The sequence below is a fragment of the Streptomyces venezuelae ATCC 10712 genome, assembly GCF_008639165.1.
Taxonomy (GTDB): Bacteria; Actinomycetota; Actinomycetes; order Streptomycetales; family Streptomycetaceae; genus Streptomyces; species Streptomyces venezuelae.
This window is the reverse complement of record NZ_CP029197.1, coordinates 6476433-6589813: the sequence shown is the minus strand read 5'-3', so window position 1 is coordinate 6589813 and position 113381 is coordinate 6476433. Positions and strand designations below refer to the sequence as shown.

General features: G+C 72.8%; 102 protein-coding genes (2 of these 102 cut by a window edge). 26 read left to right on the top strand and 76 right to left on the bottom strand.

Translation table 11 applies throughout. From position 1 onward, the window contains the following. From DEJ43_RS30345 to eno, 13 genes are all read right to left on the bottom strand, one after another. Positions 1 to 1962, bottom strand: the 5' portion of a protein-coding gene (locus DEJ43_RS30345) for a hypothetical protein (protein WP_233448006.1). Its footprint begins 288 nt before the window's first position; 1962 of the gene's 2250 nt are visible here — the first part of the coding sequence; its start codon is at positions 1960 to 1962; the stop codon falls past the left edge of the window. A 1553-nt stretch (positions 1963 to 3515) separates the two neighbouring features. Next, entirely contained in the window at positions 3516 to 4184 is a 669-nt protein-coding gene (locus tag DEJ43_RS30335) for a hypothetical protein (protein ID WP_015037232.1), read from the bottom strand. Beyond that, a complete protein-coding gene (locus DEJ43_RS30330) occupies positions 4181 to 7633 on the bottom strand; it encodes a CHAT domain-containing protein (protein ID WP_145953725.1) in 3453 nt (1150 codons plus the stop codon). Before DEJ43_RS30330 ends, DEJ43_RS30335 begins: the two co-directional genes overlap by 4 nt. An 82-nt stretch (positions 7634 to 7715) precedes the next feature. Then, a complete protein-coding gene (locus DEJ43_RS30325) occupies positions 7716 to 8384 on the bottom strand; it encodes a pyridoxine/pyridoxamine 5'-phosphate oxidase (RefSeq protein WP_015037230.1) in 669 nt (222 codons plus the stop codon). A 17-nt stretch (positions 8385 to 8401) separates the two neighbouring features. Then, complete coding sequence (locus DEJ43_RS30320; protein ID WP_015037229.1) at positions 8402 to 10444, bottom strand: ABC transporter permease; 2043 nt, start codon at positions 10442 to 10444, stop codon at positions 8402 to 8404. Between the two features lie 92 nt (positions 10445 to 10536). After that, positions 10537 to 11355, bottom strand: coding sequence for a molybdate ABC transporter substrate-binding protein (gene modA, locus DEJ43_RS30315; protein WP_015037228.1), 819 nt, complete (start codon positions 11353 to 11355; stop codon positions 10537 to 10539). Between the two features lie 96 nt (positions 11356 to 11451). Then, positions 11452 to 11841, bottom strand: a complete 390-nt coding sequence (locus DEJ43_RS30310) for a TOBE domain-containing protein (protein ID WP_015037227.1) — start codon at positions 11839 to 11841, stop codon at positions 11452 to 11454. Positions 11842 to 11953: 112 nt separating this feature from the next. Next, a complete protein-coding gene (locus DEJ43_RS30305; protein WP_015037226.1) occupies positions 11954 to 12469 on the bottom strand; it encodes a carboxymuconolactone decarboxylase family protein in 516 nt (171 codons plus the stop codon). 102 nt (positions 12470 to 12571) lie between these two features. Beyond that, entirely contained in the window at positions 12572 to 13936 is a 1365-nt protein-coding gene (locus DEJ43_RS30300) for a diacylglycerol/lipid kinase family protein (protein ID WP_015037225.1), read from the bottom strand. 219 nt (positions 13937 to 14155) lie between these two features. Then, complete coding sequence (locus DEJ43_RS30295; protein ID WP_015037224.1) at positions 14156 to 14434, bottom strand: hypothetical protein; 279 nt, start codon at positions 14432 to 14434, stop codon at positions 14156 to 14158. Between the two features lie 224 nt (positions 14435 to 14658). After that, complete coding sequence (locus tag DEJ43_RS30290) at positions 14659 to 15954, bottom strand: hypothetical protein (RefSeq protein WP_181399516.1); 1296 nt, start codon at positions 15952 to 15954, stop codon at positions 14659 to 14661. A gap of 132 nt (positions 15955 to 16086) precedes the next feature. Then, positions 16087 to 17352, bottom strand: a complete 1266-nt coding sequence (locus DEJ43_RS30285) for an NAD(P)/FAD-dependent oxidoreductase (RefSeq protein WP_015037222.1) — start codon at positions 17350 to 17352, stop codon at positions 16087 to 16089. 106 nt (positions 17353 to 17458) lie between these two features. Then, positions 17459 to 18760 carry a phosphopyruvate hydratase gene (gene eno, locus DEJ43_RS30280; protein WP_015037221.1) on the bottom strand — a complete coding sequence of 434 codons (1302 nt, stop codon included), beginning with the start codon at positions 18758 to 18760 and terminating at the stop codon, positions 17459 to 17461. Positions 18761 to 18962: 202 nt separating this feature from the next. On the opposite strand from eno, the gene DEJ43_RS30275 reads away from it, so the two are divergent. Further along, positions 18963 to 19385, top strand: a complete 423-nt coding sequence (locus DEJ43_RS30275) for a MarR family winged helix-turn-helix transcriptional regulator (protein WP_015037220.1) — start codon at positions 18963 to 18965, stop codon at positions 19383 to 19385. Between the two features lie 14 nt (positions 19386 to 19399). Continuing rightward, the gene (locus DEJ43_RS30270) at positions 19400 to 19900 is read left to right on the top strand and encodes a hypothetical protein (protein ID WP_041663058.1); all 501 of its coding nucleotides are present in this window, start codon (positions 19400 to 19402) and stop codon (positions 19898 to 19900) included. A 32-nt stretch (positions 19901 to 19932) separates the two neighbouring features. On the opposite strand, the gene DEJ43_RS30265 is transcribed toward DEJ43_RS30270, so the two are convergent. Both DEJ43_RS30265 and DEJ43_RS30260 read right to left on the bottom strand, forming a co-directional pair. After that, positions 19933 to 20433 carry a universal stress protein gene (locus DEJ43_RS30265; protein WP_233448005.1) on the bottom strand — a complete coding sequence of 167 codons (501 nt, stop codon included), beginning with the start codon at positions 20431 to 20433 and terminating at the stop codon, positions 19933 to 19935. Positions 20434 to 20771: 338 nt separating this feature from the next. Next, positions 20772 to 21770 (bottom strand): LacI family DNA-binding transcriptional regulator, encoded by a 999-nt coding sequence (locus DEJ43_RS30260; protein WP_015037217.1) that lies wholly within the window; start codon positions 21768 to 21770, stop codon positions 20772 to 20774. Positions 21771 to 22007: 237 nt separating this feature from the next. Between DEJ43_RS30260 and DEJ43_RS30255 the strand changes: the two genes are divergently transcribed. Further along, positions 22008 to 24302 carry an RICIN domain-containing protein gene (locus DEJ43_RS30255; RefSeq protein WP_015037216.1) on the top strand — a complete coding sequence of 765 codons (2295 nt, stop codon included), beginning with the start codon at positions 22008 to 22010 and terminating at the stop codon, positions 24300 to 24302. Positions 24303 to 24414: 112 nt separating this feature from the next. Here DEJ43_RS30255 and DEJ43_RS37635 read toward each other — a convergent pair whose 3' ends face one another. The 3 genes from DEJ43_RS37635 to DEJ43_RS30245 all read right to left on the bottom strand — a co-directional run bounded on the left by DEJ43_RS37635 (position 24415) and on the right by DEJ43_RS30245 (position 26464). Continuing rightward, the gene (locus DEJ43_RS37635; RefSeq protein WP_015037215.1) at positions 24415 to 24591 is read right to left on the bottom strand and encodes a hypothetical protein; all 177 of its coding nucleotides are present in this window, start codon (positions 24589 to 24591) and stop codon (positions 24415 to 24417) included. A gap of 102 nt (positions 24592 to 24693) precedes the next feature. Further along, entirely contained in the window at positions 24694 to 25449 is a 756-nt protein-coding gene (locus DEJ43_RS30250) for a hypothetical protein (protein ID WP_015037214.1), read from the bottom strand. A 214-nt stretch (positions 25450 to 25663) separates the two neighbouring features. Next, a complete protein-coding gene (locus tag DEJ43_RS30245) occupies positions 25664 to 26464 on the bottom strand; it encodes a bestrophin-like domain (protein WP_015037213.1) in 801 nt (266 codons plus the stop codon). A 298-nt stretch (positions 26465 to 26762) separates the two neighbouring features. Here DEJ43_RS30245 and DEJ43_RS30240 point away from each other — a divergent pair, with 298 nt between their 5' ends. From DEJ43_RS30240 to DEJ43_RS30225, 4 genes are all read left to right on the top strand, one after another. Then, complete coding sequence (locus DEJ43_RS30240; protein WP_015037212.1) at positions 26763 to 27293, top strand: hypothetical protein; 531 nt, start codon at positions 26763 to 26765, stop codon at positions 27291 to 27293. 172 nt (positions 27294 to 27465) lie between these two features. After that, on the top strand, positions 27466 to 28668 hold the full coding sequence (locus tag DEJ43_RS30235; protein ID WP_015037211.1) for a serine hydrolase domain-containing protein: 1203 nt from the start codon (positions 27466 to 27468) through the stop codon (positions 28666 to 28668). 214 nt (positions 28669 to 28882) lie between these two features. Beyond that, a complete protein-coding gene (gene helR, locus DEJ43_RS30230) occupies positions 28883 to 31051 on the top strand; it encodes an RNA polymerase recycling motor ATPase HelR (RefSeq protein WP_015037210.1) in 2169 nt (722 codons plus the stop codon). Positions 31052 to 31245: 194 nt separating this feature from the next. After that, entirely contained in the window at positions 31246 to 31665 is a 420-nt protein-coding gene (locus DEJ43_RS30225; RefSeq protein WP_015037209.1) for a hypothetical protein, read from the top strand. Between the two features lie 11 nt (positions 31666 to 31676). Here the strand turns inward: DEJ43_RS30225 and DEJ43_RS30220 are convergent, their stop codons facing one another. After that, positions 31677 to 32153: an SRPBCC family protein gene (locus tag DEJ43_RS30220; RefSeq protein WP_015037208.1), complete on the bottom strand. Its 477-nt coding sequence runs from the start codon at positions 32151 to 32153 to the stop codon at positions 31677 to 31679. A gap of 328 nt (positions 32154 to 32481) precedes the next feature. Between DEJ43_RS30220 and DEJ43_RS30215 the strand changes: the two genes are divergently transcribed. After that, positions 32482 to 33762 carry a radical SAM protein gene (locus DEJ43_RS30215; protein ID WP_041664366.1) on the top strand — a complete coding sequence of 427 codons (1281 nt, stop codon included), beginning with the start codon at positions 32482 to 32484 and terminating at the stop codon, positions 33760 to 33762. 132 nt (positions 33763 to 33894) lie between these two features. On the opposite strand, the gene DEJ43_RS30210 is transcribed toward DEJ43_RS30215, so the two are convergent. Then, a complete protein-coding gene (locus DEJ43_RS30210) occupies positions 33895 to 35400 on the bottom strand; it encodes an MFS transporter (protein WP_015037206.1) in 1506 nt (501 codons plus the stop codon). A gap of 186 nt (positions 35401 to 35586) precedes the next feature. Here DEJ43_RS30210 and DEJ43_RS30205 point away from each other — a divergent pair, with 186 nt between their 5' ends. Further along, on the top strand, positions 35587 to 36312 hold the full coding sequence (locus tag DEJ43_RS30205) for a TetR/AcrR family transcriptional regulator C-terminal domain-containing protein (protein WP_015037205.1): 726 nt from the start codon (positions 35587 to 35589) through the stop codon (positions 36310 to 36312). Here DEJ43_RS30205 and DEJ43_RS30200 read toward each other — a convergent pair. From DEJ43_RS30200 to DEJ43_RS30180, 5 genes are all read right to left on the bottom strand, one after another. After that, positions 36261 to 37643 carry an MFS transporter gene (locus tag DEJ43_RS30200; RefSeq protein ID WP_071892513.1) on the bottom strand — a complete coding sequence of 461 codons (1383 nt, stop codon included), beginning with the start codon at positions 37641 to 37643 and terminating at the stop codon, positions 36261 to 36263. The genes DEJ43_RS30205 and DEJ43_RS30200 overlap by 52 nt on opposite strands. Before the next feature lie 123 nt (positions 37644 to 37766). Continuing rightward, positions 37767 to 38126: an ArsR/SmtB family transcription factor gene (locus tag DEJ43_RS30195; protein WP_015037203.1), complete on the bottom strand. Its 360-nt coding sequence runs from the start codon at positions 38124 to 38126 to the stop codon at positions 37767 to 37769. Between the two features lie 67 nt (positions 38127 to 38193). Then, positions 38194 to 38376: a cold-shock protein gene (locus DEJ43_RS30190; protein WP_106433905.1), complete on the bottom strand. Its 183-nt coding sequence runs from the start codon at positions 38374 to 38376 to the stop codon at positions 38194 to 38196. Between the two features lie 247 nt (positions 38377 to 38623). After that, complete coding sequence (locus DEJ43_RS30185; RefSeq protein ID WP_015037201.1) at positions 38624 to 39220, bottom strand: TetR/AcrR family transcriptional regulator; 597 nt, start codon at positions 39218 to 39220, stop codon at positions 38624 to 38626. 12 nt (positions 39221 to 39232) lie between these two features. Continuing rightward, positions 39233 to 40195, bottom strand: coding sequence for a LysR family transcriptional regulator (locus DEJ43_RS30180; protein ID WP_015037200.1), 963 nt, complete (start codon positions 40193 to 40195; stop codon positions 39233 to 39235). 71 nt (positions 40196 to 40266) lie between these two features. Here DEJ43_RS30180 and DEJ43_RS30175 point away from each other — a divergent pair, with 71 nt between their 5' ends. Together DEJ43_RS30175 and DEJ43_RS30170 are read left to right on the top strand one after the other, a co-directional pair. Then, positions 40267 to 40929 (top strand): maleylpyruvate isomerase family mycothiol-dependent enzyme, encoded by a 663-nt coding sequence (locus tag DEJ43_RS30175; protein ID WP_015037199.1) that lies wholly within the window; start codon positions 40267 to 40269, stop codon positions 40927 to 40929. Between the two features lie 166 nt (positions 40930 to 41095). Continuing rightward, entirely contained in the window at positions 41096 to 42601 is a 1506-nt protein-coding gene (locus DEJ43_RS30170) for a right-handed parallel beta-helix repeat-containing protein (RefSeq protein WP_015037198.1), read from the top strand. Between the two features lie 204 nt (positions 42602 to 42805). Here the strand turns inward: DEJ43_RS30170 and DEJ43_RS30165 are convergent, their stop codons facing one another. Beyond that, positions 42806 to 43828: a LysR family transcriptional regulator gene (locus DEJ43_RS30165; protein ID WP_015037197.1), complete on the bottom strand. Its 1023-nt coding sequence runs from the start codon at positions 43826 to 43828 to the stop codon at positions 42806 to 42808. 156 nt (positions 43829 to 43984) lie between these two features. After that, the gene (locus tag DEJ43_RS30160; RefSeq protein WP_041664364.1) at positions 43985 to 44533 is read right to left on the bottom strand and encodes a carboxymuconolactone decarboxylase family protein; all 549 of its coding nucleotides are present in this window, start codon (positions 44531 to 44533) and stop codon (positions 43985 to 43987) included. A gap of 145 nt (positions 44534 to 44678) precedes the next feature. Between DEJ43_RS30160 and DEJ43_RS30155 the strand changes: the two genes are divergently transcribed. Continuing rightward, positions 44679 to 45257, top strand: a complete 579-nt coding sequence (locus DEJ43_RS30155; RefSeq protein ID WP_015037195.1) for a TetR/AcrR family transcriptional regulator — start codon at positions 44679 to 44681, stop codon at positions 45255 to 45257. A gap of 145 nt (positions 45258 to 45402) precedes the next feature. Here the strand turns inward: DEJ43_RS30155 and DEJ43_RS30150 are convergent, their stop codons facing one another. The 7 genes from DEJ43_RS30150 to DEJ43_RS30120 form a co-directional block, all read right to left on the bottom strand. Further along, positions 45403 to 47082 carry an acetate--CoA ligase gene (locus DEJ43_RS30150; protein WP_015037194.1) on the bottom strand — a complete coding sequence of 560 codons (1680 nt, stop codon included), beginning with the start codon at positions 47080 to 47082 and terminating at the stop codon, positions 45403 to 45405. Next, entirely contained in the window at positions 47079 to 50384 is a 3306-nt protein-coding gene (locus DEJ43_RS30145; protein ID WP_015037193.1) for an FAD/NAD(P)-binding protein, read from the bottom strand. The genes DEJ43_RS30150 and DEJ43_RS30145 overlap by 4 nt, the downstream gene beginning before the upstream one ends. Then, a complete protein-coding gene (locus tag DEJ43_RS30140) occupies positions 50381 to 50854 on the bottom strand; it encodes a cobalamin B12-binding domain-containing protein (protein ID WP_015037192.1) in 474 nt (157 codons plus the stop codon). Before DEJ43_RS30140 ends, DEJ43_RS30145 begins: the two co-directional genes overlap by 4 nt. A gap of 357 nt (positions 50855 to 51211) precedes the next feature. After that, positions 51212 to 51637, bottom strand: a complete 426-nt coding sequence (locus tag DEJ43_RS30135) for a cupin domain-containing protein (protein ID WP_015037191.1) — start codon at positions 51635 to 51637, stop codon at positions 51212 to 51214. Further along, on the bottom strand, positions 51630 to 52544 hold the full coding sequence (locus DEJ43_RS30130; protein ID WP_015037190.1) for a sulfurtransferase: 915 nt from the start codon (positions 52542 to 52544) through the stop codon (positions 51630 to 51632). The genes DEJ43_RS30135 and DEJ43_RS30130 overlap by 8 nt, the downstream gene beginning before the upstream one ends. A gap of 72 nt (positions 52545 to 52616) precedes the next feature. Continuing rightward, the gene (locus DEJ43_RS30125) at positions 52617 to 53156 is read right to left on the bottom strand and encodes an HPP family protein (protein ID WP_015037189.1); all 540 of its coding nucleotides are present in this window, start codon (positions 53154 to 53156) and stop codon (positions 52617 to 52619) included. Between the two features lie 194 nt (positions 53157 to 53350). Beyond that, positions 53351 to 54901, bottom strand: a complete 1551-nt coding sequence (locus DEJ43_RS30120) for a vanadium-dependent haloperoxidase (RefSeq protein WP_015037188.1) — start codon at positions 54899 to 54901, stop codon at positions 53351 to 53353. Between the two features lie 330 nt (positions 54902 to 55231). Between DEJ43_RS30120 and DEJ43_RS30115 the strand changes: the two genes are divergently transcribed. Both DEJ43_RS30115 and DEJ43_RS30110 read left to right on the top strand, forming a co-directional pair. Then, the gene (locus DEJ43_RS30115) at positions 55232 to 55750 is read left to right on the top strand and encodes a hypothetical protein (RefSeq protein WP_015037187.1); all 519 of its coding nucleotides are present in this window, start codon (positions 55232 to 55234) and stop codon (positions 55748 to 55750) included. A 97-nt stretch (positions 55751 to 55847) separates the two neighbouring features. Beyond that, positions 55848 to 56030 (top strand): hypothetical protein, encoded by a 183-nt coding sequence (locus DEJ43_RS30110; protein WP_015037186.1) that lies wholly within the window; start codon positions 55848 to 55850, stop codon positions 56028 to 56030. Between the two features lie 280 nt (positions 56031 to 56310). On the opposite strand, the gene DEJ43_RS30105 is transcribed toward DEJ43_RS30110, so the two are convergent. The 3 genes from DEJ43_RS30105 to DEJ43_RS30095 form a co-directional block, all read right to left on the bottom strand. Beyond that, on the bottom strand, positions 56311 to 56973 hold the full coding sequence (locus DEJ43_RS30105) for a DsbA family oxidoreductase (RefSeq protein WP_015037185.1): 663 nt from the start codon (positions 56971 to 56973) through the stop codon (positions 56311 to 56313). Next, on the bottom strand, positions 56970 to 58454 hold the full coding sequence (locus DEJ43_RS30100) for a multicopper oxidase family protein (RefSeq protein ID WP_015037184.1): 1485 nt from the start codon (positions 58452 to 58454) through the stop codon (positions 56970 to 56972). Before DEJ43_RS30100 ends, DEJ43_RS30105 begins: the two co-directional genes overlap by 4 nt. Positions 58455 to 58587: 133 nt before the next feature. Then, a complete protein-coding gene (locus DEJ43_RS30095; protein ID WP_015037183.1) occupies positions 58588 to 59199 on the bottom strand; it encodes an NADPH-dependent FMN reductase in 612 nt (203 codons plus the stop codon). A 151-nt stretch (positions 59200 to 59350) separates the two neighbouring features. Between DEJ43_RS30095 and DEJ43_RS30090 the strand changes: the two genes are divergently transcribed. Then, entirely contained in the window at positions 59351 to 59965 is a 615-nt protein-coding gene (locus DEJ43_RS30090; protein ID WP_015037182.1) for a TetR/AcrR family transcriptional regulator, read from the top strand. 56 nt (positions 59966 to 60021) lie between these two features. On the opposite strand, the gene DEJ43_RS30085 is transcribed toward DEJ43_RS30090, so the two are convergent. The 24 genes from DEJ43_RS30085 to DEJ43_RS29970 form a co-directional block, all read right to left on the bottom strand. Continuing rightward, a complete protein-coding gene (locus tag DEJ43_RS30085; protein ID WP_015037181.1) occupies positions 60022 to 61041 on the bottom strand; it encodes an NAD-dependent epimerase/dehydratase family protein in 1020 nt (339 codons plus the stop codon). Next, the gene (locus DEJ43_RS30080) at positions 61038 to 61646 is read right to left on the bottom strand and encodes a dTDP-4-dehydrorhamnose 3,5-epimerase family protein (RefSeq protein WP_015037180.1); all 609 of its coding nucleotides are present in this window, start codon (positions 61644 to 61646) and stop codon (positions 61038 to 61040) included. The genes DEJ43_RS30085 and DEJ43_RS30080 overlap by 4 nt, the downstream gene beginning before the upstream one ends. Continuing rightward, positions 61643 to 62611 (bottom strand): dTDP-glucose 4,6-dehydratase, encoded by a 969-nt coding sequence (gene rfbB, locus DEJ43_RS30075; RefSeq protein ID WP_015037179.1) that lies wholly within the window; start codon positions 62609 to 62611, stop codon positions 61643 to 61645. The genes DEJ43_RS30080 and rfbB overlap by 4 nt, the downstream gene beginning before the upstream one ends. Then, the gene (gene jadS, locus DEJ43_RS30070; protein WP_015037178.1) at positions 62608 to 63801 is read right to left on the bottom strand and encodes a 2,6-dideoxy-alpha-L-ribohexopyranosyl-O-glycosyltransferase JadS; all 1194 of its coding nucleotides are present in this window, start codon (positions 63799 to 63801) and stop codon (positions 62608 to 62610) included. The genes rfbB and jadS overlap by 4 nt, the downstream gene beginning before the upstream one ends. Positions 63802 to 63852: 51 nt before the next feature. Further along, on the bottom strand, positions 63853 to 64722 hold the full coding sequence (gene rfbA / locus DEJ43_RS30065; protein WP_015037177.1) for a glucose-1-phosphate thymidylyltransferase RfbA: 870 nt from the start codon (positions 64720 to 64722) through the stop codon (positions 63853 to 63855). A 136-nt stretch (positions 64723 to 64858) separates the two neighbouring features. Then, positions 64859 to 65860 (bottom strand): Gfo/Idh/MocA family protein, encoded by a 1002-nt coding sequence (locus DEJ43_RS30060; protein ID WP_015037176.1) that lies wholly within the window; start codon positions 65858 to 65860, stop codon positions 64859 to 64861. Further along, positions 65857 to 67272, bottom strand: coding sequence for an NDP-hexose 2,3-dehydratase family protein (locus DEJ43_RS30055; RefSeq protein WP_015037175.1), 1416 nt, complete (start codon positions 67270 to 67272; stop codon positions 65857 to 65859). The genes DEJ43_RS30060 and DEJ43_RS30055 overlap by 4 nt, the downstream gene beginning before the upstream one ends. Beyond that, complete coding sequence (locus DEJ43_RS30050) at positions 67272 to 67790, bottom strand: nuclear transport factor 2 family protein (RefSeq protein ID WP_015037174.1); 519 nt, start codon at positions 67788 to 67790, stop codon at positions 67272 to 67274. The genes DEJ43_RS30055 and DEJ43_RS30050 overlap by 1 nt, the downstream gene beginning before the upstream one ends. A gap of 22 nt (positions 67791 to 67812) precedes the next feature. Next, entirely contained in the window at positions 67813 to 68043 is a 231-nt protein-coding gene (locus DEJ43_RS30045; protein ID WP_015037173.1) for an acyl-CoA carboxylase subunit epsilon, read from the bottom strand. A 14-nt stretch (positions 68044 to 68057) separates the two neighbouring features. Continuing rightward, positions 68058 to 69632, bottom strand: a complete 1575-nt coding sequence (locus tag DEJ43_RS30040; protein ID WP_015037172.1) for an acyl-CoA carboxylase subunit beta — start codon at positions 69630 to 69632, stop codon at positions 68058 to 68060. After that, the gene (locus DEJ43_RS30035; protein ID WP_015037171.1) at positions 69629 to 70417 is read right to left on the bottom strand and encodes a 4'-phosphopantetheinyl transferase family protein; all 789 of its coding nucleotides are present in this window, start codon (positions 70415 to 70417) and stop codon (positions 69629 to 69631) included. Before DEJ43_RS30035 ends, DEJ43_RS30040 begins: the two co-directional genes overlap by 4 nt. Next, positions 70389 to 71765, bottom strand: coding sequence for an MFS transporter (locus DEJ43_RS30030; RefSeq protein ID WP_015037170.1), 1377 nt, complete (start codon positions 71763 to 71765; stop codon positions 70389 to 70391). The genes DEJ43_RS30035 and DEJ43_RS30030 overlap by 29 nt, the downstream gene beginning before the upstream one ends. Positions 71766 to 71774: 9 nt before the next feature. After that, positions 71775 to 72695, bottom strand: coding sequence for an alpha/beta hydrolase (locus DEJ43_RS30025; protein ID WP_015037169.1), 921 nt, complete (start codon positions 72693 to 72695; stop codon positions 71775 to 71777). Beyond that, positions 72692 to 74326, bottom strand: a complete 1635-nt coding sequence (locus DEJ43_RS30020) for an FAD-dependent monooxygenase (RefSeq protein WP_015037168.1) — start codon at positions 74324 to 74326, stop codon at positions 72692 to 72694. The genes DEJ43_RS30025 and DEJ43_RS30020 overlap by 4 nt, the downstream gene beginning before the upstream one ends. After that, positions 74323 to 75000: an antibiotic biosynthesis monooxygenase family protein gene (locus DEJ43_RS30015; RefSeq protein ID WP_015037167.1), complete on the bottom strand. Its 678-nt coding sequence runs from the start codon at positions 74998 to 75000 to the stop codon at positions 74323 to 74325. Before DEJ43_RS30015 ends, DEJ43_RS30020 begins: the two co-directional genes overlap by 4 nt. A 23-nt stretch (positions 75001 to 75023) precedes the next feature. Beyond that, entirely contained in the window at positions 75024 to 76562 is a 1539-nt protein-coding gene (locus DEJ43_RS30010) for an FAD-dependent monooxygenase (protein ID WP_015037166.1), read from the bottom strand. A 1-nt stretch (position 76563) separates the two neighbouring features. Continuing rightward, the gene (locus tag DEJ43_RS30005) at positions 76564 to 77499 is read right to left on the bottom strand and encodes an aromatase/cyclase (protein ID WP_015037165.1); all 936 of its coding nucleotides are present in this window, start codon (positions 77497 to 77499) and stop codon (positions 76564 to 76566) included. 40 nt (positions 77500 to 77539) lie between these two features. Then, a complete protein-coding gene (gene fabG, locus DEJ43_RS30000; RefSeq protein WP_015037164.1) occupies positions 77540 to 78334 on the bottom strand; it encodes a 3-oxoacyl-ACP reductase FabG in 795 nt (264 codons plus the stop codon). Positions 78335 to 78409: 75 nt separating this feature from the next. Beyond that, complete coding sequence (locus DEJ43_RS29995; protein WP_015037163.1) at positions 78410 to 78679, bottom strand: acyl carrier protein; 270 nt, start codon at positions 78677 to 78679, stop codon at positions 78410 to 78412. Between the two features lie 42 nt (positions 78680 to 78721). Beyond that, positions 78722 to 79936 carry a ketosynthase chain-length factor gene (locus DEJ43_RS29990; protein ID WP_015037162.1) on the bottom strand — a complete coding sequence of 405 codons (1215 nt, stop codon included), beginning with the start codon at positions 79934 to 79936 and terminating at the stop codon, positions 78722 to 78724. Beyond that, positions 79933 to 81204, bottom strand: coding sequence for a beta-ketoacyl-[acyl-carrier-protein] synthase family protein (locus tag DEJ43_RS29985; protein WP_071892241.1), 1272 nt, complete (start codon positions 81202 to 81204; stop codon positions 79933 to 79935). The genes DEJ43_RS29990 and DEJ43_RS29985 overlap by 4 nt, the downstream gene beginning before the upstream one ends. After that, positions 81201 to 81530, bottom strand: coding sequence for a TcmI family type II polyketide cyclase (locus DEJ43_RS29980; RefSeq protein WP_015037157.1), 330 nt, complete (start codon positions 81528 to 81530; stop codon positions 81201 to 81203). The genes DEJ43_RS29985 and DEJ43_RS29980 overlap by 4 nt, the downstream gene beginning before the upstream one ends. 112 nt (positions 81531 to 81642) lie before the next feature. Then, the gene (locus DEJ43_RS29975) at positions 81643 to 83397 is read right to left on the bottom strand and encodes an acetyl/propionyl/methylcrotonyl-CoA carboxylase subunit alpha (RefSeq protein ID WP_015035778.1); all 1755 of its coding nucleotides are present in this window, start codon (positions 83395 to 83397) and stop codon (positions 81643 to 81645) included. 396 nt (positions 83398 to 83793) lie between these two features. Further along, entirely contained in the window at positions 83794 to 84495 is a 702-nt protein-coding gene (locus tag DEJ43_RS29970; RefSeq protein ID WP_223831132.1) for a response regulator transcription factor, read from the bottom strand. Between the two features lie 651 nt (positions 84496 to 85146). Between DEJ43_RS29970 and DEJ43_RS29965 the strand changes: the two genes are divergently transcribed. Beyond that, the gene (locus DEJ43_RS29965) at positions 85147 to 85797 is read left to right on the top strand and encodes a ScbR family autoregulator-binding transcription factor (protein WP_041663048.1); all 651 of its coding nucleotides are present in this window, start codon (positions 85147 to 85149) and stop codon (positions 85795 to 85797) included. Between the two features lie 53 nt (positions 85798 to 85850). Here the strand turns inward: DEJ43_RS29965 and DEJ43_RS29960 are convergent, their stop codons facing one another. The 3 genes from DEJ43_RS29960 to DEJ43_RS29950 are packed head-to-tail and all read right to left on the bottom strand — an operon-like array spanning position 85851 to position 88550. Further along, complete coding sequence (locus tag DEJ43_RS29960) at positions 85851 to 86615, bottom strand: SDR family oxidoreductase (protein WP_015037152.1); 765 nt, start codon at positions 86613 to 86615, stop codon at positions 85851 to 85853. A gap of 22 nt (positions 86616 to 86637) precedes the next feature. Beyond that, a complete protein-coding gene (locus DEJ43_RS29955; RefSeq protein WP_015037151.1) occupies positions 86638 to 87585 on the bottom strand; it encodes an NAD-dependent epimerase/dehydratase family protein in 948 nt (315 codons plus the stop codon). 14 nt (positions 87586 to 87599) lie between these two features. Next, positions 87600 to 88550 (bottom strand): ScbA/BarX family gamma-butyrolactone biosynthesis protein, encoded by a 951-nt coding sequence (locus DEJ43_RS29950; RefSeq protein WP_015037150.1) that lies wholly within the window; start codon positions 88548 to 88550, stop codon positions 87600 to 87602. 127 nt (positions 88551 to 88677) lie between these two features. On the opposite strand from DEJ43_RS29950, the gene DEJ43_RS29945 reads away from it, so the two are divergent. The 4 genes from DEJ43_RS29945 (at position 88678) to DEJ43_RS29930 (ending at position 92448) form a co-directional block, all read left to right on the top strand. Continuing rightward, complete coding sequence (locus DEJ43_RS29945) at positions 88678 to 89358, top strand: ScbR family autoregulator-binding transcription factor (RefSeq protein WP_015037149.1); 681 nt, start codon at positions 88678 to 88680, stop codon at positions 89356 to 89358. 129 nt (positions 89359 to 89487) lie between these two features. Beyond that, on the top strand, positions 89488 to 90639 hold the full coding sequence (locus DEJ43_RS29940; protein WP_015037148.1) for an acyl-CoA dehydrogenase family protein: 1152 nt from the start codon (positions 89488 to 89490) through the stop codon (positions 90637 to 90639). A gap of 28 nt (positions 90640 to 90667) precedes the next feature. Next, entirely contained in the window at positions 90668 to 91453 is a 786-nt protein-coding gene (locus tag DEJ43_RS29935) for an electron transfer flavoprotein subunit beta/FixA family protein (protein WP_015037147.1), read from the top strand. Between the two features lie 38 nt (positions 91454 to 91491). After that, a complete protein-coding gene (locus tag DEJ43_RS29930) occupies positions 91492 to 92448 on the top strand; it encodes an electron transfer flavoprotein subunit alpha/FixB family protein (protein WP_015037146.1) in 957 nt (318 codons plus the stop codon). A 90-nt stretch (positions 92449 to 92538) separates the two neighbouring features. Here the strand turns inward: DEJ43_RS29930 and DEJ43_RS29925 are convergent, their stop codons facing one another. From DEJ43_RS29925 to DEJ43_RS29915, 3 genes are all read right to left on the bottom strand, one after another. Then, a complete protein-coding gene (locus DEJ43_RS29925) occupies positions 92539 to 92925 on the bottom strand; it encodes a zinc ribbon domain-containing protein (RefSeq protein ID WP_015037145.1) in 387 nt (128 codons plus the stop codon). A gap of 131 nt (positions 92926 to 93056) precedes the next feature. Beyond that, positions 93057 to 93773 carry a TetR family transcriptional regulator gene (locus DEJ43_RS29920; RefSeq protein WP_015037144.1) on the bottom strand — a complete coding sequence of 239 codons (717 nt, stop codon included), beginning with the start codon at positions 93771 to 93773 and terminating at the stop codon, positions 93057 to 93059. Between the two features lie 88 nt (positions 93774 to 93861). Then, positions 93862 to 94623 (bottom strand): SDR family NAD(P)-dependent oxidoreductase, encoded by a 762-nt coding sequence (locus DEJ43_RS29915; RefSeq protein WP_015037143.1) that lies wholly within the window; start codon positions 94621 to 94623, stop codon positions 93862 to 93864. Positions 94624 to 95208: 585 nt separating this feature from the next. Here DEJ43_RS29915 and DEJ43_RS29905 point away from each other — a divergent pair. Both DEJ43_RS29905 and DEJ43_RS29900 read left to right on the top strand, forming a co-directional pair. Next, positions 95209 to 95775 (top strand): GlcG/HbpS family heme-binding protein, encoded by a 567-nt coding sequence (locus DEJ43_RS29905; protein ID WP_041664344.1) that lies wholly within the window; start codon positions 95209 to 95211, stop codon positions 95773 to 95775. A 43-nt stretch (positions 95776 to 95818) separates the two neighbouring features. Continuing rightward, positions 95819 to 96445, top strand: coding sequence for an ankyrin repeat domain-containing protein (locus tag DEJ43_RS29900; protein ID WP_015037141.1), 627 nt, complete (start codon positions 95819 to 95821; stop codon positions 96443 to 96445). 35 nt (positions 96446 to 96480) lie between these two features. Here DEJ43_RS29900 and DEJ43_RS29895 read toward each other — a convergent pair whose 3' ends face one another. Next, positions 96481 to 97626, bottom strand: coding sequence for an acyl-CoA dehydrogenase family protein (locus DEJ43_RS29895; RefSeq protein WP_015037140.1), 1146 nt, complete (start codon positions 97624 to 97626; stop codon positions 96481 to 96483). A 115-nt stretch (positions 97627 to 97741) separates the two neighbouring features. Here DEJ43_RS29895 and DEJ43_RS29890 point away from each other — a divergent pair, with 115 nt between their 5' ends. Then, positions 97742 to 98347, top strand: coding sequence for a TetR/AcrR family transcriptional regulator (locus DEJ43_RS29890; protein WP_015037139.1), 606 nt, complete (start codon positions 97742 to 97744; stop codon positions 98345 to 98347). A 131-nt stretch (positions 98348 to 98478) separates the two neighbouring features. Further along, positions 98479 to 99825, top strand: a complete 1347-nt coding sequence (locus DEJ43_RS29885) for an ROK family transcriptional regulator (RefSeq protein ID WP_015037138.1) — start codon at positions 98479 to 98481, stop codon at positions 99823 to 99825. 61 nt (positions 99826 to 99886) lie between these two features. On the opposite strand, the gene DEJ43_RS29880 is transcribed toward DEJ43_RS29885, so the two are convergent. From DEJ43_RS29880 to DEJ43_RS29860, 5 genes are all read right to left on the bottom strand, one after another. Then, entirely contained in the window at positions 99887 to 101023 is a 1137-nt protein-coding gene (locus DEJ43_RS29880) for an XdhC family protein (RefSeq protein ID WP_015037137.1), read from the bottom strand. A 43-nt stretch (positions 101024 to 101066) separates the two neighbouring features. Further along, positions 101067 to 102533, bottom strand: a complete 1467-nt coding sequence (locus tag DEJ43_RS29875) for an NCS2 family permease (protein WP_015037136.1) — start codon at positions 102531 to 102533, stop codon at positions 101067 to 101069. A 239-nt stretch (positions 102534 to 102772) separates the two neighbouring features. Further along, entirely contained in the window at positions 102773 to 105172 is a 2400-nt protein-coding gene (pucD, locus tag DEJ43_RS29870; protein ID WP_015037135.1) for a xanthine dehydrogenase subunit D, read from the bottom strand. 2 nt (positions 105173 to 105174) lie between these two features. Continuing rightward, entirely contained in the window at positions 105175 to 105771 is a 597-nt protein-coding gene (locus DEJ43_RS29865) for a (2Fe-2S)-binding protein (protein ID WP_015037134.1), read from the bottom strand. Positions 105772 to 105773: 2 nt separating this feature from the next. Beyond that, positions 105774 to 106664 carry an FAD binding domain-containing protein gene (locus tag DEJ43_RS29860; protein ID WP_015037133.1) on the bottom strand — a complete coding sequence of 297 codons (891 nt, stop codon included), beginning with the start codon at positions 106662 to 106664 and terminating at the stop codon, positions 105774 to 105776. Between the two features lie 308 nt (positions 106665 to 106972). Here DEJ43_RS29860 and DEJ43_RS29850 point away from each other — a divergent pair, with 308 nt between their 5' ends. After that, positions 106973 to 108670 carry a PucR family transcriptional regulator gene (locus tag DEJ43_RS29850; protein ID WP_015037132.1) on the top strand — a complete coding sequence of 566 codons (1698 nt, stop codon included), beginning with the start codon at positions 106973 to 106975 and terminating at the stop codon, positions 108668 to 108670. A 290-nt stretch (positions 108671 to 108960) separates the two neighbouring features. Further along, entirely contained in the window at positions 108961 to 109749 is a 789-nt protein-coding gene (locus tag DEJ43_RS29845) for a hypothetical protein (RefSeq protein ID WP_041663045.1), read from the top strand. A gap of 81 nt (positions 109750 to 109830) precedes the next feature. On the opposite strand, the gene DEJ43_RS29840 is transcribed toward DEJ43_RS29845, so the two are convergent. From DEJ43_RS29840 to DEJ43_RS29830, 3 genes are all read right to left on the bottom strand, one after another. Continuing rightward, positions 109831 to 111495, bottom strand: coding sequence for a WD40 repeat domain-containing protein (locus DEJ43_RS29840; RefSeq protein ID WP_015037130.1), 1665 nt, complete (start codon positions 111493 to 111495; stop codon positions 109831 to 109833). A 124-nt stretch (positions 111496 to 111619) separates the two neighbouring features. Further along, positions 111620 to 112315, bottom strand: coding sequence for a hypothetical protein (locus DEJ43_RS29835; protein WP_015037129.1), 696 nt, complete (start codon positions 112313 to 112315; stop codon positions 111620 to 111622). A 62-nt stretch (positions 112316 to 112377) separates the two neighbouring features. Beyond that, positions 112378 to 113381: the 3' portion of a GntR family transcriptional regulator gene (locus tag DEJ43_RS29830; protein WP_324603802.1), read on the bottom strand. It continues 13 nt past the right edge of the window; the window shows 1004 of its 1017 coding nt (coding positions 14–1017); its start codon lies beyond the right edge, outside the window; it ends in the stop codon at positions 112378 to 112380.

The following is a 113381-nucleotide window of genomic DNA, read 5'->3' as shown; positions in this document are numbered from 1 at the left end:
GCCCCAGGCATCCCGGCTGCCGAGGGCCGGCTCCAGGAGTCGCACAGCCAACAGTTCCGCGATAGCCGCCTCCAGAGCGACGGCCTGGGACCGTGCCGGTCGACGCCCGTATACAGCACTCGGCAGGACCGAACGGTCCAGTAGGGCATGGCCGTCCAGGGTCAGGAGCCCGCAGCGGCGTACGGTGCGCATCACCAGCTGCCGGGGGCCGAGACCGACCGCGCTGTCGCCGTGGCGATCGCTGCCCGGGGCTCCCTCCCTGGTGAGCACCCGGGGGTCGTACCGGTGCCCGATCATGCGGTCGTCGACGTGGACCGGATCCGTGAGCGGGGTCGTGGCGACGCGAATCACTGTTTCGGCGCGGAGCCAGCGCAGCTCCAGCATCAAGCCGGGGAAGAAGTCGTGGGGCCAGTGGATTCCCGTCAAACGGCTTGATTCGTCATCGAGTTCGGCGGAGACGTCCTGAGTCGCCTCCTGTGCGGTCAGTGTCTGGCCCGGATGGTCGAGTTGGAGGTGTGTCGCGAGGCGTGGGCCGTGGGACCGGCGGAGCTCGCTTGCGACGTGCGGGTGCAGGGGGAACCAGCCGTCGATGAGATGTGCCAGGCGTAGGGGCGACCGCCAGGCGACCTCCTTCGCGTCGTTCCGCAGGAGTTCACCGAGGCCAAGGAAGGCATCGTCGGCGAGGGGCAGATCGACCGGATCGATCTGCGCTTCCTGATCCATCCCCGCTTCCGGCTCCGGCGGTTCGGGAAGCGTCGACGCCCAGCCACGCCCGGCGGGGAGCAGGGGGTCTCTGGGCACGTCCGCATCGCCAGGGTGATGAGACCGCCAGACGCCCCCGCTCTCGAAGGCGTCGTCGAGCGTGATCCGGGAACTGTTCTCGAACAGGCCTTGGTCGCTGTCGCCTCGGACGACGTCGGCGAGTGTCAAATTCGCCCGGCAGACCGCTGCGGCGTATCCCACTCCCCTGAGCAGTTCGATCGCACCGGGGAACTGGCGAAGCCGCGGTCCCACCGCGGTGTACACCGTGACCGGCGTGGCGAGCCCGTGGCGCCGCCTCGACGGAACGGCCGCGTGTTCCACCGCTGCGGCGAGGGACCTGAGGTCGTTGCCTCCCAATGGGCCGGTATCGCCCCAGCACTCCGCGAGGGAGGCTCGGGTCACGGCGTAGTGGCCCCACGTACGCAGGGTGGCACTGGAGCCGAGGACTCCCCGCACCGTGTCCAGCAGACCGAGCAGACCCGCTCGCAGTTCCTCATCGCCCGTAGCGCCGACAAGTTCGGCGAGGGACACGGGAACGTAGGGGCTGAGCAGTTGCTCCCGCGCCGTGGTCAGGAGGTGGTCCGCGTAGGCCGTCAGGTCGTCGTACCGAGCCGCCTCCGGGGACGGGTAGGAGACGTCGACGACGACGTGCCCGTCCTCGTTGATCCAGCGGCGGCGTGCGCGTAAGCGATGGAGCTGGGCCGGTGAAAGACTCAGCGCCGGGCCGAAGGCATGGAAATCCGGGACCAGGAGCTCCCTTCGGCGGAGAGCCTCGCCGATCGCCGGCCTGCCGGGGCCCACGGCCCCGACAGGTGCCCCGGACACCCAAGCCGGTACGTCCCCGAGGGCCCCCACCTCCGGATGTGCGCCCTCGCGGTGGACGATCTCCGCATAGAGCGGGTCCGATCCCGTAGCCACGCACACCATGGCACCGACCGGGAGTACGGGGGCGCGCCCCCCGAGCGTGATCACAGGGAAGTCGTCAAGCCGTAGCGGGCTGCCCCCGTATCCGTCGCTGGCGACGTCGTAACCGAAGTACACGGCGTTGAAGGCGACAGCGGTGTGCACGGGTGCCTGGCGGGCGGCAACCACCGCTTCGAGATAGCGCGACAGTTGATGTCGTTCCCCGGCAGGTACGGCGTCATGGCCTTTCGTCATGGCGGGGGTCAGCAGAGCGTGGTCACCGTAGGGGTCAGGCACCCCCGTTCGTCCGTGATCGCCGACCGTTGCTGACACATGCGGGTCCCCACCCATGGCACCTCCGCCGCATGGCGGACCACCCGGCCCGCCTGCGGTAATTCCTGCAGACTATGCCGAGGCGTGGAGTCCCTGTGGCACTTTCCCCATTTTGTGATTGTGGATGGCTGCTTGCCTCCAACTCGCTCGGATCGTCAACCCTGTCACACTCTGTCCGCGCAAGAGCAGAGCATCACCGACCCCCGGCGCTACGCCCAGGAGCGGACACTGATCCTTGCGGCGACGCACGGTGCGCTGCGGTCATCCCGGCGGGTCCGCTACCAACGAGGCCCAGCGGTTGTAACGGCCCCGAGGTGGCACGCACAGCCTCGGTCGGCTAGTGGCCTGGCGGAGGGCACCCCTGTCGGTCTTGGGGCGCAACCTCGGTTCTCGATGCCCCAGTGGCCCCTGATCCAGGCTGCGAGTTGGGCCATGGTGGCGTCGAAGACGTCCAGGCTAGTGATCAGATAGACCCGCTTGATGGTCGGCATCCCGGTGCTCCACTCGCGGCGCCAGCGGACGACCTGCATGGCCTGGCGAGCGCCGGGATAGTCGAGGTGGAGGAAGGCGGCGAACTTGAGTCGAGGGACGGACCGCGAGCCGACACTCGGACTCGGTGGACCTAGGCAGGCAGTCGAAGCCAGGGAGGTCGCCACCGTCGTCGCACCGCTTGGTGCGGATCCCTTCGAGCGACCTGGGTGCTCTACCCCATTGTCTACGCCACCTACACCACCCAGAAGGGCGGCACCCCCATCCCCGACGCCGTCCGCGCCCTCGACGAGGTCAGCTTCGACCGCACCAGGAAGGCCACCTCCATCACGACTGAGGACACCATCTTCGCGGGCACCCTGATCGACACTGAGACCGGCAAGCTCACCGCCGGCCGTACCGCCTGGGCGACCGCGGCCATGGACCTGCCGAAGGTCATCTGGAGAACGTCGCCACCGACCCCGCCAAGACGGCCTGCTCGCGTTCACGACACTGGCCCCGTTCCCACCCCCTGCGGGAGGGCGGGGCTTCGTCGTCCCCGGCGCTGCGGACGGGCTCAGTTCCGCATGGGTTGGGGCTCGTACAGCCGGTCGCCCCCAGTGAATCCGATCTGGTGCGACGGTATTCCACCCACCCCCACGGGAACGCTCCGCCGTCGACGCTCTGCGGCAGCGCGGAGAGTATCCAGATTGTAGGTACCGGCGGGGCTTCCGGGCGGGACCAGTTCCTCGCTGTCCACTGGCGCGAAGACTCTCCGACGCATGTGCCCTCCTCGCATCTGTCTACACACGGCCAAGACCGAAGCGCCGGGACATGGACAAGCCGACCGCCCGCAGCGCTGCGGGAGCTTAGGCGCCACCGCGTCAGCAGGGAACAGGAACGGCACGCGAATCCGCGCCGAGGCCAGCGGGCGCAGCGCAGATGAGCGCCAGAATTCACAGCCGTCCGGGGAGGCACCGAGAGCCCGACCGATCCTGAGCCGGAGGTCCCGACTGTGCCTGAGGCGGGCTCGCGCCCCCGGCACCGGGTCACTCCGCCAGCACGATGGTGTGCGGGGTCGGCGCGAGTTGGGCGCGGTAGCGGCGGATGCCCCAGGTGCGGTGCTCCAGTTCTGCCGCGACCAGGACCTCTGCCGTGTTCGTACGGTCGGGCACGAGCTCCACCAGCGCGGCCACCGGGTGGTCGCCGACCAGGGGGAATCCCTTGACGCGCCGGAACTCCCACTGCGGGTTCGGCTGGGACGCTCCGTGGCCCCGTACGATCCACTCCTCCTTCGCCGGTGCGGATCCCGGCGGCTTCTCCACCCCTACGTCCAGCACTCCTGTCGTGACCGTGAAGCTCACGCCCGTCCCGAGGCCGGGGACCGGTCGGGTGCGCTCGCCGGGGTCGATCAGGCGCGCGATCGGCCGCACGTCCCGGTCCGGTGTGGTCAGTGCGACGCCCAAGGAGGCATGGCGGAAGACGCCTTTGCTCTCCGGTGTCTCAGGGCGGAACGAGCACACCATCAGCAGTTGCCGGAACTCCCGGCCGGGTGTGGCGCCGAGATAGGACCGCCAGTCGGCCGGCGTGCCCGCGTGGTCGGCAGGCAGGAGGTCCCAGCCGAACGTGAGCCTGCCACGCAGCGGTGCGTCATCCGCCGGGCTGCCGAGCGTACGCTCCGGCACGAGTTCGACGTCGTGCAGCCGAATCTCGTTCATGCGGATGCTCCCTTGTTCCTGCCGTGCACATAGGTGAACGCTCCCCAGTCACGGTAGTGGGGATACGTGGCCCGCGTGGCGAGCTGGGCACGGCGGAAGGCCTGCTCCGGCTCTTCGCCGCGCGCGACTCCCTGGTGCAGGTGGTGGTAGAAGTACGTGGCCGGCTCCGGGCGCACGGGCCACAGGCACCCGATGACGGCCTGCGCTCCGGCGGTGATCAGTGCCGAAGGGATACCGCGGATGTTGTCGCCGCGGTCGAATCGGCCGAGCGCCGACTCACAAGCGGCGAGTGTGACAAGACGGACGCCGCGCAGGTCGACATCCAGGAAGTCGTACGCGAAGACGCGGCCGTCGTCGCCGCCGTCCGGCGTGAGGTGGAGGCAGTGCATCCACGGCGCGTCCTCGTCCAGCGTCCCGTGTACGGCGATGTGGACGACGTCCGCCGTCGCCATCTCCGCGCGCAGCCTGTCGCGAGTGGCCGCACGACCGGTGAGGGCTTCGGCACCCACCGCCTCGGCTACCTTCCGCGCGTGCTCCTCCAGCGCCGGTTCGGCATGCAGACCGAAGGGAACGCCCCCGGCAGCGGAGGCCAGTACGGCGGTCCGGGCCTCACGCGCAGGCACTTCGACGGGTGCCAGGGCTTCGAGACCGGCGATCGTGGTGACCGTCCAGTCGTCGGCGATCAGACGGCCGCCCCTGCGGCACAGTGGCAGGGGCAGGTAGTGCAGAGCGCCGTGCGGCCAGGCCAGGATCCGGTCCTTGCCCTGCGCGCGCCACTTGGCCCACAGTTCGCTGCCGCCGACCGGCAGCCCGGCCGACTCCAGCAGCCGACTGCCCTCCGGTGTCACGTCGCCGAACAGCGGGTCGCGTGCGATCTCCGTCCGGATCGCCTCGACCCGGTCCGCATCCGGGTGCCGGTCACTGTTCTCGTCCGCGCCCTCACCGAGGTGCACCACGAGCTCCCGGCCCTGCCTGGTGACCGCGAGCAGCACGGCCGCGCCGCTCACCGCCGCGGGCAGGAACCACGTCAACAGCACCGTGCGGTCGTCCAGCAGATCGTGCACCTTGGCCCAGATCCGCTGGTCGTCGACGAGCGGTGCCGAACGCCGACGCAGCTCGTCGTCGATGAACGACGAGATGCGCCACCGCAGATTCCGGGCGATCTGCGTGTGGTCGTGGCCGCCCGGACGTCGGTCGGCGTCCACCACGTTCAGCAGGTTCGGCAGGGCGCCGCCGCCGGCGGGCTCCTCCCATGCGCGCAACGTGCCGAGGAAGTGCTGGATGTGGGCGGGCAGCACGAGTGGGCCTTCGATGCGCCACCACGCTCCCAGCTCCGGCCCCTTGCCGGCTTGATGCAGGCCGAGCATCAGCCCCATCGGTAGCGTCTCGCTGTGCGCGGTGAGCTGCCAGACCGCCGAGTGCACCAAGTCGCGCAGGGTCGCGCCGAGTTCGGGCGTGCCGCTGGTGTCGAAGTTCGGCACGTCCACGATGATCGCGTACAGCGCGTTCCTGAGTTCGTCGCCGTGGAGGGTGCCCAGCTGATGGACGACCGGAATCAGGCTCGCCCGCGCCAATTCCTCGAAGCCCAGCGAGGCGTAGCCGAGCGCCGCATACGTGTAGTAGCCCCACGGGAACGGGACAGGGCCGGCGACCGGTTCGCCCGCCGCCGCCTGGTAGTACAGATCGGCCGTGAGGAGCCGGACCTCCTTGTTCCGGCCGGCGCGCGCCTGGCGCAGGAGGGTGAGCCCCAGCGCCGGCTGTCGCCGGTCGCGGGCGTGTGCGGCCGCATGCAGCAGGGCGGCAGACCGCTGCGCCGGCGTCCACGACTCCGGGAACGACACCGGGAGCAGCTCGTCGGGACGCGGGCACTCGCTCGGGTCGTCGGGCAGGGCGTGGAGCCGGGCCTCGGTCAGCTGCCTGCGGTTGGCGGAGGGCCACTGAACGTCGAGCTGCCCCGCCCAATCCAACACGGCACGCAGCAACCGCCGGTCGGCGCGCTCCCTGGCCAGGTTGACACCTTGGCTGATCACCCTCGCCGTCACCGTACTGCCGTGGGCGGTGACGAAATCCGCCAACGGCGTCCCGAACACCCCCGCGAGCAGCCCGTCGGCCGTCTCCGGGGACACCCCGTCCACCACCCTGAGGAGGAACAGCGCGAGGTCCGGCTCGTCAGCGGCGGACGAGTCGCGCCATGCCGACAGCGCGGCGCCGACAGCACCACGGTGAACTCCCTCCTCGTCCGCGAGAATCTGCGCCAGTAACGCCAGCAGCCGGGGCCTCTTCACCCCACCGTCCAGCTCCAGCGCACGCACCACCAGCTGTTCCGCTTCCGCCACCAGACGGTGGGACTCCGCCTGGAACGGCTCCTCGTCGGTGAACCACGTGCGGTACAGGTCCGCGGTCAGCCGAGCGGACCAGGTGGTCAGCAGCGGCTCGCGAGCGTAGTCGTCGCCCGCGAAGTCCTCCGGTCCCCGGCTCGCCATCCGTAACCGGGCGGCAGCCAGCAGCGCGGCTTCCACGTCGGCGGAGTCGCTCAGGCTGTCGATCAGCCGGGCCGCCAAGGCTTCGGAGTCCTCGTACACCGCGCGGTCGCACCGGTCCGCCACCAGGTGGACGCCGGCCTCGACGGTCCGGAAGGCCGCGACCCGCCAGGCAGCCTCCATCGCGCAGGCGTCGGCGACCTCGGCGACCAGTCGCCCGTAGACGTACGTGTACTCCACCGGGTCGCGGTGATCGAGGAACTCGTCCCGGAACAGGAGATCCACCATCGCGGCGGCGGGCATCGCGCCTCGCTCCGCCAGCACCTGCCGCATCTCCGCTGCCCCCACCCCGCGGGCCCGTCGCTTCGCCTCGTCCAGCGACATGATCCGATCGCACACGTACTGCGCCAGCTCCATGAGCACTCCGACGGGGTCGACGACGAAGGTGACCGCCTGCTCCCCATCCGCCGCGTCAGCGGGCTCACCGAAACGCACCGCGCCGGCACACGCCTTCCCCCGCCGTGCTTCGAGGACCAGCGCGCCGAGTGGATCGACTGCCGCGGGCAGCACGTGGGACACGACCAGAACGACCGAGCCCAGAACCTCCGCCGCCTCCGTCCACCCCGGCGGCCGTTCCACGTCGAGGTCGTGCACGAAGCGCGCACCGTCGGGATCGCGGACGGACAGCACACCTTCTTCGTCCTGCGTGACACACCACCGGGGGACGAGAGGCTGACCAAGCGGCAATTCGTCCATGGAGGGGAGCGCTCGGAGACCTTGCGCGTAGGCGCGGGCGAACAGGCTGCCTCCCGCCCCGCCACCCGTGGTGAACGGACTGACGCTCGCCAGACCGACGGCCAGGCCGGCATGCCGGACACCGTCCACATCGGCGAGGAACGCCCACCCGGTGACCTCCCGTGACAGTCGCACGCCATCCCCCTTCGCGCCGCCGGTCGTCGACGAGTTCAACGGTGGCACAGACAACGGCCGGACCAGAGGCCGGGGGCTCGCACCGGTGCTGCCGAGCGGGGCACGGGGCCGGTCGTCGGGGTCAGGACCAGAGCTGGTGCCGCTGCCAGCCGGTGGACTCTCGCTCGTACCGGAGGCGGACGTGGACGCGGCTCGCGGCCGCCTGCCAGAACTCCACCGTGTCCGGGACGACGGTGTACAGCGTCCACGCCGGGTCCACCAGGCCGGGTTCGGTCTCCACCCGGGCCAGGCTCTCCCCCAGCGCACGGTCGCGCGCGCCGGAATCCGTGAGGTAGCGGCTCTGCCGGCCGAGCAGGGCCTCCGCCCTCGCGGTCGCCCCGCGGGCGAGGAAGTCGGCGGCCGAACGCTCCGGGGCGTCGGGAACCACCGCGCCCCGGACGCGGACCTGACGGCCGAACTCCGCCCAGTAGAAGGTGAGCGCGGCCCGCGGCGCACCCGCGAGCTGCACGCCCTTCGGACTGGCGGCGTGCGCCGCGAACTGGAAACCCGACCCGTCGGCGTTCTTGAGGATCAGGACGCGGGCGTCGGGGTCCCCGGCCTCGTCGACGGTGGACAGGGTCATGGCGTGCGGGTCGGGGACACCGGCGTCCACCGCCTCCGTCAGCCACGCCAGGAACAGGGCGGAGGGTTCGGCCGGTGCCCGCTCCGGGTCGAAGACGGGCAGCGGGCGGGCGAAGACCTCGATGCCGCGCAGCCATTCGCGTACGGCGGAGGGGTCCGGTTCCGGCATGGGATTCTCCCTGGGGGTCAGAGTACGACGACGGTCGTCTCGGTCGCCTTGACGCTGGTCCACACGGACACGCCGTCGGCGAGGCCGAGTTCGGCGGCGGCCTGCGGGGTGATCTCGGCGACGAGGTCGGGTGCCTCGGCCGACGTCACCAGGACCCGCAGACGGCTGCCGCTGGTGGTGATCTCGCGTACGGTGCCGGGCCAGACGTTACGCGGGCTGCCGGCGGGCCTCTCCCGGTGCAGGGAGACCGCTTCGGGCGCGACGATCGCGAGGGCCGCGGTGCCGGGCGGCGGGGGTTCGGCCGCGACGAGCATCCCGCCGTCGTCCAAGGCGAGGCCGTCGGCGGTGGCGGTGCCGGGCCACGCGTTGCGGCCGAGCATCCGGGCCACCCAGGGCGAGCGGGGATGGCGGGTGACCTCGGCGGGGGCGGCGTCCTGGAGCGCGCGGCCGTCCTGGAGGACGAGGACGCGGTCGGCGAGCGAGACCGCCTCCACCGGGTCGTGGGTGACGATGAGGCAGACGCCGCCGAAGCCGGCGAGGTGCGCGCGCAGGGTGTGGCGGACGTGCGCGCGCGTGGTCTGGTCGAGCGCGGCGAGCGGCTCGTCGAGGACCAGCAGGCGGGGGCGGGCGGCGAGCGCGCGGGCCAGCGCCACGCGCTGGGCCTGGCCGCCGGAGAGCTGCGCGGGCTTGCGGTGCCCGAGGTGGCCGACGCCGAGCCGGTCGAGCCAGCCCTGGGCCTCCCGGCGGGCCTCGGCGCGGGGGACGCCCTGGGCGCGGAGCCCGTACGCGGTGTTGGCGAGGGCCGTCAGGTGCGGGAAGAGGGCGCCGTCCTGCGGGACCCAGGCGACCCGGCGGCGGTGCGGGGGCAGGGCGGTGACGTCCTCGTCCCCGAGCCGGAGCTCGGCGTGGGCGCGGGGGGTGAGGCCGAGGAGGGCGCGCAGCAGGGTGGTCTTGCCGGCGCCGTTCGGGCCGACGACCGCGATCGTGGTGCCGGGTTCGGCGGCGAGGGTGAGCGTCGTGAAGCCGGTGACGTCGGCGCTCAGCGCCCAGCGCCGGTCGGACGGCAGGTGGGGGGCGTGGGGGGCGTGGGGGGCGCCCTTGCCCGGTGGGTCGACGGCGGTGTCGCCGTCGCTGTGTTCGCCGTCGCTGTTGCTGTTGCTGTTGCTGTTGCTGTTGCTGTTGCTGTCGTCGATGTCGACGGCGGTCGGGGCCGCACCGTCCGGGACGGGCCCCTCGGCGCCGCGGCCGCGCTCACTCGGCGTGCCCGTCCAGCGTCCTCGGAGAGCGATGAGTACGCCCATGGCGATGGCGAGCAGCAGCAGGGAGACGGAGGTCGCCGCCTCCGGCTCGTCCTGGAGCAGAAGGTAGACCTGGAGCGGCAGCGTCTGGGTCGTCCCGGGCAGGTTCCCGGCGAAGGTGATGGTCGCGCCGAACTCGCCCAGCGCCCGCGCCCAGGTGAGTGCCGCGCCGGCGAGGACGCCGGGCGCCACCATGGGCAGGGTGACGGTGAAGAAGACCCGGACCGGGGAGGCGCCGAGGGAGGCCGCCGTCTCCTCGTACCGGGGGCGGAGTCCGCCGAGCGCGCCTTCGAGGCTGATGATCAGGAAGGGCATGGCGACGAAGGTGGCGGCGAGGACGGCGCCGGAGGTGTGGAAGGGCAGCGTGATGCCGAAGGTGCCCTCCAGCCACGGTCCGAGGAGTCCGCGCCGGCCGAAGGCGAGGAGCAGGGCGACGCCGCCGACGGTCGGCGGCAGCACCATCGGCAGCAGTACGAGGGAGCGTACGAACGCCTTGCCCGGGAAGGGGACGCGGGCGAGCAGCCAGGCGAGCGGGACTCCGAGCAGCAGGGAAAGGCCGAGCGCCCAGAAGGAGACGAGGAGCGACAGTTTCAGCGCCTGGACGGTGCCGGGGGACGTCAGGTGGCCGGCGAGCTCGGTCCACTCGGTGCGGGCGAGGATGCCGATGAGCGGGAGGGCGAGGAAGGCCACCGCCGCGAGCGCGGGCACGGTCAGGGCGAGGGGCGGACGTGCCCCCGGAGTTCGTACGCCTGCTCGTTTCATCGCTGATCCCGGAGAGGTGAGGACGTGGTACGGAGGGGCTGTCCGGTCCCCCGATGCGGACAGCCCCTCCCGTTCTGGGTGATCCCGGACGGTTACGGCTTCTGGAAACCGGCGTCCTGGAGGATCTTCTGGCCTTCGGGTGAGGAGAGCCAGGCGACGAAGGCGGCGGCGGCCTCGGCGTTCTTGGAGTCCTTGATCGTAGCGGCCGGGTACTTCGCGATGGCGTTCTGGTCGTCGGGGATCTCGACGGCGTCGACCTTGTCCTTCGCGCTCTCGGCGTCGGTCCTGTAGACCAGGCCGGCGTCGGCCTCGCCGAGCTCGACCTTGCTGAGCACGGCGCGCACGTTGGGCTCCTGGGAGACCGGCTTCACCGTGATGCCCTGCTTGTCGAGGATCTGCTTGCTGTACTTGCCGGCCGGCACCTCGGGCGCGGCCAGGACGACCTTCACCTTGGTGTCGGCGAGGTCCTTGAGGTCGTCGACCTTGAACGGGTTGCCCTCGCCGGTGGCGATGACGAGCCGGTTCTTCGCGATGATCGCGGGGGTGCCCGTGTCGGCCTTCACCTTGTCCATGCTCTTGGTGTCGGCGGTGACCAGGACGTCGGCGGGCGAGCCCTGCGAGATCTGGGCGACGAGTTCCTGCGAACCGGCGAAGGAGAAGGTGATCTTCGTGCCCGGGTGGGACTTCTCGTACGCGGCTCCCGCCGTCTTGAAGACGTCGGTGAGCGAGGCGGCGGCGAGGACCGTCAGGTTCGCCTTCGGTGTGGCACCCGCGGAGCCGGAGCCGGTGGAGCCGGCGGTGTCCTTCGTGGTGTCGTCGCCCGAGGAGCAGGCGGCGAGCGGGACGAGCAGGGCGGCGGTGAGCGCGGCGGCAGCGGTACGGCGTCTGGTGGGGGCGAGGGTGAGGGACATGAGGGCCGGAACTCCTTGGAGACGAAGCGGACGTACGGGAAGGGGCCGGCCGCGCCGACGGCCGAGGCGCGTGGCGCGGCGCCGCGTGAGGGGTGGTCAGGTGCGGTCGATGTGCACGCTGGTCGACTTCACGCGGGCGGTGGCCTGCATGCCGACATCCAGTCCCAGCTCCTCCACGGCCTCACGGGTGAGGAGGGAGACCAGCCGGTGCGGCCCGGCCTGGATGGTGACCTGGGCCGCGATGTCACCGAGCTCGATCCCGGTGACGATCCCCGGGAACGCGTTGCGCGCCGAGGTGTACGACGTGTCCTCGTCGTCGTCCTGGGCGAGGTCCACGGAGAACGCCGCGAGCGACTTCCCGTCGATGACGCGCCGGCCGCTCTCGTCGCGGTGGGTCGCGACGCGGCCCGCGTCGGCCCAGCGCCGCGCCGTGTCTGGGCTGACGCCCAGCAGACGGGCGGCCTGGCCGATGGTGTAGGACTGCATATGCGACACCGTAGGCCGCTTTCGATCTCAGTTGCAACAAGATCGTGGGACTCTCCATGGCGTATGCGAGCTCATTGAGAGGAAGCACCAAACTGCCGTAGCGGGTGTCGTGTCAGTCCCACTGCTCGTCGGCCAGGGAGCTGACCGGGTGCGGCTTGCCGATGACGGCGAGGGCGATGAAGAAGTTGATCTGGCCGATGGCGATGGTCAGGGTGGCCAGGGCCTTCTTGTCGTAGTGCTTCGCCGCCTCGGCGTACAGCTCGTCGGTGACGCGCTCCCTGCCGTGCGGGGCGGGCTGGAGGGTGGCCTCCAGCAGGGCCAGGGCGGCGCGCTCGGCGTCGGTGAAGTAGGGGGCGTCCTGCCAGGAGGAGACGGCCGTGATGCGCTCCTCGGTCTCCCCGGCCTTGCGCAGGAAACCGGTGTTCAGGATGGTCAGGTAGGTGTTGCCGACGATCTGTCCGGCGCGCAGGTGGATCAGGTTCATCGTGGTGCGCGGCACCGACTGGTTGCCCGTGGCCCGGAAGAGGGCGGCGCTGACGTCCTTGAGCTCGGGGACGAACTCGCCGGGGTTGGACATCCGGGAGATCGGGGTGTTCGGGGTGTTCGGGGTGTTCAGGGTGTTCGTCATGGCTGTCTCTCTTTCCTCGGTCGGCCTCGGTCGGCGTCTTCACAGCGATGACGGAGCTCCGCGCGCGGGTGTGACCGGATCCGGGAAAGTTTTTTCGCCGCTTCACGACGGGGGTTCGGTGCGCTCCCCGTCACGGGGCCTGCGGCCGAAGGCGAGGGACACGATGCGGCGCCAGTCCACCGTCGGGGTGGGGGGCGCGACGCCGGGACGGTCCCGGGGCACGCGGACCCGCAGCGCGCCCGGGCGCAGGGTGCACACGACCGGGGTGGACATCCGCAGCGCCTCGCCGTCGACCGCGACGGGGAGCTCGTCCGTGTCGCCGGTCACCTCGACCCGCTGGGCGGTCGTGACGGTGAGGCCCGTGGACTGTGAGCCCCGCACCACCAGGTCGGCGGCCTGTGCGGCGTCCTCCACCCGGATGCCCAGCACCCCCAGTTCGCCGTCGTCGAGCCGGGGCCGGCGGGCGCCGGTGCTCAGCTCGTCGAGCGACTGGTACGCGTTGTTGCTGACCAGCAGGGCCTGCTGGGAGGAGAGCACCGCGTCGTCGACGCGGGCTTCGACCCGTCGTACCCCTTCCCCGAGCAGCAGGTCCGGCATGAGGGAGAGGGCCGTGCCCGCCTTGTCGTCGCGGTACTCGGGCCGCTGCACGACGTCGGCGTACACCCCGAAGGACACGGTGTTCACGAAGGCCCGGCCGGCGACGTCACCGAGGTCGATCCGGAGCTCCTCGCCGTCGGTCAGCGCGTCGAGGCAGCGGGACGGGTCGGAGCGGTCGAGCCCCAGGTCCATGGCGAAGTGGTTGCGGGTGCCGGCGGCGACCACGAGGAACGGCAGATCGTGCTCGGCGGCGACGGCGGCGACGAGTGCCTGCGTCCCGTCGCCGCCCGCGACGCCGAGCAGGTCCGCGCCGTCGGCCACGGCGTCCCGGGCCAGCGCTTCGACGTCGGCCGGGGCGGACGGGTCGAGCAGGATGACCCGCGCGCCGAGCTCCTCGGCCCGCTCGACGAGCCCGAAGCGGCCGACCTTCCCGCCGCCGGACTTCGGGTTCATGATCAGGACCGGCCGGTCCGGCGGGGGGACGGTGCTGCCGCGCCGTGGTCGCGGTGGTCGCGACATGCGCAGCGCCGCCCGGGCGCAGGCCAGTGCGACGACCCAGCAGAGGAGGAGCACCAGGGCCGTCAGCCAGAGGCCGTCGTGGGCGTACAGGATGACGAGGCCGACGGGGGCGAGGAGCGCGAGCGCCGCCCCGAAGAGCCGGACGGCTCCCCGGTGCGCCAGGAACCACCAGACGCCGGCGGCGCAGGCGACCAGCGTGAGGAGCCCGGCCCCGACGACCACGAGCCCGCCCTTGCCCACGGCGAGCACGAGGACGACCACCGAGCCGACCGCCACGAGGACGGCCAGGCGTGCCACCAGCCTCGCCGCCGCGCCACCGTGGTCCGGACCCGTCCTGTGTGACCTGCTCATGGCGCCCTCTCCGTGCCCTGCTCGACCGCGAGCCCAGTCCGAGGCACCAGGGTGCCCTCCCTCGGCGGGGAGGGCATCCCGGGGGGTCCGTGAGGATGAACCGGGGGCGTCGGCCCCGGCCCGCTGTCCTGCCGCTGCGGGCCCTGGGCCCCGAGTCCGCCTACGTGGATGTCGACGCGGGCGTCACGGGGGTCGCCCCGGGCCTTCCCGGGTCGGGGGTCACGCCGCTGCGGGGCGTGCGCGGGGGCCGATACGGACGGGTCCGACGACCGACAGCGGGACCCCCAGGCCCTCGCACAGCCTGCGGGCGCGGGCGAGCACGCTGAGCGAGGCCGGGGAGGGGTCGGTGGTGGGCAGCTGGATCCGGACGTGCCGGGGGCAGTGGGCGGACAGGAGCGTCTCGATGTGCAGGGCGGCGGCCGCCCGGCCCGCGACATCGAGGTCACGCAGGAGGGTCACGTGCAGGACTCGGTCCTCGAAGACATGGCTGATGAGCATGGAGCCTCCTGCCACACGTAGGTCCACCCGGAGGAGCGTGGGGCGGTAGACCCACTATCCATCAATCCGCCTCCGACGGCGCGCCCGACGGCCCCCGGCCCCGCCCCCGGGGCCCAGGGGGCGTTTTGCGCCGCTCCCGGCCCCCCGCCCCGCACAGAGTCCGCCGGACCGCATCCCGGCGTACCAGGTCGGTCGGCGCGGTCCGTTGGCGCCCGCCGGAGTGCTCAGGAACCGCCGTCGGCGGCCCGGTGACCGCTCGGCGTGCTCCCGGGGTCGGATACCGCCGTCTCGTCGACGGCGTAGGGGTGGACGTACCGGTCGTCGCCGAACGGCGTGAACCAGCCGCCGAGCGTCGACGGCGTGACGCCCGGGCCCTCGAACGCGGGATCCTCGTCGGCGTCCTCGGTCGAGTCGTCGTAGAGCCACTCGAAGTCCCGGTCCTCGTACACGCCGTCGGCGAAGCGGTCCAGGGCCTCGGCGGTGTCGGGGTCGAGGAGCCCGTACAGGTCGAGCGTGGCGTGCGCCTGTTCCACGAGGAGCTTCAGGACGAGTTCTTCGGCGAGGCAGCCGAGCCGCTGGAAACTGCCGTCGGTGAAGCGGGTGGTGAGGGCGATGGCGGTCACGAGGAAGCGTCGTGCGAAGAGTTCGTCGTACGTTCCGGCGTAGCGCGGCGGCAGCGCGTCGAGGTGCCACAGTTCACTGCCGCAGTCCGCGACGGTGGTCGCCTCGTCGGCGAGGGTCTGGACGTCGTCGTACAGCTCGTCGATGAGGACGTCCGAGGCGTACACCAGCGCCCCGGCGGCGAGTTCGACGGCCTCGGCGCCGCGGCCGGGGGTCTCCTCATCGGGTTCCCGCTCGTCGGGTTCCCGCCCGTCGGGTACCCGCTCGCCGTGGAAGGACGCGGGGGTGAAGGACGACAGGCGTGGGGCCAGCCCGCGGATGTGGGCACGGTGGTCGGCGGTCCGGCCGTCACCGCTCCCGTGACCGCCCTCGTCCCCGTCCCCGCCCCCGTCTCCCTCTCCCTCTCCGTCACCGCTCACGTCCGCGGCTCCGCCCTCGCCCCGGGCGCCGCTTCCGTCGCCGGCGGTGCGCACGGCGTCGGCGGAGCGCGCGGCGTGCTGGGCCCGCCGCGCCTGGAGGTCGCTGGGCGGCGCGTCCGGGCCGTCGGCTGCTTCCAGGCTCTCGCGGGTCAGGTCGATGTGCAGCTTGACCTCGCTGCTCTCCACCACCCAGTCGGCCAGGAGCTCCGAACGTTCCAGGACGTCCGCCGCGACGGAGCCGACCGCGTGTTCGGCGATCTCGAGGGAGGGGGCCCGGACGAACACCTTGAGGATCGCCCCGCCCGGGTGGACGGCGACGATCGTCTCGACGACGTCGATCTCGATCCCGTCTGGCCCCTCGATCGCCTCGACGGCGTCGAACCCGTGCTCCAGGAGCGTGGACGTGCCCACCTGTTGCAGCGGGTCCAGCACGACGGCGCCGTCGGGGAGGCGCGTTTCCACAGTGACGACGTAACTCACGTCGCACAGCGTGCCAGGCCCGGGCCCCGGGCCGGAGAGGATCCGCACAGAATCCGCGCCGAATTCACGCGGGACGAAGGCCGGTTGGGGCGGCACCGGCACGCCGGGTGGCGCGCCGGGGCCGCGCGTACCTCATCGGGCGGTCTGGGCGGCCGTCCGTCGGTGCCTGAGGTTGACGAGCGACGCCTTGGCGACCGCGACGGGGCTCAGGAAGCCGAGCGGTCCGATCAGGCGGCTCGCGAAGCGGTGCATGTGCCGCGCCACCCAGGGGTCGCGCGCCGCCGCCGAGAACATCAGCCGCTCCACGGGGTTGAAGGGGCGGGCCTTGGCGAAGTCGACGGCCAGCTGCTGGTGGCCGCGCAGGCGGCGCCCGTGGGTGCGCGCGTACGCCGCGAGGGAGGTGTCGAGGTCACCCCGGCCGGTGACGGCCGGTGCGACAGCCTCGGCCAGCCAGCGGGCGGACTCCAGGGCCCATCCGCATCCCACGCCCCACAGGGGGTCGCCGGTCAGGGCGGCGTCGCCGATGAGCGCGAGGCCGGGTGCGGTCGGGCGGCGGCTGTGCAGCGGGTAGTCGATGGTGCCGATGATCTTCGAGACGCGTTCGGCGGAGTCGACGGGCGGTGCGTCGGGCAGGGCGCGGACGAAGTCGAGGAAGCTGCCCTCCAGGTCCTCCCGGAAGGCGGGCAGCCGCTTCTTGTCGGGGAGCACGGCGAGGACCGTGACGCCGTCGTCGTTGGGGAACGCGTACGCCATGTCGGGTTCCAGGAACCAGGTCTGGCCGATGCCGCCGGCCAGCGGAAGGTCGCGGAAGTGCGCGAGGTAGCCGAACCGGGTGTTCTCGAACTGCCGGACGGGCACGTCGGCGAACTTCGCCACGGCGGAGTCCTTGCCGTCGGCGCCGACCACGAGGCGGGCCCGGATCTCCCGCTCGCCCGCAGGGGAGGACGCCCGCACCCCCACGGTGCGGGCGTCCTCCCGTACGAGTCCGGTGACCTGGTGACCGAGGAGCAGATCGACGCCGGGAGTCGCGGCGGCGTGGGCCCTGATCATCGGATCGAGGACGCTGCGCCGGATGTTGTACGCGTAGGGCAGCTCGGGTCCCCCCGGCGCGGCCTTCGGTTCTATCCAGCCCCAACGGGTGTACCAGCGGGCGTCGTTGCGTACGGCTCCGGCCTTCTCCAGGGCCGGGACGAGGCCGAGTTCGTCGAGGACCGGGTAGGCGTTGGCCGTGATGGAGTGGGTGCACAGCACCTTGTACGCCTCCGGGTCCGACCGGCGCTCGAGCAGCGCGACGCGGGCACCGCGCCGGGCCAGCAGGATCGCCGCGGCGCTGCCGGCGAGACTGGCTCCGCTGATGACGACGTCGTACTCGTGTCCCGCGCTCTCAGGCCTGGTCATGCGCTGATCGCCCCCCCCTGGGTGTGTGGTGCGTTACGTGCGGTGCGTGCGGTGCCCGTGCGGTACTGCTGTCAGGCTCATGGCGAACTATAGAGAGCCCCGGGCCTCAGGGACGGGTCAGCGCCGATTCGCCCGCGTAGCGCGCCGATGCACCCAACTCCTCCTCGATGCGGATGAGTTGGTTGTACTTCGCCGTGCGGTCGGAGCGGGACAGCGAGCCCGTCTTGATCTGGCCGCAGCCCGTCGCCACCGCGAGGTCCGCGATGGTGGTGTCCTCCGTCTCACCGGAGCGGTGCGACATGACGACCGTCCAGCCGGCCCGGTGGGCCGTGTCGACCGTGGACAGGGCCTCGGTCAACGTGCCGATCTGGTTGACCTTCACCAGGACCGAGTTGCCGACGCCGGTGCGGATGCCCTCGCGCAGCAGGGTCTCGTTGGTGCAGAACACGTCGTCGCCGGTGAGCTGGCAGCGGTCGCCGACGCGGGCGGTCAGCTCCCGCCAGCCGTCCAGGTCGTCCTCGGCCATCGGGTCCTCGATGGAGACGATCGGGTACGCCTCGATCAACTCGGCCAGGTAGTCGGCGTGTTCGGTGGGGGTACGGCGCACGCCCTCACCCGCGTACACGTACGTCCCGTCCCGGAAGAACTCCGACGAGGCCGGGTCCATGACCAGGCCGATGTCCGTGCCGGGCCGGTAGCCGGTGCGCTCGACGGCCGCCATGACGAAGTCGAGCGCCTCCTCGGCGGTGCGGAGCGAGGGCGCGAAACCGCCCTCGTCGCCGACGCCGGTCGCGTGCCCGGCGGACAGCAGGTCGCGACGGAGCGTGTGGAAGATCTCGGAGCCCATCCGGACGGCCTCCGCGAACGTCCCGGCGCCGATCGGAGCGATCATGAACTCCTGGAAGTCCAGCGGATTGTCGGCGTGGGCGCCGCCGTTGACGATGTTCATCATCGGCAGCGGGAGGAGGCGGGCGTCGGCGCCGCCGAGGTAGCGGTAGAGCGGCTGCCGGTGGGCCGCCGCGGCGGCCTTCGCGGCGGCGAGGGAGACGCCGAGGATCGCGTTGGCGCCGAGCCGGGACTTGTCGGCGGTGCCGTCGAGCGCGACGAGCGCGGCGTCGAGGCCCGCCTGGTCGCGGGCGTCGCGCCCGACGACCGTCGCCGCGATCTCGCCGTTGACGTGCGCGACCGCGCGGTCGACGCCCTTGCCGTGCCAGCGTCCGGCGTCCCCGTCGCGCAGCTCCACGGCCTCCCGCGCGCCGGTGGAGGCGCCGGAGGGGACGGCGGCGCGGCCGAGGGATCCGTCGGCGAGGAGGACATCGGCCTCGACCGTGGGGTTGCCCCGGCTGTCGATGACCCTGCGGGCGGTGACGGAGTGGATGACGGTGAACTCGACTGCCGGGGAAACCATGGGAGGTCCTTCGGGTTGAGGCGCGCCGCGGCCCTGCTGCGACAGCGTTGGCGCCTGCCGCGACAGGAAAGACTCTACAGCAATGCTGTTCAGTTCAGCTGTTCAGTTGTGCTGTTCAGGTCGGCTGTACAGTTCGCCTGTTCAGGCCGGCTGCGCAGCCGACCTGAACAGCTCCGCTGACGACCACCGGTTAAAGTGCCGTATGCCCACCCCGGAACCCGCCGCCCTCGCCATCGAACTCCGCACCGCGATGGGCAAGCTCACGCGCCGCGTGAAACACGAGGACCGGATCCCGCTCGGCCACGCCTCCGTGCTCGGCACCCTCGACCGCGACGGGGCCATGACCACCAGCGACCTGGCGGCGGACCAGCGCGTACGCCCCCAGTCCATGGCCCGCTCGGTCGGGCTGCTCATGGAGCAGGGCCTCGTCGTCCGCCGCGCGCACCCCACCGACGGGCGCAAATCCCTGGTGGAGCTCTCCCCCGCCGGGCGGGCCGCCCTGGAGGCGGAACGCGGCCGCAGAGCGGGCTGGCTCGCCCAGGCCATCGAGCTGGAGCTCACCGGCGAGGAGCGCGAGGTGCTGGCACGCAGCGCCGCCCTGCTGGAGCGACTGGCCGCGCGGTAGGGAACACTGGGCGCATGACCGCGCTGTCCCCTTCGTCTCGTTTTCGGGACCCTCAGCTCTCCGTACGAGCCTTCGTGGGCACCGTCCTCGTCCGTTGCCCTCGCTGCACCGAGGCCGCCCGCGTCGTGCCTGCTGCCGGGGCACCGGGCGCCGAGGCCGCCTCGATGTTCGCCGAGCGGAGTCTCGTGTGCCGCGGCTGCGGCCTGGCACGCAGGCACCCGGGCGAGCGGCTCGTCCTCCGGTTCGGCGCGGAGCCGGTCACGGACCCGTACTTCGGCCTCCCGCTCTGGCTGCAGACCGAGACGCGGCACGGACTGCTGTGGGCCTACAACCCGGAACACCTCACGCTGATCCGGCAGTTCGTGGAGGCGCCGTTGCGCGAGCACGCGCCGTGGCACGAGCCGGGGGCGAGGATGTCCCTGATCGCCCGGCTGCCGGCCTGGATCAAGCGGGCGAAGAACCGCACCGAGGTCCTGCGGGGGATCGACCGCCTGCGGGCCTCACTGGCGGGCTGACCCCACCGGCACCCCACCCGGGCCCACGGCGTTCAGCCCGCCGCCGCGGTCCGGCCGTCCCGTGGGATACGCCAGGCGTTCCGGCGGTCCAGCGCCTCCAGGTCCGCCTGGAGCGGGCTGGGCGGCACCGCGAGCACCGGGCAGGGTGCGTGGGCCATGCAGTACCGGGCCACCGACGGCCGCAGCGCCCTGAGCAGCGGCCCGCGTGAACCCGTACCGACGACGAGCAGGTCACCGGGGTCACCGACGGCGTCCACCAGGGCGACGCCGGGGGTGTTCCGGACGATGCGTCCGACGGGGGCCACGCCGGGCCTCCCCTCGCGGAAGGCGTCGAGGATCTCGCGCAGCAGCGCGGCCGTGGCGTTCCGGTGGTCGGTGAGCACGGAGGGACCGCAGGCGGTGCGGCTGCCCGGTCCGCCCCCGGGCGGCTGCCAGGCCATGACGACCAGCAGCTCCGCCTCCCGCGCCCGGGCGTGCGCCGCGGCCTCGTGCAGGGCCCGCAGGCTCCCCAGGGATCCGTTCGTCCCGACCACGACTCGTCCTCGCACCGTCTCGCCTTCCTGGCCACCGTGTGGGCCGGTCCCACCGCGCTCGGCGGGTCCCGCCGCCGCGAGGCGCGGGCGTGGGTCGCCGGCTGCTGTTCCGCTCCAGAGAAGAGCCAACCGGGGGTCTGGCGCGACCCCGCTGACGTACTCCTGACGCGCGGCCCGGCATTGCTGGCGTACCCCTGACGCGCGACCCGGCATCCCTGGCGCACCCCTGACGCGCGGCCCAGCACCCCTGACGTACGCCTGACGCGCGACCCGGCACCCCTGACGTCCCCCCGACGCGCGGCCCCTCGCCCGCTGCCGCCCCGGTCGGTCCGGCTCGCTCAGCCGCGACGCGCGGTGCTCTCGCGGGCGATGAGGGTCGGCTGCAGGAGGCCGGGGCGAGGCTCCGTGGGGGTGGTGTTCTCGATCGCCCGCATCAGCAGGCCGATGGCCTCGCGGGCCATCTCGCGGGTGGGCAGGGCGACGCTGGTGAGGGTGGGGCGGGCCAGCAGGCCTTCCGGGGTGTCGTCGTGCGCGACCACGGACAGGTCGTCCGGGATGGAGCGTCCGGCGTCGCGGGCCGCCTCCAGGGCGCCGACCGCGAGGACGTCGTGGGTGGCGAACAGCGCCGTCGCCGACGGGTGTGCCGTAAGCGCTGCCCGCGCCGCCTCGATGCCCGCCCTGAACGACGGTTCCGGCGCCAGGTGCACCGCCCCGGCCGGGACGTCCAGGCCGTCCTCGGCGAACGCCCGGCGGAAGCCGTTCACGCGCAGGGTGTGCGCGGGGCTGGCGAGGACGGCGACGTTCCGGTGGCCGAGTTCGCGCAGGTGGCGCCCCGCCAGGTAGCCGCCGTGCTCGTAGTCGACGGTGACGACCGGGAACTCGGCGGGCGCGCGGGTCTCCCAGGCGCACAGGACGACGGGGAACCTCGTACGGGACAGCAGCGGCAGGTGGTCGGTGAGCCCCTGGTCCCCCGCGATGAGCAGCGCGTCGATCGAGCGGCTCGTCAGTCCCGCGAGGTGCCGCCGGGCGCGCTCCCCGTCGCGGCGCGTGGTGCACAGGAGCAGGCGGTAGCCGTGGGCGTCGAGCACGTCCTCCGCCTCCTCGACGACCTCCGCGTAGAAGGCCGTGGAGACGGTGGGCACGAACAGGCCGACGGTGCGGGTGCTGCCGGTGGCGAGGGACCGCGCCACCAGGTTGGGGACGTAGCCGAGTTCGGCGATGGCGGCGCGTACCCGGGCTTCCGTGGCGGGGCGTACGGCGACGCGGCCGGACAGGACGTTGGAGACGGTCTGCTTGGTGACTCCGGCGCGCTCGGCCACGTCCTGCATCGTCACCATGATGACCTCGATTTTACCGATCCAATGGCGTTGCACGGTATCGCCGCGATGTCCGCCGGTCAACGGCGGTACGGGGGTGCGGTCCTGCGGTGGCCCGGGCCCGGAGGCCCGGCGGCCCGCCGTGGGGGAATCCGAAGTTTTCGGCCCGCGACGCTTGTTTTACCGGTCAAATCCGCCGTACGGTCCACCCACCCAACTCCCCTCCCCCACACCGCAGTCACCGATCAGGGAGTCACCGTGAGAACTCCGCTCAGCAGACTGACCGGCGCGCTCGCCGCCGCCACGCTGGTCGTCACCGGCGCCGGCGCCGCCTTGACGGCGTCCGGAGCGGCGGCCGCCACACCGGCCGCCGCCGACACCCCGTCCACCGTCACGAGCACGGCCGCAGCCACGGCCACCGGTACCACCGCCGCCACCTATGGCGTCACCGTCGGCGCCAAGGGCTCCTGGACCACCCCGGACGACACCCCGGCCGCCCCGTACATCGACAAGGACGGCACCTTCTACTTCCAGCAGGCGCACGCGCTCTACGGGGCGAACGACCAGCGCCGGTGGACCTTCTACACGGGCACGAACCTCGACACGGCGACCCGTTCCGGAGCGATCAGCGACGCGGTCGACCCGGCCAACTCCAACGACCGCAACAACGACACCACTTGGCGCTGCAACAACAGCCCCACCGGTGTCACGGCGACCGCCGCCCCCACCGGTTCCGGGTACGCCCACCGCAACTACTGCGACCTCGCGGGCGTCTGGGTCGACCCCGACACCGGCGACTGGTACGGCCTCGTCCACAACGAGTTCACCCCGCAGCCCTTCGGGGACGGCGTCCACTACGACGGCATCGACTACGCCGTCTCCCGTGACCAGGGGCGTACGTGGACCATCAAGGACCACGTCATCACCTCGCACTACAGCACCAAGCGGGGCGACACCGCCGCCTTCCCGCAGCAGACGTACCACTACGGCACCGGTGACCAGCGGCTGTTCGTCGACACGGCGTCCGGCTACTTCTACGCCTTCTACGGCTCCCGGATCGTGAACAAGGGCGGCGGCTGGGCGGCGTTCTACGGGCATGTCGCCCGCGCCCCGATCTCGGCGAAGATGGCGCCCGGTTCCTGGCAGAAGTGGTACGACGGCGCCTGGTCCGAGCCCGGCGTCGGCGGCCGGGAGAGCACGATGGTGCCGGTCGGCTCCAGCAGCACCACGGGGTACGTGCCCCCCGCCAAGGAGTACGACCCCGCCAGCACCGGCACGGTGAGCCAGCAGGTCGCCGCCGGCCGGACGCCGCCCACCTCCCCGCTGTTCGTCATGGACATCACGTACAACGCGCATCTCGGCCTGTACATCGGCCAGCCGCAGGCGGTGGACCAGAGCGGCAACGCCTCGCAGGAGATCTACGCGACCGCCGATCTGACCACCCAGAAGTGGTTCCGGCTCGGCGACACCGGCAGCTACAGGAACGCCTCCTGGTACCGCTGGTTCCTCGACGGCGGCAACCGCACCAGCTCCACGATCGTCGGCAGGAACTTCCGCTCGTACTGCTCCTTCGGCTGCTCGGGCGGCAGCAGCGGCGAGTACGTGAACCTGACGATCGACACGACCGAACCCGCCGCTCCGGTCGACACGTCGAAGACGTACCGCATCTCCAGCGCCGGCGGGCGGACGCTGGCCCAGGTCTCCGGCGGCCCGGCCACCACCTCGCTCGCCGACGGGACCGGCTCGGACCTCGCCTCCTGGGTCTTCAGCTCCAACGGCGACGGCTCCTACCGCATCGCCAACGCCGGCACCGGCCAGCTCCTCGGCGTGGCCACCACCTCCACGAGCACCCGCGCCTGGGGCACCAAGCCCACCGTCACCGCCGCCGGCACCGGCGGGCCCACCGTCGGCCAGCAGTGGTTCGTCGTCCGCGGCACCTCGCCCGCCGACGGCACCGCCACCGGCACGTACAAGATCGTCAACCGGTACAGCGGTCTGGTCATCGGCCTCTCCGCCGACTCCGCCCGGCTCGCCGAGACCACGCCCGCCCGCAGCTGGACCAACACCACCGGCAACGCCGTCGGCGGCACCCGCACGGCCGGCGAGCAGACCCTGACGCTGACGCCCACCGGCCAGGCGACCTCGCTCGACGGGACCCGCACGCTCACCACCGGGGGCAAGGCGCTCGACAACCCCGACCACAGCACCACCCCCGGCACCCAGCTCATCACCTGGGCGGCCAACAACGGCGCCAATCAGAAATGGGTCTTCACCCGGCAGCCCGACGGCGGCTACGTGCTCAAGAACGGCGGGTCCGGTCTCTGCGCCGACGTCGACGGCGGCTCGACCGCCGCGGGCGCGAGGATCATCCAGTGGACCTGCACCGGCGGCGTCAACCAGCGCTGGAACCTCACCCGGCAGGCGAACGGCACCTACACCGTCGCCTCCGCCGCGAGCGGACTGCTCTTGACCACCGCCTCCACCGGCGACGGCGCGCGCGTCACCCAGCAACCCGACACCGGCACCGCCCTCCAGCGGTGGACCGTCGTCTGACGACACCCCCGCGGCACCGATCCGCCCGGCCGGGATCCCGTGAACCACACGGGACCCCGGCCGCAGCCGTGCGCGGGGTTGGCCGACGCCGTGTGCCGGGCGTCGCTCGTCCCTAGTGGGCCTGCGTGCGCCTGAGCTCGCGCACCCGCCGGACCCCGTCGACGACCAGCGCCGCGCCCGCCAGTACGGCGAAGGTGGAGTAGGGGGAGACGCTGATGACCTCGAACAGGTAAAGGACCGTGAGCAGGAGGCCCGTCGCGATGGCGGCGTACGCCGTCCACTTCTTCATGCGTTCCCTCAGTCCCCTCGAAGCCGGCGAGCGCACACGCGCCCCACCCATGTATGACGCGCACGAGGGCAGATGGTTGTGCGGGGCGGGCGGTGGCGTTCCTCACCGCCGTTCGGCGAGCTCCGCTTCCAGCTGGGCCAGGTGACGGGCCTCGGCCCGCTTGCGCACGGCGGCGAACCGCCGGTCCACCCACAGCACGGGCACCAGCCAGAGGAAGCCCCACAGGCTGAGGGAGTCCACGAGCCCGGTCTGCCTCAGCACCGCGTTGGTGAGGCAGCACAGGAGGGAGGCGGCCACCCAGGCCCCGGTCCGGTTCCGGCCGAGCCACCGCACGGGCGCGTCCCACCGGCCGGAGAGCTCCTCCAGGGTCGCCGCACGTACGGCGGCGTCCCGCCCGGCGGGCCCTCCGGCACCCACCGGACCCGCGGACCCGCCCCCGCTCGCGAGGTCGTCGGCGAGCGCGCGGGCCTGGGCCTCGGTGTCGCGGCCCGTGGTCCTGGCCACCGCCGCCCGCATCCTGAGGTCGTCCCAGTAGCCGCGCCGCGCCCACCGTTCGGCCGCGACGAGCTTTCCGGCCTCGGGGGAATCCGGCGCCAGCGCCTTCAGCCGGTCCGCCAGGGACTCCGCGCGGGCGGCACGCCCGGGGGTCTCGAAGGAGTCGGCCCGCAGGCAGAGTTCGGCGTAGCCCGCGAGGAGACCAAGATGGTCCGGGTCGAGGGCAAGTCCGGCCCGGAACGCCTCCTCCGCGAGGTCGTCGTGGTCGTCCTCGTCCTCCGCCGCGTGCCCAAGGGCCAGCCAGCAGTAGAGGTCGGGCTGCGGCCCGAGCGCGTCGAGGCCCTCCTGGGCGGCCCGCCGCACACCTGCGTGTCCCCCGGCCAAGAAGAGCTGCTCACAGCGGTCTTCGAAGGCCCCCACGCCCAGTGGTGGTCATACGGAATTCCCTCCCCAGCCCCTCCCGTCGAGGGTCGGGCAAGTCTGCTCCGGCTATATATGCAGGTCAAGATGGGTGTGACCTTTCCCATGCGGGTGCCTTTTCTTCATCTGGTCAGCGAGATGATCCGCAGGAAACGGCCTAGCGGCTCACCGGCTCCCAGTAGCGCTCCAGGGCGCCTTCCTTGTACGGGGCGGGGCTCACGCTGAGGTCGCCCGCGAAGGGCCGGTCCAGGACGAAGACGAGGAGCAGGCTGAAGCCGATCAGGGCGGCGACGGAGGCGACGAAGAGCAGCTGGATGCGCAGCCTCCGCATGCCGTACAGGAAGGTGAGCGGGATGAGGACGACCGCGCCGCCGAAGGCCAGCACCTGGAGCAGCGGCGGCAGTTCCTGCTCGGCCATGGTGAGCCGGGCCCGGCGCTGCGAGGCGACGCCGTTGAGGTGGCTGACGGCCTCCTCGTAGAAGACCTCCTCGCGCGGGGTCTTGGGGTCGTAGGCCTGGAGCACGTCGTAGACGCTCTGGAGCTTCTGCGCGGTGGCTCCGTAGCTGGGCTGTCCCGAGCGCATCCGGGGCCACTGGTCGTTCACGACGGAGTGGACGTACGCGCCGAGTGCTTCGTCGACGCCGGCCCGGACCGGGGGCGGGAACGCGGCGGCGTCGCGGGCGATCAGCGCGAGGTCGGTGGCCTCGCCGGCCACGATCGTCTGCGTGCTCTCCAGCTGGGTCCAGAGGGTCACGATGACGAAGGCGAGGATGATGCCGTAGATCGCGCCGAACATGCCCAGCGTCACCCCGACCATGTCGTTGTGCTCGCCCTCGGCGAGCGAGGGGTGCCTGCGGCGCAGCAGCACGCTGCCGATGACCGCGACGAGGACGGTCCCGCCGACGGTGACGACGGCGAGCGTGAAGGTGCTGAAGTGGTTGAGCAGCCAGAGCGACATGGCCGGTGAGTCTAGGGACGCCGATGGCCGCCCTCTGACGCCTCCCGAGCGCCCGCGCCCCGTAAACGCGCCCCACCACGCGCTGTCGCGCCGGGAAGTCCACGCGATCGAGTGAAGGGCATCCGTCGAGGCGACCGTGGCGCCACTTCGGCGCCATTCCGTGCCCCAACCTCCCGCCTCGTGGCGCCATGTGACTTGCGGTGGCGCCATAATGGTGCCAACATTGCGCCATCGCGACGCACCGCGCCGCCGCCACCGCACCCCACCGCCCCGCACCGCTCCAGGGAGGGAGACCCCGATGGACCCCGTATCCCGGCACAGCGCCCCCGGCGCCCTCGCCTCCTTCGTCCGCTTCGTGGTCCTCGGCGGCGGGGTCGGCCTCGCCTCCAGTGCAGCCGTCGCCCTGCTCGCCGCCCTCCTGCCGTTCGCCCTGGCCAACGCGCTGGTCTCGGTGGTCTCCACGGTCCTCGCGACCGAGCTCCACGCCCGGTTCACCTTCGCGGCCGGAGAGCGGCCCCGCGGGGGCGCCGCGCGAGGCCGCCGGCTGCTGCGCTGCGATCTGCGCCATCACCTGCAGTCCGCCGGGACGGCCGCCGCCGCCTTCGCCGTGACAACCCTCGCCGTGCTCGTCCTGCACGTCGTCGAGAGCTCCCCCGGTCTCGCCGTCGAGCAGACCGTCTACCTCGCGGCCTCGGCCCTCGCCGGAGTCGGCCGTTTCCTGGCACTGCGGCTGTACGTCTTCGCCACCCGCCGCGAACAGGCCGCCCCGGTCACGCTCGACCTCCGTCCGGCGCCGCCGCGCCGCGAACTGCTCACCACCGCGTCCTGACGGGGCCCGGCCCCGGTCCACGGCCTCGTCCGCACCGGGGTCGGGCCGGTGGCGCCGAACGAGTGGACTCGCGGAGCGGGGGCCGGGCCGGGCGGCACGGGCCCGGGGTCGCGGTGGTGATGTTGCCGCCGTGACCCTGACCCCGACCGTGATCTGGAAGAGGCGTCCCGACATGAGACGTATCCCCTACCGCCGGCTGCTCGTCGCGACGCTGCTCGTGGCGTCCGTCCTCGCACCGGTGACGGCCACCCCCGCCACCCCCGTCCACGCCGCGAGCGCGGACCGGCACGGCGAGGACGACTGCCCGCCGGGCGGTCTCGGCCCCGAGCTGACCGCGAAGCTCGACAGGACGATCGAGGACGTCCGCAAGCAGGCGAACATCCCCGGCGTCGTCGTCGGACTCTGGATGCCCGGCAAGGGCAGCTACGTCAAGGCCACCGGCGTCGCCGACAAGGCCACCCGCCGGCCGATGTTCGCCGACACGTTCGCCCGGATCGGCAGCGAGACGAAGACCTTCACGGTCACCGCGCTCCTGAAGCTCGTCGACGACGGCCGCGTCCGCCTCGACGACCCGATCGGCAAGTACGTCCACGGGGTGCCGAAGGGCAACCGGATCACCCTGCGCCAGCTCGCCGAGATGCGCAGCGGGCTGTTCCCGTACACGGCCGACGAGGACTTCATCCACGACCTGCTGAGCGACCCGCAGCGGACCTTCACACCGGAGGAGTCCCTCGCGTACGGCTACAAGCACAAGAACACCTTCGCGCCGGGCGCGCGGTTCCAGTACTCCAACAGCAACCTCGTCCTGCTCGGCCTGGTGGTCGAGAAGGTCACCGGACGACCGCTGGCCGAGGTCATCGACCGCCGGGTGCTCCGCCCGGCCCACCTGCGCCACACGCTCTTCCCCGAGGGCGCCGAGTTCCCCGAACCGCACGCCCGCGGCTACACCGACCAGACCCTGGACGGATCGGTCGCCGACGCGACGGACTGGAACCCCAGTTGGGCCTGGGCGGCCGGTGCGATGATCTCGGACCTGCACGACCTGCGCCGCTGGGCGAAGGTCGTCGCCACCGGCGAGCTGCTCAGCCCCGAGACCCAGGCGCAGCGCCTCAAGATGCTGCCGACGGGCTTCCCCGGCACCAGCTACGGCCTCGGGATCCTCAATTCCGACGGCTGGATCGGGCACAACGGGTCCATCCCGGGCTACGAGACCGTGACGGTCTACCTGCCGTCGAAGAAGGCCACCCTGGTCCTCATCATCAACACGGACTCGCTCGTCGGGGGCCAGGAGCCGTCCACGCTGCTCGCCCGGGCGATCACCCAGGTCGTCACCCCGGACAACGTCTACGCCGGCGGGATCGCCCCGCGCCCCTGAGGACGGCCGGGTACGGGGTGAGGTGGGTTTCAGGCGGCGGCGCGGACTCGGCGACTCGCGGGTCCCGCGCCACGGCATAAGGAAAGGCAAGAGGGTCCAACCACCTCTCGCCACTAACAACTTATACCGCAGAGGGGGGCTTGCGGCAAGGCCCCCGTCGTACCGCAGAATCACTCCCCTCACCCCCAGGACCTGCAGAAATGAGACTCACCTCGTGCGTGTGCTTTCGTCGGTGGACCAGTTGGACGGCACCAGTGCGTTCGACCTTCCCGACCGCCTCTCCGCCAAGACCGACCCGGCGCTGATCGCCGCGGACGAGCGGCACTTCTCGGCCATCGCGAAGAGCCTCGCGGAGACGATCACCGAGCTGTCCGACCGGCTGGACGCCACGCGCAAGGCGCCCGGCGGGGTCGGCCGGGAGGCGATGGACCGCGACGCGGAGATCCACCGCCTGACCGGCAGGCTGCGCACCCTCCGCCGCTTCGGCCTCGACCTGTGCCTCGGGCGCATCGTGACGGCGGACGACGCGGAGCCGGTGTACGTCGGGCGCCTCGGGCTCACCGACAGCACCGGGCGCCGCCTCCTCGTCGACTGGCGCTCCCCCGCGGCCGAGCCGTTCTTCGCGGCCACCCACGCCGACCCGATGGGGCTGACGAGCCGCCGCAGGTACCGCTGGACCGGGGGCCGCGTCAGTGACTACTGGGACGAGGTGTTCACCGCCGACGGTCTCGAGGAGCACGCGGCACTGGACGACCAGTCGGCGTTCATCGCCAGCCTGGGCAGCAGCCGTTCGCCGCAGATGCGCGATGTGCTCGCCACCATCCAGGCCGACCAGGACGCCATCATCCGCGCCGGGTCCCGCGGCACCCTCGTCGTCGACGGCGGACCGGGCACGGGCAAGACCGTCGTCGCCCTGCACCGCTCCGCGCACCTGCTGTACGCGGACCCGCGCCTCGGACACCGGCGGGGCGGGGTCCTCTTCGTCGGCCCGCACCAGCCCTACCTGGCGTACGTCGCCGACGTCCTGCCCAGCCTCGGCGAGGAGGGCGTGCGGACCTGCACCGTGCGGGACCTCGTCGCCGAGGGCGCCGGAGCGGCCGTCGAGCGGGACGCGGAGGTGGCCCGGCTGAAGTCGTCGGCCGACATGGTGCGGGCCATCGAGGCGGCCGTGCGGTTCTACGAGGAGCCGCCGACCCAGCGGATGACGGTGTCGACGGACTGGGCCGACGTGCGGCTGACCGCCGACGACTGGGCCGAGGCGTTCGACGCGCCGGAGGCCGGCACGCCGCACAACGAGGCGCGTGAGCAGATCTGGGAGGAGCTGGGCTCGATCCTCCTGGGCAAGCTCGGCGACGAGGTCCCCGAGGAGGAGTTCCGGCGGGCGCTGCGGCAGGACGAGGAGCTGGCGGGGGCCCTGCACGGGGCGTGGCCGCTCCTGGAGGCGGCCGACCTGGTGGGCGACCTGTGGTCGGTCCCCGCGTACCTGCGCAAGTGCGCGCCGTGGCTGGACCGCGAGGACGTGGCGAAGCTCCAGCGCGCGGACGCGCAGGCCTGGACGGTGTCCGACCTGCCGCTCCTGGACGCGGCGCGGCAGCGGCTCGGCGACCCGGAGGCGGCGCGGCGCAGGCGCCGGCAGCAGGCCACCGTCGCCGCCGAGCGCGCGCGCATGGCCGACGTCATCGCGGACGTGCTCGCGGCGGACGACGACGGCGAGGGCGCGGTGACGATGCTGCGCGGCCAGGACCTCAAGGACACGCTGGTCGACGAGGCGGCGCTGACGGGTGTCGAACCGGACCTGCTCGCCGGGCCGTTCGCGCACATCGTCGTGGACGAGGCGCAGGAGCTGTCGGACGCCGAGTGGCAGATGCTGCTGCTGCGCTGCCCGTCCCGGAGCTTCACCATCGTCGGCGACCGCGCGCAGGCCAGGCACGGCTTCACCGAGTCGTGGGAGGAGCGGCTCGCCCGGGTCGGCCTCGACCGGATCACGGTGGCGTCGCTGAGCATCAACTACCGCACGCCGGAAGAGGTCATGGCGGAGGCCGAGCCGGCGATCCGGGCCGCGCTGCCCGACGCGAACGTGCCGACGTCGGTCCGCAGCAGCGGTGTCCCGGTGCTCCGCGGTCCGGTGGAGGAGCTGGACACGATCGTCGACGAGTGGCTGGCCGCCAACGCCGACGGGACCGCCTGTGTCATCGGCGCGCCCCGGTTCCGGCCGGGGCCGCGGGTGCGGTCGCTGACCCCGTCGCTGTCGAAGGGCCTGGAGTTCGACCTGGTCGTGCTCGTGGACCCGGAGGACTTCGGCGGGGGCATCGAGGGAGCGGTCGACCGCTATGTGGCGATGACCCGCGCGACGAAGCAGCTCGTGATCCTCACCAGCTCCTGAGGGTGGGTGGGGTGCCGCACCGCGCCCGGGGGCCGGGCGTGGTGCGGCATCCGGCGGGGCGGTCTCGGTGCGGCGCCCGGCAGGGCGGGTCTCGGTGCGGCGCCCGGCGGGGCGGGCCCTCCGTGGGGCGAACCGGTGGCGCCCGTGGGCGCGTCATGAACGTTCCTGCGATGAGATGACGTATCGATAGATTCATGACTCAGACACACGAGCGCACCACCGCACCCGTTCTCGGCGACCCGGTCGTTCCCGGTGGGGAGTGCCCTGAGGTCGCGTCCCTTGTCGCGCCGTACCTGCGCATCATCCGGTCCGCGCTTCCCCCCGTCGAGGCGGAACGATTCTTCACGCATGCCCTGGACGCCCACGAGGAGGAGCGGCGCCGGGCGGGCGCCCTCCAGCTCGGCTTCAGCGCGTACCTCTGGGACGGGCTCGGCGAGACCTGGGGCGGCTCCCTCGCGCACGCCTCCGCCTGGGAGGCCATGCAGGCGATCCGTCAGCTGGTCCGCAAGGCGCCGCGCGCGGACCTCGCCGCGTATCTGCGCCTCGGGCTCCGCCACGTCCGCGAGCTGGGCGCGCCGGCCCCGGGCCGGGCTCCGGTGCCGGTGGGCGCCTGACGCCCAGGCCGTCAGCCCTCCGACTGTCGCGTCCAGGGGTCCGGGCCGGGGTCGGTGCCCTCGGCCCGGGCCGCGAGGCGGTCGACGTAGTGCTGCCAGCTCTCGGCGTGGGCCTCGCAGGCCTCGGTGGTGGGCAGCCCGCTGTGGATCATGCGCAGCAGGGTGCCCTCAGCGGTGGGTTCGAGGGTGATCTCGACGGTGCTGGAGCCGGGCGGGACGGGCGGGTCGGTCGCGGGGGCGGACTCCCAGCCCCAGCTGAAGACGACCCGCCGGTGGGGGTCGACGGTGATGAAGCGGCCCGCGGCGACGTTCCCGCCGGTCACCGTGGTGCGGTACGAGCCGCCCGGCTCGAAGGCGAACGAGCCGTCCTCCCCCATCCAGGACAGCCACTTCTCGCGGTCGGTGAGGAAGCCGAAGACCGTCTCGGGGCGGGCGGCGATGCGCCGTTCCAGGGTGACGGTGTCCATGGGGGTCGGGGGGATCGTCATCAGGGCCTCTCGCTTCGTTCGGCCTCTTCGGCGAGCCGGGCCAGGGCGTGGAGGTCGCCGGTCCCCCTGGCCCGGGGGTGGTCGGCGGGCGGGCCGGGGGCGCTTCCCGGTCCGGCCGGTGGAACCGCTTCGTCCCGTCCTTGCGCAGCGTAACCAGACCGGCCTCCCGGAGCACCTCGACCGTGCGGGGGCGGGGGGCGTGCCCCGGCCGTCGGGGCGGGGGTACGCGCGCGTAGCGTGGCCGTGTCGGCTCCGTCTTTCTCTCACCACTGGAGATCCGCCTGTGTCCAGCGCCGCCCCGACCCGTACCGCGGTCGTCGAATCCCTCATGGAGCGCTTCCCGGGAATCCCCCCGGAGGCCGTGTTCAAGGAGGACCTGCTGCGCGGCGGGCTCGCCTTCGACCCGTCCGCGCTGTCCGGGAACGAGGGCGGCGAGGTGAAGCCGAAGTCGTACTTCATCTTCTCCTTCGACCACCGGACGCTGCCGGAGCTCGGGGAGGCGGCGCTGAACCGCCCGCCGGAGGAGATCGTGCTCACGGGCGGGCCGTACGGGCTGCGCCGCACGGTGGTCTCGGTCCGGGTCAACCCCTCGTCCCCGTACCGGGTCGCGCCCGACGACGACGGGGCGCTCGCGCTGTTCCTCGACGGGGTGAAGATCGCGGACGTCGGTCTGCCGCCGATGCCGGAGTACTACCGGCACCCGCTGACGAACGGCAAGTCGGTCATGGAGGTCGCGCCCACCATCCAGTGGGGCTACCTGATCTACCTCACGGTCTTCCGCGTCTGCCAGTACTTCGGCGCCAAGGAGGAGTGCCAGTACTGCGACATCAACCACAACTGGCGCCAGCACAAGGCGGCGGGCCGCCCGTACACCGGTGTGAAGCCGGTCGACGAGGTCCTGGAGGCGCTGGAGATCATCGACCGCCACGACACCGCCCGCACCTCGACCGCGTACACCCTCACCGGCGGGGCGGTCACCTCCCAGGTCGGCGGGAAGGACGAGGCGGACTTCTACGGGCAGTACGCGCGCGCGATCGAGGAGCGTTTCCCCGGCCGCTGGATCGGCAAGGTCGTCGCGCAGGCGCTGCCGAAGGAGGACGTGCGGCGGTTCCACGACTACGGCATCCGGATCTACCACCCGAACTACGAGGTGTGGGACCGGCGGCTGTTCGAGCTGTACTGCCCCGGCAAGGAGCGCTACATCGGCCGGGACGAGTGGCACCGGCGCATCCTGGACTCCGCCGAGGTCTTCGGGCCGCGCAACGTCATCCCGAACTTCGTCGCGGGCGTCGAGATGGCCCGCCCCTCCGGCTTCCTGACCGTGGACGAGGCCATCGCCTCGACCCGGGAGGGCCTGCGCTTCTTCATGTCGCGCGGGATCACGCCCCGCTTCACCACCTGGTGCCCGGAGCCGACGACCCCGCTGGGCCGCGAGAACCCGGACGGGGCGCCCCTGGAGTACCACCTGCGGCTCCTTGAGGCGTACACGGCGACGCTGGAGGAGTACGGCCTGACGGCGCCGCCCGGCTACGGCCCCGCGGGTCCCGGCCGCGCGGTCTTCTCGGTGAGCTCGTTCATGGACGCGCTGCCGCCTGCGCCGGGCGAGTGACGGGGGACGACGCGTGACGCGGGAGAGCCGGTGCCCCTGAGGGGTACCGGCTCTCTCGCGAAGGCGGGTCTGGTGCGGGTCCGTGCGGGTCCGTCCAGGTCCCTGCGGGCCCGGTGCGGGCCCGGTCGGGCGTCAGGCGGCGAGTGCGGGCTCCTCCTCCGCCTCGGCCGCCGGCTCCGGCTTGCTGTCCCGCATCACCAGGGTGGCGAGGACGGCGGCGGCGAGGACACCGGCCGCGCTGATGGTGAACGTGGTGGCCATCGAGGAGGTGAAGGCCTCCTTGGCGGCCTCGATCAGACCGGCGTCGCCCTGGGCGGTGGCCAGCGCCCCGCCGATCGACTGCTTGGCCTGCTCGGGGGCGTCGGCCGGCATCGCGGAGCGGAAGGTGCTGGTGAGCAGCGAGCCGAGGATCGCGATGCCGAGGGCCGTGCCGGCCTGCTGGATGGTGTCGTTCAGGGCGGAGCCGACGCCCGCCTTCTCCGCGGGGATGGTGCTCATCAGGGCGCCGACGGCGGCGGGCATCGCCAGGCCGGCCCCGAGGCCGAGCAGGCCGAGGGCGACGGCCGGGACGGTGAAGCCGGAGTGGGCGTCGACCGTGGTCAGCAGGGCGAAGGAGCCCGCCATGACCAGCATGCCGGCCAGGATCAGGAGGCGGTGGCCGATCTTGGCGGCGAGGCCGGCGCCGGCGCCGTTGCCGATGAGGGCGGCGACGGCGAGCGGGACGAAGGCGAGGCCCGCCTTGACCGGCGAGTAGCCGAGGACGAACTGCAGGTACTGGGTGAGGACCAGGAGCAGGCCGCCGTTGCCGATCTGCACCAGGGTCAGCGAGAGCGAACCGCCGCTGAAGTTGCGGTGCTTGAAGAGGACCAGCGGCACCATCGGCTCGGGGGTGACGTTCTCCCAGATCACGAATCCGGCGAGGGCGACGACCGCGACGGCCAGGGTGACGAGGCCGCGGCCGTCGAAGGCGCCGTGCTGCGGGATCTCGATGATCCACCAGATCAGCGCGGTCATGCCGACGACGGAGAGGATCGCGCCGAGCGGGTCGGGCTTCTGCCACGGGCCCTTGGACTCGGGCATCAGGGTCAGGGCGGCGAGGACGGCGAGGACGACGACCGGGACGTTGATGAAGAAGATCGACTGCCAGGAGAAGTGGTCGATCAGGAAGCCGCCGAGGACCGGGCTGCCGACCAGACCGAGCATCGAGACCGAGCCCCAGGCCGCCATCGCCCGGGGGCGCTCGTCCTCGTCGAAGACGGTGATGAGGATGGAGAGCGTCGAGGGCATGATCAGCGCGCCGCCGATGCCCATGGTGACCCGGGCGGCGATGACCTCGCCGGGGTTGGTGCAGACCGTCGCGGCCAGTGAGGCGGCGCCGAAGAGCAGCAGGCCGATGACCATGATCTTCCGGCGGCCGAAGCGGTCACCGAGGCTTCCCGAGGTGAGCAGGAGTCCCGCGAAGACCAGGATGTAGGAGTCCAGGATCCACTGGATGTCCTGGGCACTGGCTCCGATGTCCGCGGTCATCGACGGGACCGCGACGGTCAGCGCCATGCTGTCGACCACCAGGACCAGGGTGCTGAGGCACAGCACGACCAGGATCCACCAGCGGCGTGGGTTGCGGGCTCCGGTTTCCATGGGACTTCCCCCTGCTTTCGTTCTCGCTCGTTCCTTTGATGCGAACACTGTACGCAGACGCGCACAGTGTTCGCAACCCTTGTTCGCTGTACGCTGGATGCGAACGCCGTACGCAGACCGAGGGCGTAGGCAGACCCGAGGACGTACGCAGACCGAGGACGTACGCAGAGAAGGAGGACCAAGGCCATGGCCGCCAAGGCGAATCCCGTCCCGTCCGTGTGGGCCCGACAGCAGTCCACGCCCGACCAGCCCGCGCTCAGCAGGGCCTCGATCGTCCGCGAGGCGATCGCCATGCTCGACGCCGACGGCATCGAGGCGCTGAGCATGCGCAAGCTCGGCGCCCGCCTGAACGCGGGCGCGACCTCCCTCTATCGCCATGTCGCCACCAAGGACGAGCTGATGGAGCTCGCCGTCGACGAGGTCGCGGCCGAGTTCACCGTCCCGCCGCCGGGCGGCGACTGGCGCGCCGCCGCGACCGAGGCCGCCGTCTCCTTCCGCTCGACCGCGCTCGCCCACCCCTGGGTCTCCGCCGTCCTCGGCCAGGCCGGCCTCGCCTACCTGGGCCCCAACCTCATGGCGTACTCCGAGCGGCTCGCGAGCCTGTTCACCGCCGCCGGCTTCCCCGAGCCGAGCCGGGCGATCGACACCGTGCTGGCGTACGTGATCGGGATGAGCACGACGGAGGCGGCCTGGCTCATCACGGTCACGCGCTCCGGGATGAGCGAGGCCGAGTTCATCACCGGCATGATGCCCGCCGCGCGGCAGGCGGCGGCCGACCACGAGCACCTCGCCGAGGCCTACGCCGACGTGGCGGCCCAGCCGGCGTTCGACCCGGTCGCGATCCGGGACGACAAGTTCTTCTACGGCCTGGACGTCGTCCTCGACGGCCTGGAGATGCGGTTGCCGCGCTGAGCGGCGGGCCGGGTGACGGCGGGGGCGCGGGCCCCGGGCGGCGCGGGCCACAGCCGGGCCGCGCCCGCCGCCCCCGCGAGCGCCACGGCGGCCAGGACCGCCGCCGCGACGGCGGGGCCGGCCGCGGTGACGAGCAGGCCGGCCAGCGGGTACGTGAGCAGCCAGCATGCGTGCGAGAGGGAGAACCGGGCCGCGAAGGCGGCGGGCAGTTCGTCGGTCCGCACGGCGCGGCGCACCACCCGGCCGGCCGGGGTGAGGACCGCCGAGCCCGCGGCGCCGGTGACCAGCCAGAGCAGGAGCAGCCCGGGCCAGGCCCAGGCCCCCGGGCCCGCGGCCAGGCCTGCGGCGAGCAGCGCCGTCGCGCCCGGCAGGACGAGGGCGGCCCGCAACATGACCGTACGGTCGTCGCACCGCTCAAGGACGCGCGGCAGCAGCAGGGCCACGGCCATCGAGCCGGCGCCGTACGCGCCGAGGGCGAGCGGCACGTCCCCGACGGGGCGGCCGAGGACGTCCCGGACCAGGACCACCGTCCCGACCAGGACCACGGCCCCGGCGGCGGCGACGGCCAGGTCGAGCGCGAGCAGCCCCCGCAGGGCCGGGGCACCGAGCAGCAACCGCATCCCGGCGAGAGCTCTGGAATACGGCCGCGGGGCCGGGGCGCGGTTCGCGTCACTCTGGGCGCGGCGCCTTGCCGGTTCGGCGTCCGGTTCGTCGTTCGGTTCGGCGTCCGGTTCGTCGTTCGGTTCGTCGTTCGGTTCGTCGTTCGGTGGCAGGGGCGTGGAGTGGACCAGGAGGGCCGAGATGAGGAAGCCCGCCGCCGTACCGGTGAAGAGCCAGGCGTACGGGACGACGGTCAGCAGGGCGGCGGCCAGTACCGGGCTCGCCAGGCTCTCCAGGTCGTACGCGAGCCGGGCGAGCGACAGGGCCTCGGTGTAGTCGCGCTCCTCGGGCAGCACCCGCGGCACCGTCGCTTGGAAGGCCGGGGTGAACGCCGCCGAGGCCGCCTGGAGCAGCAGGATCAGGACGTACACCTGCCAGATCCGGTCGACGAACGGCAGCGCGAGGACGACCGCGGCCCGTGCCAGGTCCATGGAGACGAGCAGCGTCCGCCGGGGTACGCGGTCGGCGAGGGCGGCGACGACCGGCGCGAGCACCACGTACGTGGCCATCTTGATCGCGAGGGCGGTGCCGAGCACGGCGGCGGCGTTCGCGCCGGCCAGGTCGTACGCGAGGAGGCTCAGGGCGACGGTCGCCAGACCGGTGCCGGTGAGGGCGACGACCTGCGCGCCGAAGAGGCGCCGGTAGGTGGGGTTGCGCAGCACGGACAGCATGAGGACGCCCCCGTCGGCCACGGCGGAGCTCGGGACTGCGTACCTCACCACCGTAGCCGACATGTGCACGAGTGCGCACATGTCGATTCTCCGAGGGCGCTCCGTCGCGCCGGAGACCGCCGCTCAGTCGTGCCAGGGCTCGCCGCTCACCTGGTGGTCCGCGCGGCTGATCGCCTCGACCACCAGGCGCTTCAGATGACCGTCCGGCATCGCGTACACCACCCGGCGGCCGTCCTTGCGGGACTGGACGAGCCCCGCGAGGCGGAGTTTGGCCAGGTGCTGGCTGACGGCGGGGCGGGCGGCCCCGCAGGCCTCCGTCAGGGCGGACACGTCGGCCTCGCCCCGGGTGAGCAGCCACACCAGATGCAGCCGGGTGGGGTCGGAGAGCAGTCCGAAGACCTCCGCCGCCGCCGAGAGTTCGAGCGCTCCGGGCGTCCGTTCGTGCGGACGGGACGCGGCCGCGGCCTCTACGCGCTCAGACATGCGCCCATCGTAGGCAGACCCGCGCGCCGAACCCCTCGGGGCGCCCTCACGCCGCCCGGGACCCGCCTCAGGCGCGCAGCTCCTTGGCCTCGAAGCGGCCGTCTCCCAGCACCAGGACGAACGAGACCTGCTGCCCCTCGGAGAGTGCGCGGTCCTCCCCCTCGATGTCCTCGGCGCTGAACCAGATCTGTTCCTCGGATCCCAGGGGGACGACGAAACCGTACCCGCCGGCGCGGTTGAAGGAATGCACGAACCCTTTGCTCCTGCCGTCCACGGCGGCCCTCCTCGTCGGCTCCGGGCGACGGGGCCGGGCGGGGTGGGGCGCCCGCTCGACCGCGTCCGCGTCTCAGGGGGGTTGTACCCCGTCCGCCCTCCGGCCGCTCGCCGACCGCCCGGGCCGGGGGTGGAGACCACTCCACAAGTCTCGTACAATCTTCAACAGAGGTCCGATGCCGGAGATCCCCCGTGTCCGGCATCGGGCCTCTGCCTGTCCCGCGTCAGCCCCTGCCGCCGGGGTACGCGACCCTCGCCGTGATCCTGGCGATGCGCCGCGCGGACTCCTCGGGCGAGGCCACCGGCTGGACGATGTGGCTGACGGTGAGCCGGACGACCGTCTCGACGGCGAGGCCGCGGGACTCCTCGTCGACATCCGGCCAGGCCTCGATCGCGTATGCGTCGAGCATCGCCATCGCCGTGCCGAAGACCGGCTCCGGGCGGGTGGTGAGATAGGCGAGGAGGTCGTCCTCGCCGCCGCGGGCCGCGAGCAGGACGCTCTTGACGAGCGGGTTGTCCACGGCCTGCTGGAGCGTGTAGCCGACCCCGGCCGCGGCCGCGGCCTCCAACGCGCCGCGGTGGGCGTCGAGTTCGCGCTGGATCCCGAGCAGGAACCCCTCCAGTTCGCGCTGGACCAGGGCGTTGCCGATGGCCTCTTTCGAGCCGAACTCGTTGTAGAGGGTCTGGCGGCTGATGCCGGCGGCCCGCGCGATGGAGGTCATGCGCAGCCCGCCCCATCCGTCGGCGGCGACGAGCTGATAGGCGGCGTCGAGCACCTGCTCGCGCAGCAGGGACCGAACAGTCTCACGAAAACGCGTCATCGTCCCTCAACCCTATCCACCGGCACCGTCGGTCCGGTGACCGGGAACAGCGGCGGTCCAGGAGTCGGACGGCTCGGGGACGGCGTCACGCAGGCGGTCGAGGAGAACCCGGGCCGCGGGGCTCGAAGGGCCGCCGGCCTGCCAGGCGAGCACGATGCGGGCCCGCATCTCGGGCCGCACGATCCGCAGGGTGCGAAGCCGTCCGTCGAGGGGGAACTCCTCCTCACCGGCGGGCAGCACGGCGACGCCCAGGCCCCGCGTGGCAAGCTGCGAGAGCACGTGGGGGGCGGCCGCCTCGAAGGTAACCCGGGGCCGGAACCCCGCCTGCGCACAGCCCCGTTCGAGCGCCGTGCGCACCCCGGTGCCGCGCGGCAGGCAGATCAGGGGGCGATCGCGCAGGGAGGCGAGCGGGACGCTCGTACCGTCGACGCGGTCGAGACGCGGACCTCCGGGCGCGACGGCGGCGACCAGCGGGACGTCGATCACCGTCTGGAAGGCCGCTCCCGGTGGGGGGAGTTCGTCGGCCGTCCCGAGGACGGCGATGTCGAGCTCGCCGGCCAGGAGCGCGGCCTGCATCCGCTCCGTGGCGTCCTCGACGAGTGCCACCTCCACCGAGGGGTGGGCGTCATGGAAGTCCGCGAGCAAGGCGGCGATGCCGAAGGCGTGGCCGGTGGCGCCGGAGACCAGGCCGAGCGTGACCCGGCCGCGCAGCAGCCCCGTATACGCGTCGACCGTCTGCCGCACCGACTCCACCGCGGCCAGTGCGGCGCGGGCGTACGGCAGGACCGCCTCGCCCACCTCGGTCGGCGTCACCGACCGGCCGGAGCGGTCGAGCAAGGGCTGCCCCAGTTCCTTCTCCAGCTGGCGGATCTGGGCGCTGAGGCCGGGCTGGGCCAGGTGCAGCCGTGCGGCGGCTCGGGTGAAGCCGCCCTCCTCGACGACGCAGACGAAGTAGCGCAGCTGACGGAGCTCCATAAGCAGTGATTCTAGAGGGCAGCAGAACTATCTACTGGTGTTATCGATCGGCCGGCCGCAGGCTTGAACACATGGGGAACACGACAGCCAGCAGAGGGAAGAGTGTCGAGCTCAGGGCGGCGATCGCGGCGGAGCGCCGAGAACTGGCCGACGTGCTCGACAGTTTGCGGCCCGAGCAGTGGAACGAGCAGAGCCTGTGCGCGAGATGGCGCGTCCGTGACGTGGCGGCGCACATGTCGATGGGGTTCCGGCTCTCCTTGCCCGCGACGCTCGGCGAGTTGGTCAAGGCGCGCGGGAACCTTCACCGGATGACCGATCGGGTCGCGCGCAGGGATGCCGCCGCCCACTCCACCACGGCGCTCGCCGCCTTCCTGCGGGACAACGCCCACCACCCCTGGACGCCACCGGTCGGTGGACTCGCGGCCGCGCTCGGCCACGACGTGGTGCACGGTCTGGACATCACCGTCGCCCTCGGCCTCGACCGGCGCGTCCCCGAGAGCCGGCTGCGCGTCCTGCTCGACGAGATCCGGCCCAGCGGCCTGAGGTTCTTCGGCGCCGACCTCGACGGAGTACGGCTGTGCGCCGAGGACCTCGACTGGTCGTACGGCTCCGGCTCGCCCGTGTTCGGTGCCGCCCAGGACCTCCTGCTGCTGGCCTACGGCCGCCGACTTCCCGAGGGCAGGCTGCGAGGAGAACCGAGCGACCGTTTCACCCGGCCGGCCGAGGAAGCGTGAACCACCCACGCACCCGCCTCCTCTCCCGGGCTTGTCCGTGCTCCATCCTTTCGACCAATCAACCGCTTCCTGATCGATATTCGATCATTCGACACTTCTTCATTGACTCGCTCATCGGCCCCACCTAGCTTCTGGCGGCACCAGACCTCGAGAAAGGTGTCGCGTCATGACCATGGAGGCATTCCCGGGGCGGCGCGCGGTCGGCGGGCTCGTCGCCGTCGCGCTCGCCCTCGCCGGAAGCGTGGCCCTCAGCACCGCGCCCGCCTCGGCCGCCGGCAGCACCACGTACGTGGACTGCTCACGCCCGGACGCCGGGGACGGCAGCCAGGCCTCGCCGCTGAACAGCGTCGCCCAGGCCAACGGACGGACGTACGCGCCCGGTGACACGCTCGCCTTCGCGTCCGGCACCACCTGCACCGGCGCCCTGGCGCCCAAGGGCAGCGGCACCGCCACCGCCCCGATCACGCTCACCCGGTACGGCACCGGCGCGCTGCCCGTCCTCGACGGCGGCGGCGCCCCGGACGTCGTCTCCCTGACGAATCAGGACCACTGGCGGATCAGCGACCTCAAGCTGACCAACCCCGCCGCCTCCCTCGCCCGCCGTACCGGACTGCGGATCTCCGCGACCGACGGGAAGGCCCACCGCGGTTTCGACATCGGCTCCCTGGTCGTCGACCGGGTCGCCGGCCAGACGAGCAAGAACAGCCCGACCACGGAGGACTTCGTCCAGTCCGCCGGCATCGTCACGGGGGCGAGCGGCACCGACTCGACGCTCCACGACGTCCACGTCCACCACAACGAGATCAGCAACACGGGCGGCGGCGGCCTGAAGATCCGGGTCGGCGCCATGGCGGTCAAGGGCTCGGGGGTCCTGATCGAGCACAACGTCGTCAGGGACGTCGGCGGCGACGGCATCATCGCCAGTTACGCCGACGCGCCCATGATCCAGTACAACAACGCCTCCGGTGTCGGCAACGGCGTCTACCCCTTCTCCGGCGGCAACTTCGCCGGCATCTGGGTGCTCGGCGACCACAATCCGACCATCCAGAAGAACGCGGTGTACGGGATCACCCGGATGTCCGTCGCCGACAGCCAGGCCTTCGACTGCGACTGGGGCAACACCGGCACCTGCACGATCCAGTACAACTTCAGCCGCGACAACATCGGCGGCTTCTTCCTCGACTGCGACGGCTGTGGCACCATCGGCGGCGCCCGGCAGGTCATCCGCTTCAACATCTCCGAGGACGACTGCCGGATGAGCAGCGTCAGCGCGGGCCGGTCCGCCCTGCACATGTACAACAACGTCCTCTACTGCACGGACAAGAAGTTCAGCATCACCCTCCCCGACGAGAGCGTCGTCGAGAACAACATCTGGGTGGGCACCGCCGACTCCCGGCTGCCCACGGCGGCCGGGATCTCCTGGCTCTGGAACGTCTTCCAGGGCGTGCCGAGGCCGACCGCCAACGGCATCGCGGGCGACCCGCGGTTCGTGGCCCCGGGCACGGGCGGCGACTCCCTCGACTCGGCCGACGGGTACAAGCTCCGCGCGACCTCGCCGGGGCTGGCCAACGGCTCCGTGATCAGCGGGAACGGAGGCCGCGACTACTGGGGCAACCCCGTCTCCGCGACCGCCAAGCCGCACCGCGGCGCGTACAACGGCCCCGGGCTCTAGGCCCGGCTCCGGCCGGGCAGGGGGAGGTGCCACGGCGCGCCGTCGTTCCCGAAGGACCCGGTCGGGGGTGGGGCCGGGGGGAGACGGCGGTGCGCCGTGGCACCGGTCGGGGGGACAGGCCTGGTCGGGCCGGGTGAGACCCGGTCGGGCCAGGTGAGATCCGGTCAGGCCCGTTGAGGCCCGGTCGGGTCAGGTCAGGTCAGGTCAGGAGGCGATGCTCGGGTCGGGGTCGAGGGCCGGTGCGCCGTCTCCGAGGACGCCGACCGGGCTCGCGGGGCCGGGCTCGCCGGGGTGGACCGCGCAGGAGAGGGCGGTGGCCTGACGGAGGGTCTCCGTGAGGTTCTGCCAGTCGAGCGCGGGCCGGGTGTCGGAGCGGCCGAGGACGAGGGAGGCGTTCCAGCGCATCCGGGGCACGCCCGGCAGCGGGCGCAGCCCGCCGGCCTCCTGGTGGGAGGCGGCCAGGGCCATCGGGAGCATGGCGCAGCCCAGGCCCGACTGGGTGGCGGCGCGCACGCCCGCCATGGAGCCGAGTTCGTGGATCTCGGGCGGGCTGTCGCAGCGCAGCCGGAGGAATTCGGGGAGCCAGCGCTGGGAGGGGCAGTCGGGGTCGGCGATGACGACCTGGCGGCCGAGGGCGCCGCGCCGCTGGCCGACGCCGGTGACGGGCACGAACTCGACTTCCTGGAGCCGTACTTCCGTCAGGTCGTCGGAGCGTTCGGTGTGCGGGTGGTCGGCTAACTGGACGACCGCGTCGTCGGCGTCCACGGCGTCGACGACGGTGAGGACGAGGGCGCCGTCGATCGCGCCGGACCGGAAGGCGTCGTGGACCTCGGCGGTTCCCATGACGCGCAGGGCGAGCTGGACGCCGGAGAGGAGCCGCCGCCCGATGTGGGTGACGCGGGCGAGCTGCTGTCCGTACGCGAGGGCGGGGACGATCCCGACCGTCAGCCGGGGCGGGTTGGCCGCGGGCCGGCGCAGGGCGGTCTCCATCTCACCGACGAGGGTGAGGATCTGACGGGCGTAGTCCCGCAGGACGGTGCCGGCATGGGTGAGCCGGACGCCGTTCGGGAGCCGCTCGAAGACGGGCTCGCCCACCTGTCTCTCCAGGGCACGCATCTGTGCCGTGACGCTGGACTGCGAGTACCCGAGGCGTCGCGCCGCCTGGGTGAACGACCCTGTCAGGGTCACCTCGCGGAAGGTCCGAAGGGTTCTTGCGTCGATGTCCACGTGAATTCCCCCCTGCCGCGCGCAGGCGGCAGTTCCTCGCACCAGGTGGTTGGTCGGCCACCCGCTTCGATCGCCCCAGTCGGTCTGGCTGTCGCACAAGCCGCAGGGGTGCCGGACGCCCCGTCGCGCCCGGCACCCCTGCTCGGCGCGAAGACTCTACTCGGCGAGGTGGGCCGGGACCAACGGAAAGTCCAAGTCCGGCTGCGCAACGTGATTGAAGTAGTTCGAGAGCACGTTGAGCGCGACGTGGCCGACGATCTCCGCGATCTCGGCGTCGGTGACGCCGGCGGCGCGGGCGTCGGTGAGGGCCTCGTCGGTGACGCGGCCGCCGGTGGCCATGACGGCGCCGGCGAAGCGGAGCACCTGGTCCATGTGCGGGTCACCGGAGTCGGTGCCGTGGCGGGTGTCGAGCAGTTCCTGCTCGCTCAGGCCGACCTTGCCGCCGCGCAGGGTGTGCGCGGAGACGCAGTAGGTGCAGTCGTTGTGCTGCGCGATGTAGAGCGCGAGCTGCTCACGCTGCCGGGCGCTGAAGCTGCCGCCGACCAGGGCCTCGCGCATGGCGAGGTAACCGCGGAGCGCGGCGGGGCCGTTGGCGAGGGCGGCGTAGAGGTTGGGCAGCTTGCCGAGCTGCTTGAGGGTGCCTTCGAGCAGCTCGCGCTGCTCCTCGTTGGCGGTCTCGACGGTCAGTTGGGGCAGGCGGGGCATGGAGCTCTCCTTGAGCCGGACCAAGATGGAACTGATCGGTACCATCAGGACGGTACCGATCGGTTCCGTCTGGCGCAACGGGAGGACGGCACTCCGCTCCCTTCGATCGGGATCACCGATACGGAACCGAGTGGTACCGTCTGGTATGGCCACGAACGCGAAAGAACGGCTCCTCAGCGCGGCGGAGCGTCTGTTCTACGAAGAAGGGATCCGGGCCGTCGGCATCGAGCGGATCCTGTCCGAGTCCGGAGTGGGCCGCGCCTCCTTCTACCGCCATTTCCCCAGCAAGGACGACGTGGTCGTCGAAGTCCTGCGGCGCCGCGACGCCATGTGGCGCGCCTGGCTCGACGGCCGGATCACGGTCAGCGAGCGCTCCCCCGAAGAGCTGCCCCTGGCCCTCTTCGACGGCTTGGCGGAACGATTCGCGGCGGCCTCGTTCCGGGGCTGCGCCTTCATCAACACGATGGTCGAGACGGCCGACCCGGACAGCCCGGCCCACCATGTGGCCGCCGAGCACAAGGAGAAGGTCATCGCGGTCCTGGACCGGCTCCTCACCGAGGGCGGCTACCGCGACCACGAGGCCCTGGCCCGGCAGCTCGCCCTGCTCGGCGACGGGGCCATCGTGACGGCCCTCCGCGAGGGCACGCCGGAGGCGGCGGTCCGGGCCAGGGGCGTCGCGGAGATCCTGCTGAGGACGGCGGAACGGGAAAAGGCCGGGGTCTGACTCCGGGCGGGGCGGAGTCCGGGCGGGGGCGGAGCCCCACCCGGCGAGGGCCCCGGGCGGGGCGGCGGGCTCCGCCCCGTCAGGGTCTCGGCGTGGAGCCCCGCCCCGGGGGGGCTTGACCGGGCCCGGGGCGGAACCCCGCGCGTCAGGGCCTTGGGGTGAGGGCCGCTCGGCGGAGTTTGCCCGAGCGGGTGCGTGGGAGGCTCGCGATCACCTCGACCCCGCGCGGCACGAAGACCGGCGCGAGGCGCTCCGCCGCGAGGGCCAGGAGCTCGGCGCCGATCCGGCCGTGGGCGTCCGGGCCCGGCGCGTCCCGGGCCGGGCCGCGCAGCTCGACGACCGCGTACGGGGCGAGGCCGCCGTCCGGGTCGGGGCACGGCACGACCGCCGCGTCCGCCACCTCCGGATGGGTCCGCAGCACGGCCTCGATCTCCATCGGGGAGACCCGGTGGCCGTGCGACTTGAAGACCTCGTCCATCCGGCCGAGCAGCCGGATCGAGCCGTCCGCGCACCGCTCCCCCCGGTCCCCGGTGCGGTACAGACCGCAGGCGAAGGCCTCCGCGGTGCGCTCGGGCAGACCCGCGTACCCCCGCATCAGACCGGGCGGACGGTCCGTCAGGTCCACGCAGACCTCGCCGGACTCGCCGGTCTCCCCCGTCTCCGGGTCGCGGAGCACGATCCGGTACCCGGGCAGCGGGTGGCCGAGCGGGGCGAGCGGCTCCGGGGTGCCGGGGGCGCGGCCGATGAGGGCGGTGGCCTCCGTCTGACCGTAGCCGTCGCGGACCCGTACCCCCCAGGCGGTCTCGATCCGCTCGACCGTCTCGGCGGTCAGGGGCTCGCCCGCCGCCGTCGCCTCCCGGAGCCGGGGAGCGGCGGCGCCCCCGGTGACGTACGGGAGGAGGGCGCGCCAGGCGCTGGGGGGCGCGCAGAAGCTGGTGACGCGGTGCGCGGCGAGGGCGCCAGGCAGTACGGCGGCGGGGAGACCGCCGTCGGGGGGCGCGAGGACCGTCGCCTCGGCGGCCCACGGGACGAAGAAGCTGGACCAGGAATGCTTGGCCCAGCCGGGCGCGGAGAGGTTGAGGTGCCGGTCGCCGGGGCGCAGTCCGCTCCAGTACAGGCTGGAGAGGTGTCCGACGCCGTACCCGGCGTGGCTGTGTTCGACGAGCTTGGGCAGGGAGGTCGTCCCGGAGGTGAAGTAGCAGAAGGACGGGTCGGCGGCGCGGGTGGGCCCGTCCGGCACGAAACGGGGCCGCCCGGGGCGCCGGGTGTCGGGGTACGGGACCCAGCCGGGCCGGTCCGGTTCCACCGCCATCCGGAGGCCCGGCACGGTCAACCCGTCGAGCAGCTCGACGAGTTCGGGGGCGCTGACCACGTGCCGGATCGCTCCCCTGTCGATCCGGTCGGCCGCTTCGGCGCGGGTCAGGTCCTGGTAGCCGGGGACGACCACCGCGCCGAGCTTGATACAGCCGAGCAGGGTCTCCCACAGCTCGGCCCGGGTGCCGAGCAGGATCAGGACGCGGTCACCCCGCACCACCCCCAGCTCGCGCAGGGCGACGACCAACGCGTCCGAGCGGGCAGCGAGTTCGGCGAAGGAGACCCGGTCGACGACCGGTACGGAGCCGTCCGGTCCCGGGTGGCCGAGGAGTTCGAGGGCCGGCCGGTCATTGCCCTCGGCGATGGCGTCGAACCAGTCGAGGGCCCAGTTGAAGTGCGCGGCGCGCGGCCACCGGAAGGCGGCGTAGGCCGCCTCGCGGTCGCCGCGCAGCCGCAGCAGCAGGTCCCGGGCGGCCCGGTACTCCTCGTGGGCCGTACGGTCCCGGGTCATCGGGCACCACCGGGCGGCCCGTCGGTCCCGGCCGCCGCTCCCGCGACGCCCACTACCCCGCCGCCCCCTCCCCCGGCTCCCGCCGCGCCGGTCAGCGCCGCCGCGATGGCGTCCGCGTCCCGGGTGAAGGAACCCCAGGGGCCGGGGCGTCCGCTGCCGACCTGGGTGAACCAGCGGGTGAACTCGCTGGGGATGCCGAGCACATGGGTGCTGGTGTCCACCGAGCCGTCCGCCCGCACCGGGTGGAACGGGGAGTCGGTGCAGTCGAGCCCGCCGGTGGCGAACTCCTCCGTTCCGTCGCCCGCGTTGGTGAAGGTGCGGATCTCCCCGTCCGTCATCAGACAGCGGATCAGCGGGTCGCGGTCGGCCGCCAGGTCGGTGCCCGGCACCCGGGCGTCCACGACGACGTCCAGCGGCGTCCAGGAGTTCTCCACCTGTGTCGACTCCACCGCGAACCGCCCCTCGACGGGGTCGGCACTGAACCGGGCGCCGGGGCCCACCGGTTCGAGCACCCCGGCCGCCAGCAGCGCGAGGAACTGCTCCGAGCGCAGGGGCGGCGGCCCGGTGGAGACCATGGCCGCGACCGGGCCGAACTCGGCGAGGAACCAGCGGTGCGAGGCCGGGGTGAGACCGCCGAAGTCGACGACCGTGCGGATCGTCTGCCGGACGTCCCGCAGCACGTCGGCGGCCGCCTTCAGCGGGCCGTCGGCGTTGCCCTGCCGGGCCTCGAAAAGGTCGCCGCGCAGCCATTCGGTGAGCACCTTGTGGAACTCGGCCGGGGAGCCGAAGCGGCGGCCGCCGAAGGGGCGGGCGAGCGCGTCGAGTCCGGTGAGCGGCCGGGCGTCGACCCGGTGGCCGGCGGCCAGCCGCTCCAGGACCTTGCAGTCCGGCCGGTCGGCGAGGGCCCGCACGGCGCGCTCGGTGAACTCCTCGGCCGCCTCGGGGCCGTGGACCTGCCGGATGCGGGTGGCGAGGAGGACGAGGTTGACCTCGGCGAGGAGCCAGGGCAGCACCGCGGACTCGAAGTCGAGCGGCGCCGACTCCGCGCGGAGCGCGGCCATCCGCTCGGGGGTGAACAGCCGTGCGCGGTAGCGGTGTTCGGGGCTCTTCTGGTTGACACCGCGGGTCAGCAGCGGCACTCCGGCGCGTGAACCCGCCAGGATGCGGGGCTCCTTGCCGCTGGGCAGGTAGAGCAGGCCCTCGCATCCCTCGGTGAAGGTGCCGCCACGGCCCAGGGTGAGCTCGGTCACGATGTCGTAGAAGGTGAGCCCCATGCCGAGGATGCCCACCCGCGCGCCGGCCGGGATCGAGGCGAGCGGCATCTCGCCGGCCGAGCCGCCCGCGATGTAGCGCAGGGGGCGGGCGGGGGTGCCGTGTTCGGCCGCGAACCGCGTCCAGTCCCGCTGGCCCTCGTCGAGTTCGTTGACGGGGTGACCGGTGGCGAGGACCACCCGGTCGACGGTCAGGACGTCGCCGCGGTCCAGCCGCAGCCGGTGCGGGACGCCGTCCCGGTCGCCCTCGACGCGCGGGCGGTCGGCGCAGATCACCCGGGCGGACACCCGGTGGACGGTGAGGGAAGGAGGCAGTGTCTCCTCGACGCACCGCATGACGTAGGTCAGGTAGCGGCCGTAGACGGCACGCGGCGCGTAGCCGTCGGGCTCGGCGCCCGCCGGGTCGTCCTGCGCCCACCACTCGCCGAGGCTGGGTCCGGCGCCGGGCCGGTGCGGCCCGTCGTCGGCAGGCCCGGAGAACATGGTGACCTCCCGGGCCGGGGTGTTCATCAGGAACCAGGGCGACTGGTCCGTCCGCCAGATCCGCCCGGCCCCCGCCTCGTACGGATCCACCGCGAACGCCTCGACGGGCCGCGCGGGCGGCTTCTCGGCGCAGCGGGCCGCGAGCCGCTCCAGTACGGACAGGCCGCGCGGGCCCATGCCGACGAAGGCGACCCGCAGCGGCTCGGCGGGCGGCGGCGCCGGGGAGTCCCGCGGCGCCGGGTCCGGCGGTGGGTTGCCGGCCGCCGCCTGGTCGTGCTCCCGGGCGACCCGGCCGAGCATGCCGGAGAGCTGGCGCGAGGTCATCGGAATGGTCCTCCTGCTGGTGGTGAGCAACGGCAGCGCGCCGAGGTCCGTCCACTGCAGGCGCCCGTCCGGTGCGACGGTGGACCGGACGGCGCCCCGGTTGTCCGGATGCAGGCAGAACGGCACGTCGAGCAGGCCCCGGTCGAAGGCCTTGAGGAGGGCGACACCGAGGTCGTCGGAGAGCGCGAGGACGGCGGTGACCAGTGCGCGCGCCTCGGCGAGCGTCTCCTCGGTGTCGGCCTCCGCGGCGGCCCTGGCGCCCGGGTGGGTGCCGCGCCGGGGCGCCGTGCGGGCCGCGTCGGCGGCGATCCGCAGGGCGGTCAGGTTCTCCGCGACGGTCGGGATGCGGTGCGCCTCGGTCTCGGTCTTCACGATCAGCCGCTGGGCCCCGCCCCGGACGGCGAGTTCGGCGCTGCGGCGCAGCAGCAGCCGGGCGCCCGGCACGGTCCTCGGGTAGACGCCCATGTACGTGTAGAGCACGATGTGGCGGTCCACCGGGGGCGGCAGGAACTCGTCGGCGAGCAGCCGCAGCGCGGTGAGTGCCCCGGTGTCCTGGGCGGGGTGGGTCTGCTGGGCGTAGCTGAGGGAGACGCTGGTCGCGCCGTTGGCGACGAAGAACAGGCACTCGAGGACGGAGACGGCGACGAGCATCGAGGGCGGGCAGAGCTGGCCGAGGAGGCAGCCGCCGAAGGATTCGAGGTGGGCCCGCCTGCCGTGCGCGCGGCTCTCCTCGGTGAGGAACTGGACGGAGTCGCGCCAGGCGGCGACGGATTCGGCGAGCGGGGTCCGCCCGTAGGGCAGGCAGTACGAGACGGGGCCGCCCTCGGAGGCGGAGAGTCCGGCGGCCGCCATGGTGCGGAAGATGGCCATCGGGTCGGCGGAGCCGTGCCGGACCTGGACGGGGGTGGTGCGACCGGCCGCGGCGGCGACCCGCGCGGTGGTCCGGGGGCCGTGGCTGACCAGCGGGAACCCGTTGAGGGGCTGGCCGGCGCGGAGGGCCGCGGTGGCGGCGGCGTGATCGCCGACGCGGGTGTAGCTGTCGATGGTGAGGGTGGCGACGGTCCGTTCGGGCAGTGCGGCGACGGCGGCGACTCCGCCGGCCATCTCCTCGGGCCCGACCATCCCCATCCGGGGCTGGACGACCAGTTCGCCGGCCTCGGCCGACTCCTGGACGAAGGCGCCGAGATCGCCGGGGGCGAGCGGGGGCGAGGCGGAGGTCGTCAAGCCGCGGCCCGCCCGGTACACGCGCCACCGAGGCCGGCCAGCCGGCGCAGCAGGGCGGTGGGCGGGGTCCCGTCCGCGTACACCTCGTCGTATCCGGCGTCGAGGAGTTCGGCGGTACGGGTCTCGGCGCCCTCCGGGGAGATGCCGAGGAGCCCGCCGATGACCATCGGGACGGTGCGGGTCTTGCGGTCGGCGCGCAGGGCGCGGGCCGCGCGCAGCCCGTCCTGGTGGCCGTGGCCGTTGACGGAGGAGAGGACGACCAGGTCGGGGCTGGTCATCCGGGCGGTGTCGACGAGCAGCTGCTCGGGGACGCAGGGGCCGAGGTTGAGCACGGAGTGGCCGTGCTCCTCCAGGAAGAGCTGGAGGTGGACGAGGTTCCAGGTGTGGGCGTCGGAGGAACCGGTGGTGAGCAGGACCCGGCGGGAGGGCTCGGGACTGCGCAGGGGCTGGGGCCGTGCGGACGGGGTCATGGCGTCTCTCCGGAAGGGTGAAGGTGCGGCTGGTCGCGGGCGCGGCGACGTGGGGCGGGCGCGCCCGGACGGGTGCGGTGCGTGGTGAGTGGCGCGTGGTGCCTGATGGGTGGTGCGTGGCACGTGGTGCAAGGTGCGTAGGGCACGCGGATGCGCGGGGCGACGTGCCGTGCGCGCCCTGAAGTGCGGTGTGCGCGGTGCGGTGCGGTGCGTGGGACGCGGGCGGGTGCGCGTGCGGGTGCCCGGCCACGGCCCGGTCGCGCCCGGTCGCGGGCCGACCGGGGAGACGGGCGCGCGGGCGTGGGCGAGGCCACCGGGCCCTGACGGGCGCGGCGGCCTCGGGGCGGTGCGGGCGGCTCAGGCGGAGGTGGCTCCCGCGCCGACGCCGGTGGTGATCTCGCCGTCCTCCGGGGTGCGGGGGGCGGCGGGGCGGGCGCGGACGGCGAGGACGGTGCAGCCCTCGGCGCTGGACATCTGGTGCCGGGTGCCCGGTTCCTCGACGACGAGGTCGCCGCGGTGGAACCGGCGCCCGTCGCTGTGGTCGAGGGTGCCGTCGAGGACGAGCATCAGCTCGTGGCCGAGGTGCTCGTGGAAGTCTCCGTGCGCGCCGGGCGGGAAGCGCAGCAGCAGGGAGGCGGAGTCCTCGTCCTCGGCCGGGTCGGGTCCCCAGAGCACCACGTACTCGACGCCGACGCGGCCGGGTTCGGCCCAGGGCACCCAGGGCAGGTCGGTCTGGTCGAAGCCGTTGCGGAGCACGTTGCGGAAGACGGTCACGTCAGGCATGGGCGCGGACCTCCGAGTCGGCGTCGCGCTGGGCGACGATGGACGGGATGCCGTCGGGGCCCCAGGGCTGGGGTCCGTTGACGATGGGGGCGCCGATGAGCGAGCCGAACTCGCGCCAGGCGCCGTCGTAGTTGCGGATGTCGGGCAGGCCGAGCAGCTCGCTGAGGACGAACCAGCTGTGCGCGGAGCGCCAGCCGACGCGGCAGTAGACGACGGTCGGGGCGTCGGTGCGCACGCCGGCGTAGGCGGCGGCGAGTTCGACGTCGTCGCGGAAGGTGCCGTCGGGGCGGACGGCGGTGTGCCAGGGGATGTGCTCGGCGGAGAGGGCGTGGCCGCAGCGCACGCCGAGGTCCTCGGGGACGCCGGGCGGGGTGTTGCTCTGCCCGAGGTACTCCTCCAGGGAGCGGACGTCGAGGAGCTGGTGGCGGCCGATGTGGTCGAGCATGTCCTCGCGGCGGGCGCGGATCGTCTCGTCGACGGCGGCCGGTACGGGGTAGTCGACGGGCTCGCGCTCGGGGACCTCGTGGGTGAGGGGCGCGCCGAGCGCCTCCCAGCGGAGCCGGCCGCCGTCGAGGACGCGCAGGTTCCGGTGGCCGTAGAGGGCGAACTGCCAGTATCCGGCGGCGGCCCACCAGTTGTTGTTGCCGCTGAGGAAGACGACGGTGTGGTCGGGCGATATGCCGTGCCGGCCGAGGAGTTCGGCGAAGGCGGCGGGCCCGATGACGTCGCGGCGCACCGGGTCCTGGAGGTCGCCGGTCCAGTCGAGGCGTACGGAGCCGGGGATCCGGCCCAGTCGGCTGCCGCCGTCGGTGATCTCGACGAGGACCGTGTGCGCGTCCCCGGCCGCGGGGTTCCGCAGCTGTTCCATGATCTGCTCGCAGCTGACGAGCAGTCTGTCTCGGTTCACGAGAGCTCCGTTGAGGGTCGGTACGCGGAGGTACGGGCGGACGGTCGGGGGTTCACCACCGGGGTGCGGGGGTCACCACCAGTACGTCGGGTACTTGCCGATCACGCCGAGCCGGGAGGCGATCACGCCCACCAGGACGAGCAGGGCGCTGCCGACCGCGAGCAGGACGAGGAAGCGCAGCGGGTCGGGGTCCTGGAGGACGGCGAGAACGGCGGTGGCGGCGGCGGGCGCGTGGACGGCCCGGAGGAGCAGCATGAGGCCGACGCTGAGTCCGGCGGCGACGGCGGCGACCCAGAGGGAGTGGCCGAAGAGGGCGACGGCGGCGAGTCCGAGGACGCCGGAGCCGACCTGGCCGAGCATCACGCCCCGGGGCTGGGCCGGGGGCAGCACCGGGGTGCTGCAGATGATCATGGCGGTGGCGGCGAGCGGGGCGATCATCAGCAGATGGCCGGTGGCCTCGCCGAGGGCGACCAGGACGACCAGCGACACGACGGTGGCGAGGGTGCCGAGGGCGGCGGGCCGGCCGCCGGGGAAGGGCGGTGCGCCGCCCGCCCAGCGGCTGCGGGCGGGCGGGGTCGCCGTGCCCGCGGGGGTCTGGGTCTGGTTGCTCACGGTGTTCTCTCCTTGGCGCGACGGGCGGGACGGGCGGGCGGGACGGCCGGGCGGGACGGGCAGGGCGGGCGGCGGGCCCGCCGCGCGCCGGACGGACGACGGAAGGGGTGCGGCGCGCGCGGCGGGCGGGTGGGGCCGGGCGGGCGGCGCGCCCCGCGGGGCGCGGTGTCCGCCGCGGGACGGGCCTGCCCGGGTCAGCGGTGGGTGCCGCCGAAGTAGCGCATGGCCTGCCGGTGGACGACCTTGCCGATGCGGTGGCCCATCTCGATGCCGGGCTCGTTGTCGAAGCTCCAGTGCATGCCGCCGTACACCCGGGAGATGCCGGCCTGGTGCGCGGCCTCGCTGAAGGTCGGCCAGGTCAGCACGACGTCGGTGCGCGGGGTGAGGCCGGGCTCGACGGTGGAGGCGCCGGCCTTGAAGCGGTACGAGTCGCCGAAGGAGTCCGAGCCGGTGAAGCGGCGCAGGAACTCGGCGGCGGCGCCGGAGAAGGTGCTGTGCCCGGAGACGGTGGCCGGGAACGGCGGAACGGCCACGTACGCCTGCCAGTCGACGCCGTCCATGGTGACGGTGCCCTGGCCGGGGCCGCCCCAGGAGCGGATCTGCCGGCCGCGCTGGTCGTACGGGATGAGGGTGGAGGGCCGGGCGAAGTCGTAGTCGCGCTTGACCGCCCAGGAGCCGATGGCGGCGTCGCACTCGGCCATGTTGAGGCCGAAGAATATCTGGGCGTCCTCGTCGACGCCGTGCCCGTCGCGGGCGGAGACGTACCGGCCCCACATCTGCTGGGCGCCGGGCGGGGTGACGTCGTCGTTGAGCCAGAACTCGGCGATCGCCTTCTGCTCGTCCGTCAGATTCGCGCTGATGTCGAGGAGTTCCTCGATGGCGGCGGTCATCCGCACCGAGGGGTACGCGGGCGGGGCCGCGACCGTGAACTGGTCGGGGCGGCTCAGCGCGAAGGGCTGCATCACCGCGAACTGCGGGGTGAGGTAGCGCTGCGTCTTGCCGCCGACGATCAGCGGGGTCCAGTGCGCCGGCTCCGTGACCGTGGACGGGTCGAAGGCCCCGGCGATCTGCGGGGCATTGCGCGGCTGGTAGCCGGTGGTGTCGGTGTAGGCGGGGGTGCCGAGCTGGTTGGCGCCGTCGGCGTGCCGGTAGTCGAGGACGGCCTGCGCGGTACGGCGGCCGATCCAGGCGGGGCTGTTGCGGCGCGGGTTCGTCAGCTCCGGGTCGTGGCCGAGGCTGCGCAGCATGTTGTCGATGGCGACCTTGTACTCGGGGAACAGGTCGAGCAGGGCGAGGTGGGCCGCGTAGCTGATGGCCTCGTTCTTGTTGTCGAGGGTGCGCTCGGCGCGGGGGCGGCGCAGGGCGCCGCCGAAGCGGGTGCCGACGGCACAGCGGTCGTAACAGGCCCAGGCGTCGTAGATGGCGTTGTGGACGATCGCGAGGGCGCGGGCGTTCACCGTGGCGGGCCCGAAGCGGTTGCCGGCGGCCTGGTAGCGGCCGAGGATCGCGTCCATCGCGGCCTGGTTCCAGCGGATGACGACGCTGGGGTCGGTGACGGCGCCCGGGCGGCGGCGACCGGTGCGCGTCTCGGCCTCGAAGCTGGTGGGGACGGCCCAGGCCGCCGTGCCGGGCAGCGCGAACGCCCCGGCCGCGGCGGCCGAGGTGGTGAGCACCCGGCGCCGGGTGAGCGGTGTGCGGGCCGCGGCGGTCGTGGAGGTGGCGGGGGCGGCGGGTCGGTGGGACATCCGTGGATTCCTTCGCATGGTGCCGGGAGCGGATGGACGCGGTTCGGGCCCGTGGACCAAACACAAACTCGAACAGTGCTCAGGCTGGCGAGAATTGATCGCGTCCGGCAACGGCCGATCGACTTCTTCCATCGCGGGCATGCAAGGAAGCGATGGGCGTCGCGGGGGTCCTCGGAGCGTGGTTAGCGTGGCCCCACGGCGTCCGACCCTCCTGCCGGGATTCGGCGCGATCCGAACGGTCCGCCGCCCGGCTCCGTCCCACCCGGCCTCGATCCCGCCCGCCCGGCCCCGCCCGGCCCCTGCGACGACTCGTGATGGAGATGCCCGCGCATGACCGTTTCATCCCAGGTGATACCCGCGACCCCCACCGCCACGGCGGCCCCCGCCGCCCCGCTCTCCGCCCCGCAGGCCCCCCTCGGCCGCTTCGACCGGCTCGCGCCCCGGCTGCACCGGCACGGCCTGGTCATGCTCAGGGCGGGCCTCGGCGGGGTGTTCGTGTGGTTCGGGGTGCTCAAGGTCATCGGGCTCAGCCCGGCGGCCGCCCTCGTCGTCGACGTCCTGCCGTTCCCGGTGGGCGGCTGGTTCGTGCCCGCGCTCGGCTGGACGGAGGTGGCCCTCGGCCTCTGGCTGGTCTCGGGGCGCGCCCGCGCGCTGGCCCTGCCGGTGCTCACCGGCCACCTCTGCGGCACCTTCTCGGTGCTCGTCCTCACCCCGTCGGCGGCCTTCGCCCACTCCAACCCGCTGCTGCTCACGCTGGTGGGCGAGTTCGTCGTCAAGAACGTGGTCCTGCTCGCGGGCGTGGTCGTGGTGACGACCCACCCCCGGGACCAGGGGCTGCCGGCGGTGTGACCCCGCCCGGGCCGTTTCGGAGCCGCGGACGCGGGGAGTCGTCCCGTATGAACACTTCGCTGATACGGGACGTGGCACACCACCGGGAGCGGGCCTCATGAGCCGCCGCGGCGACGGCACGGAGGCGCGCCGCCAGGCGGAGGAGACGAGACAACGCCGCAGGCGAGCGTCCCTGAAGGACGAGCACGGCACCACCGCGAAGGACCAGTCCCCGGGCCTGGGCCGCGAGGAACAACGCGGCGAGTACCCACCCCGCGAGAACGACGAGGATCCGACCTGACGGCCCGGCTTCCACGGCACCTCCGCCGGCCCGGACCAGCGGCTGGCCCGGCCGCCGCCCGGGCCGCGAGAGCACCAGGGGCGGGCGGCCCGCCCGGCCGCCCGCCCCGGTGACCGCTCGCCCGAGCGGCCGTCCCTCCCCGGCTGACCGCCGTCCGAGCGGCCACCCGGGGCCGGTGGTCAGTCGGCCGAGCGGCCGCCCGCCCCCGGTGGTCAATCGGCCCGCCCGGCCGCCCGCCCCCGGTGACCGCTCGTTCGCGCGGCCCCGCGCCCCCTCCCCGTCAGTCGGCGAGGGCGCGTACCAGGGCCGTGTGGATCTCGTCCGTCGAGGTCACGCCGCGGAGGGGCTCGCCGGACGGGAGGACGAAGGTCGGGACCGCGGTGACGCCCTTCGCGCGGGCCTCGGCGTCCTCGGCCAGTACCTCCGCGGTGCCCTCCGCCGAGGCGAGGAACGTCCGCACGCGGTCGGCGGGCAGGCCCGCCTTCTCGGCGAGGGTGACGAGCTCCTCGTGGTCGGCGATGTTCACCCCGTCGTGGAAGTGCGCGTCGAAGAGCGCGACGGCCAGCCCGGCCGCAACGGCGGGCGATTCCTGGCGGGCCAGCCAGACGAGCCGGTGGGCGGCCAGGGTGTTGACCTCGAGGACGCGATCGAAGCGGTACGCGACCCCCTCGGCGGCGCCCATCGCCGTCATCTCGGCGAACATCGCGTCGACCTGGGCCCGGCCGCCGAACATCTCGGCCAGCGCCTCGACCGACAGCCGGGGCTCGTCGGGGAAGTCGGGCGCGAGCCGGTAGGCGCGGTGGACCAGTTCGATCCGCCCGGCGGCGTCGCCGAGCCGGGCGACGGCCTGGTGGAAGCGGTGGACGCCGAGCCTGCTCCAGGCGCACGCGTAGTCCGCGTGCACCTCGACCGTCACCGTGGGTCCGTCGGTCCGTGCGCTCATCGGGTGATCTCCAGGTTGGCCATCATGCCCATCGACGAGTGGTCGATCAGGTGGCAGTGGTAGTAGTAGCGGCCCGAGTACGGGAAGTCGAAGTGGACGAGGATGCGGGCCGTCTCCCCCGGCCCGATCCGGACGGTGTCCTTGAGTCCGGCGTCGCCGGGCGTCGGCGGCTTGCCGTCGATGTCGAGGATCCGGAAGTCCACCAGGTGGATGTGGAAGTTGTGCGGGATGAAGGGGTGGGTGTTCTTGATCTCCCAGACCTCGGTGTCCCCCTGGCGCACCGTGGTGTCGACGCGCTGCTCGTCCCAGGTCTTGCCGCTGATCGAGCCCGCGCCGGTCTGCACGTCGAAGTCGAGCGTGTAGTTGCGCGTCTGGGTCGGCGCGGCGGTCGGCGGCAGGGTGGCGAGCCGGGCCGGGACCGAGCTGGGGTCGTAGGCGGAGCGGACGACGTCGAAGCGGAGGATCTCCTTGTTGGAGGGCTCCGGGAAGTAGGCGTTCTCCAGGACGACGCTGCTGCCCACGGGGTAGCGCGAGAAGTCGACGACGATGTCGGCCCGTTCGGCCGGCGAGAGCGGCAGGGTCGTCGTCGTGTACGGGGCGGGGAGCAGGCCGCGGTCGGAGGCGATCTGGGTGAACTCGCCGCCGTCGGAGAGCCGGAACTCGAAGGGCCGCTGGTTGGAGCCGTTGAGGATGCGCAGCCGGTACTTGCGGGCGGCGACCTGGAAGTAGGGCTGCGGCTTGCCGTTGACCAGGATCTGCGGCCGGGTGTCGAAGTTGTGGTCGAAGAAGAGGGTGCCGTCGGGGTTGAGCCCGATGTCGCGAACGACGATCGGCACGTCGTAGGTGCCGCGCGGCAGGGGCAGCGCGTCCTCGTTGTCGTCGGATATCAGGTAGAAGCCCGACATGCCGCGGTAGACGTGCTCGGCCTCCATGTGGTGGGCGTGGTCGTGGTACCAGAGGGTGGCCGCCACCTGCGGGTTGGGGTAGGTGTACGTGCGCTGCCCGCCGGGCGTGATCAGGTCCATGGGGCCGCCGTCGTTGGCGGGGTCGACGACCGCTCCGTGCAGGTGCATGGAGGTGCCGGTGGTGATCCGGTTGGGCTGCTTGACGACCACGCGCCGACCGGAGCGCGCCTTGATGGTGGGGCCGGGGAAGCTGCCGCCGTAGGTGAGGACGGGGGTGCGGACCCCGGGGATGATCTCCGCCGTGGTCTGGGTGACCGGGATGCTGTACGTGTCGGTGGTCGAGGTGACGGAGACCGGGCGGGCCACCGGCGGGATGGGCATGGCGGTGCGGAAGGGCGTGACGATCGGGGCGAGGGCCTGGGCGGCCACCGGCTGGGCGGCGAACGGCGAGGCGCCCGCCGGGCCGCCGGCCCGGGTGTCGCTGAGCGAGGTCCGGCTGATGAGGAGTCCGCTCGCGGTGAGGGCGGCCCCCGCGGCCGTCATCAGCTTGAGCAGCTCCCGTCGGGACGTGGTCATGCGGTGGTTCTCCTGTGGTCTCGGTACGGGGCGTCCCGGCGGTTCCTGGTGCGGGAGGCCCCGTGGGAGGAGGCGAAGGCCTCCCGGCCGCGGTGCGGCGGGGAGGCCTTCCTCCGTGTGACGACGCGGCCGGTCAGACGGCCGCCGCCGCGGCACGGAGCGGCTTGAGGGCCTCGGCCCAGGCGATGATCTCGTCGAACATCTTGAAGAGCGTGGGCTCCTGGTGCGGGCCGGGGGTGACGCGACCGGTCTCGGTCGGGTCCATGGGGTTCTCGAAGGTGAAGTCGGTGAAGACCGGCAGCGAGACGGCGGTCGGCACGTCGGCGACCTTGACCTCGGCGAGGGTGACCCGCAGGTGGTCGATGGCGCGGGTGCCGCCCTGGACGCCGTAGCTGACGAAGCCGGCGGACTTGTTCTGCCACTCGGCGTACAGGTAGTCGATGGCGTTCTTGAGCGCGGCCGGGACGGAGCGGTTGTACTCCGGGGTGACGAAGACGAAGGCGTCGAAGGACGCGATCTTCTCGGACCAGCGCTTGGTGTGCTCGTTGGCGTACTGGCCGAAGGCGGCCGGGACGGACTCGTCGAGCAGCGGCAGGCCGAACTCGGCGATGTCGACGAGCTCGACGGTGGCGCCGCCGGCCTTGATCGCCTCGTGGCGGCCCGCGGCCTCCTCGACCCACTGGGCGACGGCGGTCGAGCGGCGGCCGGGACGGGTGCTGCCGATGATGACGGCGATCCGGGTCATGTGGTGCTCCCTCTGCTTCGGATCCGGGTTTTGCGCGGTGGATGGCGCGGTGGACCTGGCGGCGATTTCGCCGGACAGCCTGTCTTCGCGCTTTCGTCGGACAGCATGTCTTTCACCAGACAGGCTGTCAAGCCAATGCTAGGATCGGCCCATGGCCACCAGGAAGTACGAACAGCGCCTCCGGGCGGAGGCGGCAGCCGAGACCCGCCGGCGCATCCTCGACGCGCTGTACGAGCAGCTCCGATCGGCCCCCTCCGAGGCCGTCGGCCTCGACCGGATCGCCCGCACGGCGGGCGTGTCGCGGTCCACCGTGTACACGACCTTCGGCTCGCGCTCCGGGCTCTTCGACGCCCTCGGCGCGGACCTGCTGCACCGCGGCGGCTTCGAGCGGATGGTGCGCGAGGTGCTCCAGCCCGACGCGCGCGAAGGGCTCCGCGGCGGCATCCGGGGCAACGTCGAGATGTACGCGGCCCACCGCGACGTCATGCGCGCCCTGTACTCCATGGCCGCGCTCGACGCCGAGGCGGTCGGCGGCGCGGTCCAGCGGATGGAGACCGGACGCGCCGCCGGGATGGACGACCTCGCCCGGCGGCTCGGCGCGCAGGGTGAGCTGCGCGAGGACGTCACGGTCGCCGAGGCGGCCCGCCGTCTCTGGCTGTTCTCGGCCTTCGACAGCTTCGACCTGCTCTACACCGGCCGTTCGATGACGGTGGAGCAGGTCACCTCGACCCTCACCACCGCCGCCGAACACGCCCTCTGCCGCTGACCGGCCCTCCCCCGTCACGGGGCCCGTCGCGACGGGCCCCCGCACGGCGGCCGGGGTCAGCCGAAGTGCTCCTCCGCGCCGCTCGCGCTGAAGGCCGTCGTCCGGTCCAGGGCCTCGTCCAGCGGGACCTCGGCCCGCCAGCCGGTGACCTCGTGGAAGGCGCGCGGGTCGACGGTGACGCTGGCGAAGTCCCGGGCCTCGGCGTGCGCGGGCGGCTCCACCGAGCGCACGGCCACCGGCGGCTTGCCGGTCCGCTCCGCCACCATCCGGGCGACCGTGGTGAAGACCGGGCCGAGCTCGGCGCCGTGCCCGCTGCCGAGCACCCAGTGCCGTCCCGCGAGCGCGTCGAGGTGGCCGAGGGCCGCCGCGAAGGCGCGCGCCACGTCCTCCACGTACAGCAGGTCGCGGCGGACCGTGCCGTCGTGCCACATGGTGATCGGCTCGCCCGCCACCGCCCGGCGGACCATCGAGGAGACGATGCCCTTGTCCCGCGCGGTCGAGTCGGGGCCGTAGCCGAAGACCGTGGGGAGCCGGAGCGAGATCCCGCGCAGCACGCCCTCGGCGCTCGCCGCGAGCAGCACCCGCTCGGCCGCCAGCTTCTGCCGGTCGTACTCGCCCTGCGGCTCGTCCGGCTCCGTACCGTCGTAGACGCCCCGCTCCGAGGGTCCGGCGGCGGAGACGGAGCCGGTGAACAGGACGGCGGTGTCGGGGCGGCCGCTCGCCCGCACGGCCTCGACCAGGTCCCGTACGAGTCCCACGTTGACCCGCTCGGCGCCGGTGTCGCCGTCCGTGATGCGCCAGGTCGAGGAGCCCGCGATGTAGGCGATCGAGTGGACGACCACGTCGGCGCCCTCGATCGCCCCGGCCATCGCGCCGGGGACGGTGAGGTCGACGCTGCGGGTCTCCACCTCGGCGCGGGCGCCGGCCGGGACGGTCACCGGGCGCCGGGAGACGGCCCGCACCCGCAGGTCGTGGCGGGCGAGTTCGCGCAGGACGGCGGAGCCGACGAAGCCGGCGGCGCCGAGGACGACCACCAGGGGTCGGGTGTCCCCGGTCTGTCCGGTGGTGGCGGTCACAGCAGTTCCTCCAGCTTGCGGCAGGTGTCGAAGTCGGGCAGGAGGCCGCGGTCGCGGGCCTCGGCGAGGGTGGGGGCGATCTTGTCCCGGTCGGACAGGATCAGCTCGACGTCGTCCGGCAGGTCGAGTCCGAGCGCCGGGTCGAGCGGGTTCAGGGCCAGTTCGTTGGCGGGGACGTACCCCTGCGACATCACGTAGACGCACATGGAGTCGTCCTGGAGCGAGACGAACGCGTGGCCGACGCCGACCGGGACGTAGAGGGCGCGGCTGGTCTCCGCGTCGAGTTCGTTCATCACCCACTGCCCGAAGGTCGGTGAGCCGACCCGGAGGTCGATGAGGAAGTCCCGGAGCCTGCCGTACGGGCAGTAGACGTACTTCGCCATGCCCGGCGGGGTCGCGGTGAAGTGGACGCCGCGGAGGGTGCCCCTGGCGGACAGGTTGTGGCTGACCTGTTCGACCTGGAAGAGCGGGCGGCCGAGCTGCCCGGCGAACACGTCCCCCTGGTAGGGGGAGGCGAACAGGCCGCGGCTGTCCTTGAAGACGGGGGGCGTGAAGGCGAAGGCGCCCTCGATGGCCAGGGGGGTCACCTGCATGGTCGTCGTCACTTCTCCTTGCCGGCCTTCCACCACTGGGGGTTGTCGCGGTACCAGTCGACGGTCCGGCGCAGGCCGTCCTCGAAGGAGGTCCGGGGCGTGTAGCCCAGCTCTTCGCGGATCTTGGCGTCGGAGAGCGAGTACCGCAGGTCGTGTCCCTTGCGGTCCTCGACGTACCGGATCATCGAGCGGTCGGCGCCGCAGAGGTCCAGGATGCGTTCGGTCAGGTCGAGGTTGGTGAGCTCGTTCCCGCTGCCGATGTTGTACGTCTCGCCCGCCCGGCCGGTGGTGAGCACCAGGTGGATCGCCCGGCAGTGGTCGTCGACGTGCAGCCACTCGCGGACGTTCCGCCCGTCGCCGTAGACCGGCACCGGGTGGCCCTCCAGGAGGTTGGTGACGAAGCGCGGGATGAGCTTCTCGGGGTGCTGGTACGGCCCGTAGTTGTTGGAGCAGCGGGTGATCGACAGGTCGAGCCCGTGGGTGCGCCAGTAGGAGCGGGCCACCAGGTCCGAGCTCGCCTTGGAGGCGGCGTACGGGGAGTTGGGCAGGAGCGGGAAGTCCTCGGTCCACGAGCCCTCGTCGATCGTGCCGTACACCTCGTCGGTGGAGACGTGCACGAGCCGCTGGACGCCGGTGCGCAGCGCGGCCTCCAGGACGGTCTGGGTGCCGAGGACGTTGGTGCGGACGAACTCGGCGGCCGACTCCAGGGACCGGTCGACGTGCGACTCGGCGGCGAAGTGGACGACCGCGTCGTGCCCGGGGAGGAGGTCGAGCAGCAGCGGCAGGTCGCAGATGTCGCCGCGGACGAAGGTGAGCCGCTCGTGGGAGGCGGGCAGGTTGTCCCGGTTGCCCGCGTAGGTCAGCTTGTCGAGGACGGTGACGGTGTCGGTGCCGTCGCCGCCGTACGCCCCGTCGAGGAGGGAGCGGACGTAGTGGGAGCCGATGAAGCCGGCACCGCCGGTGACGAGGATCCTCATGCCGTCCCTCCGAGGAGCGCGTTGAGCTGGACCAGGGTGGCGGCGGGCGCCGGCATCTCCCGCATCTCGGCGGCGACTTCGGCGGCCGCCGTGCGGTGCGCGGGGTTGCTGAGCAGCTCGTGCAGCGAGGACTTCACGGTCGCGGCGGTGAGCGGGACGGACAGCGGCGGGTCGAGGACGATGCCGGTGCCGCGGTCGGCGGCGACCCGGCCGTTGGAGACGCTCTCCGGGCCGGTGAGCGGGATCGCCAGCTGCGGGACCCCGGCGTCGAAGGCGGTGAAGGTGCTGCCCATGCCGCCGTGGTGGACGATCGCGTCGCAGCTCGCGAGCAGGGTGCGCAGCGGGACCCAGTCCACGCAGGTGACGTGCGGGGGCAACGAGCCGGTGAGGGCGGGCAGTTCGGCGCCGCCGGTGGTGATGACCAGTTCGATGCCGAGGTCCGCCGAGCCGTCGACGATCTCGCGGAGCATGGTGCCCTCGCCGTACAGCGCGGCGAGGGAGCCGAGCGTCACGGCGACCCGGGGCCGCTCGCCGCGGCCGAGCAGGCCGGGCGGGATCTCCGCGCCGCCGTTGTACGAGGTGTAGCGCATCGGGAGCCGGTGCGCGGCGGCCGGTCCGCCGCCGCCGGGGCCGCCGAGGGACGGCGCGGTGAGGGAGGCCGGGTTGAGGTCGATCTCCACGTCGGCGACCGGGGCCGGGAGGTCGACGCCGAGGCGGGCGGCGACCGGCTCCAGGTACGCGAGGGCCGGGGCGAAGACCGGGCGGGGGGTGCCGATGCCGTGCAGCACGGCGGGCAGGCCGGTCATCCGGGCGGCGAGCAGTCCTGCGACGTGGTTGGGCGGGAAGACCACGGCGTCGGCCCGCCAGGTGCGGGCCGCCTCTGCGACGCCCTCCACCAGACGCGCGCCGACCTCGCCGAAGATCCCGGAGACGTACGGGAGGATCTTCGGGCCGGGGAACTCCTGCGCCAGGTCGCTCGTGGTGACCTTGGCGATCAGCTCCTCGTACGGCTCCGCGGCCTCGTCGCCCGCGGCCGCGATGGTCTGGAGACCGGCGGCGTTGGCCGCGCGCAGGGCGGGGCCCGAGGCGGCGAAGGCGACCTCGTGCCCGGCGGCGAGCGCCGCGTGGGCGAGCGGGACCAGGGGCAGCGTGTGGGACGTGCCCGGGATGGTGGTGAACAGATATCGCATGGTTCTCTCTCCGCGGGGCGGGGGCGTGGCGGGGCGGTGGGGGCGGCCGGGTCAGCCGGCCCGGGCTATCTCCATGACGTACTGGCCGTACGGGGACTTCGAGAGCTCCTCGCCGAGCCGCAGGCAGGCCTCCCGGTCGATGAACCCCATGCGCCAGGCGATCTCCTCGAGGCAGGCGAGCCGGACGCCCTGGCGGTGCTCCAGGATCTGCACGTACTGGCCGGCCTCGGTCAGCGCGTCGTGCGTTCCGGCGTCGAGCCAGACGAACCCGCGTCCCAGGGACACCAGTTCGGCCTTGCCGCGCTCCAGGTAGATCCGGTTGACGTCGGTGATCTCCAGTTCGCCGCGCGCCGAGGGCGTGAGGTTCTTGGCGATGTCGATGACGTCGTTGTCGTAGAAGTAGAGGCCGGTGATGGCGAGGTCGGAGCGCGGGTGCTCCGGCTTCTCCTCCAGGGAGACCAGCCGGCCGTCCGCGTCGACCTCGCCGACGCCGTAGCGCTCGGGGTCGCGGACCGGGTAGCCGAAGAGCACGCAGCCGTCCACGTCCACGGCCTTGTCCTGGAGGATTCCGGCGAAGCCGGGGCCGTGGAAGATGTTGTCGCCGAGGACGAGGGCGACGGAGTCGTCCCCGATGTGGTCGGCGGAGATGAGGAAGGCCTCGGCGAGGCCGCGGGGCTGCTCCTGGACGGCGTAGCTGAGCGAGATGCCGAGCGGGGAGCCGTCGCCGAGCAGCCGGCGGAAGTTCTCGATGTCGTCGGGGGACGAGATGATCTGGATGTCCCGGATCCCGGCGAGCATCAGCACCGAGAGCGGGTAGTAGATCATCGGCTTGTCGTAGACCGGCAGCATCTGCTTGGACGTGCCGAGGGTGATCGGGTGCAGCCGGGTGCCGTGGCCTCCGGCCAGGACGATGCCTTTCACAGTTCTCTCCTCCTGGGGTTCCCAGCCTCACCGGGTGCGGCGCGGCGTTCAAGGAGCCTCGGTTCAGGGCCTGGTCAGGTTCTGCACGCGCTGTTCAGCTGCGTCGGCAACGGGCCAGGTGAATGTCAGGCGCGGGTCAGACGAGGGCGGCCCGGCGCCGCACGGCGTCGAGCAGCCGCGCCTGGCGCAGCGGGGCCTCCGGGTCGGGCGCGCCGCCGTCCCCGGGGTGGCCGGCTCCGGTGCGCGCCACGAGGGCGGCGAAGGCGGCCACCGTGTTGCGGACCTGGTCGTCGGCGTCGAGGACGAGCTCCTCGACGCCGGTGCGGGTCTCCAGGCGCACCACCGGGCGGTGGTCGGCGGGCGGGGTGTAGGCCCGCTCGACGACGAGCCGGCCCTGGCTGCCCCACAGCTCGTACGCCGAGCGGTAGCCGTGGTCCATGCCGAAGGCGATGTGCGCGGTGACGCCCGCCGGGGTGGCGAGCAGCGCCCCGCCGGCGGTCTCGACCCGGCTGCCGGGCCCCCGGACGAGGTGCGCGCCGAGGACGTCGAGTTCGTCGCCGAGCAGGTGCTGGGCGGCTCGCAGCGGGTAGACGCCGACGTCGCCGAGGGCGCCGCCGCCGAGCCCGGGGTCGTGCCGGATGTCGGTGTCGGGCAGCCGGGGGATGCCGAACGAGGCGTGCAGGGCGCGGAGTTCGCCGATGGCTCCGTCCGCGACGAGCTTGCGGACGTCGGTGTGGAGGCGGTGGTGGACGAACATGACGTTCTCCATCAGCGCGAGCCCGGACGCGGCGGCCAGGCCGAGCAGCGCGGCGGTGCTCTCCGGGTCCGTGGTGAGCGGCTTCTCGGCCAGGACGTGCTTGCCGGCCCGCAGGGCGGCCTCGGTCCACTCGGCGTGCAGGGCGGCGGGCAGCGGTACGTAGACGGCGTCGACGTCCGGGCGGCGCAGCAGCTCCTGGTAGCCCTCGACGGCCGCCGCGCCGTACGGGGCGGCGGCCACGGCGGCCTTCGCCGCGTCGCGGCTGGCGACGGCGGTGACCTCGGTCCCGGGGAGCGCGGCCATCGCGGGCATCATGCGCCGGACGGCGATGTCGGCGCAGCCGAGCACACCGATCCGCAGGGGCGCCGGGGTGCTCGTCAAGGCCGCACCGCCCCGGCGTGGACGCAGGCCAGCAGGGTGCGGGCCTGGACGTTGAGGTAGTGGCCGTGCCGGGTGAGGGAGGTGAGCTGTGCGGCGGTCGCCCAGGCGTAGCCGGGCGGCGGGTCGGCCGGGGCCTGCGTCTCGTCGGCCTCCACCAGGAGGTAGCGGCTCTCGGCGTTGAGGAAGCGGCCGCCTTCCTCGGAGTGCACGGCCTCGTAGCGGACGCGGGCGGGGTCGGTGTCGAGGACGAGGTCGAGGAAGGGCGGGCGCTCGTCGGTCGGCAGGTGGGCGTAGTTGCCCGGGGTGTACTGGACGGTGGGGGCCAGTTCCACGGTGTCGAGGAAGCCGCCCTCGACGCGGGCGTGCACCAGGTAGTGCGGGACGCCGTCGAAGTCGCGGGTCAGGAAGGCGGCGACGCCGAGTCCGACCGGTTCGATCAGCGGCTGGGTCCAGCTGGTCACTTCGCGGTTCCCGGCCTGCACGGAGACGGCGACGACCTTGAAGTGCCGGCCCTCCTCGTGCTCGATGGTCTCCTCGCCCTGCTTCCAGCCGGGCAGCTCGCGCAGCGGGACGCGCCGGGCCCGTACGTCGTGGCGGGAGCGCTCGCCGGTGAACCAGGAGAGCAGCTGGACGTCGGAGAGCAGCGCCCGCCCGGCGTCGGCGTCCTCGTACGGCACGCAGGACAGGACGGTCCTGGCGTCCATGTTGATGACGTTGTCCTGGTGGAGGAGCTCGCCGAGCTGGCCGAGGGTGAGCCAGCAGAAGTCGTCGAGGAGCGGGACCTCGCCGGTGGCCTCGACGATCATGTTGCGGTTGGACTTGTGGAAGAACCAGGCGCCGTGCTCGGACTGGAGGGAGTCGGCGATGACGGTGCCGTGTTCGGCGCCGGTGAAGTACTCGATGTACTTCACGTCGCCGCCGCGGTGCGCCTTGGTGTAGTTGCTGCGGGTGGCCTGGACGGTCGGCGACAGCTGGAGCAGGTTCGGGTTGCCGGGCTCCATCTTGGCCTGCATGAGGAAGTGCAGGACGCCGTCGAACTCCTTGGCGAGGATGCCGAGGATGCCGACCTCGGGCTGCTTGATGACGGGCTGGTACCAGGAGCGGTACGGGCCGTCGCCGTAGGGTCCGTCCTCCTCGACGACGTGCAGGCCCTCGACGGTGAAGAAGCGGCCGCTGCGGTGGACGAGGTTGCCGTCCTCCTCGTCGAAGGACCAGCCGTCGAGCGCGTCGAAGGGGATCTTGTCGACGCGGAAGGTGTTGGCGCGGCGGCGGCCGTCGAGCCAGTCGTGGAAGTCCTCGGTGGCCAGGTGGGCGCCGCGGCCGGTGGCGGCCGAGCGGGCGATCCGCTCGGCGAGCCCGGCGGGCCGGCGGGCGGTGAGGGCGGGGGCGGGCGTGGTGGTGGCGGTGCTCATCAGGAGTGGCCCTTCGCGCCGGGGGCCTCGCCGGCGTTCCACACCAGGTCGAAGGTGAAGGAGCGGATGCGCCAGCCCTCGGGGGTGCGGACGACGTGGGCGTCGTAGTGCCCGCCGATGGCGAAGTGGGCGGAGGGCGCGGCGGCGTCGCGGACGTGGAAGGCGGTGAGGTGGGCCCGTACGGTCGCCTCGTCGCCGCGCAGGTCGATCGCGTAGGCGCCGCTGATGTGGTGGGTGCGGGCGAAGGTCGTGCGGGCCATCTGCTGGAAGGCGGCGAGGCCGTCCATGCCCTTGTACTCGCCCATCGGGAAGACGAGGTGGACGTCGTCGGTGAACACCGCGCCGAACCAGTCGTCGCTGCCCCGGTCCTTGTCGAGGTGCATGGCGTAGCGGTCGCAGACCGCGGATATCGCGGCGCGGTCGGACAACTCGCGGACGGTGGCGCGGAGTTCGGCGAGCTCGGCGGCGAGGGCCGGTCCGTCGGTGGTGGTCGCGGCGGTGAGGTCGGTGGTGGTCATGAGGGGAGGCCTTTCTCGGGGGTCAGTGGGGGCCGTGGCCCGTGGAGTGCCAGGTGCGGGGCCCGTCGAAGCCGCGGGCCCGCTCCAGGCGGCGCCAGCCGGCGACGGGACGGGCGGTGGGGGCCGGGGCCTGCGTCTCCTGGGTACGGGCGAGGAGGACGGCGGTGACGGCGGCGAGCTCCTCGGCGCTGGGCGCGCCCTTCTCGACGCGGAACAGACGGTCGGTGCCGGACGGCCGGGCTTCGGTGGTCACGGGGCGGGCTCCTGTCACTGGGGCGGGTTGCCGTGCTTGCGGCGCGGCAGGTCGGCGTGCTTGGCGGCGAGCATGGCGACGGACCGGCACAGCACCTGGCGGGTCTCGCGCGGGTCGATGACGTCGTCGACGAGGCCGCGCTCGGCGGCGTAGTACGGGTGCACGAGCTCCTCGCGGTACTCCTGGATCTTCTGGGCCCGCATCGCCTCGGGGTCGTCGGCGGCGGCGATCTCCCGCCGGAAGACCACGTTGGCGGCGCCTTCGGCGCCCATGACCGCGATCTCGTTGGTGGGCCAGGCGAGGGAGATGTCGGCGCCGATCGAGCGGGAGTCCATGACGATGTAGGCGCCGCCGTAGGCCTTGCGCAGGACGACGGAGATCCGGGGCACGGTCGCGTTGCAGTAGGCGTAGAGCAGCTTGGCGCCGCGCCGGATGATGCCGTCGTGCTCCTGGTCGACGCCGGGCAGGAAGCCGGGCACGTCGACGAGGGTGATGATCGGGATGTTGAAGGCGTCGCAGAACTGCACGAAGCGCGCCCCCTTCTCGGAGGCCTTGATGTCGAGCACCCCGGCCATGGCGGCCGGCTGGTTGGCGACGATGCCGACGACGTGCCCGTCGAGCCGGGCGAAGGCGCACACCAGATTGGGCGCCCAGGCCGCGTGGACCTCCATGTAGTCGCTGTCGTCGACGAGTTCCTCGATGACCTCGCGGACGTCGTAGGAGCGGTTGCCGTCGGCGGGGACGAGGTCGAGCAGCCGGTCGCCGGGCCGGTCGGCGGGGTCGGAGCTGGGCATGACGGGCGGCAGGTCGCGGTTGTTCTGCGGGAGCATCGAGAGCAGGTAGCGGACCTCGGCCAGGCAGGTCTCCTCGTCGTCGTAGACGAAGTGGGAGACGCCGGAGACGCCGGCGTGGACGTCGGCGCCGCCGAGGCCGTTCTGGGTGATCTCCTCGCCGGTGACCGCCTTGACGACGTCCGGACCGGTGATGAACATCTGCGAGGTCTCACGGACCATGAACACGAAGTCCGTCAGCGCCGGACTGTAGGCCGCGCCGCCCGCGCACGGGCCGAGCATCACCGAGATCTGCGGGATCACACCCGACGCCCGGGTGTTGCGCTGGAAGATGCCGCCGTACCCGGCCAGCGCCGAGACGCCCTCCTGGATACGCGCACCCGCACCGTCGTTCAGCGAGACCAGCGGAGCACCCGCCGCGATCGCCATGTCCATGATTTTGTGGATCTTCGTCGCGTGCGCCTCGCCCAGCGCCCCGCCGAAGATCCGGAAATCATGCGCGTACACGAAGACCGTCCGGCCCTCCACCGTCCCCCAACCGGTGATCACACCATCGGTGTACGGCTTCTTCGCCTCCAGACCGAAACCCTGCGCACGATGCCGCCGCAGCTGCTCGATCTCCGTGAAGCTCCCCTTGTCCAGGAGCAGTTCGATGCGCTCGCGGGCGGTCAGCTTGCCCTTCGCGTGCTGGCGTTCGGTGGCCTTGGGGTCGGGGCCCTCCTGGGCGAGCTCCCGGAGCCGGCCCAGTTCGGTGAGACGGTCCGCGAGGGCTCCTCCGGCCGTGGACGTCGTGGTCATGCGCTTCCCACTCCCCTTTCGGTCTGCGTGTCGTACGGGTCGTACGTGTCGTGCGGTGTCTGCGTGTCGTGCGATGCGTGTGTGGTGCTGGTCAGGTCCTCGGGGCGCAGGGCCCTCGTCGTGACCCGTGGCGCGGTGTCGCCGTGCAGGGCGGCGGCCGCCGCGTGGTCGGGTCCGCCCGGCAGGTCGAGGACCGTCCAGCCGGCGGGCCGCCGGACGCCGCCGTGGCCCGGCGTGCCGAGGAAGTCGGTGGCGAGGCCCCGCGCGAGTCCCGTGCCGAGTCCCTTGAGGTAGGCCTCCTTCCGGGTCCACAGCCGGGCGAAGGCCGCCGCGAGACGGTCCTCCGGCAGGGCCGCGAGCTCCTCCCGCTCGGCCGGGTGGAGCGCGCCGCGGCACACCTCCGCGGTGGCGTACGGCGGGACGCGCTGGACGTCGACGCCCACCGGCCGCCGGGCCACCCCGAGCAGCACCAGCCCGTGGCTGTGCGACAGCGAGAAGGACGGCGGTCCCGCCACCCCGAGCAGCACGGGCCGCCCGGCGGCCTCACGGCCGAAGCGCAGCCGCCCGGCCGGGACTCCGGTGTAGCGGGCGAGGACCCGGCGCAGCGCGAGGTGCGCCGCGAGGTACTGCACCCGGTCCCGGGGGCGTACGTACGCCTCCGCCCGGCGCCGCTCGGCACCGTCGAGTTCCCCGGTCGCGAGGGCGTCGGCGGCCGCGGACCCCGGCGGGGGCGGGCGGAGGGTCCAGAGGTGCAGCTCATCGTCCGCGACCCTCAGGAGCGGCATCGCGGACCAGCCTTTCGCGGGAGTCGGGGTCGGAGTCGGGGTCTGGGGAGTCGGAGTCGGGGCCCCGGGATGGGTCGGGAGCGGCGGCCGTACGGGCCGGCCGCGTCCCGCGGTACTCGAGTCCGAGGGCGACCAGCGCCGCCGCCAGGGACACCAGCCCACCGAGCCAGAGGCCCGCCCGGGCGCCGAGCCGTTCGGTGAGCAGGCCGACGAGCAGGGCCCCGAGGGGGGTGGAGCCCTGCAGGATCAGGGTGTAGAGGGCGAGGATCCGGCCCCGGTAGGCCGGGTCGCTGCCCAGCTGGATGCGGTGGTTCGCGGCCTGCGCGAAGTAGATCGAGGCGAAGCCGGTGAGGGTGAGCAGCACGACCGCGAAGAGGAAGCCGGGCGCCCATCCCGCGGCGGCCTCCAGGGCCCCGAAGGCGAGGGCGGAGCCGATGACGGTACGGGCGGCGGGCCGGCCGCTGCGCCGGGTGCCGGCGATGGCGCCGAGCAGCGAGCCCGCCGCGAAGGCGGTGGTGAGCAGGCCGAAGGAGGTGGCGTCGGCGTGGAAGACGGTCTTGGCCAGCAGCGGCAGGGTGAGCTGGAAGTTCATGCCGCAGAGGCCGATCACCGCGACCAGCGCCATGGGGAGGGTCAGATCGGCCCGGGAGGCCGTGTAGCGCAGCCCGTCGACGACCCGCGCGTCCTTCCGTTCCTCCTTCCGTGCGCCCTGCCCCGCCTCCGGCCGCCCGCCCCGCGCTCCCCCGGGGTTCTCCTCGGGCCTCATCATGCGCAGCCCCGCCACGGTGGCCAGGTAGCTCACCGCGTTGAGGGCGATGGCCCAGCCGGTGCCGAAGCCGGTGATGAGCAGCCCGGCGAGGGCGGGCCCCGCGACCCGGGCGACGCTGAAGTACGCGGCGCTCAGGGCGGAGGCGTTGGGCAGGAGTTCGTTGCCGACCAGTTCACCGACGAACGACATCCGGGTCGGGACCTCGACGGCGTTGACGACCCCGATGCCCAGCGCGAGCAGCCAGATGTGCCAGAGCCGTACCCCGCCGGTCAGCACCAGCACCGCCAGGACCGCGGCGAGCGCCCCGGCCGTCAGGTTGGCCGCGGTGAGCAGCATCCGCTTGTCGTACCGGTCGGCGAGCCGCCCTCCGTACAGGGTGAGCAGCAGCATCGGCGCGAACTGCAGGGCGGTCACGGCGCCGAGGGCGGTGCCCGAGTCGCCGGTCATGCCGAGCACGAGCCAGTCCTGGGCGACGACCATCGTCCAGGTCCCGGCCACCGACACGACCTGTCCGGCCGCGAACAGCCGGAAGTTGCGGACGGACAGGGAGCGGAAGGTGTTCGATCGGGCCTTCACCATGAGCGGGGGTCACACCTCGGGTCGCAGGGTCGCGAGGCACTCCTCCAGGAACGCGAGGGCCCGCAGATGGTACGTACGGGCCGTGAGGCCCAGGCTGATGTTGTGCCCGGCGTCCGCCAGCCGTTCGACGAGCACCCGGGGCGCGGCGGTGAAACACCCGGCGAGCCGGTCGAGGGCCGCCTCGTCGTGCAGCCACCACGACTCGTACTCGGCGAAGGTCAGCCGGACCGGTACCCGCACCCGGGCGGCCACCTCCGGGAACATCCCGGGCCAGCGCAGCGCCTCGGCCCGCTCCCGCTCCGGCATGGGGGCGACGAGCGCGCCGCTGGCGGTGAAGGTGCCCGGCGGGTAGAGGCGCAGGGCGCCCCAGTTCCGGGTCCAGTGGCCGTGGCCGCGCGCCCCCGGCAGGTCGTCGGGCTCCACCGCGTACTCCTGTCCGCAGCCGGAGACGTCGAGCCCCAGGAGCGGGGCGCCGGCGTCGCCGGTGTCGTGCGCGGCGGCGGTCAGCGCGAGCTTCCCGCCGTAGGAGTGCGCGAGCACGAAGAATCCGGCGCCGGTGGGGTGCCGGGTGGCGAAGTCCGCGAGGGCGGCGCGCAGGGTGTCCGACTGCTCCGCGAGCGTCTGCCCGTGGGGCAGCCGGGCCGTCGACTCGCCGTATCCGGGGCGGTCGAGGGAGAGCACCGTGAAGCCGAGGCGCGCTCCCAGGGAGAGCAGGGAGAGGCCCGGCTGGGCCTGCCCGTGGAAGTACCCGGCGCTCATGCCGCCGCCGTGGAGGGCGACGACGGTCGCGCGCGGCGCCGCGGGCTCCCCGAAGGGCCCGGGTTCGGGCTCGGCGAGGAGGGCGGAGATCGGGACCCCGGCGCCGTCCAGGACGATCCGGCGTACGCCCCCGGTGAGGGGCGCCGCCGGAGCACTCGTCGTGGTCGTCACCGGGCCGCGCCGCCGTCGGCGGAGGCGCCCGGGGTGACGGACGCGTCGGACGCGGGCTCGCCGAACCAGCGGCGCAGGCTCGCGCCCAGGCCCTCGGCGTCCGTACCGGCCAGGGAGGCGGCCGCACCGGCCTCCGTGCCGGCGTCCGACGCGTCCGCGCCGGCGGCCCGCGCGGTCCACGCCACGTGGCCGTCGGGCCGGACCAGGACGGCCGTGACGCCCGCGAGCACGTCCGTGCCCTCGACGGGCAGCGGGGTGCCCGTCACCGTGACCACCCGGTCCTTCCAGGCCGCCGCGGCGTCCCGGACCGCCGGGTCGTCGGCGAGGTCGAGCAGCACGCCCTGCCCGGCGTGGAGCAGCCGGGTCGTGCTGGTCTCCCCCGCCGCCGTGGTGAGCGCCCGGTGCGCGAGCCGCGCCCCGACCAGCGGGTCGTCGGCGCCGCCTGCCAGGTCGTAGCGGATGTCGAGACCGCTGACGACTCCGGCGAGGTGCCGCTTCACGTCGTCGTACGCGAGGAGTTCGGTGAACAGCTCGCGCAGCGGGTCCGACTCCTCGCCGCCGAGGAACACGGTGCCCTGGGCCCGGGTGTTCATCAGCAGGCGCTGCCCCACCGGGTGGCGTTCGCCGTGGTAGGTGTCGAGCAGCCCGTCGGGCGCCGTGCCGCGGACCACGGCGGCCAGCTTCCAGCCGAGGTTGGCCGCGTCCTGGACCCCGGTGCTCAGCCCCTGGCCGCCGGCCGGGAGGTGGATGTGGGCGGCGTCGCCCACCAGCAGCACCCGGCCGCGCCGGTACTCGGTGGCCTGCCGGGTGGTGTCGGTGAAGGAGCTGACCCACTCGGCCGAACCGCCGCTGATGTCCTCGCCCGTGATGCGCTGCCAGGCGGCGGCCACCTCGGCGAAGCTGACGGCCTGGGCGTCCCTGCGGTCGCGCGGCGGGGTGCCGTGCGGGCAGACGATGATCCGGTCGACGCCCTCGGCGAGCGGCGCCGCCATGACCATGCCCTCCGGCAGCCGCTCGCCGAGGAACCGGGGCTTCAGCCCGCAGCCGACGACGTCCGCGAGGTACATCTCGCGGGTGGCGGGGGTGCCGGGGAAGTCGAAGCCGGCCGCCTTGCGCACGGGGCTGTGGCCGCCGTCGCAGCCGACGACGTAGGCCGCGCGCAGCCGCCGCTCCCCCTCGGGGGTGCGGACGGTGATCTCCACGGCGTCGTCGTCCTGGTCGAGGCCGGTGAACTCCCAGCCGCGCCGGATGTCCGCGCCGAGCTCGGTGGCCCACTCCTCCAGGACCGACTCGGTCGTGTACTGGGGGATGCCGCGGGCGCCGAAGTGGGCGCCCTCCAGGACGGTGTAGTCGAACTGCACACCGCCGAAGTGGCCCATCGGGCTGGTCTCCAGGGTCTCCCCCTGGCCGAAGCGCGGCAGCAGTCCGCGCTGGTCGAAGACCTCCATGGCGCGGGCCGTGAAGCCGAGCCCGCGGGACTGGCCGGTGGGCCGCTCAAGGCGCTCGGCGACGAGCACCCGGGCGCCGCCGAGGCGCAGTTCACCGGCGAGCATCAGACCGGTGGGACCCGCGCCGACGACGATCACGTCGGCGTCGAAGCCGGCTTCCGGGGTGGTGGTCACGGCGCTCACTCCGCCGAGCGCGAGTGGACCGCGCGGAAGGAGTTGGCCCAGCGGGAGGTGACGAGGGAGCGGGCGCGCAGCCGGCCCTCGCGGATGTCGGCGGGGCGCTGCTCCTCGGGCAGGGTGTGGAAGGCCTCGTAGAGCTCCTTGCTCTCCCACTGGGCGTAGTTGACGACGTACGTGCCGTCGATGCCGCGGTAGTAGCCGTGCGAGCGGTAGCCCGGGACGGTCTTGATCCACTCGTCGGGCTTGGCGAGGGTGTCCAGGAGCTCCTGCTGCTGGTCCGGCTTCACCTCGAAGAGGATGAAGACGGCGTAGTCGTCGCGCTCGGGCGAGACCTCGGCGGCGGCGCCCAGGTCGGGGTGGTGCTGGGCGTGCACGAGCTCCGTCTTGAGCAGCTTCACGGAGGTGGCGAGCTGGTCGAAGAGCGGCACGGTCTTCTTCTGGAACTTCTGCCCCTGGTAGCGCGCCTCCAGGTCGGCGAGGCTGCGCCACTGGATGTAGTTGAGGGTGCCCGGGGTGTCGACGCCGGCGTGCACGGTGGAGGAGATCCAGCCGGGGTACGTGGCGTTGTCGACGATGTCCTTCATCTCGTCGACGACGCGGGCCTGACCGTCGTAGGTCTCGGTCTCGAAGAGGTTGAAGACGGTCAGGTAGCCGTCTTCGGGGTTGATCAGAGGCATGGTTCTCGGTCCTTCGTCGGGGTTCAGAGGTGGGTGGGGGCGCCGAACCAGCGGTGCAGGGCCGCTTCCGGTCCCGCGCCGTCGGCCGAGGTCCAGGCGAGGTAGCCGTCGGGCCGTACGAGGACGGCGTCGAGTCCGTCGAGGACGCCGCCGGGCACGGGCCTGGCCACGGCGGTGCCGACCCGGCCGGCCCAGGCGGCGGCCGCCGCCGCTCCGGTCCCGGGCCCGGTGCCGCTCGGGTCCAGCGTCAGGAACAGGCCCTGGCCGGCCCGCAGCGACGGGTCGACGGCCTCGCGGCCGTCGTCCACGAGGGCCGTGCGGGGCAGCCGGGTGCCGGTCAGCGGATGCACGTCCGCCGCCCCGGCCCCGTACCGGATGTCGAGTCCTGAGACCTTGCCGGCCAGGTGCGCCCGCACGTCGTCCAGGGCGATGAGCGGGCCGAGGAGGGAGCGGACGGGCTCCGCCTCGGGCCCGCCGAGGAGCAGCAGGGCCTGGGCCCTGATGTTGCCGAGGACCTGGCGGCCGACGGCGTGCCGCTCGTCGTGGTAGGTGTCGAGCAGCCCGTCCGGCGCCGTGCCGCGGACCACGGCGGCGAGCTTCCAGCCGAGGTTGACGGCGTCCTGGAGCCCCAGGTTGAGGGCCTGGCCGCCGATCGGCATCTGCTGGTGGGCGGCGTCCCCCGCCCACAGGACGCGCCCGTCCCGGTAGCGGGTGAGCTGCCGGTTGGCGTCGTGGAAGGAGTTCACCCAGAGCGGCGTGCCGCCGCTGATGTCCTCCCCCGTGACCCGCTTCCACACGTCCACGACCTCGGCGAACTCCGGCTCGCCGGTCCTGGCCACGGCGGGCCTGCCGAACTCGTGGACCATGACCCGGGTGACGCCGTTGCGGCACGCGGCGACGGCCAGTCCGCCGGGCAGCCGCTGGAAGCGCCGGTCGGGGACGTCGATCCCGGCCACATCGGCCCGGAGCAGTTCGCGCCGGGCCTCCTGGCCGGGGAACTCCGCCCCGGCCAGGGCCCGTACGGTGCTCCGCTCCCCGTCGCAGCCCACGGCGTACCGGGCCCGCACGCGCACGTCACGGCCGCCGGGGCCGGTGGCTCCGGCCTCGGCGTACGTCTCCGTCACCGTGAGGGAGCGCAGGGTGTGGCCGCGTCGGACGTCGGCCCCGAGGCCGGTGGCCCACTCCTGGAGCAGCGCCTCGGTCCGGGTCTGCTCGACCTTCCACTGCCCGGGGTGCCGACCGGGCAGGGTCAGGTCGAGCGGGATGCCGCCGAAGTGCCCGCGGGGCTCCGACGGCGGAGTGCCGAGCGGGGTGAGCAGCCCGCGGTCGTCGAGCAGTTCCATCGTGCGGGCGTGCAGCGTGGAGGCCCGGGACTCGGTGGTGGGGGTCTCCCGGCTCTCCAGGACGATCACGTCCGCGCCGCCGAGCCGCAGTTCGCCGGCGAGCATCAGGCCGGTGGGCCCGGCGCCGATGACGACGACGTCGGCGTCCAGGAGGACCGGGGTGTCCGGGGCGTCCGGGGACTCCGGTGCGGGCGCTCCTGCCCGGCGGGGCTCCGTCATGTCAGCGCTTGCCCTCGGCGTAGGCCTTGGCGTACCCGAGGGTGGCCCGGCTGTTGGTGCTGAGCGCCGTCTGCACGTACTCGCGGGCGTCGGCGACGGTGGCGTCGGCGCCGAGGATCCGGGCGATGTTCTCGGTGTTGAGGACGACCGTGTGCTGCGAGGAGGCGGCGACGCCGTCCTCGTTCTCCTCGAACGTCCAGTAGCCGGTGTGCAGGGTCATGAGCGCCGGCAGGGTGATCTGCTTGTAGGCGATCCGGTGGTGCGGGAAGGTCACCCGGTACGACTTCGTCGTGTGGGTGGAGCCGTCCTTGGCCCGGGTGTCCATCTCCAGGCTCTGCAGGCCCGGGGTCTCCTCCTCGAAGCGCACGGTGGCGACGTGCGGCAGCCGCTCCGGCCAGAGGTTCGCCTCGTTGACGAAGTCGTAGGCGTCCTTGGCGGAGCCGTCGATCTGCACGGTGTCCTCGAAGGAGAAGGTGATCTCCTCGGAGGCGTGGGCGAGTTCGACGTTGGTCTTGAGGGCGGCGAGCTCGGAGCGCGAGTTGCGGTCGACGGCCTCGTCGATCCACTTCAGGCCCTCGGGGTCGTCGTCGATCGCCCGGTAGTCGTGCAGCAGGCGGATCCGGGACTCGGTCGCGGAGACCGGCTCGATGATCCAGGTGCCGCCCATGGCGGCGACCGGCGGGGTGGAGACCTCCTGGCGGAAGGTGATCCGGAGGTTGTCCGGGTCCAGGGTCCGCTTGGACGTCCAGTTCTTCGGGGCGCCGTTGGCGGTCGCCCAGATCCGGATGCGCTCCTCCCGCTCGCCGCGCTCGACGTGGTCGACGTAGAGGGTGGGCGGGAAGATCCGCGGCCAGTTCTCCACCTCGGCGATCAGCCGGTACACGGCCTGGGCCGGGGCCGCGACGGTGATCTCGTGCTCGACCTCACGGGTCGTCATCGTGAAACTCCTCGGGACGGTGCGTGTGGGGGTGCGGGGATCAGAAGTTGCCCAGGCCGCCGCAGACGTTGAGCGCCTGCGAGGTGATGGAGGCCGCGGTGTCGGAGGCCAGGTAGCCGACGAGACCGGCGACCTCCTCGGGCGTGGAGTAGCGGCCGAGCGGGATCTTCGACTGGAACTTCTCGAGGATGGCGTCCTCGGAGGTCTCGTACGCGGCGGCGTAGCCCTGGCGGACGCGCTGGGCCATCGGCGTCTCGACGTAACCGGGGCAGACCGCGTTGACGGTGATGCCGGTCGGGGCGAGCTCGTTGCCGAGGGCCTTGGTGAAGCCGACGACGCCGTGCTTCGAGGCCGAGTAGGGGGCGCCGAGGACGACGCCCTGCTTGCCGGCGGTCGAGGCGATGTTGATGATCCGGCCGCGGGACTTCTCGCGCATGCCGCCGGTGGTCAGGGCCTCGCGGGTGAGCCGGAAGACGCTGTTGAGGTTGGTGTCGATGACGTCGTTCCACAGCTCGTCGGCGATGTCGGCGGTGACGCCGCCGCCGCTGCGGCCCGCGTTGTTCACGAGGACGTCGACGGTGCCGAAGCGGTCGACGGCGGCCTGGACGAAGGCCTTGACGTCCTCGCCGGAGCGCACGTCGAGGGTGGTGCCGTCGACCTCAAGGCCCTCGTCCTGGAGCTGCTTGACGGTGGCGGCGACGTTCTCGGCGTTGCGGGCACCGAGGAACACCCGGTGGTTCTGGGACGCCAGGAGCCGGGCGACGGCGAGGCCGATGCCACTGGTGGCTCCGGTGACGAGGGCGACCCTCTTCTCCTGCTTCTCCTGCTGGGACATGCGGTGTCGTCTCTTCTCTGCCAGGGGGCGGCGGTACGGCGGCGGGTGCGGGCGCCGGGTGTTCGGTCGGGTGGGTCAGGCGGCGGCGACGGCCGACAGGTGCGCGTTGACGGCCTCGATGAGGGCGCGCGGGGTGTCGGCGTCGGACAGCACGTCGTCGTCGAGGGTGATGGAGTACTCGCGCTCGATGCGGCTGCCGGTCTCCAGCAGGGCGAGCGACTCGTAGCCGAGCGTCTCGAAGTGGGTGTCGAGGATGTCGCCGTCGAGGTCGACGCCCTCGTCGGCGCCGGCGCCCTCGCGCAGGATCCGCTTGAGGTCGTCGAGGGTGAAGGTCTTGCTGCTCATGGTTCTTCTCCTGGGTGACTGTGAGGTACTGCGGGGGAAAGGTCAGTTCGCGGAACGGACGACCATCGCGGAGTTGAAGCCGCCGTGACCGCGGGCGATCACCAGGGCGGTGTTCACCTCGGCGGTACGGGGCCCGCCGACGACCAGGTCGAGGCCGTACGCGGCGTCCGGCTCGACGTTGACGGTGGGCGGGATGACGCCCTCGTCCATCGCGAGGAACGCGGCGGCCAGGTCGAGCGGCGCGGCGCCGGAGTACAGCCGGCCGGTCATCGTCTTGGGCGCGGTGACCGGGACGGCGCCGGTGCCGAAGACGGCGTTGAGGGCCTCGGCCTCGACGCGGTCGAGCTCGGGGACGGCGGCCGCGTCCGCGAAGACGACGTCGATGTCACCGGGTGCCGCTCCGGCGTCGGCCAGGGCGAGTTCGATGGCCTTGCGCAGGCCGGGCTCGCGCCCGCTGCCCGGCCGGGGGTCGAAGGTGGAGCCGTATCCGGCGATCTCGCCGTAGATCCGGGCCCCGCGCTCCCGGGCCGCCTCGGCGGCCTCCATGACGAGGATCGCCCCACCCTCGCCGGGCACGTGGCCCTGGGCTTCGCGGTCGAAGGGCAGGTACGCCCGGGCGGGCTCCTCGCTGGTGCTGAGCCGGTCGGAGGCGAGCTGCGCCACCCAGCCCCAGGGGCAGAGCGAGGCGTCGACGCCACCGGAGACGATGAGCCGGGTGCCCTTGCGGATCTGTCGGCGGGCCTGCGCGACGGCGTCCAGACCGCCGGCCTGGTCGCTGACGACCACGCCGCTGGGGCCCTTCATGCCGTTGCGGATGGAGATCTGGCCGCTGTTGACGGCGTAGAACCAGGCGAAGGACTGGTACGCGCTGACGTACTGGCTGCCCTGGCTCCACAGCTTCTGCAGCTCGCCCTGGCCGAACTCGAAGCCGCCGGAGGCGCTGGCCGTGACCACGCCCATGTCGAAGTCGTCCTGCTCCTCGGGGCGGACGCCCGCGTCGGCCAGCGCCCAGTCCGCGGCGACCAGCGCGAGGCGGGTCATCCGGTCGGTCTGCGGCAGCAGCCGGCTCGGCAGGTGCTCCTCGGCGGCGAAGCCGGGCACCTCGCCGGCGAGGCGCGCCGGGTAGCCGGTGGGGTCGAAGCGGGTGAGGCGGCCGATGCCGCTCTTCCCGCCGAGGGTCGAGGCCCAGAAGTCCTCGCGGCCCAGGCCGTTGGGTGCGGCGACACCGAGGCCGGTCACCACCACGGACGCGCTCATGCGATCTTCCTCTCGGGACGGGCCAGGACCATGGCGCTCTGGAAGCCGCCGAATCCGCTGCCGACGGTCAGGACCGAGTCCGTGAGCTGCTCGCGGGCGACGAGCGGGACGTAGTCCAGGTCGCACTCGGGGTCCGGGGTGTGCAGGTTCGCCGTCGGCGGGACCACGTTGTGCTCCATGGCCAGGGCCGAGGCGGCGATCTCGATGGAGCCGATGGCACCGAGGGAGTGCCCGACCATCGACTTGATGGAGCTGACCGGGGTGCGGTACGCGTGGTCCCCGAGGCTCTTCTTGAACGCTGCGGTCTCGTGGCGGTCGTTCTGCTTGGTGCCGGAGCCGTGCGCGTTGATGTAGTCGATCTCGGTGGGGTTCATCCGCGCCTCGTCGAGCGCGACCCGGATCGCCTCCGCCATCTCCGCGCCGTCCGGCCGCAGACCGGTCATGTGGTACGCGTTGCTGCGGGTGGCGTAGCCGGCGATCTCGGCGTAGATGTGGGCGCCGCGGGCCCGGGCGCTCTCCAGCTCCTCCAGGACGAAGACGGCCGCGCCCTCGCCGAGCACGAAGCCGTTGCGGGTGCCGTCGAAGGGCCGGGAGGCGTGCGCCGGGTCGTCGTACCGGTTGGTGGTCGCCTTGATGGCGTCGAAGCAGGCCATCGTGATCGGGGAGATCGGGGCGTCCGAGGAACCGGCGATCATGACGTCGGCGGAGCCCTCGCGGATCAGCTCCACGGCGTAGCCGACGGAGTCGAGGCCGGAGGTGCAGCCGGTGGAGACCACGGTGTTGGGGCCCTCGGCGCCGACGGCCCAGGCGACCTCGGCGGAGAAGGAGCTGGGCACCATGTAGTCGTAGAGGTGCGGCACCGCGTAGGCGTGGTCGACGAGGTCGAGCCGGCCGCCGTCGCTGACGACCCGGTACTCCTCGTCGAGGCCCATGGTGGCGCCGACGGCGCTGCCGACGGTGACGCCGACGCGGTACGGGTCGTGGGCGGCCAGGTCGATGCCGCTGTCGGCGACCGCGCCGCGCGCGGCGACCACCGCGAACTGGGCGGCCCGGTCCATGCGGCGGATCTCCTGCGGGCTGAGGCCGTGGGCCTCCGGGTCGAAGTCGATCTCGGCGGCGACCCGGGAGCGGAACGGCGTCGGGTCGAAGAAGGTGATGCCCCGGGTGGCCGTGCGGCCCTCGCTGAGCAGGTTCCAGAAGGCCTTGGATCCGGTGCCACCGGGGGCGAGGACCTCGATGCCGGTGATGACGACGCGTCGCGCGGTCACGCGTTCGCCTCCCAGTTGTAGAAGCGGGTGGCCATGGCGTCGGCGGGCGAGCGCCAGGTGGCCGGGTCGTAGGCCTCGATGAACGGCTTCAGGTCCTCGCTGATGCCCACGAAGCGGGGGTCGGTCTTGGCCCGCTCGATGAGCTCGCCGCCGTTGTCGGCGTCGAAGTCCTGGAGGTGGAAGTAGAGGCCGCGGTACGAGAACAGCTGACGGCGTCGCGTCCCCATGAGATGCGGCATCTCGGAGGCGTCGAATTCGGCGAACAGCTTCGCCACGTCGGTGCTCGATCCGGGTTCCATTCGGGCCACGATCAGAGTGCTGTGCATGTGTTTCTCCTCACCGGAAGAAGTCCTGGAAAAGGACGTGCTGAAGAAGGCAGGGAAAGCGAAGGGAAATAGCGGGGTGGTACGAAAGGGCGCGCGGGGGCGGCGGGTGAATTCAGTCCTTGATGTCGCAGATGGTGGCGCCGGAGGTGACGGACGCGCCGACTTCGGCGGTCAGGCCCTTCACGGTGCCGGAGCGGTGGGCGTTGAGGGGCTGTTCCATCTTCATGGCCTCCAGGACGACGATCAGATCGCCTTCCTTGACCTCCTGGCCCTCCTCGACCGCGACCTTCACGATCGTGCCCTGCATCGGGGAGGCGAGGGTGTCACCCGAGGCGGCCGGGCCGGACTTCTTCGCCGCCCGCCGCTTCGGCTTCGCACCCGCCGCAAGACCCGTCCGGGCCAGCGTCATCCCGAGCGAGGACGGCAGGGAGACCTCAAGACGCTTGCCGCCGACCTCGACCACGATCGTCTCGCGGCCGGCCTCGTCCTCGTCCGCCTCCGCGCCCGCCGGCGCGAACGGCTTGATCTCGTTGACGAACTCCGTCTCGATCCACCGCGTGTGCACCCGGAACGGGTCCGCGGTGAAGTCCGGGTCGGTCACCACCGCCTGGTGGAAGGGGATCGCGGTCGCCATGCCCTCGACGCGGAACTCCGCCAGCGCACGCGCCGCACGCTGCAGCGCCTGCTCACGGCTCGCACCGGTCACGATCAGCTTCGCAAGCAGCGAGTCCCACGCGGGGCCGATCACGGAACCCGACTCCACACCCGCGTCGAGGCGGACACCCGGACCGGTCGGCGGCGTGAACTCGGTGACGGTGCCGGGCGCCGGGAGGAAACCACGGCCCGGGTCCTCACCGTTGATCCGGAACTCGAAGGAGTGACCCCGGATCTCCGGGTCGCCGTAGCCGAGCTCCTCACCGTCCGCGATCCGGAACATCTCCCGCACCAGGTCGATCCCCGTGACCTCCTCCGTCACCGGGTGCTCCACCTGCAGACGGGTGTTGACCTCGAGGAACGAGATCGTGCCGTCCGTGCCGACGAGGAACTCCACCGTGCCGGCACCGACGTAACCGGCCTCCTTCAGGATCGCCTTCGACGCCGCGTACAGCTCCGCGTTCTGAGCCTCCGACAGGAACGGCGCCGGAGCCTCCTCCACCAGCTTCTGGTGACGGCGCTGCAGCGAGCAGTCACGCGTCGAGACGACGACCACGTTGCCGTGCTGGTCGGCCAGGCACTGCGTCTCCACGTGCCGCGGCTTGTCCAGGTACCGCTCCACGAAGCACTCGCCCCGCCCGAACGCCGCCACCGCCTCACGGACCGCGGAGTCGTACAGCTCCGGGACCTCCTCCAGCGTCCGCGCCACCTTCAGACCACGGCCACCGCCACCGAACGCCGCCTTGATCGCGATCGGCAGACCGTGCTCCTCGGCGAACGCCACGACCTCGTCCGCACCCGAGACCGGGTCGGGCGTGCCGGCCACCAGCGGGGCCCCGGCACGCTGGGCGATGTGACGGGCCGCCACCTTGTCACCCAGATCCCGGATCGCCTGCGGCGGCGGACCGATCCACGTCAGACCCGCGTCGAGGACCGCCTGCGCGAACTCCGCGTTCTCCGAAAGGAACCCGTAACCGGGGTGGACCGCGTCCGCACCCGAGTCCGCGGCGGCCTGCAACACCTTCGCCATGTCCAGATAACTGGTCGCCGGAGTGTCACCGCCCAGAGCGAACGCCTCGTCAGCCGCCCGGACATGCAGAGCATCCCGGTCCGGCTCGGCGTACACGGCCACGCTGCCGATACCCGCGTCCCGGCACGCCCGGGCCACACGGACAGCGATTTCGCCACGGTTGGCGATGAGCACCTTGCGCACGACGGTTTCAACTCCTGATCGACTCGCCTTCTCCGTACCCGTTCCGCTTTTCCCGAAAGGGCTCGAAGACGGTGCACCGGACCTTCACGACAAGCTTGTTCCGGTCCAGGACTTCGTTCAAGACTCACCGATTCAGGGATCCGTCAGAATTCACAAGCCCGTGGCGGCAGTGTGGGAAATGCGCCAGGCGAATGTCAGGACGGTGTCAAACACCCCGGTCAGGCACGGCCGGCCCGGTCGGGCGCGAGCGGCGCGGCCGGGCACGAAAAGGCCCGCCCCGGGCCGGCACCTGAGGCGGTGCCGGACCGGGGCGGGCCGGGAGCGATGAGAGGTGTCCGCTCGGACAGCGTCGGCGGTGCCCGGTGGATCACGAGGACGGGAATGTGCGGGGCGGCGTCAGCCGCGGCCGAAGCGGAAACCCACGCCTCGGATGGTGATCACCCAGTCGCTGGCGCCGAGCTTGTTGCGCAGGCTGCTCACATGGGTGTCGACGGTCCGCCTCGACCAGGAGTCCCCCCACACCTGCTGCATCAACTGCTTGCGCGGGATGACCGTGTCGGGGTGGGAGGCGAGCAGATAGAGGAGGTCGAACTCCTTGCGGGTCAGGTCGACGTCCTGGCCGTCGAGCGTGACCTGCCGGGCGGCCGCGTCGATGTGCAGCGGTCCGCGGGTGATCGTGCGGGCGGTGGAGGGCCGGGGCCGGGCCCGGCGCATGACGGCCTCCATCCGGGCCATCAGTTCACGGAAGCCGTAGGGCTTCACCAGGTAGTCGTCCGCGCCGGCCTGGAGGCCGAGGACGCGGTCGAGTTCGCTGCCGCGGCTCGTCACGGCGATCACCGGCACGTCCCCGGCGGACCGGATGCCGCGGCAGACCTCCAAGCCGTCCAGGTCGGGCAGTTCGAGGTCGATCAGGACCAAGTCGGCCTCTTCGTAGGCCTGGAGGGCGGCGCCCCCCGTCTCCACCCGGTCGACCTCGTGGCCGTGCCGGCGGAGCCCCTGTACGAGCCCCTCCCCCTCCTTGCCGCAGCTCTCCACGACCAGGACGCGCCAGCCGGCCGCGGTGACCGGGCCGCCCCTCGCCGATGTGTCCACGCTCACGCCCGACAGACTCGCTCTCCCGGCGAGTCGTGGGGCAGGTATGTGGGGCTCCTTCACTTCTACGGACGTCAGGCTCACGGTTCCCCCTAGCACCTATGTCACTCATTTCCGGGGCCCTTGGAGAGTCCCGGAGTTCCGGGACCCGTAGGGATCCCGCCAACGGGAACGCTACAAACCGCTGCGCCGGTTTGTCAAAGGTCATTTCTCTACCACGGCGTGTGAGATTTTCCGAGAGTCGTGCAACGAAAATTTGACACGGAGTTGACATCGTGATGATTGAAATCGCATCACTTGACAGTGAATGTCCGTTTCTTGGGGCGACATAACAGCAGTCAGGTGAATCCATGGGAGACCACGGGCACTCTTGACCACTTCTTGACAAACCGCTGGTTCGGTTTGTTAATGGCGGCGTCACTTCGGGGAGACTTACCGGAGGTACTGTCCGCCGGCTCACGCCGCGCCCCCAACTCCTTCCGGGAGGAAGGGTTCCGGTTGCCCCGGGTGTCTCCTCGCCCATTCCCCACCGATGCGCCCAAGGTCACACGAAAAACTCGTACAATACCAAGCAGTCGGTTTAAAGACGTCGAGCGGTACGGCGCGACGGGGCGCAAGCCCGTGCCGCTGCGACGCATGGTGCTACTGGAGCCATTGGTGACCAAACAAGAGCGGGCCACACGGACGCGCGACGCCCTGATCAAGTCGGCGGCCAGAGAATTCGACGAGCACGGCTACGCCCTGGCCAAGTTGTCGGCGATCAGTTCGGGAGCGGGCGTGAGCCCCGGCGCCCTCCACTTCCACTTCGAGAACAAGGCGGCGGTGGCCGCCGCCGTCGAGATCGACGCGTCCACCACACTGCGCCGGACCGCCAGGATCGTGTACCACCAGCGGTCGAACGCCCTGCAGAACCTCGCCGACACCACCCATGCGCTGGCCCGGCTGCTCCGCGAGGACGTCGTCGTGCGCGCGGGGTTCCGGCTGAGCTGCTCCCAGCTCTGCGGTACGGACCTCAACCTGCGCCAGGAATGGCAGAGCTGCGTCCAGCAGCGGCTCGCGGAGGCCGCCGACGAGGGCCTGCTCGCCTCGGACATCGGTGGTCAACAGGACCTCGCCCGCACGATCGTGGCCGCCACCATCGGCCTGGAGGCCCTCTGCCGGGACAACGGCGAATGGCTGTCGCCCGGCACCGTCACCGGCCTGTGGCGGACCCTCCTCCCCATGCTCGCGGCCCCCGGGGCGCTCGCCGCCCTGACACCGGCGGGCAGCCCGGGCATGGCCGAGCGGGCGTACACGCCGGTCGCCTGACACCGCGTGCCCGCCGGCCGCCCGACTCCGCGCGTGCCCGCCGGCCGGCCCGCTCAGAGCGCCGTCCCCCCGGTGGCGTCCACGTACTGGCCGGTGATCCACCGGGCGTCGTCGGAGACGAGGAAACCGACCACGTCGGCGACGTCGGCGGGCGTGCCGATCCGGTTGAAGACGGACATCGCCGCGAGGGCCGCGCTCGCCTCCGGGGTGGCCCTGCGGCGGGCGTTCATGTCCGTCGCGATGTAGCCGGGGGCCACCGCGTTGACGGTGATCCCCCGCGGCCCCAGCTCCTTGGCGAGGGCGAGGGTCATCGTGTCGACGGCGCCCTTCGTCATCGCGTAGGTGACGGAGTCGGGGAAGGCGTGCTTCGTGGCCGCCGAGGAGATGTTGACGATCCGGCCGCCGTCCCGCAGCCGGTCGAGGCCCCGCTGGACCAGGAAGAGCGGGGCTTTCACATTGATGGCGAACAGCCGGTCGAACACCTCGGTGGTGAGCTGGTGGATGCGGCCCGAGCCGCTCGCGGCCGCGTTGTTGACGAGGATGTCGAACTCCCGCGCCGCGCCCCGCTCCGCGAGGCCCGCGTCGAGGGCGGCGTAGAAGGTGTCGACGGCGTCCGGCGCCCCGAGTTCCGCGCGGAACGCGAAGGCGCGGCCGCCCCGCCCCTCGATGATCTCCACCGTCTCCAGGGCCGCCTTCTCGTTGCTGCCGTAGTGGACGGCGACCAGGGCGCCGTCCGTGGCAAGTCGCTCGGCGATGCCTCTTCCGATGCCGCGGCTCGCCCCTGTGACGATCGCGGTCCTGCCGGCCAGCGCGGACATGTCGGTGGTGCCTACCTTCTGTTCAGGAATGGTCGAGGAGTCCGTGGTACCACGCCGCGTGGTCCGCGAACCCCGTGGTGAAGCCCGGCCCCGGGTCGCAGCCGAGCTCCCGCCAGGGGCGGTCGTCGGCGAACCAGTGGTCGGTGGCGAGCATGTCCAGGTGGTGCCCCGCGAAGGGGAGGCCGGCGAGCAGCCTGCGGGCGGTCGGGAGGTCCACGGCCCGTCCCCGGGGGAGGCCCGTGCGGGTCAGCAGGGACTCGGCGGCCGCGAGGAGGTCGCCGACCGGCACCGGTTCGGGATGGTCGACGTAGTACGGTCCCGGCTCCGTCGCCGGGGAGAGGGCCGCGCCGAGCAGCGCGCCCGCCAGGCTGTCGACGTCGATCAGGGAGTGCAGCGAGGACCCGCCGTCGAGCGGTCCCGGCAGCGCGGCGAGGAGCCGGACCAGGCCGGGCAACAGCCGGCGGTCCCCGGTGCCGTACACCAGGTGCGGTCGCAGTACGGTCCCGCCGGCGTCCATGACGTGCCGCTCGCCGGCCGCCCGGGTGCTGCTGGTCACCGAGCCGGGGGCGAGCGGCAGGGTGCCGGGGGCGGCGGCGCGGAAGGGGCCGCGGCCGTGTACGGAGGCGGTGCTCAGGGCGACGATCCGGGTCGCCCCGGCGCGGACGGCGGCGTCGACGAGGTTCCGGGTGCCCTCGTCGTTGACCGCCCGGGCCAGTTCCGCGTCCCCGCCGATCGCGGAGGCGCAGTGGATCAGTACGTCGACGCCCTCGCAGGCGCGGCGCAGGGACGCGGGGTCGCGGAGGTCGCCGACGGCGGTCTCGGTCCGCGGTCCGGCGGCCGCGGCCGGGCCGGTGAGCGGGCCGCGGGCGAGCAGCCGTACGTGGGCGGGCTCCCGCGCGGTGGCGGCCGCGGCGGCCACGCGGCCGCCGATGAATCCGGTGGCGCCGGTGATCAGGATGCGAGGGCCCATCGTGCCGATCCGGTTCAGCCCGCCAGCCGGGTGTCGAGTCCGGCGGTGGCCACCGACAGTTCCCGGGACGGGGAGGTGAGCGTACAGCGGAAGACGGGGCTGCCGTCCTGGTGGCCGGTGACCCGGATGGTGGTCGTCGAGGGGTCCGGGGTGGGCACGGACTCGGCCTCGATCCAGCAGGGGCTGTCGAGCTCGACGTAGCGCAGGAAGGAGACGCTCAGGTCGGTGGGCAGATAGGCCGCGCTGCCGGTCGTGGCGGTCGCCGCCTGCCGGGCCGCCTCCAGGAGCACCATCCCGGGCACGTGGTCGTTCGGGCGGCGGAAGAGGGTGGTGTGCGCGGTGTTGACGCGCAGCTGCCACTGGTCGGGCCGGTTTCCGGGGGCGAGGACGACGTCCTCGGTCCGCGCGCGGCCGACGAGGCGCGGGTGCACGCCGGGTATGAGGGGCACGGGTCTGCCCAGCGCCTCCATCCGCTCGCCGCGCATCCGGCGGTACGCCAGGGCGGAGGTGCAGCGGGCCGTGCCGCTGCCGGTGGCGAGGAGCCGGTCGTCGCGGGTGAGCACCACGGTGGTGCGGAGGTTGCGGAGGCGGCTGCCGCGGCGGGTGATGTCGGAGCAGACGACGTCGACGGTGACGTCGGAGGAGAGGCCGTCCACCGTGAGCGCCTCGGAGTCGGCGCTGTAGGAGAGGTCCCACATGACGAACTGTTCGTCCAGGGGTACCCCCAGCTCGGCGTGAGCGACCAGCATGCTGGTCTGGCGTATCGTCTCGGCCACCAGCATGGGGTCGTGCCGGGCCCCGGCGACGGGAGAGAAGAAGGGATGTGAGGCAGGCCACCGGGCGGATACGGAGAACCGATTCTGCCGGAGCTGCGTCCAGTCCGTGGGAATGATGTCCGCGGGATCGGCGCGGTGAACGAATTCCCCTGGGACGTGCGTCGTCACGCCCCGATGGCTCTGGTCCATGAATCCCCCTTGCGTTCCCACCCCCCGGCGGTGAAAACCGCCGATCGTAGAATACGTACAGCGCGGTTTTCTTTTCAATGCTTCACGTCACACGTAGAGCACAGACAGCGAGACAGCAGGAGGCGCCTTGGCACAGCAAGCGCGTGCAATCCGAACCCGCCGGTTGATCCTCGAGTCCGCCGCGACGGTCTTCGCGGAGCGCGGCTACGAGCGGACGACCATCGGCGAGATCCTGGTGCGCGCCGGGGTGACCAAGGGAGCTCTGTATTTCCACTTTGCTTCCAAGGAAGATCTGGCCCTCGGCGTGCTGGACGCCCAGATGCTCGACGAGCCGCTGCCGCCGCAGGCCGTCAAGCTCCAGGAGCTGGTGGACCAGGGCTTCCTGCTCGCCCACCGGCTCAAGCGCGACGCCCTCGTGCGCGCGAGCGTCGCCCTGGCCCTGGACAGCGGCGCCACCGGGGTCGACCGGGGTGCGCCGTTCCGGGCGTGGATCGACCAGGTCTCCGAGATCCTGACGGTGGCCAAGGCGCGGGGCGAGCTGCTCCTGCACGTGGACGTGACGGATACGGCGGAGCTCTTCTCGGGGGCGTACGCGGGAATCCAGACCATGTCGCAGATCCTGTGCGATCGCAATGATCTGACGCACCGGGTCTCGGTCCTGCTGCAGCACGTACTGCCGACCATCTGCACGCCGGCGGTTCTGCCGGGACTCGACATGACGGAGGCCCGTGCGCGACAGCTGGCGCTCGACTACGACGCGAGCCGCCGCCGGAGGGAAGAAGGAAACCTCGCCGACACCCCGAGTTAACAAAAACCGACCGACCGGTACTTTGAGCGCCCCGATGCAGAACAGCGTCGGGGCGCTCTGGCATCATGGCACTGAGTGTGTTTTGCTGAGGGTACTCAGTGCCACAAGCGTCTAGGGGAGCTCCACATCATGGGCAAGGACTTCGACCTGTATCGGCCCTCCGAGGAGCACGACATGCTCCGGGAGTCGGTGCGTGCTCTGGCGGAGGCGAAGATCGTGCCGTTCGCCGCGGCGGTGGACGAGGAGGGGCGTTTCCCGCAGGAGGCGCTGGACGCGCTGGTCGCCAACGACCTGCACGCCGTGCACGTCCCGGAGACCTACGGCGGCGCGGGCGCGGACGCCCTCGCCACGGTGATCGTGATCGAGGAGGTCGCCCGTGCCTGCGGCAGTTCCTCGCTGATCCCGGCGGTCAACAAGCTGGGCTCGCTGCCGGTGATCCTCTCCGGCTCCGAGGAGCTCAAGCACAAGTACCTCGGCCCGCTCGCCAAGGGCGACGCGATGTTCTCCTACGCCCTGTCCGAGCCCGACGCGGGCTCCGACGCGGCCGGCATGAAGACCCGTGCGGTGCGCGACGGCGACTTCTGGATCCTCAACGGCGTCAAGCGGTGGATCACCAACGCCGGCGTCTCCGAGTACTACACCGTGATGGCCGTCACCGACCCCGACAAGCGGTCCAAGGGCATCAGCGCCTTCGTCGTGGAGAAGTCCGACGAGGGCGTCTCCTTCGGCGCCCCGGAGAAGAAGCTCGGCATCAAGGGCTCCCCCACCCGCGAGGTCTACCTCGACAACGTCCGCATCCCCGCCGACCGCATGATCGGCGCCGAGGGCACCGGCTTCGCCACCGCCATGAAGACCCTCGACCACACCCGCATCACCATCGCCGCCCAGGCCATCGGCATCGCCCAGGGCGCCCTCGACTACGCCAAGGGCTACGTCAAGGAGCGCAAGCAGTTCGGCAAGCCCATCGCCGACTTCCAGGGCGTCCAGTTCATGCTCGCCGACATGGCCATGAAGCTCGAAGCCGCCCGCCAGCTCACCTACGCGGCCGCCGCCAAGAGTGAGCGCGTCGACGGCGATCTGACCTTCTTCGGCGCCGCCGCCAAGTGCTTCGCCTCCGACGTCGCCATGGAGGTCACCACCGACGCCGTCCAGCTCCTCGGCGGCTACGGCTACACCCGCGACTACCCCGTCGAGCGCATGATGCGCGACGCCAAGATCACCCAGATCTACGAAGGCACCAACCAGGTCCAGCGCATCGTCATGGCCCGCAACCTCCCGTAATCACCAGACTGTTGGAAGGAGACAGGCCGTGACCCTCAAGATCGCTGTCTGTGTGAAGTACGTCCCCGACGCGACCGGCGACCGCGGTTTCGCCGACGACCTGACCGTCGACCGTGACGAGGTCGACGGCCTGCTGTCGGAGCTCGACGAGTACGCCGTCGAGCAGGCGCTGCGGATCTCCGAGGAGTCCGACGACGCCGAGGTCACCGTCGTCACCGTGGGCCCGGACGACGCCAAGGACGCGCTGCGCAAGGCGCTGTCCATGGGCGCCGACAAGGCCGTCCACGTCAACGACGAGGACATCCACGGCTCCGACGTGTTCGGCACCTCCGCGATCCTGGCGAAGGCCCTGGAGAAGACCGGCTTCGACCTGGTCGTCTGCGGCATGGCGTCCACCGACGGCTCGATGGGCGTGCTGCCCGCGCTGCTCGCCGAGCGGCTGGGCCTGCCGCAGGTCACCCTGCTCTCGGAGCTCTCCGTCGAGGACGGCCTCGTGAAGGGCCGCCGTGACGGCGACGCCGCCACGGAGCTCCTCGAGGCCCCGCTGCCGGCCGTCGTGTCGGTCACCGACCAGTCCGGCGAGGCCCGTTACCCCTCCTTCAAGGGGATCATGGCCGCCAAGAAGAAGCCGGTCGAGGAGCTGGACCTGGACGACCTGGACATCGACGCCGACGAGGTGGGCCACGCCGGCGCGTGGACCCTGGTCGACTCGGTGGCCGCGCGCCCGGCCCGTACGCAGGGCACGATCGTCACGGACGAGGGCGACGGCGGCAAGCAGCTCGCCGCCTTCCTCGCCACCCAGAAGTTCATCTGACCCGCCGTCAGCCTGACACCCCACAGGAGCAACGAATCATGGCTGAGATCCTGGTTCTCGTGGACCACGCCGACGGTGCGGTCCGCAAGCCGGCCCTCGAACTGCTGACCCTGGCCCGCCGGATCGGCGAGCCCACCGCGGTCGTGCTCGGTGCCGGCGAGGCCGCGGCCTCCATCGCCGCCACCGCCGGCGAGTACGGCGCCGCCACCGTGTACGTCGCGGACGGCGCCGAGTTCACCGAGCAGCTCGTCGTGCCGAAGGTCGACGCGCTCACCCAGCTCGCGAAGGAGAAGGGGGCCGCCGCCGTCCTGGTGACCTCCTCCGGTGAGGGCAAGGAGATCGCGGCCCGTGTCGCGCTCCGCCTCGGCTCCGGCCTGATCACCGACGCGGTGGAGCTGGAGGCCGGCGAGAACGCCCCGGTCGCCACCCAGTCCGTCTTCGCCGCCTCGTACCAGGTGAAGTCGACGGTCACGCACGGCGTGCCGGTCATCACCGTCAAGCCGAACTCCGCCGCCCCGGAGGCCGCCCCGGCCGCCGGTACGGTCGAGAACGTCACGGTCGCCTTCACCGGCAACGCCGCGAAGGTCGTCTCGCGCACCGCGCGGGTCTCCACCGGCCGCCCCGAGCTGACCGAGTCCGCGATCGTGGTCTCCGGCGGCCGCGGTGTCGGAGCGGCCGAGGGCTTCGCGGTCGTCGAGAAGCTGGCCGACTCGCTCGGCGCGGCCGTCGGCGCCTCCCGCGCCGCCGTGGACGCGGGCTGGTACCCGCACTCCAACCAGGTCGGCCAGACCGGCAAGCAGGTCTCGCCGCAGCTGTACGTCGCGGCGGGAATCTCCGGCGCCATCCAGCACCGGGCCGGCATGCAGACCTCGAAGACGATCGTCGCGGTCAACAAGGACCCCGAGGCCCCGATCTTCGACCTGGTGGACTACGGCGTGGTCGGCGACCTCTTCGAGGTGCTGCCGCAGCTGACGGACGAGATCGGCGCGCGCTGACCCGACGGCGCGCTGACCTGACGGCAACGAGAAGGGGCGGGTGGCACAGAGTGCCACCCGCCCCTTCTCGTTCTGTCCGTCCGCATGCCCTCAGTACCAGCCGTCGAGGGGGACCTCCTCGCAGAGCCGGACGACCGGCCTGCGCCCGGAGGCAGCGGCGCCGGAGACCTTGACCCGGACGCCGGGGCGCACGGCGTGCGGCGGCCCGTCGACCCGGCAGCGGACCACGAACCCCTCCGTCATGTGGACCGGCCAGAGGTCGTTGTCGGCGGCGGCGACCCCGCGGCGCACGGAGATCACGCCCTCTCCCCCGCTGAGTTCGGGCGCCAGGTCCGTCGACCCGCAGGTCGGACAGAGCAGGCGCTGGAACGTCGTGGTGTGGCACCAGCGGCAGCGCTGGAAGTACAGCTCGGAGTCGGGCGCCGACTCGTCGGCGGCCTGGACGGCGGTCCCGCTCCTCAGTCCCGTGTGGAACACGATGCCTTCTCCTTGCACTCGGCGGCTCGACCGTGCATGGAGCAAAGATATGGCACTGAGTGCCATCAAATAAAGACCTGAGTTCCCTCAATTAGAGATACTGAGAACCCCGAGGCGCTGCCGGCGTTCACTCAGCCCTCGCCGAGGCTCGACTCCACCTCGCGCACCACGCGCCACATGGGGGTGGACCGCTTGGTGATCACCACGACGACGTCCTCGGCCTCCTCGGCCGGCGCCTCCGCGGCCTGGCCGCCGCCCCAGGTGGCACGGACGAACTCCAGCGCCCCGTCGACCTCCGCCAGCGGATCGCCCTCGCCGCCCGAGCGCAGCCAGTGGCGCAGGGCGTGGTTGTGGGCGGCGACGACGGCCGCGGCGGCCACGTTGGCGCGCAGGGTGCCGTCCCTGCGGTCGGCCCAGCGGGTACGCAGATAGTCGCCGAGGGTCTTCTCGTACCGCCAGACCACCGAGAGCTCGTACGTGCGCAGCCCGGTCACCTCCCGGGTGAGGCGGTAGCGCTGCACGGAGAAGGTCGGGTTCTCGGCGTACATCCGCATCACGAGCCGGGCGGCGCCGCAGACCCGGACCATCGGGTCGTCGGAGTCGGCGCTCGCGGCGAGGAAGCGGGTCATGTCGGCGAGGCACTGCTCGTGGTCGGGGAAGACCACGTCCTCCTTCGACGGGAAGTAGCGGAAGAACGATCTCCGGCCGACGCCCGCGAGGGTGACGATGTCGTCGACCGTGGTCTGCTCGTAGCCGCGCTCCAGAAAGAGCTGGAAGGCCGCGGCGATGAGGGAGTCCCGCATCGCGGGCTTCGTGGAGTTCGTCGACGCTGATCCGGCTGTTCCCATGGGCCGAACCTAACACCCGCCTGGCCTTCGTGCGGCACTAGGTGCCGGACGAATCCGGCACCGAGTGCTCTCACGGGGGTACGGAGGCTCAGCGAGCCGTCATCCGGAGCGCGCCGTCCATCCGGATCGTCTCGCCGTTGAGGTAGTCGTGCTCGGCGACCATCGTCACCAGGCGGGCGTACTCCTCCGGGCGCGCGAGGCGCTGCGGGAAGGTGACGCTCGCGGCGAGACCGGCCCGGACGTCCTCCCCGAAGCCGGCCATCATCGGGGTGTCGACGATGCCGGGGGCGATGGTGACGACCCTGATGCCGAACTGCGCCAGGTCACGGGCGGCGGTGACGGTCATCCCCGCGACGCCCGCCTTGGAGGCGGCGTAGGCGATCTGGCCGACCTGGCCCTCGAAGGCGGCGATCGAGGCGGTGTTGACGACGAGGCCGCGCTGTCCGTGCTCGTCGGGCTCGTGCCGGGCGATGGCCTCGGCGGCCAGCCGCATCACGTTGAACGTCCCCAGCAGGTTGACGTCGAGCACGGCCCGGAACAGGTCGAGGTCGTGCGGGCCCTTGCGGCCCAGGATGCGGGCGGAGGGGGCGATGCCCGCGCAGTTCACGGCGAGCCGCAGTTCCGCGCCGTCGGCGTCGATCGCGGCGAGGGCCTCGCGGACCTGCTGCTCGTCGGTGACGTCTGCGGCGAGCAGCCGGACGCCCTCGGGCAGCGCTCCCGCGGCGGCCACGGCCTTGTCCAGGTCGAGTCCGTAGACGGTGGCGCCCCGGGCGGCGAGCGCGGCGGCGGTGGCGGCGCCGAGACCGGAAGCGGCACCGGTGACGAGAGCGGCGGAGCCGGCGATGTCCATGGAACTCCTCGTTCGGGTCGTGCGGGTGCGACCCTGCCGCCGGGTTGGCCGCCGGATCGGGCGCGTGCCCGCGGGGGACCGCGCGGTCCGCGCGATCTGCGCCGCCCACCATAGAACCGCAGGCCGCGCGCCCGGAAGCGGAACCCGTACGGCCGTCCGGGGGCCCTCGCCACCGTCCTGCCCGATGCCGTCACCCGGGACCACCCCTGGCTGACCCCGGTCCCGCTCTCCCCCCGCACTACCGGCCCGTGGCGTCGCCCTGCTCCGGCGCGCGGGCGGCTACCGGAGCGCGGCCACCCGCGCGTTCACCGCACTGGCGGCACGCTGGGACGAGGGCACAGACACAGGCACAGGCACAGGCAACGCACACGGACAAGCAGACGCACACGCACACGGACACGGAGCATGGCGACCGGGGTCAACCGATCGGTTGACCCCGGGGTCCACCGTTGCGGCGGCCGGAGGGAGCCGGGACGACGACCGGCGGCGCGGGGAGGCGGCACCAGGATGGAGGGGAAGCGGGCCACGGACCCCCGACGGCCCCCGCAGACCACCGAGTTCACTGGAGCAGACCCCATGAAGCACGTGAAGAAGACCTCGCGCACCCGTGTCCTCACCGGTGGCGCCGTCGTCGCCGCGCTCGCCCTCGGTGGCTTCGGTGCGTACTCGGCGAGCGCCACCGGCGAGAACACGGCGGCGGCCCCGGCCGCCGTCGTCGCCGCCAAGGCGGACGCGAAGAACAAGAACACCACGCGCACCACGCACCTGACGGTCGAGGCCGCCACGAAGGCCGCGCAGGCGACCCTGGACGCCGCCGAGAAGGAGAACCAGCGCGTCTCCGTCGCCGTCGTCGACCGCAACGGCAACACGATCGTCACCCTGCGCGGCGACGGCGCGGGCCCGCAGTCCTACGAGTCGGCCGTAAAGAAGGCGTTCACCGCCGTCTCCTGGAACGCCCCGACCTCGGAGCTGGCCAAGCGCCTCGCCCAGGCCCCGAACCTGAAGGACATCCCCGGCACCCTCTTCCTCGCCGGCGGCGCCCCGGTGACCGCCAAGGGCGCGCCGATCGCCGGCATCGGCGTCGCGGGCGCCCCCTCGGGCGACCTCGACGAGAAGTTCGCCCAGGCCGGCGTCGCCTCCCTCGGCAAGTAGTCCGGAACGGTCCGGCGCCCGCCGCCGCACGAGGAAGGCCGCCATGAACGCGCTCGACGACTCCCTCCTGGCGGCCGCCGCGCACGGTGACACCGTCGCCGTCCGCGCGGCCCTCGCCGCGGGCGCCCGGGTCGACGCCCGCGACGCCCGGCGCCGCACCCCGCTGCTGCACGCCGCCCGGCACGACCACGTCGCCGTCGCGCGCGTGCTCCTCGCCGCGGGCGCGGACCCGAACGCCCAGGACGACCGCCGCGACAGTCCCTGGCTGGTCACCGGCGTCACGGGCGGCGTCGCGATGATGCGGGCCCTGCTCACGGCGGGCCCGGACCTGACGCTGACCGACCGGTACGGCGGTACGGCCCTGATCCCGGCGGCCGAGCGGGGTCACGTGGCCTATGTCCGGGCGGTCCTGGCCGAGACGTCGATCGATGTCGACCACGTCAACCGGCTGGGCTGGACGGCCCTGTTGGAGGCGGTGATCCTCGGCACCGGCGGCCGCGCCCACCAGGACGTCGTCGCCCTCCTGCTCGCGGCGGGCGCCGACCCCGACCTCCCGGACCCACACGGCGCCACGGCCCTCCACCACGCCGACCGCCACGGCCTGAGAGAGATCGCGACGCTCCTCCGGACGGCGGCGCTCGACCGCCGTCCTCGCGTCGCTCACAGGTAGGGCTCTCGCCGGGCTCCGGATGTGTGCCCCGGTCGCTACGCGACCAGCCCGCGGCTGATGACGAGGCGCTGGATCTGGTTCGTGCCCTCGAAGATCTGGGTGATCTTGGCCTCGCGCATGTAGCGCTCGACCGGGAAGTCGCGGGTGTAGCCGTAGCCGCCGAGGACCTGGACGGCGTCCGTGGTGACCTTCATGGCCGTGTCGGTCGCGAGGAGCTTGGCCGCGCTGGCCTGGCGGCTGAAGGGGCGGCCGAGGTCGCGGCGGCGGGCCGCGTCCAGGTAGGTGGCGCGGGCCGCGTCGACGGCGGCGGCCATGTCGGCGAGGAGGAAGCCGAGGCCCTGGTGGTCGATGATCCGGCGGCCGAAGGTGGTGCGCTCGTTGGCGTAGGAGACGGCGGCGTCGAGGGCGGCCTGGGCGAGGCCGGTGGCGCAGGCGGCGATGCCGAGGCGGCCGCTGTCGAGGGCGCTGAAGGCGATCTGGAGGCCCTGCCCCTCGTCGCCGACGAGCCGGTCGGCCTCCAGGAGGGCGCCGTCCCAGTAGGCGGAGGTGGTGGGGACCGCCTGGAGGCCCATCTTGCGTTCGGGGGCGCCGAAGCTGAGGCCCTCGGTGGCGCCGGGCGCGAGGAAGCAGGAGATGCCGTGGCTGCCGGGGGCGGTGCGGGCGAAGAGGGCGTAGAACCCGGCCCGGCCGCCGTGGGTGATCCACGCCTTGGTGCCGTGGATCCGGTACCCGCTGCCGTCGTCCTGCCGCTCGGCCTTGCAGCTGAGGGCGGCCGCGTCGGAGCCGGCCTGGGGCTCGGAGAGGCTGTAGCCGCCGATCATGCGGCCCTCCAGCATCGCGGGCAGCCAGCGTTCCTTCTGCTCGGCGGTGCCGAAGGTGTGCAGCGGGTGGCAGGCGAGGGTGTGGACGCTGGTGGCGACGGCGACGGCCGCCCAGCGCGCGGCGAGCTCTTCGAGGACCTGGAGGTAGACCTCGTAGGGCTGGCCTCCGCCGCCGTACTCCTCCGGGTACGGCAGGCCGAGGAGACCGGCCTCGCCGAGGGTCGTGAAGAGCCCTTCGGGGTACGTCTCGGCGGCCTCGTACTCGTCCACCTTGGGAGAGAGCTCCTTGTCGGCGATCTCCCGGGTGAGGGCGATGAGGTCCGCTGCCTCGGGGGTGGGAAGCAGGCGGTCGACATCCATGGCGACTCCAGCGGCGCGCAAAGTGGTACTGGGAAAGGTACTGCAGTACCGCTGAGAGTAGCGCAGAAGGGTGCCGCCGTAACCCCCACGAGGACCGGCCTGGAATACTGACCAGGTGATCGAGACCTCAGCCGCCGACACCCCGAAGCTCACGGGCCGCGGCGCGGCCCGCCGCTCCGCCCTCTTCGAGGAACTCGTCGCCCTCCTCGTGGGCGAGGGGTTCGCCCGGCTGACGCTCGACGACCTGGCCGCCCGGCTGCGCTGCTCGAAGCGGACCCTGTACGGCCTGGCCGGCAGCAAGGAGCAGCTGGTGAGGGCGGCGGTGGTGCACTTCTTCCGGCGCGCCACGGCCCGGGTCGAGGCGGTCCTGGCCGCCGCGAGCGATCCGGCCGAGCGGCTCGCCGCCTATCTGCGGGCGGTCTCGGCCGAGCTGGCGCCGGTGTCGCCGCAGTTCTTCGACGACGTGGCCGCGTTCGAACCGGCGGCGGAGGTGTACGAGCGCAACACGCGCGCGGCCGCCGGCCGGGTCCAGCAGCTGATCGAGGAGGGCGTCCGGGCGGGCGTGTTCCGCGAGGTGCACGTGACCTTCGCCGCCGACGTCATCTCCTCGGTGATGGTCCGCATCCAGCGGCGCCAGGTGGCCGCGGCGACCGGTCTCGCCGACGCCGAGGCGTACGAGCAACTGGCGGAGCTTCTCCTCAGCGGACTCCGCAAGGTCTGAGGCCGGGCGAGGCCTCCCCACGTTCAGGGCCCGCCCCAAGGCCCGCGTTCAGGGCCTGAAGGCCCCCGCGCCTTATTTCAGGATGTGAGTTAAACCTCAAGAGAAGGTCGCCCGAGGGTCCCGACAGCGGTATGTTGCGTTCAGGACTATTTCACCTGGGGGCCCAAGTGACTTTGCGGAACGGCCGCACCGTGCGCGACCTGCGACGCGAGAACCGCACCGCCGTCCTTCAACGCCTCTACTTCGACGGCCCGTTGAGCCGCTTCTCGCTCGGACCCGCCACCGGCCTCAGCTCCGGCTCCATCAGCAACGTGGTCGCGGAGCTCGTCGCCGAGGGCCTGGTCGAGGAGGCGGGCAGTGTCGACTCGGCCGGCGGCCGCCCCCGTACCCTGCTGCGGATCACCCCGGACAGCGGCTGCATGATCGGCGTCGACGTGGGTGAGACCCGGGTCAGGATCGAGCTGTTCGACCTCACTCTCACCGAACTCGCCCGGACCGAACGGCCGTTGACGGTCGACAGCCCCCATCCGCACGGCCGTTACGAGGTCGGGGTGGTCGTCGACCACATCCGCGAGGGTGTCGCGGAGGTGCTGCGGACCGCGGACGTGCCCGCCGCACGGCTCCTCGGCGTCGGCGTCGGCGTGCCCGGCATCGTCGCCCGCACGGCCGAGGAGGGCGCCGTCGTGCACGGCCAGACCATCGGCTGGGACGCGGTCCCCCTGGAGCGGCTGCTGCGCGAGAGCGTGGACCTCCCGGCCTCGGTGCCGTTCTGGATCGACAACGGCGCCCAGACCCTCGGCCAGGCCGAGATGTGGTTCGGCGCGGGGCGCGGCGCGCGCAGCGCCGTGGTGGTCCTCTTCGGCTCGGGCGTCGGGGCGTGCGTGGTCACGGACCCGCTGGGTCCGGGCCGGGCGATCGAGTGGGGCCATCTGACGGTACGGGTCCGGGGGCGGCGCTGCCGCTGCGGTGCCCGCGGCTGCCTGGAGGCGTACGCCGGAGCCGAAGCGCTCCTGGAGCGCTGGGCGGAGGCGGGCGGGAAGCCCCCGGCGGGCGCGGACGAGGAGACGGCCCTCACGGCGATGTTGGCCGCGGCGTATCCGGCGGAGCCCGGGACCGCCCCGGACGCGACCGCGCTGGCGGTGCTGGAGGAGACCGCCGAGTACCTCGGCGCCGGTTTCGGCGACCTCGTCAACCTCTTCCAGCCCGAGCGCATCCTGGTGGGCGGCTGGGCGGGCCTCCAGCTCGGCGCCCGCTTCCTGGAGACGGTCAAGGGGTACGCGGCCGAGTACGCGCTCAGCTACCCGGCGGCCCGGGTGGAGATCGGCATGGGCACCCTGGGCCCCGACGCGGTGACGGTCGGTGCGGCGATCCTGCCGCTCGCGGACTTCTTCGCCCGCGGCGGCCGCCGCGCCGAGACGGAACCCACCGGCGAACAGCCGGCCTGGACGTCGACCGTACGGGACCGGGCGGCGCACTGAGCCCGCCCCGCCGCCGCCCTCAAAGCCGCCGTCGCGGTCGAGGTCGCGATCGCGATCGCGGTCAGGCGACCGACCCTATGCGCCCCGCCGGTTCCCGGGGAACGTCGTGGTGGATCGGGGTGTGGGCGCCGGTGAGGGAGAGGCCGGTGCCGCCGCGGCGGTTGGCGACGATCTCCGCGCCGATCGACAGGGCCGTCTCCTCGGGCGTCCGGGCGCCGAGGTCGAGGCCGATCGGGGAGCGCAGCCGGGCGAGTTCGATCTCGGTGACGCCGACCTCGCGGAGCCGCTTGTTGCGGTCCTCGTGGGTGCGGCGGGAGCCCATCGCGCCGACGTAGGCGACGGGAAGCTTCAGGGCGGCCTGGAGGAGGGGGACGTCGAACTTGGCGTCGTGGGTCAGCACGCACAGCACGGTGCGGCCGTCCACCTCCGTCGACTCCAGGTAGCGGTGGGGCCACTCGACGACGATGTCGTCCGCCTCGGGGAAGCGGGCGGGCGTCGCGAAGACGGGCCGGGCGTCGCAGACGGTGACGTGGTAGCCGAGGAACTTGCCGACCCGGACGAGCGCGGCGGCGAAGTCGATGGCACCGAAGACGATCATGCGGGGGGCCGGGACCGAGGACTCGACGAGCAGGGTCAGCGGCTGTCCGCAGCGGCTGCCGTCCTCGCCGATCTCGACGGTGCCGGTGCGGCCCGCGTCGAGCAGCGCGCGGGCCTCGGAGGCCGCCGTGCGGTCCAGTTCGGGGTGGCCGCCGAGCTTTCCCTCGTACGAGCCGTCGGGGCGGACCAGGAGTGCCCGGCCCATCAGTTCCTCGGGGCCGGAGACGATCCGGGCCAGGGCCGCCGCCTCCCCCGTGGCGGCGGCCCGGAGCGCGGCGGGGAAGACCCCGCCGCGGACCGGGGTGACGAGGATGTCGATGATGCCGCCGCAGGTCAGACCGACCGCGAAGGCGTCCTCGTCGCTGTAGCCGAAGCGCTCGGTGACGGTCCTGCCGTCTTCGAGGGCCTGGACGCAGAGGTCGTAGACCGCGCCCTCCACACACCCGCCGGAGACCGAGCCGATCGCCGTGCCGTCGCTGTCGACGGCGAGCGCGGCGCCCGGTTGCCGGGGCGCGCTCCCGCCGACGGCCACGACCGTGGCGACGGCGAACTCGCGTCCCTGCTCGACCCACCGGTGCAGCTCTTCGGCGATGTCCAGCATCTCGGTTCTCCTCTGGAAGGTGTGGGAGGGCGGCGGGGGGGCGTCAGCTGACGCCGAGCCAGCTCTCGATGGGATGGATCGCGAAGTACACGATGAAGATCGCGGTCAGGCCCCACATGAAGCCGCCGACCTCGCGTGCCTTGCCCTGCGCCGTCTTGATCACGACGTAGGAGATCACACCGGCCGCGACACCCGTGGTGATGGTGTACGTGAAGGGCATGAGGACCACGGTGAGGAACACCGGGATCGCGACGGAGCGGTCGCTCCAGTCGACGTGCTTGGCGTTCTGCATCATCATCGAGCCGATGACGACCAGGGCCGCGGCTGCGACCTCCTGCGGCACGATCGCGGTGAGCGGCGTGAAGAAGAGGCAGAGGGCGAAGAATCCGCCGGTGACCACGGAGGCCAGACCCGTGCGGGCGCCCTCGCCGACGCCGGTCGCGGACTCGACGAAGACCGTCTGCCCGGAGGCTCCGCCCACACCACCGACGATACCGCCGGCGCCGTCGATGAAGAGCGCCTTGGAGAGGCCGGGCATGCGGCCCTTGTCGTCGGCCAGCTTGGCCTCGGTGCCGACACCGAGGATGGTCGCCATGGCGTCGAAGAAGCCGGCGAGCACCAGGGTGAAGACGATCATGCTGATGGTGATGTAGCCGACGTCGCCCCAGCCGGTGAAGGACACGTCGCCGATCAGCGAGAAGTCCGGGGCGGAGACCGCGCTGCCGTCCAGCTCCGGCGGGCCGGAGAACCAGGCCTTGGCCGGGATGTCGGCGACCGCGTTGAGGATGACCGCGACGACCGTGCCGGCGACGATGCCGATGAGGATGGCACCGGGGACGTTGCGGGCCTGCAGCGCGAAGATCAGCAGCAGGGTGAAGGCGAAGATCAGGACGGGCCAGCCCATGAGCTCACCGGCGGGGCCGAGGGACACGGGGCCGCCGCCCGGGGCGGGGTTCTCGTGGACGAAGCCGGCCTTCACGAAGCCGATGATCGCGATGAAGAGGCCGATGCCGATGGTGATGGCGTGCTTCAGGGCGAGCGGAATCGCGTTCATGATCATCTCGCGGAGGCCGGTGACCACCAGGAGACAGATCACGGCGCCGTACGCCACGGACATGCCCATGGCCTGCGGCCAGGTCATGACCGGCACGACCTGTGAGGCCATGACTCCGGAGACGCTCAGGCCGGCGGCCAGAGCGAGCGGGACCTTGCCCCAGAAACCCATGAGGAGGGTCGTCGCGGCGGCGGCGAGGGCGGTCGCGGTGATGAGCGCCGGCTGGCTGAGTACGTTGCCGTCGACGTCCTTGCCGCTGAGGATCAGGGGGTTGAGCAGGAGAATGTACGCCATCGCCATGAAGGTGGTGACGCCGCCGCGGATCTCCGTCGCGACGGTGGATCCTCTCTCCGAGATGTGAAAGTACCGGTCGAGCCAAGACCTGCCGGCGGGATTGCGCGAGCCGGAGCCCGCGTCATCGGCGCTGGTCTTGGGCTCCACTGACGACTGGGTCATGGGGCCTACTCCCAAGGTTCAAAGGGGCACCCGCATCAGACTTCGAAGGGCATCTGATCTGTTTGAAGCTGCGGGATTTGGGATGGTGCGTGGGCTGCACGACCCGGGGGACGGCCCGAGACGAACGCGGTGAATCGGTACTGCGGGTGAGGCGGGGGTACTGCGGTGGGGGGAGTGCTCCGGGCGGTGCGGGCGGGGAAGTGTGACGTTCCTGGGGAGGCACGACCGCCCGGAGGGTCCTACAGGGTGCCGGTCAGCGCCTCGGGGCGGACCGGCGTCTTGTTGAGCTCCAGGCCCGTCGCCGCCCGGATCGCCGCGAGGACGGCCGGGGTGGACGACAGGGTCGGGGCCTCGCCGATGCCCCGTACGCCGTACGGCGCGTTGGGGTCGGCCAGCTCGAGGTAGTCGACCGGGATGGTCGGCGTGTCGAGGATCGTGGGGATCAGGTAGTCCGTGAAGGAGGGGTTGCGCACCTTCGCGGTCTTCGGGTCGACGATGATCTCCTCCATCACCGCGACGCCCAGGCCCTGGGTGGTGCCACCCTGGATCTGGCCGACCACGGAGAGCGGGTTGACCGCCTTGCCGACGTCCTGGGCACAGGCCAGTTCGATGACCTTGACCAGGCCGAGCTCGGTGTCGACCTCCACCACCGCGCGGTGCGCGGCGAAGGCGTACTGGACGTGTCCGTTGCCCTGGCCGGTGACGAGGTCGAAGGCCTGGGTGGGACGGTGCCGCCACTCCTCCTCGACCTCCACGGACTGGTCGCCGAGGACGTCCGCGATGGAGACGAGGGCCTCGCCGCCGTCGGTGACGACCTTGCCGCCCTCCAGGAGGAGTTCGGCGTTGGCCCAGGCCGGGTGGTACGAGCCGAACTTGCGCCGGCCGATCTCCAGGACCTTCTCGCGGACGATCTCGCAGGAGTTCTTGATGGCGCCGCCGGTCATGTACGTCTGGCGGCCCGCGGAGGTCGAACCGGCCGAGCCCACCTGGGTGTCGGCGGGGTGGATGGTGACCTGCTGGACGCCGAGCTCGGTACGGGCGATCTGCGCGTGGATGGTCACGCCGCCCTGGCCGACCTCCGCCATGGCGGTGTGCACCGTGGCGACGGCCTCGCCGTTGATGACCTCCATGCGGATCTTGGCGGTCGAGTAGTCGTCGAAGCCCTCGGAGAAGCCGACGTTCTTGATGCCGACGGCGTAGCCGACGCCCCGCACGACACCCTCGCCGTGCGTGGTGTTGGAGAGGCCGCCCGGAAGGGCGCGGACGTCCGCGTCCTGGCCGGCCGCGAGCCACTGCTGCTCCGGCGGCATGGGGCGGGCCTTGACCCGGCGCAGCAGCTCGGCGACCGGGGCCGGCGAGTCCACGACCTGGCCGGTCGGCATGATCGTGCCCTGCTCCATGGCGTTGAGCTGGCGCAGCTCGACCGGGTCCATGCCCAGCTTCGCCGCGAGCTTGTCCATCTGGGCCTCGTACGCGAAGCAGGCCTGGACGGCGCCGAAGCCGCGCATGGCGCCGCAGGGCGGGTTGTTGGTGTAGAGGCCGATCGCCTCGATCTCGACGTCCTCGACGACGTACGGGCCGACCGAGAGGGACGAGGCGTTGCCGACGACCGATGCCGTGGACGAGGCGTACGCGCCGCCGTCGAGCACGATCTTGCACTTCATGTGCGTGAGCTTGCCGTCCTTGGTGGCGCCGTGCTCGTACCAGAGCTTCGCCGGGTGCCGGTGGACGTGCCCGAAGAAGGACTCGTACCGGTTGTAGACCATCTTGACCGGCTTGCCGGTGCGCAGCGCGAGGATGGACGCGAGGATCTGCATGGAGATGTCCTCGCGGCCGCCGAAGGCGCCGCCGACGCCGGCCATCGTCATGCGGACCTTCTCCTCGGGCAGGCCGAGGCAGGGGGCGATCTGCTTGAGGTCCGAGTGCAGCCACTGGGTGGCGACGTACAGGTCGACGCCGCCGTCCTCGGCCGGTACGGCGAGGCCGGACTCGGGGCCGAGGAAGGCCTGGTCCTGCATGCCGAAGGTGTACTCGCCGGTGACGATGACGTCGGCCCGCTTGGCGGCCTCCGCGGCGTTGCCGCGGATGATCGGCTGGCGGTGCACGATGTTGGGGTGCGGGACGTGACCGGAGTGGTGGTCGTCGCGGTTCTCGTGGACCAGGATCGCGTCCGGGGCGAGGGCGGAGGCCTCGTCCGTGATGACCGGGAGCTCCCGGTACTCGATCTTGATCTTCGCGGCGGCGCGGCGGGCGGTCTCCGGGTGGTCGGCGGCCACGAGGGCGACCGGCTCACCGTGGTGACGGACCTTGCCGTACGCGAGGACCGGGGTGTCCTGGAACTCCATGCCGTAGTTCTTCGCGGCGGGCAGGTCCTCGTGGGTCAGGACGGCGTAGACGCCGTCCATCGTGAGGGCCTCGGAGGTGTCGATGGACACGATCTCGGCGTGCGCGACGGTGGAGCGCAGGATCTGGCCCCAGAGCATGTCCTCGTGCCACATGTCCGAGGAGTACGCGAACTCGCCGGTGACCTTGAGGGTGCCGTCCGGGCGGAGCGTGGACTCGCCGATGCCGCCCTTGACGTGGTTCTGCGTGACGTCGGTGGGGGTGCCCACCGGAACGGTGCGTGTGTTCTGAGCCATCGTCAGACCGCCTCTCCCTGACGCTCCTGGCGAGCGGCCGCGAGGCGGACCGCGTCGAGGATCTTCTCGTAACCCGTGCAGCGGCAGAGGTTGCCGGAGAGCGCCTCGCGGATGTCCGCGTCCGTCGGAGACGGGTTGCGCTCCAGCATCTCGTCGGCCGCGACCAGCAGACCGGGGGTGCAGAAGCCGCACTGGACGGCGCCGGCGTCGATGAACGCCTGCTGGATCGGCGAGAGTTCGACGCCCTCGCCGGTCTGCGAGTCCTGACCGGGCTTGGCTTCCCACTTCTTGGCGGCGTCGAGCGAGGTGCCGCAGGCACCGCTCGCGCAACCGGCGTGCTCCGACCGCTCCTTGGCGAACTCGGCGAGGCCTTCGACGGTGACGACCTCGCGGCCCTCGACCTGTCCGGCGGCGACGAGGCAGGAACAGACCGGCACTCCGTCGAGGCGGACCGTGCAGGAACCGCACTCGCCCTGCTCGCAGGCGTTCTTGGAGCCGGGCAGACCCAGGCGCTCACGCAGAACGTAGAGGAGGGACTCGCCCTCCCAGACGTCGTCGGCTTCCTGCGGACGACCGTTGACCGTGAAATTGACGCGCATGGTTATGCAGCTCCCTCAAGCGTGCGGCCGGTGCCGCGGTACTGCTCCCAGGTCCATCCGAGCTGGCGGCGGGCCATGATGCCGACGGCGTGGCGGCGGTACTTGGCGGTGCCTCGGACGTCGTCGATCGGGTTGGCGGCGCCCGAGCAGAGGTCGGCGAACTGCTTCGCGATCGACGGGGTGATGATCTTGCCGTTGTCCCAGAAGCCGCCCTCTTCCAGAGCCGCGTTCAGGAAGGCCTCGGCCTCCTTGGCGCGGATCGGGGTCGGCGCGGCGGAGCCGATGCCGGTGCGGACGGTCCGGGTCTCCGGGTGCAGGGCCAGGCCGAAGGCGCAGACGGCGATGACCATCGCGTTGCGGGTGCCGACCTTGGAGTACTGCTGGGGGCCGTCCGCCTTCTTGATGTGGACGGTCTTGATGAGCTCGTCGGGCTCCAGCGCGTTGCGCTTCACGCCCGTGTAGAACTCGTCGATCGGGATGAAGCGGTTGCCGCGCACCGACTCGACCTCGACCTCGGCGCCCGCGGCGAGCAGGGCCGGGTGGGCGTCGCCGGCGGGCGATGCGGTGCCGAGGTTGCCCCCGACGCCGCCGCGGTTGCGGATCTGCGGGGAGGCGACCGTGTGCGAGGCGAGCGCCAGGCCCGGCAGCTCGGCCCGCAGGTTCTCCATGATCTGGGTGTACGGAACGGCGGCGCCGAGGCGGACGTTCTCCTCGCCGACCTCCCACTCGCGCAGCAGCTCGATGCGGTTCAGGTCCAGGAGGTACTCGGGCCGCCGGTGGTCGAAGTTGATCTCGACCATGACGTCCGTGCCACCCGAAAGGGGCACGGCCGTGGGGTGCTCTGCCTTGGCGGCGAGCGCCTCCTCCCAGCTGGCGGGGCGAAGGAAGTCCATGGTGGCTCTCTTCTAGTGATTCTGGTGATCGGGGGTCGTGCGCAGGATTCCGGGGGGACGGCCGGTCCTCGACTTCACGTTCATGTGCTGTTCACGCGGTGTGTGGCCTAGTACACAAGCCCACGATCGCCCGGGTGCAGTCACCGAAAACATGAAGGAGTTGGCTGGGTCCCTTGGTCGTCTTGTAGATTCGAACGAAAGGCGGGGAACAGTTACCTCGCTGTTTTCCCCTGGAAACGGTGGCACCAAGGCACCGTCGACAACGGGACACCCTCACCACCCATTGACGAAGGAACGGCGGCGACACGATGCGGCTGCGCGCACTGCTGGAGAACGACGCGCTCGGGCTGCGCCTGCTCGGCGGTGACGACGAGCTGGACCGCACCGTCCGTGGCGTGATGACGACGGACCTCAAGGACCCCAGCCGCTATCTGTCCGGTGGCGAGCTGGTGCTCACCGGCCTCGCCTGGCTGCGGGAGCCGGCCGACGCCGAGCCCTTCGTCCGGATCCTCGCCTCGGCCGGGGTCGCCGCCCTGGCGGCGGGCGAGGCCGAGCTCGGCGCCATCCCCGACGATCTCGTAGCGGCGTGTTCTCGCCATCGGCTGCCGCTCTTCGCGGTCAACGAGTCCGTTGCGTTCGCGACGATCACCGAACACGTTGTTCGACAGGTGTCCGGCGAGCGGGCCGGTGACCTGGCCGCCGTCGTCGACCGGCACAGGCGGCTGATGACCTCGGGTCCGGCGGGCGGCGGCCCCGAGGTGGTGCTCGACCTGCTCGGCTCCGACCTGGACCTGCGGGCCTGGGTCCTCTCCCCCACCGGCCGCCAGATCGCGGGCGCGGGCGAGCCCCTGCCGGCCCCGCTGGCCGCCACCCTGGCCGGCGAGCACCTGGCCGCCACCAGGACCGGACGGCGCGGCCCGCACCGGCTGAGCACCGGCGGAACGGCGTACTCGCTCTTCCCGATCCGCAACACCGGCCGGGGCGCCGCGCCCGCGACCCGCGACGTGCGCGAGACGGTCCTGTCCGACTGGCTGCTCGCCGTGGAGGCGGACGCCGGGGACTGGCCGGCCGCACGGCTCGACCTGCTCCAGGGCGTCACCCAGCTGATCGCCGTCGAGCGGGACCGGCGCGACGCGGCCCGTACGGTACGGCGCCGGCTCGCCCAGGAGGTCCTGGAACTGGTGCAGACGGGCGCCGCGCCCGCCGAGATCGCCGCCCGGCTGCGGGTCGCCGCCCCGGTGCTGCTGCCCGGGCTCGGCACCGCCCCGCACTGGCAGGTGGTGGTGGCCCGGGTCGAGTGGGAGCAGGAGCCCGGCCAGGGCGCGGTCGTGGACAGCGGCCCGGTCGCCCAGGCGCTCCTGGAGGAGATCCTGGTCGACCCCGCCACCGTCGGCGCCGAGTCCGCCGACCGGATCGCGGTGGCGCACAGCGGCGACGAGGCCATCGCCCTGGTCCCGCTGGCCGCCGGGCCGCTGCCGGACAGCGAGGACGAGGGCCCGGCCACCGCGCTCGGCCTGCACGCCGACGCGCTGCTCGCGTCCGTACGGGCCCCGCTGTCGGCCGGTCTCGCCGACGACGGGCGGCTCACCCTCGGCGTCAGCGCCGCCGTGCACTCGGCGGAGGGCCTGCGCGGGGCCCTGGAGGAGGCCCGGCACGCCCGCCGGGTCGCCGCGGCCCGCCCGGGCCGGGTGTGCGCCGCCGGGCACCACGAGCTGGCCTCGCACGTGCTGCTGCTGCCGTTCGTCCCGGACGACGTCCGGCGCGCCTTCACGGCCCGGCTGCTCGACCCGCTGCGCGACTACGACCGCCGGCACCGGGCGGAGCTGATCCCGACCCTGGAGGCCTTCCTGGACTGCGACGGCTCGTGGACGCGCTGTGCGACCCGGCTGCACCTGCACGTGAACACGCTGCGCTACCGGGTGGGCCGGATCGAGCAGCTCACCGGCCGTGACCTGTCCCGTCTGGAGGACAAGCTCGACTTCTTCCTCGCCCTGCGGATGAGCTGAGTCCCGGCGTTCACAGTTCACCCGTTCGGGTGGGTCCGGTGGAGTGACGTCCGGGCCGGTGGGGGGCCGTCGGCCGGGGGCGCCGGCGGCCCCCGCCGGGCCCTGATCACCGGCCGGAAGGGCGTCTGACGGTCTTTCGGGATCGGCCCGGGCGACGGCGTCCCGTTCCCGCGCACTCTTGTGAAATCTTTCACCTGACCCCTTGGCAGGTACTGCCCTTCGTGCTGAGATGCGGGTCTACTCAACAGCTCAATGGCGCGCTCGGGGAGGGCAATGTGGCGGATACCGCCATGTCTGGTTCCGAATCAAGGGGTGGCGACGATCCGTCCCTCGCCTACGGCAAGGAGACTCCCGTGGAGACCGCCATATGGCGGCTCCGCTCCCGAGGATGCTGGACGGACGCGGCCGCGCTGCTCGCCCCGCACGCGACCGAACCCGCCGCCGCACTCGAACGGGCCGCGCTGTTGATCGAGCGCTGCCTCTACACCGAACAGGGCTGGTCCGACGCGGAGGAGGCGCTCCGGGCGGCCGAGGCGGTGGCCGGCACCGACGAGGAACGCGGCGCCGCCGCCTGCGAACGCGGTTATCTGGCCTACGCGTCGACGCTGCTCGGGGTACGGGACCGGGCCGACGAGGCGCGGATGGCGCTGGGCCGGGCGGCCGCCCTGATCGCGCCCACCGCCGAGGGCCGGCCGCTGCTCGACCTGCGGCGCGGGCTGATCGCACAGAACCTCGGCGACTCCCCGCAGGCGGCCAGGGCCGCGTACCGCAGGGCGCACGCCGGGGCCACCGCGCAGGGCGACTCGCTGCTGCTCTCCTCCACCTGGCGGCACCTCGCCGGACTCGCCCTGCGGGAAGGCGAGTTGGCGGAGGCGCGACACGGCTTCGCGGAGTCGCTGCGGATCCGCGAGGAGCTCGGCTACCTGGTGGGTACGGCCCCGGCCCTCACCGCGCTCGCCACCACCGAGACCGAACCGGAGGCGGGCCGGCTGCGCGCCGAGGCCCGGCGTCTCTTCCGCCTCCTGGGCGGCGTGCCCACCTGGCTCGCGAGCCAGCTGACACCGCAGCCCGCGACATGAAGTCCCCTGCGCCGAGGGGCCGGTGACGCTCCCTCAACTGATGCCGTCCGGCGGCCCCTCGGCGCATGACCCGCGCGAAGGTCACCGGGGGGCCAGGCAGACCAGGCTCTCGTCGGTGCCGATGAGCAGGGAGCCGCCGCCGGTGACGGCGACCGCGCGGACCGGGGGGCCCGGGCGGAACGCGAGCGTCGGGCCGCCTTCCGGTCGGTGCAGTTCGACCAGGCCGTCCCCCCAGGCCACGGCGACCAGAGGACCGTGCGGGGTCTCGGTCGCGTGCAGGGAGACCACCGGCGAGGGGCGTTCGGCGAGGGGCTCGGGGCGCGGGTCCTGTCCCGGGGTCCAGAGCCGGACCGTCCCGTCGGCGCCGCCCGAGCAGACGAACGGGGTGCCGGACTCCACCGCCGAGACCGCCGTCACCCGGCCGCTGTGCGAGGCGGCCTGGTGCAGGCCGCGCAACCCGAAGGCGTGCACGGAGCCGAGCCGGTCCCCCACCACCACCGAACCGGCGATCGCCGCGAGGGCGGTGCCCGGGTGACGGGCCAGGGTCGCCGAGACGGCCTCCGTGAGGCGCTCCAGGTACGGGGCGCGCGGCGCCGTCCCGCGTACGGTGTGCAGCCGGCCCCGGTCGTCCAGCAGGAGGACCGTGCCGTCGGGCGCGGGCGCGAGCGCGGTGACCCGGCCCGGGACGGTGTGCGCCAGGCGCCCCGCCGGGCTCGCGTCGGCCTCGTGGAGGAGCCGTACGGTCCCGGTGCGGTCGCCGACGAGGACGGTGCCCTCCAGGGGGCCGGCCGCCGCGCCGAGCACGGTGACCGGGCCGGGCCAGGGCGGGGTCAGATCGCCGCGATGGCGGGCCCAGCGGAGCCGCCAGGGCGCGGCGGCCGCGAGTTCGGCGAGCGCGGGGCGCAGCCGGGGGTCGGCCCCGTCACCGAGCGCGGAGAGCAGGACCAACGCCCGGTCGGCGGGGGCCTGTTCACGACAGAGCGACTGCCCGGCGCGCATCCAGGCACTGCGCAGTCCGCCGTGGTCCCCGGCGGCGTTATCGCCGGGGCGGGCGGGGACCTCGGGTCCGTCGAGGGTGCCCGGCAGTCCGGCGGCGGCGGAACCGGTGACGTACGCCGTGGTGACGAGCAGCGGGTCGGCCGTGCAGACGGCCACCGGGTCGGACAGGTCGGGCCGCGGCCGGGCCCGCTCCGGCGCGCCGGAGCCGCCGGGGTCGGCGTCCCCGTCGAGGTCCACGACGGTGACCCGGCGGTCGGTGCGCAGGGCGGCGGGCGCCGGGGTGCCGCTGCGGGCCTCGACGACGAGCCGGACCCGGCCCACGCCCGCGAGTTCGGCGATCAGGTCGGTGAGGGCGGCGGGTTCGGCGGCGGCGTGCAGATCGGTGAGGAGGAGGACGGCGCGTCCGGCGGGCCGGGCCTCGCTGGTGGCGAGGGCGTGCACGAGGTCGCCGGGCGACCTGGCCACCACCCCGAGCCGGTCGGCGATCGTCCACGTCGCGCCCAGCGCGCTCTGCCCGGCCAGCGGGACGAGCACCCGGGCCGTACGGCGGCGCGGCCGCCCCGCGCGCGGACCGTGCTTGGCGAACCAGCCGAGCAGGGCCGTCTTCCCGCTGCCGGGGGCGCCGGTGACGAGGCAGAGCCGGGGCGCCTCGGGATCGGTGAGCCAGCCGAGCAGGGCGGTGGCCTCGGTCTCCGTACCGGTGACGGGTCGGCCTCCGTCCGCCGGGGACGGGGTCGCGGACGGCATGGGGCACCTCACGGGCGACGCGGTACGGGCGGCTGTCGCCCTTGACCTTAGTGGGCGAGGGCCCCCTGGGACCGCCCCGTCGCGGGACGGTCTTCGGGGAGCTTCCGAGGGTTCTCGGGGCGGGTCAGGCGTCGGGGTCGCCGCCGCCCAGGACGAGCTTGAGCCGGCCGATCTGGACCTGGGCGGCGCGCTCGGCGCGCTCGCGTCCGAAGTCGCCGGTGCTCACGTAGGACACCACGCTGCCGACCCGCATGTAGACGCCGACGTAGTCGTCCCGCTCGACGGCGAACGACTCGTCGGCGCCGCCGCTCTCGACCTTCACCGGCGTGAAGGGACCGCCCTCGCCCTGCGGCGCCTGCCGCTTCTTCTCCACCGCCTTGAGCACGGCGGTCGCCTCCGCCTCCGTGCCGAAGGTGTAGAGGGTGAAGGTGGCCTGGTCGTCGGAGGAGTTGCCGGCCAGGACCAGGTCCTTGATGCTTCCGGACTTCACGCCGGCGCAGTCCACGCCCTCCAGGTTGTCGGCACAGAACTTCGCCGCGGCGGCCTCCGGGACCACCTCGGGGTCGCCGCCGGTGTACGTACCGTCGGTGAACTCCGCCGACACGGGCAGGGCCTTGAGCAGTCCGGTCGCGTCCAGCGAGGCCGGCTGCGACTGCTCCTTGCCGCCCGCCCCCGCCCCGTCCGCGGCGCCCGGGGCACCCGTGGCGCCCGCGGCGCCCGCGGCGCCCCCGGCCGGGTCGGTTCCGTCGCCGCCCCCGCATCCCGCGAGTGCGGCCACCATGGCCGCCGCGACGACGATCCCCCGTACGCCCGTCCTCATTCCGACTCCCCCTGTGGCTTTGCCGATTGACATGATCATCAAAGCCTAGCGGGCCGCCGGGGTCAGGCGTTCGAGCCGGTGAAGTGCTCCCGGACGAGGGATTCGACGACCGGGAGGTCCTGGACGATCAGCGCGTCCAGGAGCGCCGAGTGCTCGGCCGCGTCGGCGACGAGCACGCCGTGCCGGACGGCGGGGGCGCTGATCAGGGGCCACTGGGAGCGGCGGTGGAGGTCGTCGGCGACGGCGAGCAGCTGCTCGTTGCCCGCGAGGGAGAGGACGGCCCGGTGGAAGGCCCGGTCGGCCTCCGCGTAGTGGGCGCGGTCGCCCCGGGCGGCGGCCGCCGAGGTCGCCTCGGCGAGCGGCCGGAGTTCGGACCAGCGGGCGGCCGGGACGGTACGGGCGAGCCGCAGCATGACCGGGACCTCGATGAGCGCGCGGACCTCGGCGAGTTCGGCGAGTTCCCTGGGGGTGCGCTCGACGACGCGGAAGCCGCGGTTCGGCACGACCTCGACGGCGCCTTCGACGGCGAGGCGCTGCATGGCCTCGCGGACGGGGGTGGCGGAGACGCCGAAGCGCTCGCCGAGGGCGGGGGCGGAGTACACCTCGCCGGGGACGAGCTCGCCGCCGACGAGGGCGGTACGGAGGGCGTCGAGGATCTGGATCCGGACGGAGTGCCGCACGATCCGGGCGGCGGCAGGCGGCGCCTCGCAGCGCGCGTGCTCCTCCAGGGCGTCGGGGACCCGCGTGACCGGCCCGGGCCGGCGACCCCCGGCCTCGTGCCCCCCGGCCTCATGGCCCCCTGCCTCGTGCCCCCCGGCCTGGTCGGTCCTCTGGTCCCTGGCCGGGTCGGTCCTCTGGTCCCTGGCCGGGTCGGTCCTCTGATCCCCGGCCGAGTCGGCCCTCTGGCCCCCGGCCGCTTCCGCGCCGGCTCCGGGGCCCCGTGGCGGCTCCATGCCACGGGCCGTGGCCTGCTCCGGGACGCGTACGGCGTGGGCGGGTCCGCCCGGGGTGCCGGGGGCGTCGCCGGAGGGCGGCGGATGCCCCTCCACCCCCCGCTCGCGCGCTG

Bases quoted from the DNA above. Each gene is read 5' to 3' on its own strand.
- DEJ43_RS30220 (WP_015037208.1), bottom strand. From the start codon at position 32,153: ATGACGATCCCCCCGACCCCCATGGACACCGTCACCCTGGAACGGCGC.
- DEJ43_RS29950 (WP_015037150.1), bottom strand. From the start codon at position 88,550: ATGGACCAGAGCCATCGGGGCGTGACGACGCACGTCCCAGGGGAATTC.
- jadS (WP_015037178.1), bottom strand. From the start codon at position 63,801: ATGCGATATCTGTTCACCACCATCCCGGGCACGTCCCACACGCTGCCC.
- DEJ43_RS30170 (WP_015037198.1), top strand. From the start codon at position 41,096: ATGACCATGGAGGCATTCCCGGGGCGGCGCGCGGTCGGCGGGCTCGTC.
- DEJ43_RS29840 (WP_015037130.1), bottom strand. From the start codon at position 111,495: ATGCCGTCCGCGACCCCGTCCCCGGCGGACGGAGGCCGACCCGTCACC.
- DEJ43_RS30110 (WP_015037186.1), top strand. From the start codon at position 55,848: ATGAGCCGCCGCGGCGACGGCACGGAGGCGCGCCGCCAGGCGGAGGAG.
- DEJ43_RS30205 (WP_015037205.1), top strand. From the start codon at position 35,587: ATGGCCGCCAAGGCGAATCCCGTCCCGTCCGTGTGGGCCCGACAGCAG.
- DEJ43_RS30100 (WP_015037184.1), bottom strand. From the start codon at position 58,454: ATGACCACGTCCCGACGGGAGCTGCTCAAGCTGATGACGGCCGCGGGG.
- DEJ43_RS29960 (WP_015037152.1), bottom strand. From the start codon at position 86,615: ATGTCCGCGCTGGCCGGCAGGACCGCGATCGTCACAGGGGCGAGCCGC.
- DEJ43_RS30175 (WP_015037199.1), top strand. From the start codon at position 40,267: ATGGGGAACACGACAGCCAGCAGAGGGAAGAGTGTCGAGCTCAGGGCG.
- DEJ43_RS30030 (WP_015037170.1), bottom strand. From the start codon at position 71,765: ATGGTGAAGGCCCGATCGAACACCTTCCGCTCCCTGTCCGTCCGCAAC.
- DEJ43_RS29895 (WP_015037140.1), bottom strand. From the start codon at position 97,626: ATGGATGTCGACCGCCTGCTTCCCACCCCCGAGGCAGCGGACCTCATC.
- DEJ43_RS30325 (WP_015037230.1), bottom strand. From the start codon at position 8,384: ATGCCGGAACCGGACCCCTCCGCCGTACGCGAATGGCTGCGCGGCATC.
- DEJ43_RS30105 (WP_015037185.1), bottom strand. From the start codon at position 56,973: ATGAGCGCACGGACCGACGGACCCACGGTGACGGTCGAGGTGCACGCG.
- DEJ43_RS29995 (WP_015037163.1), bottom strand. From the start codon at position 78,679: ATGAGCAGCAAGACCTTCACCCTCGACGACCTCAAGCGGATCCTGCGC.
- DEJ43_RS29885 (WP_015037138.1), top strand. From the start codon at position 98,479: ATGTTGCGTTCAGGACTATTTCACCTGGGGGCCCAAGTGACTTTGCGG.
- DEJ43_RS30305 (WP_015037226.1), bottom strand. From the start codon at position 12,469: ATGACGAACACCCTGAACACCCCGAACACCCCGAACACCCCGATCTCC.
- DEJ43_RS30155 (WP_015037195.1), top strand. From the start codon at position 44,679: ATGGCCACGAACGCGAAAGAACGGCTCCTCAGCGCGGCGGAGCGTCTG.
- DEJ43_RS29835 (WP_015037129.1), bottom strand. From the start codon at position 112,315: ATGAGGACGGGCGTACGGGGGATCGTCGTCGCGGCGGCCATGGTGGCC.
- DEJ43_RS30200 (WP_071892513.1), bottom strand. From the start codon at position 37,643: ATGCTGTCCGTGCTGCGCAACCCCACCTACCGGCGCCTCTTCGGCGCG.
- modA (WP_015037228.1), bottom strand. From the start codon at position 11,355: ATGTCCCTCACCCTCGCCCCCACCAGACGCCGTACCGCTGCCGCCGCG.
- DEJ43_RS29990 (WP_015037162.1), bottom strand. From the start codon at position 79,936: ATGAGCGCGTCCGTGGTGGTGACCGGCCTCGGTGTCGCCGCACCCAAC.
- DEJ43_RS37635 (WP_015037215.1), bottom strand. From the start codon at position 24,591: ATGAAGAAGTGGACGGCGTACGCCGCCATCGCGACGGGCCTCCTGCTC.
- DEJ43_RS30270 (WP_041663058.1), top strand. From the start codon at position 19,400: ATGACCGCGCTGTCCCCTTCGTCTCGTTTTCGGGACCCTCAGCTCTCC.
- DEJ43_RS30120 (WP_015037188.1), bottom strand. From the start codon at position 54,901: ATGTCCCACCGACCCGCCGCCCCCGCCACCTCCACGACCGCCGCGGCC.
- DEJ43_RS30055 (WP_015037175.1), bottom strand. From the start codon at position 67,272: ATGAGCACCGCCACCACCACGCCCGCCCCCGCCCTCACCGCCCGCCGG.
- DEJ43_RS29940 (WP_015037148.1), top strand. From the start codon at position 89,488: ATGGGCAAGGACTTCGACCTGTATCGGCCCTCCGAGGAGCACGACATG.
- DEJ43_RS29930 (WP_015037146.1), top strand. From the start codon at position 91,492: ATGGCTGAGATCCTGGTTCTCGTGGACCACGCCGACGGTGCGGTCCGC.
- DEJ43_RS30235 (WP_015037211.1), top strand. From the start codon at position 27,466: ATGAGACGTATCCCCTACCGCCGGCTGCTCGTCGCGACGCTGCTCGTG.
- DEJ43_RS30115 (WP_015037187.1), top strand. From the start codon at position 55,232: ATGACCGTTTCATCCCAGGTGATACCCGCGACCCCCACCGCCACGGCG.
- DEJ43_RS29875 (WP_015037136.1), bottom strand. From the start codon at position 102,533: ATGACCCAGTCGTCAGTGGAGCCCAAGACCAGCGCCGATGACGCGGGC.
- DEJ43_RS29980 (WP_015037157.1), bottom strand. From the start codon at position 81,530: ATGCACAGCACTCTGATCGTGGCCCGAATGGAACCCGGATCGAGCACC.
- DEJ43_RS29860 (WP_015037133.1), bottom strand. From the start codon at position 106,664: ATGGACTTCCTTCGCCCCGCCAGCTGGGAGGAGGCGCTCGCCGCCAAG.
- DEJ43_RS30185 (WP_015037201.1), bottom strand. From the start codon at position 39,220: ATGACGCGTTTTCGTGAGACTGTTCGGTCCCTGCTGCGCGAGCAGGTG.
- DEJ43_RS29915 (WP_015037143.1), bottom strand. From the start codon at position 94,623: ATGGACATCGCCGGCTCCGCCGCTCTCGTCACCGGTGCCGCTTCCGGT.
- DEJ43_RS30295 (WP_015037224.1), bottom strand. From the start codon at position 14,434: ATGCTCATCAGCCATGTCTTCGAGGACCGAGTCCTGCACGTGACCCTC.
- DEJ43_RS29900 (WP_015037141.1), top strand. From the start codon at position 95,819: ATGAACGCGCTCGACGACTCCCTCCTGGCGGCCGCCGCGCACGGTGAC.
- DEJ43_RS30035 (WP_015037171.1), bottom strand. From the start codon at position 70,417: ATGCCGCTCCTGAGGGTCGCGGACGATGAGCTGCACCTCTGGACCCTC.
- DEJ43_RS30240 (WP_015037212.1), top strand. From the start codon at position 26,763: ATGGACCCCGTATCCCGGCACAGCGCCCCCGGCGCCCTCGCCTCCTTC.
- DEJ43_RS30050 (WP_015037174.1), bottom strand. From the start codon at position 67,790: ATGACCACCACCGACCTCACCGCCGCGACCACCACCGACGGACCGGCC.
- DEJ43_RS30015 (WP_015037167.1), bottom strand. From the start codon at position 75,000: ATGCCTCTGATCAACCCCGAAGACGGCTACCTGACCGTCTTCAACCTC.
- DEJ43_RS29865 (WP_015037134.1), bottom strand. From the start codon at position 105,771: ATGCGCGTCAATTTCACGGTCAACGGTCGTCCGCAGGAAGCCGACGAC.
- DEJ43_RS30150 (WP_015037194.1), bottom strand. From the start codon at position 47,082: ATGACCCGGGACCGTACGGCCCACGAGGAGTACCGGGCCGCCCGGGAC.
- DEJ43_RS30210 (WP_015037206.1), bottom strand. From the start codon at position 35,400: ATGGAAACCGGAGCCCGCAACCCACGCCGCTGGTGGATCCTGGTCGTG.
- DEJ43_RS30275 (WP_015037220.1), top strand. From the start codon at position 18,963: ATGCCCACCCCGGAACCCGCCGCCCTCGCCATCGAACTCCGCACCGCG.
- DEJ43_RS30140 (WP_015037192.1), bottom strand. From the start codon at position 50,854: ATGACCCCGTCCGCACGGCCCCAGCCCCTGCGCAGTCCCGAGCCCTCC.
- DEJ43_RS30300 (WP_015037225.1), bottom strand. From the start codon at position 13,936: ATGAGCAGGTCACACAGGACGGGTCCGGACCACGGTGGCGCGGCGGCG.
- DEJ43_RS30095 (WP_015037183.1), bottom strand. From the start codon at position 59,199: ATGACCCGGATCGCCGTCATCATCGGCAGCACCCGTCCCGGCCGCCGC.
- DEJ43_RS30225 (WP_015037209.1), top strand. From the start codon at position 31,246: ATGACTCAGACACACGAGCGCACCACCGCACCCGTTCTCGGCGACCCG.
- DEJ43_RS30195 (WP_015037203.1), bottom strand. From the start codon at position 38,126: ATGTCTGAGCGCGTAGAGGCCGCGGCCGCGTCCCGTCCGCACGAACGG.
- DEJ43_RS30180 (WP_015037200.1), bottom strand. From the start codon at position 40,195: ATGGAGCTCCGTCAGCTGCGCTACTTCGTCTGCGTCGTCGAGGAGGGC.
- DEJ43_RS30310 (WP_015037227.1), bottom strand. From the start codon at position 11,841: ATGCAGTCCTACACCATCGGCCAGGCCGCCCGTCTGCTGGGCGTCAGC.
- rfbB (WP_015037179.1), bottom strand. From the start codon at position 62,611: ATGAGGATCCTCGTCACCGGCGGTGCCGGCTTCATCGGCTCCCACTAC.
- DEJ43_RS30135 (WP_015037191.1), bottom strand. From the start codon at position 51,637: ATGCCTGACGTGACCGTCTTCCGCAACGTGCTCCGCAACGGCTTCGAC.
- DEJ43_RS29850 (WP_015037132.1), top strand. From the start codon at position 106,973: ATGCGGCTGCGCGCACTGCTGGAGAACGACGCGCTCGGGCTGCGCCTG.
- DEJ43_RS30320 (WP_015037229.1), bottom strand. From the start codon at position 10,444: ATGAAACGAGCAGGCGTACGAACTCCGGGGGCACGTCCGCCCCTCGCC.
- DEJ43_RS30215 (WP_041664366.1), top strand. From the start codon at position 32,482: ATGGAGCGCTTCCCGGGAATCCCCCCGGAGGCCGTGTTCAAGGAGGAC.
- DEJ43_RS30040 (WP_015037172.1), bottom strand. From the start codon at position 69,632: ATGACCACGACGTCCACGGCCGGAGGAGCCCTCGCGGACCGTCTCACC.
- DEJ43_RS29880 (WP_015037137.1), bottom strand. From the start codon at position 101,023: ATGCTGGACATCGCCGAAGAGCTGCACCGGTGGGTCGAGCAGGGACGC.
- pucD (WP_015037135.1), bottom strand. From the start codon at position 105,172: ATGGCTCAGAACACACGCACCGTTCCGGTGGGCACCCCCACCGACGTC.
- DEJ43_RS30335 (WP_015037232.1), bottom strand. From the start codon at position 4,184: ATGAACGAGATTCGGCTGCACGACGTCGAACTCGTGCCGGAGCGTACG.
- DEJ43_RS30005 (WP_015037165.1), bottom strand. From the start codon at position 77,499: ATGACGACCCGTGAGGTCGAGCACGAGATCACCGTCGCGGCCCCGGCC.
- DEJ43_RS29955 (WP_015037151.1), bottom strand. From the start codon at position 87,585: ATGGGCCCTCGCATCCTGATCACCGGCGCCACCGGATTCATCGGCGGC.
- fabG (WP_015037164.1), bottom strand. From the start codon at position 78,334: ATGTCCCAGCAGGAGAAGCAGGAGAAGAGGGTCGCCCTCGTCACCGGA.
- DEJ43_RS29920 (WP_015037144.1), bottom strand. From the start codon at position 93,773: ATGGGAACAGCCGGATCAGCGTCGACGAACTCCACGAAGCCCGCGATG.
- DEJ43_RS30010 (WP_015037166.1), bottom strand. From the start codon at position 76,562: ATGACGGAGCCCCGCCGGGCAGGAGCGCCCGCACCGGAGTCCCCGGAC.
- DEJ43_RS30160 (WP_041664364.1), bottom strand. From the start codon at position 44,533: ATGCCCCGCCTGCCCCAACTGACCGTCGAGACCGCCAACGAGGAGCAG.
- DEJ43_RS30285 (WP_015037222.1), bottom strand. From the start codon at position 17,352: ATGACCAGGCCTGAGAGCGCGGGACACGAGTACGACGTCGTCATCAGC.
- DEJ43_RS30245 (WP_015037213.1), bottom strand. From the start codon at position 26,464: ATGTCGCTCTGGCTGCTCAACCACTTCAGCACCTTCACGCTCGCCGTC.
- DEJ43_RS30260 (WP_015037217.1), bottom strand. From the start codon at position 21,770: ATGGTGACGATGCAGGACGTGGCCGAGCGCGCCGGAGTCACCAAGCAG.
- DEJ43_RS29845 (WP_041663045.1), top strand. From the start codon at position 108,961: ATGTCTGGTTCCGAATCAAGGGGTGGCGACGATCCGTCCCTCGCCTAC.
- DEJ43_RS30090 (WP_015037182.1), top strand. From the start codon at position 59,351: ATGGCCACCAGGAAGTACGAACAGCGCCTCCGGGCGGAGGCGGCAGCC.
- eno (WP_015037221.1), bottom strand. From the start codon at position 18,760: ATGGTTTCCCCGGCAGTCGAGTTCACCGTCATCCACTCCGTCACCGCC.